At 62.4% G+C, this 114,085-nt stretch carries 96 protein-coding genes and 2 pseudogenes (1 of these 98 cut by a window edge); 33 read left to right on the forward strand and 65 right to left on the reverse strand.

Annotation, left to right across the window (positions count from 1 at the left end; translation table 11 throughout):
* Positions 1–317 precede the first annotated feature (317 nt).
* Positions 318–1,421 (reverse strand): DNA alkylation repair protein, encoded by a 1,104-nt coding sequence (locus AACY45_RS19300; protein WP_339546930.1) that lies wholly within the window; start codon positions 1,419–1,421, stop codon positions 318–320.
* A 96-nt stretch (positions 1,422–1,517) separates the two neighbouring features.
* Positions 1,518–3,329 (reverse strand): monovalent cation:proton antiporter-2 (CPA2) family protein, encoded by a 1,812-nt coding sequence (locus tag AACY45_RS19305; protein WP_339546931.1) that lies wholly within the window; start codon positions 3,327–3,329, stop codon positions 1,518–1,520.
* A 428-nt stretch (positions 3,330–3,757) separates the two neighbouring features.
* Between AACY45_RS19305 and AACY45_RS19310 the strand changes: the two genes are divergently transcribed.
* Complete coding sequence (locus AACY45_RS19310; protein ID WP_339546932.1) at positions 3,758–4,096, forward strand: FKBP-type peptidyl-prolyl cis-trans isomerase; 339 nt, start codon at positions 3,758–3,760, stop codon at positions 4,094–4,096.
* Positions 4,097–4,103: 7 nt separating this feature from the next.
* Here AACY45_RS19310 and AACY45_RS19315 read toward each other — a convergent pair whose 3' ends face one another.
* Positions 4,104–5,216, reverse strand: a complete 1,113-nt coding sequence (locus AACY45_RS19315) for a cytochrome P450 (protein WP_339546933.1) — start codon at positions 5,214–5,216, stop codon at positions 4,104–4,106.
* A gap of 80 nt (positions 5,217–5,296) precedes the next feature.
* Here AACY45_RS19315 and AACY45_RS19320 point away from each other — a divergent pair, with 80 nt between their 5' ends.
* Entirely contained in the window at positions 5,297–6,061 is a 765-nt protein-coding gene (locus AACY45_RS19320; protein WP_339546934.1) for an ArsR/SmtB family transcription factor, read from the forward strand.
* Here the strand turns inward: AACY45_RS19320 and AACY45_RS19325 are convergent.
* A complete protein-coding gene (locus AACY45_RS19325; protein ID WP_339546935.1) occupies positions 6,058–6,666 on the reverse strand; it encodes a LysE family translocator in 609 nt (202 codons plus the stop codon). The genes AACY45_RS19320 and AACY45_RS19325 overlap by 4 nt on opposite strands.
* Positions 6,667–6,771: 105 nt before the next feature.
* Between AACY45_RS19325 and AACY45_RS19330 the strand changes: the two genes are divergently transcribed.
* A complete protein-coding gene (locus tag AACY45_RS19330) occupies positions 6,772–7,686 on the forward strand; it encodes a LysR substrate-binding domain-containing protein (protein ID WP_339546936.1) in 915 nt (304 codons plus the stop codon).
* Positions 7,687–7,722: 36 nt separating this feature from the next.
* Here AACY45_RS19330 and AACY45_RS19335 read toward each other — a convergent pair whose 3' ends face one another.
* The 5 genes from AACY45_RS19335 to AACY45_RS19355 all read right to left on the reverse strand — a co-directional run bounded on the left by AACY45_RS19335 (position 7,723) and on the right by AACY45_RS19355 (position 13,955).
* On the reverse strand, positions 7,723–8,742 hold the full coding sequence (locus AACY45_RS19335; RefSeq protein WP_339546937.1) for a branched-chain amino acid aminotransferase: 1,020 nt from the start codon (positions 8,740–8,742) through the stop codon (positions 7,723–7,725).
* A gap of 247 nt (positions 8,743–8,989) precedes the next feature.
* Positions 8,990–10,372 carry a dihydrolipoyl dehydrogenase gene (gene lpdA / locus AACY45_RS19340; protein WP_339546938.1) on the reverse strand — a complete coding sequence of 461 codons (1,383 nt, stop codon included), beginning with the start codon at positions 10,370–10,372 and terminating at the stop codon, positions 8,990–8,992.
* Positions 10,373–10,375: 3 nt separating this feature from the next.
* A complete protein-coding gene (locus AACY45_RS19345; protein WP_339546939.1) occupies positions 10,376–11,659 on the reverse strand; it encodes a dihydrolipoamide acetyltransferase family protein in 1,284 nt (427 codons plus the stop codon).
* Complete coding sequence (locus AACY45_RS19350) at positions 11,660–12,718, reverse strand: alpha-ketoacid dehydrogenase subunit beta (RefSeq protein ID WP_339546940.1); 1,059 nt, start codon at positions 12,716–12,718, stop codon at positions 11,660–11,662.
* A gap of 1 nt (position 12,719) precedes the next feature.
* Complete coding sequence (locus AACY45_RS19355; protein ID WP_339546941.1) at positions 12,720–13,955, reverse strand: 3-methyl-2-oxobutanoate dehydrogenase (2-methylpropanoyl-transferring) subunit alpha; 1,236 nt, start codon at positions 13,953–13,955, stop codon at positions 12,720–12,722.
* Positions 13,956–14,141: 186 nt separating this feature from the next.
* Here AACY45_RS19355 and bkdR point away from each other — a divergent pair, with 186 nt between their 5' ends.
* Entirely contained in the window at positions 14,142–14,630 is a 489-nt protein-coding gene (gene bkdR / locus AACY45_RS19360; RefSeq protein WP_095168741.1) for a Bkd operon transcriptional regulator BkdR, read from the forward strand.
* 55 nt (positions 14,631–14,685) lie between these two features.
* On the opposite strand, the gene AACY45_RS19365 is transcribed toward bkdR, so the two are convergent.
* Positions 14,686–15,549 (reverse strand): MBL fold metallo-hydrolase, encoded by an 864-nt coding sequence (locus AACY45_RS19365; protein ID WP_339546942.1) that lies wholly within the window; start codon positions 15,547–15,549, stop codon positions 14,686–14,688.
* Positions 15,550–15,710: 161 nt separating this feature from the next.
* Here AACY45_RS19365 and AACY45_RS19370 point away from each other — a divergent pair, with 161 nt between their 5' ends.
* Positions 15,711–16,511 (forward strand): sulfite exporter TauE/SafE family protein, encoded by an 801-nt coding sequence (locus AACY45_RS19370; RefSeq protein WP_339546943.1) that lies wholly within the window; start codon positions 15,711–15,713, stop codon positions 16,509–16,511.
* Positions 16,512–16,591: 80 nt separating this feature from the next.
* Here AACY45_RS19370 and AACY45_RS19375 read toward each other — a convergent pair whose 3' ends face one another.
* Together AACY45_RS19375 and AACY45_RS19380 are read right to left on the reverse strand one after the other, a co-directional pair.
* Positions 16,592–17,242 (reverse strand): His/Gly/Thr/Pro-type tRNA ligase C-terminal domain-containing protein, encoded by a 651-nt coding sequence (locus AACY45_RS19375; RefSeq protein ID WP_339546944.1) that lies wholly within the window; start codon positions 17,240–17,242, stop codon positions 16,592–16,594.
* Positions 17,226–18,089: an aminoacyl--tRNA ligase-related protein gene (locus tag AACY45_RS19380; protein WP_339546945.1), complete on the reverse strand. Its 864-nt coding sequence runs from the start codon at positions 18,087–18,089 to the stop codon at positions 17,226–17,228. Before AACY45_RS19380 ends, AACY45_RS19375 begins: the two co-directional genes overlap by 17 nt.
* Positions 18,090–18,263: 174 nt before the next feature.
* Between AACY45_RS19380 and AACY45_RS19385 the strand changes: the two are divergent.
* The 5 genes and pseudogenes from AACY45_RS19385 to AACY45_RS19405 all read left to right on the forward strand — a co-directional run.
* A pseudogene (locus tag AACY45_RS19385) lies at positions 18,264–18,455 on the forward strand (sulfite exporter TauE/SafE family protein); the annotation flags it as partial.
* Positions 18,456–18,788: 333 nt separating this feature from the next.
* A complete protein-coding gene (locus AACY45_RS19390) occupies positions 18,789–19,973 on the forward strand; it encodes a porin (protein WP_339546946.1) in 1,185 nt (394 codons plus the stop codon).
* Positions 19,974–20,125: 152 nt separating this feature from the next.
* On the forward strand, positions 20,126–21,289 hold the full coding sequence (gene nosP, locus AACY45_RS19395) for a nitric oxide-sensing protein NosP (protein ID WP_339546947.1): 1,164 nt from the start codon (positions 20,126–20,128) through the stop codon (positions 21,287–21,289).
* Positions 21,219–23,852: a hybrid sensor histidine kinase/response regulator NahK/ErcS' gene (gene nahK / locus AACY45_RS19400; RefSeq protein WP_339546948.1), complete on the forward strand. Its 2,634-nt coding sequence runs from the start codon at positions 21,219–21,221 to the stop codon at positions 23,850–23,852. Before nosP ends, nahK begins: the two co-directional genes overlap by 71 nt.
* A 277-nt stretch (positions 23,853–24,129) precedes the next feature.
* Positions 24,130–24,876 carry an SDR family oxidoreductase gene (locus AACY45_RS19405; protein WP_339546949.1) on the forward strand — a complete coding sequence of 249 codons (747 nt, stop codon included), beginning with the start codon at positions 24,130–24,132 and terminating at the stop codon, positions 24,874–24,876.
* Here the strand turns inward: AACY45_RS19405 and mapR are convergent.
* The 3 genes from mapR to AACY45_RS19420 form a co-directional block, all read right to left on the reverse strand.
* The gene (gene mapR / locus AACY45_RS19410; RefSeq protein WP_339546950.1) at positions 24,873–26,282 is read right to left on the reverse strand and encodes a GntR family transcriptional regulator MpaR; all 1,410 of its coding nucleotides are present in this window, start codon (positions 26,280–26,282) and stop codon (positions 24,873–24,875) included. The two genes, AACY45_RS19405 and mapR, sit on opposite strands and share 4 nt — an antisense overlap.
* 117 nt (positions 26,283–26,399) lie before the next feature.
* Complete coding sequence (gene ccoG / locus AACY45_RS19415; RefSeq protein WP_339546951.1) at positions 26,400–27,812, reverse strand: cytochrome c oxidase accessory protein CcoG; 1,413 nt, start codon at positions 27,810–27,812, stop codon at positions 26,400–26,402.
* Positions 27,813–28,007: 195 nt separating this feature from the next.
* The gene (locus tag AACY45_RS19420) at positions 28,008–28,241 is read right to left on the reverse strand and encodes a DUF3203 family protein (RefSeq protein WP_339546952.1); all 234 of its coding nucleotides are present in this window, start codon (positions 28,239–28,241) and stop codon (positions 28,008–28,010) included.
* 122 nt (positions 28,242–28,363) lie between these two features.
* On the opposite strand from AACY45_RS19420, the gene AACY45_RS19425 reads away from it, so the two are divergent.
* A complete protein-coding gene (locus tag AACY45_RS19425) occupies positions 28,364–28,864 on the forward strand; it encodes an MgtC/SapB family protein (protein WP_339546953.1) in 501 nt (166 codons plus the stop codon).
* 10 nt (positions 28,865–28,874) lie between these two features.
* Here AACY45_RS19425 and AACY45_RS19430 read toward each other — a convergent pair whose 3' ends face one another.
* The gene (locus AACY45_RS19430; protein WP_166591689.1) at positions 28,875–29,042 is read right to left on the reverse strand and encodes a hypothetical protein; all 168 of its coding nucleotides are present in this window, start codon (positions 29,040–29,042) and stop codon (positions 28,875–28,877) included.
* Positions 29,043–30,077: 1,035 nt separating this feature from the next.
* Between AACY45_RS19430 and AACY45_RS19435 the strand changes: the two genes are divergently transcribed.
* From AACY45_RS19435 to glgB, 3 genes are read left to right on the forward strand one after another with little or no spacing between them, the layout of a single operon-like run.
* A complete protein-coding gene (locus tag AACY45_RS19435; RefSeq protein WP_339546954.1) occupies positions 30,078–32,072 on the forward strand; it encodes an alpha-1,4-glucan--maltose-1-phosphate maltosyltransferase in 1,995 nt (664 codons plus the stop codon).
* 60 nt (positions 32,073–32,132) lie between these two features.
* A complete protein-coding gene (gene treS / locus AACY45_RS19440; RefSeq protein WP_339546955.1) occupies positions 32,133–35,492 on the forward strand; it encodes a maltose alpha-D-glucosyltransferase in 3,360 nt (1,119 codons plus the stop codon).
* Complete coding sequence (glgB, locus tag AACY45_RS19445; protein WP_339546956.1) at positions 35,492–37,708, forward strand: 1,4-alpha-glucan branching protein GlgB; 2,217 nt, start codon at positions 35,492–35,494, stop codon at positions 37,706–37,708. Before treS ends, glgB begins: the two co-directional genes overlap by 1 nt.
* Positions 37,709–37,774: 66 nt before the next feature.
* On the opposite strand, the gene AACY45_RS19450 is transcribed toward glgB, so the two are convergent.
* From AACY45_RS19450 to AACY45_RS19510, 13 genes are all read right to left on the reverse strand, one after another.
* On the reverse strand, positions 37,775–38,839 hold the full coding sequence (locus AACY45_RS19450) for an autotransporter outer membrane beta-barrel domain-containing protein (RefSeq protein ID WP_339546957.1): 1,065 nt from the start codon (positions 38,837–38,839) through the stop codon (positions 37,775–37,777).
* A gap of 315 nt (positions 38,840–39,154) precedes the next feature.
* On the reverse strand, positions 39,155–39,955 hold the full coding sequence (locus AACY45_RS19455) for an endonuclease/exonuclease/phosphatase family protein (protein ID WP_339546958.1): 801 nt from the start codon (positions 39,953–39,955) through the stop codon (positions 39,155–39,157).
* A gap of 101 nt (positions 39,956–40,056) precedes the next feature.
* Complete coding sequence (locus tag AACY45_RS19460) at positions 40,057–40,815, reverse strand: PIG-L deacetylase family protein (RefSeq protein ID WP_339546959.1); 759 nt, start codon at positions 40,813–40,815, stop codon at positions 40,057–40,059.
* A 203-nt stretch (positions 40,816–41,018) separates the two neighbouring features.
* Complete coding sequence (glgX, locus tag AACY45_RS19465; RefSeq protein ID WP_339546960.1) at positions 41,019–43,181, reverse strand: glycogen debranching protein GlgX; 2,163 nt, start codon at positions 43,179–43,181, stop codon at positions 41,019–41,021.
* Positions 43,182–43,292: 111 nt separating this feature from the next.
* On the reverse strand, positions 43,293–43,565 hold the full coding sequence (locus tag AACY45_RS19470; protein WP_339546962.1) for a DUF2934 domain-containing protein: 273 nt from the start codon (positions 43,563–43,565) through the stop codon (positions 43,293–43,295).
* Positions 43,566–43,586: 21 nt separating this feature from the next.
* Positions 43,587–46,358: a malto-oligosyltrehalose synthase gene (locus tag AACY45_RS19475; protein WP_339546963.1), complete on the reverse strand. Its 2,772-nt coding sequence runs from the start codon at positions 46,356–46,358 to the stop codon at positions 43,587–43,589.
* Positions 46,355–48,436: a 4-alpha-glucanotransferase gene (gene malQ, locus AACY45_RS19480; protein WP_339546964.1), complete on the reverse strand. Its 2,082-nt coding sequence runs from the start codon at positions 48,434–48,436 to the stop codon at positions 46,355–46,357. The genes AACY45_RS19475 and malQ overlap by 4 nt, the downstream gene beginning before the upstream one ends.
* The gene (treZ, locus tag AACY45_RS19485; protein ID WP_339546965.1) at positions 48,433–50,238 is read right to left on the reverse strand and encodes a malto-oligosyltrehalose trehalohydrolase; all 1,806 of its coding nucleotides are present in this window, start codon (positions 50,236–50,238) and stop codon (positions 48,433–48,435) included. Before treZ ends, malQ begins: the two co-directional genes overlap by 4 nt.
* Before the next feature lie 13 nt (positions 50,239–50,251).
* Positions 50,252–51,820, reverse strand: a complete 1,569-nt coding sequence (gene glgA / locus AACY45_RS19490; RefSeq protein ID WP_339546966.1) for a glycogen synthase GlgA — start codon at positions 51,818–51,820, stop codon at positions 50,252–50,254.
* Positions 51,821–52,888: 1,068 nt separating this feature from the next.
* Complete coding sequence (locus AACY45_RS19495) at positions 52,889–53,323, reverse strand: YqaA family protein (RefSeq protein ID WP_339546967.1); 435 nt, start codon at positions 53,321–53,323, stop codon at positions 52,889–52,891.
* A complete protein-coding gene (locus AACY45_RS19500; RefSeq protein ID WP_339546968.1) occupies positions 53,323–53,772 on the reverse strand; it encodes a DUF411 domain-containing protein in 450 nt (149 codons plus the stop codon). The genes AACY45_RS19495 and AACY45_RS19500 overlap by 1 nt, the downstream gene beginning before the upstream one ends.
* A gap of 35 nt (positions 53,773–53,807) precedes the next feature.
* Complete coding sequence (locus AACY45_RS19505) at positions 53,808–54,656, reverse strand: copper resistance protein B (protein WP_339546969.1); 849 nt, start codon at positions 54,654–54,656, stop codon at positions 53,808–53,810.
* Positions 54,653–56,398 carry a copper resistance system multicopper oxidase gene (locus tag AACY45_RS19510; protein ID WP_339546971.1) on the reverse strand — a complete coding sequence of 582 codons (1,746 nt, stop codon included), beginning with the start codon at positions 56,396–56,398 and terminating at the stop codon, positions 54,653–54,655. Before AACY45_RS19510 ends, AACY45_RS19505 begins: the two co-directional genes overlap by 4 nt.
* Positions 56,399–56,617: 219 nt before the next feature.
* Between AACY45_RS19510 and AACY45_RS19515 the strand changes: the two genes are divergently transcribed.
* The gene (locus AACY45_RS19515) at positions 56,618–56,806 is read left to right on the forward strand and encodes a hypothetical protein (protein ID WP_339546972.1); all 189 of its coding nucleotides are present in this window, start codon (positions 56,618–56,620) and stop codon (positions 56,804–56,806) included.
* Between the two features lie 16 nt (positions 56,807–56,822).
* Here AACY45_RS19515 and AACY45_RS19520 read toward each other — a convergent pair whose 3' ends face one another.
* The 3 genes from AACY45_RS19520 to AACY45_RS19530 all read right to left on the reverse strand — a co-directional run bounded on the left by AACY45_RS19520 (position 56,823) and on the right by AACY45_RS19530 (position 63,276).
* Positions 56,823–57,203: a fe2+ zn2+ uptake regulation protein gene (locus tag AACY45_RS19520; protein WP_339546973.1), complete on the reverse strand. Its 381-nt coding sequence runs from the start codon at positions 57,201–57,203 to the stop codon at positions 56,823–56,825.
* A 234-nt stretch (positions 57,204–57,437) separates the two neighbouring features.
* A complete protein-coding gene (locus AACY45_RS19525) occupies positions 57,438–58,424 on the reverse strand; it encodes a FecR family protein (protein ID WP_339546974.1) in 987 nt (328 codons plus the stop codon).
* A gap of 97 nt (positions 58,425–58,521) precedes the next feature.
* Entirely contained in the window at positions 58,522–63,276 is a 4,755-nt protein-coding gene (locus tag AACY45_RS19530) for a dermonecrotic toxin domain-containing protein (RefSeq protein ID WP_339546975.1), read from the reverse strand.
* 209 nt (positions 63,277–63,485) lie between these two features.
* Here AACY45_RS19530 and AACY45_RS19535 point away from each other — a divergent pair, with 209 nt between their 5' ends.
* A complete protein-coding gene (locus tag AACY45_RS19535; protein WP_339546976.1) occupies positions 63,486–64,517 on the forward strand; it encodes an Ldh family oxidoreductase in 1,032 nt (343 codons plus the stop codon).
* A 170-nt stretch (positions 64,518–64,687) separates the two neighbouring features.
* Here the strand turns inward: AACY45_RS19535 and AACY45_RS19540 are convergent, their stop codons facing one another.
* Positions 64,688–65,005 (reverse strand): DUF883 family protein, encoded by a 318-nt coding sequence (locus tag AACY45_RS19540; RefSeq protein ID WP_339546977.1) that lies wholly within the window; start codon positions 65,003–65,005, stop codon positions 64,688–64,690.
* 165 nt (positions 65,006–65,170) lie between these two features.
* Between AACY45_RS19540 and AACY45_RS19545 the strand changes: the two genes are divergently transcribed.
* A complete protein-coding gene (locus AACY45_RS19545; RefSeq protein WP_339546978.1) occupies positions 65,171–65,422 on the forward strand; it encodes a hypothetical protein in 252 nt (83 codons plus the stop codon).
* A 36-nt stretch (positions 65,423–65,458) separates the two neighbouring features.
* Here the strand turns inward: AACY45_RS19545 and AACY45_RS19550 are convergent, their stop codons facing one another.
* The 3 genes from AACY45_RS19550 to AACY45_RS19560 are packed head-to-tail and all read right to left on the reverse strand — an operon-like array spanning position 65,459 to position 68,039.
* Positions 65,459–66,001 carry a GNAT family N-acetyltransferase gene (locus AACY45_RS19550; RefSeq protein ID WP_339546979.1) on the reverse strand — a complete coding sequence of 181 codons (543 nt, stop codon included), beginning with the start codon at positions 65,999–66,001 and terminating at the stop codon, positions 65,459–65,461.
* Between the two features lie 39 nt (positions 66,002–66,040).
* Complete coding sequence (locus AACY45_RS19555) at positions 66,041–66,514, reverse strand: LEA type 2 family protein (RefSeq protein WP_339546980.1); 474 nt, start codon at positions 66,512–66,514, stop codon at positions 66,041–66,043.
* A gap of 52 nt (positions 66,515–66,566) precedes the next feature.
* Entirely contained in the window at positions 66,567–68,039 is a 1,473-nt protein-coding gene (locus AACY45_RS19560) for a nucleobase:cation symporter-2 family protein (protein ID WP_339546981.1), read from the reverse strand.
* 307 nt (positions 68,040–68,346) lie between these two features.
* Between AACY45_RS19560 and zapE the strand changes: the two genes are divergently transcribed.
* On the forward strand, positions 68,347–69,465 hold the full coding sequence (gene zapE / locus AACY45_RS19565) for a cell division protein ZapE (protein WP_339546982.1): 1,119 nt from the start codon (positions 68,347–68,349) through the stop codon (positions 69,463–69,465).
* Positions 69,466–69,573: 108 nt separating this feature from the next.
* Positions 69,574–70,065, forward strand: coding sequence for a GNAT family N-acetyltransferase (locus tag AACY45_RS19570; protein ID WP_339546983.1), 492 nt, complete (start codon positions 69,574–69,576; stop codon positions 70,063–70,065).
* 54 nt (positions 70,066–70,119) lie between these two features.
* Here the strand turns inward: AACY45_RS19570 and AACY45_RS19575 are convergent, their stop codons facing one another.
* The 3 genes from AACY45_RS19575 to AACY45_RS19585 all read right to left on the reverse strand — a co-directional run bounded on the left by AACY45_RS19575 (position 70,120) and on the right by AACY45_RS19585 (position 74,601).
* Positions 70,120–72,366 (reverse strand): TonB-dependent siderophore receptor, encoded by a 2,247-nt coding sequence (locus AACY45_RS19575; protein ID WP_339546984.1) that lies wholly within the window; start codon positions 72,364–72,366, stop codon positions 70,120–70,122.
* 176 nt (positions 72,367–72,542) lie between these two features.
* Positions 72,543–74,282 (reverse strand): phosphoethanolamine transferase CptA, encoded by a 1,740-nt coding sequence (locus AACY45_RS19580; protein WP_339546985.1) that lies wholly within the window; start codon positions 74,280–74,282, stop codon positions 72,543–72,545.
* 151 nt (positions 74,283–74,433) lie between these two features.
* Entirely contained in the window at positions 74,434–74,601 is a 168-nt protein-coding gene (locus tag AACY45_RS19585; RefSeq protein WP_339546986.1) for a DUF6026 family protein, read from the reverse strand.
* Positions 74,602–74,811: 210 nt separating this feature from the next.
* On the opposite strand from AACY45_RS19585, the gene gnd reads away from it, so the two are divergent.
* Together gnd and zwf are read left to right on the forward strand one after the other, a co-directional pair.
* Positions 74,812–75,858 carry a phosphogluconate dehydrogenase (NAD(+)-dependent, decarboxylating) gene (gnd, locus tag AACY45_RS19590; RefSeq protein WP_339546987.1) on the forward strand — a complete coding sequence of 349 codons (1,047 nt, stop codon included), beginning with the start codon at positions 74,812–74,814 and terminating at the stop codon, positions 75,856–75,858.
* The gene (zwf, locus tag AACY45_RS19595; protein WP_339546988.1) at positions 75,855–77,375 is read left to right on the forward strand and encodes a glucose-6-phosphate dehydrogenase; all 1,521 of its coding nucleotides are present in this window, start codon (positions 75,855–75,857) and stop codon (positions 77,373–77,375) included. Before gnd ends, zwf begins: the two co-directional genes overlap by 4 nt.
* A gap of 24 nt (positions 77,376–77,399) precedes the next feature.
* On the opposite strand, the gene AACY45_RS19600 is transcribed toward zwf, so the two are convergent.
* Together AACY45_RS19600 and AACY45_RS19605 are read right to left on the reverse strand one after the other, a co-directional pair.
* Positions 77,400–78,656: a hypothetical protein gene (locus AACY45_RS19600; RefSeq protein ID WP_339546989.1), complete on the reverse strand. Its 1,257-nt coding sequence runs from the start codon at positions 78,654–78,656 to the stop codon at positions 77,400–77,402.
* Between the two features lie 244 nt (positions 78,657–78,900).
* Positions 78,901–79,167, reverse strand: coding sequence for a hypothetical protein (locus tag AACY45_RS19605; protein ID WP_339546991.1), 267 nt, complete (start codon positions 79,165–79,167; stop codon positions 78,901–78,903).
* Between the two features lie 342 nt (positions 79,168–79,509).
* On the opposite strand from AACY45_RS19605, the gene AACY45_RS19610 reads away from it, so the two are divergent.
* Positions 79,510–80,835, forward strand: coding sequence for a sigma-54 dependent transcriptional regulator (locus tag AACY45_RS19610; protein ID WP_339546992.1), 1,326 nt, complete (start codon positions 79,510–79,512; stop codon positions 80,833–80,835).
* Between the two features lie 65 nt (positions 80,836–80,900).
* Here the strand turns inward: AACY45_RS19610 and AACY45_RS19615 are convergent, their stop codons facing one another.
* The 10 genes and pseudogenes from AACY45_RS19615 to AACY45_RS29315 all read right to left on the reverse strand — a co-directional run.
* Complete coding sequence (locus AACY45_RS19615; RefSeq protein WP_339546994.1) at positions 80,901–82,214, reverse strand: hypothetical protein; 1,314 nt, start codon at positions 82,212–82,214, stop codon at positions 80,901–80,903.
* Between the two features lie 46 nt (positions 82,215–82,260).
* Positions 82,261–83,022 (reverse strand): hypothetical protein, encoded by a 762-nt coding sequence (locus AACY45_RS19620; protein ID WP_339546995.1) that lies wholly within the window; start codon positions 83,020–83,022, stop codon positions 82,261–82,263.
* A 47-nt stretch (positions 83,023–83,069) separates the two neighbouring features.
* Positions 83,070–83,750 (reverse strand): C39 family peptidase, encoded by a 681-nt coding sequence (locus AACY45_RS19625; protein ID WP_339546996.1) that lies wholly within the window; start codon positions 83,748–83,750, stop codon positions 83,070–83,072.
* Between the two features lie 64 nt (positions 83,751–83,814).
* Complete coding sequence (locus tag AACY45_RS19630; protein ID WP_339546997.1) at positions 83,815–84,792, reverse strand: heme utilization protein; 978 nt, start codon at positions 84,790–84,792, stop codon at positions 83,815–83,817.
* 64 nt (positions 84,793–84,856) lie between these two features.
* Positions 84,857–85,435 (reverse strand): adhesin, encoded by a 579-nt coding sequence (locus AACY45_RS19635; protein WP_339546998.1) that lies wholly within the window; start codon positions 85,433–85,435, stop codon positions 84,857–84,859.
* Position 85,436: 1 nt separating this feature from the next.
* Positions 85,437–85,883 (reverse strand): hypothetical protein, encoded by a 447-nt coding sequence (locus tag AACY45_RS19640; protein WP_339546999.1) that lies wholly within the window; start codon positions 85,881–85,883, stop codon positions 85,437–85,439.
* 355 nt (positions 85,884–86,238) lie between these two features.
* Entirely contained in the window at positions 86,239–86,763 is a 525-nt protein-coding gene (locus AACY45_RS19645; protein ID WP_339547000.1) for an AAA family ATPase, read from the reverse strand.
* Positions 86,760–87,323 carry a nicotinamide riboside transporter PnuC gene (gene pnuC / locus AACY45_RS19650; RefSeq protein WP_339547001.1) on the reverse strand — a complete coding sequence of 188 codons (564 nt, stop codon included), beginning with the start codon at positions 87,321–87,323 and terminating at the stop codon, positions 86,760–86,762. Before pnuC ends, AACY45_RS19645 begins: the two co-directional genes overlap by 4 nt.
* 85 nt (positions 87,324–87,408) lie before the next feature.
* Complete coding sequence (locus AACY45_RS29310) at positions 87,409–88,143, reverse strand: methyl-accepting chemotaxis protein (protein ID WP_445261204.1); 735 nt, start codon at positions 88,141–88,143, stop codon at positions 87,409–87,411.
* A 171-nt stretch (positions 88,144–88,314) separates the two neighbouring features.
* Positions 88,315–89,043, reverse strand: a pseudogene (locus tag AACY45_RS29315) (cache domain-containing protein); the annotation flags it as partial.
* Between the two features lie 292 nt (positions 89,044–89,335).
* Here AACY45_RS29315 and AACY45_RS19660 point away from each other — a divergent pair.
* Both AACY45_RS19660 and AACY45_RS19665 read left to right on the forward strand, forming a co-directional pair.
* A complete protein-coding gene (locus AACY45_RS19660; protein WP_339547004.1) occupies positions 89,336–90,166 on the forward strand; it encodes an undecaprenyl-diphosphate phosphatase in 831 nt (276 codons plus the stop codon).
* The gene (locus AACY45_RS19665) at positions 90,163–90,567 is read left to right on the forward strand and encodes a DUF1294 domain-containing protein (RefSeq protein WP_339547005.1); all 405 of its coding nucleotides are present in this window, start codon (positions 90,163–90,165) and stop codon (positions 90,565–90,567) included. Before AACY45_RS19660 ends, AACY45_RS19665 begins: the two co-directional genes overlap by 4 nt.
* Here the strand turns inward: AACY45_RS19665 and AACY45_RS19670 are convergent.
* Positions 90,564–90,908, reverse strand: coding sequence for an MmcQ/YjbR family DNA-binding protein (locus tag AACY45_RS19670; protein ID WP_339547061.1), 345 nt, complete (start codon positions 90,906–90,908; stop codon positions 90,564–90,566). The two genes, AACY45_RS19665 and AACY45_RS19670, sit on opposite strands and share 4 nt — an antisense overlap.
* A gap of 11 nt (positions 90,909–90,919) precedes the next feature.
* Positions 90,920–91,828 (reverse strand): LysR substrate-binding domain-containing protein, encoded by a 909-nt coding sequence (locus tag AACY45_RS19675; protein WP_339547006.1) that lies wholly within the window; start codon positions 91,826–91,828, stop codon positions 90,920–90,922.
* A gap of 127 nt (positions 91,829–91,955) precedes the next feature.
* On the opposite strand from AACY45_RS19675, the gene AACY45_RS19680 reads away from it, so the two are divergent.
* The gene (locus tag AACY45_RS19680) at positions 91,956–92,567 is read left to right on the forward strand and encodes an FMN-dependent NADH-azoreductase (protein WP_339547007.1); all 612 of its coding nucleotides are present in this window, start codon (positions 91,956–91,958) and stop codon (positions 92,565–92,567) included.
* Between the two features lie 183 nt (positions 92,568–92,750).
* Positions 92,751–93,800, forward strand: coding sequence for an alpha/beta hydrolase family protein (locus AACY45_RS19685; protein WP_339547008.1), 1,050 nt, complete (start codon positions 92,751–92,753; stop codon positions 93,798–93,800).
* An 8-nt stretch (positions 93,801–93,808) separates the two neighbouring features.
* Here AACY45_RS19685 and AACY45_RS19690 read toward each other — a convergent pair whose 3' ends face one another.
* Complete coding sequence (locus AACY45_RS19690; RefSeq protein WP_339547009.1) at positions 93,809–94,999, reverse strand: MFS transporter; 1,191 nt, start codon at positions 94,997–94,999, stop codon at positions 93,809–93,811.
* A gap of 248 nt (positions 95,000–95,247) precedes the next feature.
* On the opposite strand from AACY45_RS19690, the gene AACY45_RS19695 reads away from it, so the two are divergent.
* The 6 genes from AACY45_RS19695 to AACY45_RS19720 all read left to right on the forward strand — a co-directional run bounded on the left by AACY45_RS19695 (position 95,248) and on the right by AACY45_RS19720 (position 102,080).
* The gene (locus AACY45_RS19695) at positions 95,248–96,264 is read left to right on the forward strand and encodes an AraC family transcriptional regulator (RefSeq protein ID WP_339547010.1); all 1,017 of its coding nucleotides are present in this window, start codon (positions 95,248–95,250) and stop codon (positions 96,262–96,264) included.
* A gap of 247 nt (positions 96,265–96,511) precedes the next feature.
* Entirely contained in the window at positions 96,512–98,170 is a 1,659-nt protein-coding gene (locus AACY45_RS19700) for an AMP-binding protein (RefSeq protein WP_339547011.1), read from the forward strand.
* Positions 98,171–98,186: 16 nt separating this feature from the next.
* Complete coding sequence (locus tag AACY45_RS19705; RefSeq protein WP_339547012.1) at positions 98,187–98,948, forward strand: SDR family NAD(P)-dependent oxidoreductase; 762 nt, start codon at positions 98,187–98,189, stop codon at positions 98,946–98,948.
* A gap of 12 nt (positions 98,949–98,960) precedes the next feature.
* On the forward strand, positions 98,961–100,154 hold the full coding sequence (locus AACY45_RS19710) for an acetyl-CoA C-acyltransferase (protein WP_339547013.1): 1,194 nt from the start codon (positions 98,961–98,963) through the stop codon (positions 100,152–100,154).
* 9 nt (positions 100,155–100,163) lie between these two features.
* On the forward strand, positions 100,164–101,291 hold the full coding sequence (locus AACY45_RS19715) for an acyl-CoA dehydrogenase (protein WP_339547014.1): 1,128 nt from the start codon (positions 100,164–100,166) through the stop codon (positions 101,289–101,291).
* Between the two features lie 15 nt (positions 101,292–101,306).
* Positions 101,307–102,080 carry an enoyl-CoA hydratase gene (locus AACY45_RS19720; RefSeq protein ID WP_166589552.1) on the forward strand — a complete coding sequence of 258 codons (774 nt, stop codon included), beginning with the start codon at positions 101,307–101,309 and terminating at the stop codon, positions 102,078–102,080.
* A gap of 88 nt (positions 102,081–102,168) precedes the next feature.
* On the opposite strand, the gene AACY45_RS19725 is transcribed toward AACY45_RS19720, so the two are convergent.
* Together AACY45_RS19725 and AACY45_RS19730 are read right to left on the reverse strand one after the other, a co-directional pair.
* Entirely contained in the window at positions 102,169–103,320 is a 1,152-nt protein-coding gene (locus AACY45_RS19725; RefSeq protein ID WP_339547015.1) for an acyl-CoA dehydrogenase family protein, read from the reverse strand.
* A gap of 5 nt (positions 103,321–103,325) precedes the next feature.
* On the reverse strand, positions 103,326–104,432 hold the full coding sequence (locus AACY45_RS19730) for an enoyl-CoA hydratase/isomerase family protein (RefSeq protein ID WP_339547016.1): 1,107 nt from the start codon (positions 104,430–104,432) through the stop codon (positions 103,326–103,328).
* Positions 104,433–104,913: 481 nt separating this feature from the next.
* Here AACY45_RS19730 and AACY45_RS19735 point away from each other — a divergent pair, with 481 nt between their 5' ends.
* Entirely contained in the window at positions 104,914–105,396 is a 483-nt protein-coding gene (locus AACY45_RS19735; RefSeq protein WP_339547017.1) for an Lrp/AsnC family transcriptional regulator, read from the forward strand.
* 1 nt (position 105,397) lies between these two features.
* Here AACY45_RS19735 and AACY45_RS19740 read toward each other — a convergent pair whose 3' ends face one another.
* The 9 genes from AACY45_RS19740 to arnC form a co-directional block, all read right to left on the reverse strand.
* The gene (locus tag AACY45_RS19740) at positions 105,398–106,105 is read right to left on the reverse strand and encodes an HPP family protein (RefSeq protein ID WP_339547018.1); all 708 of its coding nucleotides are present in this window, start codon (positions 106,103–106,105) and stop codon (positions 105,398–105,400) included.
* Positions 106,106–106,371: 266 nt separating this feature from the next.
* Positions 106,372–106,893: a GNAT family N-acetyltransferase gene (locus AACY45_RS19745; protein WP_339547019.1), complete on the reverse strand. Its 522-nt coding sequence runs from the start codon at positions 106,891–106,893 to the stop codon at positions 106,372–106,374.
* 10 nt (positions 106,894–106,903) lie between these two features.
* The gene (locus tag AACY45_RS19750; RefSeq protein WP_339547020.1) at positions 106,904–108,283 is read right to left on the reverse strand and encodes a UDP-glucose dehydrogenase family protein; all 1,380 of its coding nucleotides are present in this window, start codon (positions 108,281–108,283) and stop codon (positions 106,904–106,906) included.
* A complete protein-coding gene (gene arnF / locus AACY45_RS19755) occupies positions 108,280–108,693 on the reverse strand; it encodes a 4-amino-4-deoxy-L-arabinose-phosphoundecaprenol flippase subunit ArnF (RefSeq protein ID WP_339547021.1) in 414 nt (137 codons plus the stop codon). The genes AACY45_RS19750 and arnF overlap by 4 nt, the downstream gene beginning before the upstream one ends.
* Positions 108,690–109,034 (reverse strand): 4-amino-4-deoxy-L-arabinose-phosphoundecaprenol flippase subunit ArnE, encoded by a 345-nt coding sequence (gene arnE / locus AACY45_RS19760; RefSeq protein ID WP_339547023.1) that lies wholly within the window; start codon positions 109,032–109,034, stop codon positions 108,690–108,692. Before arnE ends, arnF begins: the two co-directional genes overlap by 4 nt.
* Complete coding sequence (arnT, locus tag AACY45_RS19765) at positions 109,031–110,677, reverse strand: lipid IV(A) 4-amino-4-deoxy-L-arabinosyltransferase (protein ID WP_339547024.1); 1,647 nt, start codon at positions 110,675–110,677, stop codon at positions 109,031–109,033. The genes arnE and arnT overlap by 4 nt, the downstream gene beginning before the upstream one ends.
* A complete protein-coding gene (gene arnD / locus AACY45_RS19770; RefSeq protein WP_339547025.1) occupies positions 110,674–111,558 on the reverse strand; it encodes a 4-deoxy-4-formamido-L-arabinose-phosphoundecaprenol deformylase in 885 nt (294 codons plus the stop codon). Before arnD ends, arnT begins: the two co-directional genes overlap by 4 nt.
* A complete protein-coding gene (gene arnA, locus AACY45_RS19775) occupies positions 111,558–113,549 on the reverse strand; it encodes a bifunctional UDP-4-amino-4-deoxy-L-arabinose formyltransferase/UDP-glucuronic acid oxidase ArnA (protein ID WP_339547027.1) in 1,992 nt (663 codons plus the stop codon). The genes arnD and arnA overlap by 1 nt, the downstream gene beginning before the upstream one ends.
* Positions 113,546–114,085: the 3' portion of an undecaprenyl-phosphate 4-deoxy-4-formamido-L-arabinose transferase gene (gene arnC, locus AACY45_RS19780; RefSeq protein ID WP_339547028.1), read on the reverse strand. Its footprint extends 480 nt past the window's final position; the window shows 540 of its 1,020 coding nt (coding positions 481–1,020); the start codon falls outside the window, past its right edge — the gene reads right to left on this strand; the stop codon is at positions 113,546–113,548. The genes arnA and arnC overlap by 4 nt, the downstream gene beginning before the upstream one ends.

Below are 114,085 nucleotides of genomic sequence, written 5' to 3' on the forward strand. Positions count from 1 at the left end.
GCCCAAAAGGAAGCAAAACGCTTTGCCCCTGACGTACGGCCCCTCGCTAGGGCTCGGGGTACCTTCGCTACGGTGCCCATCCGGGGGCATCGCCTCCGGTTTGCTTCGCTGCACCTCCTCTCGATGTATGCGGCTTCGCCGCACGGCGCTACGCGCCTACCCCTGATGGACACCTTCGCTCAGCCTGCCGATGGGGCGGGTGGATCAAAAGCAAAAGCACGGCGACCTGCCGGTCGGCCTGAGTGGTAAGGGCGGGCGAGGCGGCCTACCGGCCGGCCTGTTTTTTTTGGGTGTCCGCACGCAAGGGAAGCATGGGTTCAGGGGGTGATTTCGAAGGCCGTGCTTGCCAGTCGTTCGCCGTTGACCATGATGTGTACCGCGTGGGTGCCGGGGTAGTGTTTGCGGGTGGTCATGTCGCGCACGCGCTGGGCACGGCTGAGTGTCTGCCGGTTCCGGGCGGGCAGGGTGAGACCCTTGAGCTTGAACACTTTGGCCGACGTCGCCCCCGAGGCCTTGACGTATTCGATGGCGTAATCCACCACCAGGCGCTGCTCGGCATCGGCGGTGGACTGCAGCTCGAACGACAGGCTGATGCGTTGCCCCAAGGCGATCACGGCGGGTTCGACGGTCAGTTGATGAATCTCGACCTCAGGCTTGCCACCGGCGCCGATCAACGCCAGTGCCCGTTGATTGCCCTGCTTGATCAGGCTACGCAGCGCATGGCGAGCGATCCAGGCCGTGCGCGGATCCTCCAGCGACCAGCCCTCGAGGGTGTCCAGCACCCAGTCCGGGTGGTCCTTGGTGACGTCGTTGAGGTGGTTGGCCACTGACTTGCGCACGTACAGGCTGCTGTCGGCCTTGAGGTTGTCGATGATCTTGGCGGCCAGGCGCGGGTCGGCCTGGACCTGCTCCAGGCGGAACGACCAGGGCAAACGTGGCCGGCTGCCTTCGCTGGCGAGCCGGCGCACGTGTTCGTTGGGGTCCAGCGACCAGTCGTGCATCAGGGCCAGGGTGCGTTCGAAGTCGCTTTGCAGGAAGTGCCGCACCGCAAACTCCGAGGAGCCGAAGCGGGTGAAGTGCTGCAGCGCGTCCATCGACAGTTCAAAGGCGTGGCTGCCGTAGCGCGCAACGTAGTGCGCCAGGAACATGCTGACGAAGCCACTGTTCAGGCGTGGTGCCAACCGGCGCAGGACCTCCAGCGACTGCTCGTAGTCCAGGCCCAGCACGGCGTGCACGCACTCGGCGGTGTGGGCCATGCGCTGCATCACCGACAGTGGCTCGAGTCCGTCGCAGGCCATGGCCAGGAACGCCTGGTGATCGAACGCCGGGTACACCGCGCGCAGTTCACTGGCGATGTGGGCAAAGCGCTCGGCGTTGAAGATTTCCTTCAGGGCCGGGGAGGATTGCTCGGTGCTGCTCATTGAGAGCTCCTTGAAAAGGTTGGACCGCGTTATCGTGCTTCGCCGCCTTGCCCGCGAAGTTGCCAGTGCGCCGAGTTTCGGCCGCAAGCCATGTCCCTAGACCACCTTGGGGGACTCTTCCTGCAATTGGTCGGCCTCGAACAACCGGGCCAGTTCCTCCCGTGCCTCCTGGGCGGTCTGCAAGACTTTGACGGCATCGTCGTAGATCGCGCGCTGGGCTTCGAGCACCTGTTCGTCATGCTGCTTGAAGGTTTCGATGCGCGCTGCGGCCTGAGCCTTGCTCAGTCCCAGGCCGATCAGGGTCATGCGGCTCATTTCCAGGCTGGAATGGAAGGTTTCCCGCACCGCCTCGGCGCCCAGGTCGACCAGGCGATGCACGTGCTGGCGGTTACGGGCGCGGGCGATGATCTTCATGTGGGGGTAGAGCCGGCGCACCAGTTCCGCAGTCTTGATGTTGGTGTCCGGGTCGTCGGTGGCAATCACGAAGAACTCCGCCTGCTCGACCTTGGCCGCGCTGAGGATCTCCGGGCGCATCGGGTCGCCATAGAACACCGGCACCCCGCCAAAACTGCGAGACAGTTCGATGGTTTCCACCGAGGTGTCGAGGGCCACAAAGCGGATTTTCTGCGCCCGCAGGATCCGCGCCACGATCTGCCCCATGCGGCCCATGCCGGCGATCACCACGCGCGGGGTGTCGGTATCGATCTCGCGCAGGTGCGGCGGCACGGTCACCGGTTCGACCTTGGGTTTGGCCAGGCGCGCGCACAGCAGCAACAGCAGGGGGGTGACGGCCATGGACAGGGTAATGGTCAGCACCAGCAGGTCATACAGGCGGGCATCGAACAAGCTTTGGTCGCGACCGATCTTGAACACCACGAAGGCAAATTCGCCGCCGGCTGCCAGGACGATGCCCAGGCGCACCGCACTCACACGGTTGAGGCCCCCGGCCATGCGTCCGACCAGGTACAGCAGCGGCAACTTCAGTGAAATCAGCAGCACCGTCAGGCCCAGCACGGCGGCCGGGGCGCTGAACAACAGGCTGATGTTGGCGCCCATGCCCACGCTCATGAAAAACAGCCCCAGCAGCAGGCCCTTGAACGGTTCGATCTGTGCTTCCAGTTCGTGGCGGTATTCGGAGTCCGCCAGCAGCAGGCCGGCGAGGAACGCCCCGAGGGCCATCGATATCCCGACTTCGTCCATCAACCAGGCGGTGCCGATCACCACCAGCAACGCGGTGGCGGTGGACACTTCCGGCAGGCCGGACTTGGCGACGATACGAAAGACCGGGCGCAACAGGTAACGCCCACCCACGACCACCACGGCGATACTGCCCAGCACCTGCAGCCCGTGGTTGAGGTCTTCGGCGGGGGTGGTGGTGGCATTGCCCCCGGCCAGCAGCGGCACCATGGCGATCAGCGGGATCGCGGCGATGTCCTGGAACAGCAGGATGGCAAACGCCAGGCGCCCGTGGGGACTGGTCAGCTCCTTGCGTTCGGCCAGGCTTTGCAGGCCAAAGGCGGTGGACGACAGGGCCAGGCCCAGGCCGAGCACAATGGCACTGTTGAGTGTCTGGCCGAACATATAGAACGCCAGCACGCCGATCGCCGAGGCGGTCAACAGCACCTGGGCCAGGCCGACCCCAAACACCGCCTTGCGCATCACCCACAGTCGCCGTGGTGACAGTTCCAGGCCGATGATGAACAGCAGCAGGACCACGCCCAGCTCGGAAATATGCATCACGCTTTGCGGGTTGCCGATCAGTCCCAGCACGGCGGGGCCAATCAGGACCCCAGCCAGCAGGTAGCCCAACACGGCCCCCAGTTGCAGGCGTTTGGCCAAAGGCACGGTGAGCACCGCCGCAAACAGAAACACCACAGCGGCTTGCAACAGGTTGCCTTCATGGGGCATGAGTCACTCCTGGACAGTAAAAAAGGCTAAACACGGGTCTGACCCTAATCCCGATCAGTTAAGCGATAACACGAACCTGTAGCCGCTGCCGAGCCCGCGAGGCTGCGTTCGGCTGCGAAGCAGACGCCAAGGGATTCGCACCAACCCGGCGAGGACTGCGTCCTCGAACGCAGCCTCGCGGGCTCGGCAGCTGCTACAAAGACGGCGCAAATGGCTTAACTGATCGGCATTTGGTCTGACTCCGTCTGTTTCGACGCGCAGTGTAGCGGTGGGTCACGTCGACTGCATCGCTGGATCGGTCGCTAACCAGTCTGACAACCGAGTGTTACGCCGAGGAGTGCCTGGTGTGATGCCGCGAATCCAGCGCGCTGTCTGAGTTAAGATTGCTCCCTTTGGCCAGTCGGGCCAGTGAACAGACGAGAGCAGTAATGAACGACGAATTACAGGTCATCGACCTGCAGGTGGGCAGCGGCAAAGCCGCGGTAAAAGGCGCGTTGATCACCACCCAGTACCGCGGCTGCCTGGAAGACGGCACCGAGTTCGATTCCTCCTGGAGCCGCGGCAAGCCGTTCCAGTGCGTGATCGGCACCGGTCGCGTGATCAAGGGCTGGGACCAGGGCATCATCGGTATGCAAGTCGGTGGCAAACGCCAGCTGCGGGTGCCTGCGCACCTGGCCTACGGCGAGCGCACCATGGGCAGCATCCCGCCCAACGCCAACCTGGTGTTCGAGATCGAACTGCTGGAAGTGCTGACGCGGGACGACTGAGCGGCACTCATTTTTCGCTGAACAGCGGGATCCGCCCGTTCAGCGAGGGGCGGTAGTGCCAGGCCAGTTGGCTGAAGTGCTTCTGGTGCGCCAGCAACTCGCGCAATGTGGCACTGGCAATGCTCATGGCCAGTGCCTGGCCGGGGCAGCGGTGGCGACCGGCACCGAAACTCAAGCTGCACCGGGCCGGGCGCTCCAGCACAAAACGGTCCGGGTGTGGGTTGAGCAGCGGGTCGCGGTTGGCCGAGGCGAGTAACAGCAGCACCGTATCGCCGGGGGTCAAACGCACACCTTCGATCTCGCAGGGCGCGCTGACAAAACGCCGGGTATTTTGCACCGGTGGGTCAAAGCGCTGAACCTCCGCCACCAGCTCGTCGACGCGCCCAGCCTCGCGCCATAACCCCGGCTCGCGATTCAGCGCCAGTACGGCATTGCCAATCAGCCCGGCACTGGCCTCATACGTCTGGGAGAGCAGGCCGATCAGGTTGGCCAGCAGGACTTCGCGATCAGGCAGGCCCTGGCTCAGGCTTTCCAGCAGCGGACTCTGCGGGGCCTTGGCGCTTAGCCGCTCAAGGAAGTAGCCCTTCAATTGCTCGGCAGCCTGATGGGCCGCGACCAACTGCGCGGCAGTGCTCAGGGGCGATAGGCAGGCGACGAAATCCGCAGTCAACTGGCTCAGGGTCCTGCCCTCGGCGGGCGCGAAGCCCAGCAGTGCGGCGACCACCCACACCGGCCCCATGAACATGGCCTGATGCAGGCCTTCAGCGTTTGCCGTGATCAGCCGGGCACGCACCCGTTCGCTGACCTGCCCGGTGTCAACCCGCTCCAGCGCCGGCGCCATGGCCGAGCGCGGGCAGCGATGGGGTTCGCCCTCGTTCATGCGCATCAAGCGCGCGAACACCTGGCCGGCCTCGCCCTGGGCAATTGCAGCGGGCACCGGTTCGTGTGCCGGGCGCACCCGGCAGTCGGCATGGGCCAGCACAGCCGCCACCGCCCGGGCGCTGCTGGCCACCCACAGGCCCAGGTCCTGGTCGAAGGCAAACCCGCCTGCGGCGCGCAGGCTTGCGTAGTAGGGGTAGGGGTAGGGATCGGCGTGAGTCGCGGCGATGATCGGGTCCATGGGACGCGGCCTTATGGGTAGTGGTCAGTCTTGTTACTATCCGGGGTTCGGCAGGACGACGATTCGTCCGGGAGCGAAATATGAGTGCAGACCAACACGACGTCGGTGTCTCGCAGGTGGCGGCCGCGATCGCCGAGCCGGCTAGGACCAAAATCCTCTGTTCGTTGATGGACGGCCATGCCCGCACCAGCACGGAGCTGGCGAGCATTGCCGAAGTCAGCACGTCGACGGCCAGTGCCCACCTGGCGCGGCTCAAGGAACTGGCGCTGGTGCGACTGCACGTGCAGGGCCGGCATCGTTATTACAGCCTTGCCGATCAGCAGGTCGCCCAGGCCCTGGAGGCGCTGATGGTGATCGGCCAGAACGCCGCACCGACCTTCACCCCGCGCACCCCGGATCGCCTGCAATTTGCCCGCACCTGCTACGACCACATGGCCGGCACCCTGGCGGTGTTGCTGCACGATCGGATGCTCGAAACCGGCTGGCTGCGGGTGACCGAGCCGCAGTCGTATCGGTTGAGCGCGAGCGGCGAGGTGGGGTTCCAGCAGTTGGGCATCGAGGTCAGTGAGCTGAGCGCACTGCGTCGGCGGTTTGCCTGCCCGTGCCTGGACTGGAGCATGCGCCGCCCGCACCTGGGTGGAGCATTGGGCGCGGCTTTGCTGGCAACGGCGCTGCAACGCAAATGGCTGACCCAGGACCTGGACAGCCGGGCATTGGCATTGACCGCCACTGGGCGCAAAGCACTCGGCAGCCGGTTCGGAGTCGAGCTGCCGGCCCAACTGCCGCCAGCGTCGCGTGAGACCCGCCAAAGCCCACGCCGAGCGCCCGTCAGTCCCGAGCTCTAGCGGCTGGCCGAAGCCATCAACACGCCGAACCCGGCGAAGGTCACGCCCGAGATCTTGGCCGTCAACCAGGCGCCTTTCGGGCTCGACAACCAGCCTCTGGCGGCGTTGGCCAGCAGGGCATAGCTGGTGTGTACGAGGATCACCACCACGCCATAGGACGCCACCAGCTTGAAGAATTGGCTGTAGTAGTGCGCCCCAGGGTCGATGAACTGCGGGAACACCGCGAGAAAGAAAAACACGGCCTTGGGGTTGAGGAACTGGATCGAGGCCGCTTCCAGGTAGCGATAGCCGGGACTCGAAGGTGGGGTGTGCAGCCGCGTGCTGAAACGGTCGGAACGCCAGCTTTTGTACCCCAGGTACATCAGGTAAGCGGCACCCGCATATTTGAGCGCGCTGAAGGCCTGCGCCGAGGTGCTGAGAATCAGGCCGACACTGGTGGCGCTGATGGAAGCAACGACGAAGGCACCCGAGGCGATGCCCAGAATACCCGGCAGTGCGCCGGTCCAGCCGTGCCGCAGCGCGTTGGACAGGGTCAGCAGCACACCAGGTCCGGGACTCAGGATGGTCAGGGTGGCGAACAGTAAAAACAGTCCATAGGTGTGCATGTCGTGCTCCGTCAGAAGGTGTCGGCTGGTTGCGCAAAGGTTGGCGTGACGCGGAGCACGTGACAAACGCTTTAATTGCCGCGCATATGTGACTAAATTAGACCCATGATCACTCAACTCCCGCCCTTGAATGCTGTTCGTGCCTTCGCCGTTGCTGCCCGTCACCAGAGCTTCAGCCTGGCGGCCGAGGAGCTCCATGTCAGCCACAGCGCCGTCAGCCGGCATATCAAATTGCTTGAGGAGCACCTGGGTGTGCTGCTGTTCGAGCGCCGAATCCGCCAGTCGGTGCTGACGCCGGCCGGGCAGCGCTTCTATGAACAGGTCAGCGCAGGCCTGGCACAGATCGCCAGCGCCGCGGCTGAGCTCAAGCGACAGGCCTCGCGGCCTGCGGTGAAGGTTAACGTGCGCCCGTCCTTCGCCATGCTCTGGCTAACCCCCAGGCTCGCTGAGTTCAACGCCCTGTACCCGCAGATCGAACTGCAGGTGGTCACCCAGACCCAGGCGCCCGATCAGGCGCGGGATGGCTTCGACATAGTCATTCGCCGCGGACGTGACGATTGGGCGCCGACCCTTGAGGCGCAGGCGTTGTTTGAGGACGAGTTGGTGCTGGTGGCGGCGCCTGCGTTGATCGAACGCCTGGGCCTCGATGACCTGGACGCGCTTGGCGGGCACCGGTTGTTGATCGCCAAGGCGCGGCGCGAAGACTGGCATAACTGGGCCATGCACTTCGGCCTGACCCCATCGGCCAACCAATTGACACGGCAGTTCGAGCACGTGCATCGGGTGCTGGAGGCCGCCGTTGAGGGGCAGGGTGTTGCGTTGTGTCCGACCTCGCTGCTGGGCAGCCATCTGGCGAGTGGGGAATTGATCTGTCCGTTGCCCGCGTTGCGCATACCGTTGCCGCGTTACTACTACGGGCTGGCCCCGCAGGTGACGCAGCAGACGCAGGTGTTCCTGGCATGGCTGCGCACCCAGTCCGCCGCCTCGGCGACCACAAAAAAGGCCCAGCCGACGCGCTAACGCCGGCTGGGCCTGTTCAGTGCCTGGAACGCGGGATCAGACCTTGACGATCCAGCCTTCTGGCGCTTCGATGTCGCCGGTCTGGACACCGGTCAGCTCTTTGTAGAGCTTCTGGGTGATCGGGCCGACTTCGGTTTCGCTGTGGAACACGTGCAGGTGGTCGTTGTAGCTGATGCCACCGATCGGTGTGATCACCGCGGCAGTGCCACAGGCGCCGGCTTCCTTGAAGTCCGCCAGCTTGTCGATGAACACGTCACCTTCCACCACTTCCAGGCCCAGGCGCGACTGAGCCAGCTCGATCAACGACAGACGGGTGATGCCCGGCAGCACCGAAGGCGACTTCGGCGTGACGAACTTGTTGTCGTGGGTGATCCCAAAGAAGTTGGCCGAGCCCACTTCTTCGATTTTCGAGTGGGTCATTGGGTCCAGGTAGATGCAGTCGGCGAAGTGTGCTTTCTTGGCCTGGGAGCCGGGCATCAGGCTGGCGGCGTAGTTGCCACCGACCTTGGCCGCGCCGGTGCCTTGTGGGGCAGCACGGTCGAAGCTGGAGATCAGGAAGTTGTGCGGGGTCAGGCCGCCCTTGAAATAGGCGCCGACCGGGATGGCGAAGATCGAGAAGATGAACTCGGGGGCGGTGCGCACGCCGATGTTGTCACCCACGCCGATCACGAACGGACGCAGGTACAACGCGCCACCGGTGCCGTAGGGCGGAATGAAGCGCTCGTTGGCACGGACCACGGCCTTGCAGGCCTCGATGAACTGTTCGGTTTCGACAAACGGCATCAGCAGGCGTGCGCAGCTGCGCTGCATGCGCAGGGCGTTCTGGTCCGGGCGGAACAGGTTGATCGAGCCGTCCTTGCAGCGATAGGCCTTCATGCCTTCGAAGCATTGCTGGCCGTAGTGCAGGGCGGTGGAGCCTTCACTGATGTGCAGCACGTTATCTTCGGTCAGGGTGCCTGCGTCCCACTCGCCGTTACGCCAGTGCGACAGATAGCGCTTGTCTGTCTTGATGTAGTCAAAACCCAGCTTGTCCCAATTGATGCTTTCGTTACCCATGACACCCTCTATCACTTAGCAATCGCCTGAACGGTTCAAGGCTTCTGACGTTTTTTCTGGATGGGCACAACAATACTTCATTCCGGGCCGGTTTCGCAGCCTGGACTATCGGCTGATTGGCATATAAATGCCGTCGTCCTTGGGAAATCGCGAGCAGGCTCGCTCCCACAGTTGATCGTTGTCGACCTTGACCTGTGTCGCAGTCTCGCCTCCTGTGGGAGCGAGCCTGCTCGCGATGGGTCCCTCATTACAGGTGTAAGGCATGCCCCAAGGCCCGCAATGCAGCCTCTTGCACCGCCTCTCCCAGTGTCGGGTGGGCGTGGATGGTGCCGGCGATGTCTTCCAGGCGAGCGCCCATTTCCAGGCTCTGGCCGAACGCGGCGGACAATTCCGAGACCCCGACCCCGACGGCTTGCCAGCCCAGGATCAGGTGATTATCCCGGCGTGCCACGACCCGCACGAAGCCGCTTTTCGATTCCAGGGTCATCGCCCGGCCGTTGGCGGCGAACGGGAAACTGGCGACGATGCAGTCCAGGCCCGCGGCCTTGGCTTCGTCCGGGGTCTTGCCGACCACCACCAATTCCGGGTCGGTAAAGCACACGGCGGCGATGGCGGTGGGGTTGAACTCGCGGTTTTTGCCGCTGATCAGCTCGGCGACCATCTCGCCCTGGGCCATGGCTCGGTGCGCCAGCATCGGCTCGCCACTCAAGTCGCCGATTGCCCAGACGTTGCGCATGCTGGTGGCGCAGCGGTTGTCGACCTTGATTGCCGCACCGTTCATCTGCAGGTTCAGGGCCTCCAGGTTCCAGCCCTGGGTGTTGGGTTTGCGCCCGACGGCCACCAGTACCCGATCGGTTGCCAGGCGCAGGGTGCCGCCGTCCGGTTCGGAAACCTGTAGCGTATTTGCTTCAGAATCAAAGCCTTGCACGCTGTGTTTCAAGTAAAGATTTATGCCGAGTTTTTTCAGCTCTTCGTGCACCGGCTGGGTCAGTTCAGCGTCGTAGGCGGGCAGGATGCGCTCCTGGGCTTCGACCACGCTGACGTCGGCGCCGAGCTTGCGGTAGGCAATGCCCAGCTCCAGGCCAATGTAACCGCCGCCGACCACCACCAGGTGTTTTGGCAGGCTTTTGGGGGCCAGGGCTTCGGTGGAGGAGATGATCGGCCCACCAATGGGCAGCATCGGCAGGTTGACACTGTTCGAACCGGTGGCCAGCAGCAGGTGCTCGCACTGGATGCGGGTGTCACCGACGTCCACGGTCTTGCCGTCGACCACCTTGGCCCAGCCATGGATGACCTGGACTTTGTGCTTTTTCAGCAGGGCCGCGACGCCGGTGGTCAGGCGATCGACGATGCCGTCTTTCCACTCGACGCTTTTGCCGATCTCCAGGCTCGGCGCCGCGACGGTGATCCCCAGGGCCGAGTGCTGGTGGTGCTGGCGGGTCTGGTGAAACTGTTCCGCCACATGAATCAGTGCCTTGGACGGAATGCAGCCGATGTTCAGGCAGGTGCCGCCCAGTGCCTGGCCTTCGACCAGGATGGTGTTGATGCCCAGTTGCCCGGCACGAATGGCCGCGACATAACCGCCAGGGCCGCCGCCAATGATCAGCAGCGTGGTGTTCAGAGTCTGCATGTCTTACTCCACAAACAGCGTAGCGGGTTGTTCGAGCAAACCACGCAGGGCCTGGATGAATTGTGCTGCGTCCATGCCATCGACCACCCGGTGATCGAAGGAGCTGGAGAGGTTCATCATTTTGCGGATCACGATCTGGCCCTTGATCACCATGGGCCGCTCGACGATCTTGTTGACCCCGATGATCGCCACTTCCGGCAGGTTCAGCACCGGGGTGCTGACAATTCCACCCAGGGCGCCGAGGCTGGTCAGGGTGATGCTGGAACCGGACAGTTCGTCGCGGCTGGCCTTGCCATTGCGCGCGGCCGTGGCCAGGCGGGCGATTTCCCCGGCGCTGTCCCACAGGCTACGGGCTTCGGCGTGGCGCACCACGGGCACCATCAGGCCAATGTCAGCCTGGGTGGCGATGCCCACATGCACGGCGCCAAGGCGGGTGATCACTTGGGCTTCGTCATCGTAGTGGGCGTTGATCTGCGGGAAGTCGCGCAGGGCAACCACCAGGGCACGCACCAGGAACGGCAGCAAGGTCAGCTTGCCGCGGCTCGCGCCGTGTTTTTCGTTGAGGTGCGCCCGCAGCTCTTCCACGGCGGTGACGTCGATTTCTTCGACGTAACTGAAGTGCGCTGCGCGCTGGGTCGCGTCCTGCATGCGCTGGGCGATCTTGCGGCGCATGCCGATGACCGGGATCTGCTCTTCGTCATGCCGTTCGCGGTAGGCAGTGCCGGCCGCGCTGGATGCTCCAGGCCCCTGTGCCAGGTAGGCCTCCAGGTCTTCGTGGAGAATACGCCCGGCAGGGCCGGTGCCCTGGACCAGACGCAACTGGATACCGGCGTCCAGGGCATGCTTGCGCACGGCCGGCGAGGCCAGCGGGCGTTCGTTGGCGGTGCGTGCCACCGGCGCCTGGGGCGCCGGACGGCAGGCTGCCGCAGGTTTGCTGGGGGCTACGGCCTCGACCTTGGGGGCGGCTGCCGGCGCCGCTTTGGCGGGCTCGGCCTTGACCTCGGCCACGACAGCCGGCTGTGGGGATTCCTTGTAGTTACCCGCGCCTTCGACTTCGATGCTGATCAGGATGCTGCCCACGGCCATCACTTCACCAGGCACACCGCCCAGGGAAATGACCTTGCCGTGCACCGGCGAAGGAATATCGACCATCGCCTTGTCGGTCATCACATCGGCCAGGACCTGGTCTTCGACCACCAGGTCGCCCACCTTGACGTGCCATACCGACAGTTCCACTTCTGCAATGCCTTCGCCAATGTCCGGCATTTTAATAACGTGCGTGCCCATTCAGACCTCCATGACCCGTTTCAACGCCGCGCCCACACGGGACGGCCCTGGGAAATACGCCCACTCTTGCGCGTGCGGGTAGGGGGTGTCCCAACCGGTTACACGTTCGATCGGCGCTTCCAGGTAGTGGAAGCAGTGTTCCTGTACCAGCGACACCAGCTCGGCGCCAAACCCGCAGGTGCGGGTGGCTTCGTGGACGACCACGCAACGGCCGGTCTTCTTCACCGAGTTGACGATGGTTTCCAGGTCCAGCGGCCACAGGCTGCGCAGGTCGATGACTTCGGCATCGATGCCACTTTCTTCAGCGGCCACCTGGGAGACATAGACGGTGGTGCCGTAGGTGAGGATGGTCACATCCTTGCCCGGACGGGTGATCGCTGCGACGTCCAGCGGCACCGTGTAGTAGCCGTCCGGTACTTGCGCGGCCGGGTGTTTCGACCACGGGGTAACCGGGCGGTCGTGGTGGCCGTCGAACGGGCCGTTGTACAGGCGTTTCGGCTCGAGGAAGATCACCGGGTCATCGTTTTCGATGGAGGCGATCAGCAGGCCCTTGGCGTCGTAGGGGTTGGACGGCATCACGGTGCGCAGGCCGCAGACCTGGGTGAACATCGCTTCGATGCTCTGGCTGTGGGTCTGGCCACCGTAGATGCCACCGCCGCACGGCATGCGCAGGGTCATCGGGGCGGTGAACTCGCCGGCCGAGCGATAACGCAGGCGGGCCGCTTCGGAAATGATCTGGTCGGACGCCGGGTAGACATAGTCGGCGAACTGGATCTCAGCCACCGGACGCAGGCCGTAGGCGCCCATGCCGACGGCGACGCCGACGATCCCGCTTTCCGAGATCGGCGCATCGAACACCCGCGAGGTGCCGTACTTGTTCTGCAGGCCTTCGGTGCAACGGAACACGCCACCGAAGTAGCCGACGTCCTGACCGAACACCACTACGTTGTCGTCGCGCTCCAGCATCACGTCCATGGCCGAGCGCAGGGCCTGGATCATGGTCATGGTGGTCGTGGTCATGGCGGTTTCCAACTCGATGTGATTGTTGTGATCGTTCATGTCAGATCCCCAACTCCTGGCGCTGGCGCTTCAAGTGCTCCGGCATCTCTTTGTAGACGTCCTCGAACATGGTCGCGGCGCTCGGGATCTGGCCACCGGCCAGGGTGCCGTACTGCTCGGCTTCTTTTTGCGCGGCTATCACTTCGGCTTCCAGTTCGGCGCTCAGGGCCGTGTGTTCCTCGTCGGACCAGTGGCCATGTTTCACCATGTGCTGCTTGAGGCGGGCGATCGGGTCACCCAACGGGAAGTGGCTCCAATCATCGGCAGGGCGGTACTTGGACGGATCATCGGAAGTCGAGTGCGGACCGGCGCGGTAGGTGACCCATTCGATCATGGTCGGGCCCAGGTTGCGGCGCGCACGCTCGGCAGCCCAGGCGGACGCGGCGTAGACCGCGATGAAGTCGTTGCCGTCGACCCGCAGCGAGGCGATGCCGCAGCCCACGCCACGCCCGGCGAAGGTGGTGGCTTCACCGCCGGCAATGGCCTGGAAGGTGGAAATCGCCCACTGGTTGTTGACCACGTTGAGGATCACCGGCGCGCGATACACGTGGGCGAAGGTCAGGGCGGTGTGGAAGTCCGATTCGGCGGTAGCGCCGTCACCGATCCAGGCCGAGGCGATTTTGGTGTCGCCCTTGATCGCCGAGGCCATGCCCCAGCCCACGCCCTGGATGAACTGGGTCGCCAGGTTGCCGGAGATGGTGAAGAAACCCGCGTCCTTGACCGAATACATGATCGGCAGTTGCCGGCCCTTGAGCGGATCGCGCTCGTTGGACAGCAGTTGGCAGATCAGGTCCACCAGGGGCACTTCACGGGCCATCAGGATGCTTTGCTGACGGTAGGTGGGGAAGCACATGTCGTCGATGTTCAGGGCCAGGGCCTGGGCGCTGCCGATGGCTTCTTCGCCAAGGCTTTGCATGTAGAACGACATTTTTTTCTGGCGCTGGGCGACCACCATACGGTTGTCATAGATCCGCGTCTTGAGCATGGCACGCATGCCTTTGCGCAGGATCTCCACCGGCACGCCTTCAGCCCACGGTCCCAGGGCATTGCCCTGGTCGTCGAGCACGCGAATCAGGCCACGGGCCAGGTCGGCGGTGTCGGCCGGTTCTACGTCGATTGGGGGTTTGCGCACAGTGCCCGCATCGGTCAGATGCAGGTAGGAGAAGTCGGTTTTGCATCCAGGACGGCCCGATGGTTCAGGCACGTGCAGGCGCAGCGGTTCATACGCTTCTTTCATGGCTTCTACGCTCGATCTTGTGAATTTCTTGTAGTGAGCTGACGTTCATCCTTCGGGTCGAAGGAATCTTGTCCTACAACAATCATAGGCCCGGCGCAGAAGAATATTTATCTCTGTTTCGTTGCGCTTGAGATCATTTGAGGATAAAAAAACTGCATAAACATAAAAAACAGGTGTTTTTGTCTCATGCGCAAACTGGACCGTACCGATATCGGCATTCTCAATAGCCTTCAGGAGAACGCGCGCATCACCAATGCCGACCTTGCCCGCTCGGTAAACCTGTCGCCCACGCCCTGTTTCAATCGGGTCAAGGCCATGGAGGAACTGGGGCTGATTCGTGAGCAGGTGACGCTGCTGGATGCCGACTTGCTGGGGCTGCACGTCAATGTGTTCATTCACGTCAGCCTGGAGAAGCAAGTGGAGGAGGCGCTGCAGCACTTCGAAGAGGCGATTGCCGATCGTCCGGAGGTGATGGAGTGCTATTTGATGGCCGGGGATCCGGACTATCTGATCCGGGTGCTGGTGCCGACCATTCAGTCGCTGGAGCGCTTCATGATGGATTTTCTGACCAAGGTGCCGGGGGTGGCCAACATCCGTTCCAGTTTTGCCCTCAAGCAGGTGCGGTACAAAACGGCGTTGCCTTTACCGGCGAATGGGTTGACGTTGGGGGGTTGACGCGTCGCGGATCTGCTCCCTGGGTGATCCCACGGGCTATTGCTCATCCACCGCTTCAGAGTTGGTTGATCGGGATTTTCAGGTACACCACGCCATTGTCTTCCGGCGGCGGCAGGTGGCCTGCTCGCACGTTGACCTGGATCGCCGGCAACAACAGGGTCGGCATGCCCAGTCCGGCATCACGTTCGGTGCGCATGGCGATGAACGTGGCTGCGTCGATGCCATCGTGCACATGCAGGTTGTGCGCGCGTTGCTCGCCGACGGTGCTCTGGCAGTGTGGCGTGCGGTCGGGCGGTGGGTAGTCGTGGCAGACGTAGAGGCGGGTGGTGGCGGGGTAGGCCAGCAGACGCTGGATCGAGGCGAACATTTGCGCGGCGTTGCCGCCGGGGAAGTCGCAGCGGGCCGTGCCGACGTCTGGCAGGAACAGGGTATCGCCCACCAGGATCAGTTGATCGTCGATCAGGTACGCCATGTCTGCCGGGGTGTGCCCGGGCACATGCAGGGCTTTGGCTGTCAGGTTGCCGATGGTAAAAACTTCGTCTGGCGCGAACAGATGATCGAACTGCGAACCGTCGACCGCAAATCCCGGTTCCAGGTTGAACAGGTCCTTGAACACCGCCTGTACTTGGTCGATGGCCTGGCCGATGGCGATCTTGCCGCCCAGTTCGCGGCGCAGGTAGGGGGCGGCGGACAGGTGATCGGCGTGGGCGTGGGTTTCCAGCAGCCATTGCACCTGCAATCGCTGGTCGCGCACGAAGCGGATGATGCGCTGGGCCTGGACCGTGGAGGTGTGGCCGGACGCGGGATCGTAGTCGAGCACCGGGTCGACGATCGCACAAGCGCCGCCACGGCCTTCGTAGATCACGTAGCTGTAGGTCGACGAGGTGGGGTCGAGGAAGGCTTCTATCAAGGCGGGCATGGTGGCCGTTTCTGGCGGGACAAGCCTTGAGGGTAGTGGCATCGTCCCTGGCTTGACCAGCCCCCGGACAATTCAATGCAGGAAAAAAGCCGCGCGCGCTCTATCCTGTCAGGCATCGATACCGGGCGTTCCCGGCTTTTTTCGCGGACCATGAGTGTTTTATGTTGCTGGCGAGTGTGTTTGGCGTGGTGATGGGGCTGGTGCTGGGCTTGACGGGGGCAGGGGGTGGCATTCTGGCGGTCCCGGCGCTGGTGCTCGGTCTGGGCTGGAGCATGACCCAGGCGGCCCCGGTGGCCCTGTTTGCAGTGGGCAGCGCGGCGGCGGTGGGGGCCATCGATGGCTTGCACCACGGCCTGGTGCGCTACCGCGCGGCGTTGTTGATTGCATTGTTGGGGGCGGTGTTTTCCCCCCTGGGCATTTATTTCGCCCATCAGTTACCGGAAAAAATCCTCATGCTGTTGTTCAGCCTGCTGATGGTCATGGTGGCCGTGCGCATGCTGCGCCGTGAACGCCAGGATGCCGGTCCGAGCGATCACGGCCACGCCAACTGGGGGCAGAAGAACTGCATGCTCGATCAGCAGACCGGGCGCTTTTCCTGGACCGCCAAGTGCACCGCGACCCTGGCCGCGCTCGGCGCAGTGACCGGAGTGGTGTCGGGGTTGCTGGGGGTGGGCGGTGGGTTCCTGATTGTCCCGGCGTTCAAGCAACTGACCGACGTGCAGATGCGCGGCATCGTCGCCACGTCGTTGATGGTCATCAGCCTGATTTCGCTGATTGGCGTTATCGGTGCCTTCCACGCCGGAGTGTTCATCAACGCCACCGGCGCAGTGTTCATCTTCGCGAGCATTGTTGGGATGCTGATCGGCCGGAAGATAGCTTCCCACATGCCGGCCCGAGTGTTGCAACTGGGATTCGCCAGTGTTTGCTTGGTAGTGGCGGGTTGTATGTTGTTCCGGGCATAAGCCCGAGAGTAGAAGGGGGAAAGTTAATTCAGCCGGTAACAAAAAAGCCCCTGGCAAACGGGGCTGTTGGTGATCAAGGATCAATATGACTTCGCATACAGTGCCCAGGAGTTGGTGGGCTGACCTGTAAATAAGCAGGTGGCTGCAACCTTGGGTTGAGCGAGTGGAATGCATCGAACTTTTACCCCCAGTTCGCTGATGGCTTTCTCAATTTTCTCGTCATCGATGAAGGGGGCGAGAACAAATGTGTTGAGTTTGTCCTTTCGTTTGAGAGCTTGTTTGAAGTTGTCAAGTGTAGTAACTGTTTCGGTATTGTTCGACAGCTTTTTTCTGGCATTTTCAAGCATGCCTGCGTGAATAGTTTGCAGGATTTTTGGCAAGTCTTTAACAAAGCTAATCATCTCAACGTTTAACGTGTTCTTGCTGCTGTCTCTGCGAGAATAAGAAACCATGTTCTGTTCCAGTTCCTTTATTCCGACTTCGACCCGAGCAGGCACGCCGCGCTTGATGTGATACCATTTTTTTTCGCCGCCATTCATGTCCCGCTTATCAATGTTTACACGCAGATTTTGTCCTTTCAGTTTTTTTCGGGAGATCTGCTTTTGCAACTTGTCGCAGTAAGCATGGATGGCTTCGGCATCCTGTTCACTGCGTACGATCGGAACAATGATGATCTGCGTCGGTGCAACCAGCGGTGGGATCACCAAGCCATCGTCATCGCCATGGGCCATGGGCCATGATCATGGCACCAATCAAACGCGTGGAAACGCCCCATGAAGTGGTCCAGGCCACCTCTTTTACCCCTTCCTTGTTCACGAAGCGGATGTCTGAAGCTTGGGCGAAGTTCTGTCCCAGAAAGTGTGAAGTTCCCGCCTGTAGGGCCTTGCCGTCCTGCATCATTGCCTCGATGGTGTAGGTGCTGACGGCGCCTGGGAAGCGTTCCCATGAGCACTTTTCGCCCTTGATTACTGGTATGGCCAAGTGCTCGACAGTAAACCGTTCATAGATATCCAGCATCTTCAGCGTCTCGTCTAAGGCCTCTTCACTGGAGCTGTGAACGGTGTGGCCTTCCTGCCACAGGAACTCTGAGGTGCGCAGGAAGATCCTTGGACGCATTTCCCAGCGCAGGACGTTGGCCCACTGGTTGATGAGTAGTGGCAAATCCCGATAACTTTGCACCCATCGTGAGAAGGAGGCACCGATCACCGTTTCGCTGGTAGGTCTGATGATCAAAGGCTCTTCCAGTTCACCTGCGGGAGTGAGTTTTCCATCTGCTGTCTGTTCTAGGCGGTGATGGGTTACGACCGCGCACTCCTTAGCAAAACCATCGACATGTTCTGCTTCTCTTTGAAGAAAGGATAATGGGATCAAAAGTGGGAAATAGGCATTCACATGGCCTGTGTCTTTGAACTTTTGATCAAGCTCTCGTTGAATCTGCTCCCATATGCCATAGCCCCAAGGGCGGATGACCATACAACCTCTAACGGGAGAGTTTTCAGCCAGTTCAGACTGACTGATGACTTGTTGATACCATTCGGAAAAATTTTCACTTCTTGTAGGTGATATCGCGTTTTTCATAATGCCTCTGTTTTGAAAAGACAGCCTGTAATTATTGAGATTGGTGTTTTGTAGATGTATGTATATTTTTTGAGGTTTGAAATTTCAAGTACTCATATTTTTTGTTTGATTTTTCAGAAAATTCCTTCAGAGGGATCTGTTTTTAGGTTTTTCATTTTCTTTGCGCGCCGCTTTGGCGTTATTGGTGCCTTCCATGCAGGCGTACGTATCGACCGCCAGGGGGTGGCGTTCATTGTCGCCAGTATCCTCGGCATGCTGGTCGGTCGCAGGCTCTGCGCCCATGTCCCGGCCCGCGCGTTGCAGGTCGGCTTTGCCAGCGTGTGCGGGGTGGTTGCGCTGTACATGCTGGTAAAGGCCCAGGCCTGACGATTAGAAGCCTGCACACCACGTTGGTGGGTGTATGCAAAACCCGTGAGCACCCAAAATCCCTGTGGGAGCGAGCTCGCTCGCGATGAGGCCGGTCCTTTCCACATCGACGACGTCTGACGCACCGCCATCGCGAGCAAGCTGCGCTCCTACGGTAAAAGAGGCGTACGCCCAAAGTGGTGGGCCTCGGCCGGGGCCGGTCTTACGCCGTATTTGCTGCCCATCACCCGCCAGCCCAAAGCACCTGGCAACCGCCTCCAAGGCAGCGTATGACGCTGCCGGGCGGCTTTCGATAATCGCCTCCGACATCAAGTCCCCGTTGCGGAGCGCGCCATGCACAACAATAAGAACTTCCAGCACCGTTTCTTGCCAGCCTTTATCGCCAGTCTGTCCACCCTGGGCCTCAGTTCGTTCGCCGAGGCCGAGATCATGCTCTACGACAAGGACCAGACCACGTTCTCCACCGACGGCTACGTCAACGCCTTCTACGTCAACAGTGACGTCGACCGCGCCGGCGATCAGTACGACCGCCGCCAGTCGCGGGTGAAGATGGGGTTTTTGCCCAACTACCTGGGCTTCAACATGGGCAAGCAGGTCGATGACCTGAAGCTCGGCGCCCGGGCTTCGTTCTGGGTGACCATCAACGACAGCGAAACCAACGGCACCGACACCGCCATCGACGTGCGCCAGTTCTACGGCACGGTGGCCAACCCGGAGTGGGGCGAGGTATTGATCGGCAAGGACTTCGGGCTGTTTGCCCGCTCCAACATCCTGCTCGATGAATTGCTCGCCGGTTATGGCCAGGTCAGTGACACCCTGGGCCTGGTGGACGGCGGCGGCGTGTCGTTCGGCAACATCGGCACTGGCTACCCGTACCCGTTCCCGACTTCGCAAATCACCTACCGCACGCCAGTGATGGACGGGTTGCGGGTGGCCGTGGGGATCATGGATCCGGTCGACACCAACGACAGCAGCCCGACCGGCAAGGCCTACCAGGAAAATCCGCGGACCGAGAGCGAGATCACCTACCAGTTCGACCTCGCCGGGGCGAAGATCTACAGCTGGGTCAACGGCAGCTACCAGACCTCCGACAATACCGACTCCAGCGTCGACACGATCACCTCCAAGGGTGTCGGTTACGGCGTGCAGGCCAAGATGGGCGGGCTGTCGCTGACCGGTTCCGGCTTCCAGGCCAAGGGCATCAACCCGTTCTACACCAACAACGCCGGCGAACCCACGCTGCGCAATGTCGACAGCGACGGTTACCTGTTGCAGGGCTCCTACAAGCTGGGCAAGAACCGCCTGGCCCTGTCCTACGGCAAGACCCACGACGATGGCAATGGCGTGGTCGGCAGCGGCGCGGACTACGAGACCCGTGGCGTCGCGCTGTTCCACGACGTCAACGACAACCTCAAGCTGGTGGCCGAGTACAACCAGTTCGAAATCAACGGCCACGACAGCAGCGATCAGAACGAAGACACCGATACCTTTGCCGTGGGTGCGGTGCTGACCTGGTAACCCCCGGTGTGGCGCTGGCTGTGCGCATCACGGCCGGCGTCGCACCCCTCTCATCCCATCGAAGCGCCAGACCGCTACCCAAGTAGCATAGGTCGCGGTCCTTCGCCTTCGTACACTCAAGCCTCAACCATGCGCACCTGCCGGAGGCGACGATGCAGCAGGTCCAGAGTGAAGGGGTCGTCAGCGCCATGTCCCAGGCCAGTGACGCGCAACAAGTGGCCCAGGAACTGGCGCGGCAGTTGTTGCACCCGCACCTGGGGTTTGTGCTGTTTTTCTGTTCTGCCGAGTACGACTTGCAGGCGCTGGGCCAGGCTCTGCAGCAGGGGTTCGGCGGGATCCGCCTGGTGGGCTGCACCAGCGCCGGGGAAATCACCCCCCAGGGTTACGGCCGCAACTGCGTGACCGCCGTGGGTTTCGATCACCGGCACTTCTCCATTTCCACCGAGCTGATCGACGAGATGGAGCACTTCAGCCTGATCGACGCGCAGCAGATGGTCGAGCGCCTGGTCAGCGGCTGTCGCAGCAACACCCTGGCGCCGATCAAGGGCAACACCTTTGCCCTGACCCTGCTCGATGGGCTGTCCAGCCGCGAGGAGATGGTCCTGGCCGCCCTCAGTGCAGCCTTGGGCGACATCCCCCACTTCGGTGGTTCGGCCGGTGACGACAATTACCTGACCCACACCCATGTGTACTTCGGCGGCGCGTTTCACAGCGGCGCGGCGGTGGTGGTGCTGGTCAACACCTGGCTCGACTTTGAAGTGTTCACCACCCACCACATCCTGCCGCGCGCGGAAAAGCTGGTGGTGACCGGTGCCGACAGCGCTTCCAGGCGGGTGTTCGAACTCAACGCCGAGCCGGCCGCCGAGGAATACGCCCGGCACATCGGCGTGCCAGTGGCCGAGCTCGATCATCGGATTTTTGCCGCCCACCCCTTGGCCGTGCGCATCAACGAGCAGTATTACGTGCGGGCGATCCAGCAGGTACACCCGGACCAGAGCCTGAGTTTCTATTGCGCCGTGGAAAACGGCATCGTCCTCACCGCCATGACACCGGGGCCGATGCTGCCGAACCTGGAGTGCCTGTTCGAAGGATTGCAGGAACGTCTCGGCGAGCTGTTGCTGACCATCGGTTGCGACTGTTTCCTGCGGCGCCTGGAACTGGAAGGCAGCGGCAAGCTGGAGCAGATCGGCGGGTTTTTGCGGGACCAGCGGGTGATGGGTTTCAACACCTACGGAGAACAGTTCAATGGCATGCACATCAACCAGACCTTTACCGGGGTTGCCATTGCCCGTGGCCGATCCCCAGCAAAACGCTGAGCTGCAGGCACAGATCACCAGCCTGCAGCGCGACAACCAGAAACTGGCTCGCATCAACAGTGCCTTGATCGAGCGCATCGAATCCGGCGTCACCCGTGGCAACGACCCCTATGCGGCGTTCCAGCACTCGGTGGTGCTGGCCGAACAGGTGCGCGAGCGGACTGACGCGCTGAACCAGGCGATGGCCGAGCTCAAGGCTGGCAATCACCTGCTCAGTGACGCACGGCTGCGGGCCGAGACCGCCCACCAGCACCTGATCGATGCCATCGAGAGCATTTCCGACGCCTTCGTGCTGTTCGACGCCGACCAGCGCATCGTCCTGTTCAACAGCCGCTTCAAGGCGTTCTGGAGCAACAGCCGGGTGCGGATCATCGCCGGCATGCGCCTGGCCGAGGTCAAGCGCCTGATGACCGGGACCGGGCTGTTTACCGAGGAACCCCGGGGCAGCGCCGACGAAAGCCTGCTGTATCGCCTGCATAACGGCCGCTGGCTGCAGGTCAGCGAGCGGCCGACCCAGGAGGGCGGGCGGGTGATCCTGTTCACCGACATCACCGAGGTCAAGCAAAGCGAAACCGTGCGCCGTGAGCAGGCGGTGGCGCAAAAATCCCATTTGCTGCAACGGGCGGTGGACAACCTGTCCCAAGGGGTGGCGATGGTCAACGCCGAGGGCGTGCTGGAGTTGTGGAACCGGCGCTTTCTCGAGCTCAGCGGGCTGGCCCCGGTGGCCGCCCATCGACCGTTCAGCGAGGTCATCGGCGACAGCGAACTGCAGCTGCTGACCCCCGCCAGTCGCGACGCCAACGGCCGCCCCGTGCAGGAGTGCGAACAGCGCCTGTACGATGGCCGGGTCCTGGAGATCCGCACCCATCCGCTGCCCACCGGCGGTTTCGTCAACACCTTCACCGACATCACCGAGCGCTACCAGCACGCCGAAGCGTTGAGCGAAAGCGAGCGCTGGATCCGCCTGATCACCGACCACGTACCGGCCCTCATCGCCTACCTCAACGCCGACTTGGTCTACGAGTTCACCAACAAGGTCTACGAAGAGTGGTACTGCTGGCCGCGGGGGGTGATGCTCGGCCAGAGCCTGCGCGAGGTCCACAGTGAGCAGCACTACCAACGCCTGGAGGCCTATGTGGCGCGGGCGTTGGCGGGCGAGAGCGTGACCTTCGAGTTTGCCGAGACCAACATCAACAATCAGGAGCGCTACATGTTGCGCTCCTACGTGCCCAATCGCCTGGCCAGCGGCGAGGTGGTGGGGATCTTTGTGTTGATCCGCGACATCACCGAGCGCCGGCGTACCGCCGAGGCGCTGCACCAGGCCTATCAGAACCTCGAGTTACGGGTGCGCGAACGCACCACGGAGCTGACCACCCTCAACAATCAACTGCGCAGCGAGATCGACGAGCGCCGGCGCGTGGAGTCGCGGCTGCGCGAGGCCAAGCTGGAAGCCGAACGGGCCAACCTGTTGAAGACCAAGTTTCTCGCCGCCGTCAGCCATGACCTGCTGCAACCGTTGAACGCCGCGCGCCTGTTTACCGGGGCCTTGCTCGAACGTCGCGAGCCCCAGGCCAACGAAGTGCTGGTGCGCAATGTCAGCAACTCGCTGGAGGACGTGGAAAACCTGCTGGGCACCCTGGTCGATATTTCCAAGCTGGATGCCGGGGTGATCACCGCCGACATCGCCCCGTTCGCCTTGAGCGAGTTGCTCGAGAACCTGGCTGCGGAGTACACCCAGGTGGCCCGCAGCGAGGGGCTGGAGTTGCACTTCGTGGCCTGTTCGGCCTTGGTGCGCAGCGATATCCAGTTGCTGGCGCGGATCCTGCGCAATCTGCTGAGCAATGCCATTCGCTACACTTACAGCGGCCGCGTGGTGCTGGGTTGCCGGCGCCAGCACCAGCGGTTGTCGATCGAGGTCTGGGACAGCGGCATGGGCATCGCCGAGGACCGCCTGGAGGAAATTTTCCAGGAGTTCAAGCGCGGTGACGTGCAGCGCCCCCATCAGGACCGGGGCCTGGGCCTGGGGTTGGCGATCGTGGAAAAAATCGCCGGAATTCTCGGGCACCGGATCCACGTGCGCTCCTGGCCCGGTCGCGGCTCGGTGTTTTCCGTGGAAGTGCCCCTCAGCGCCACGGCGCCCAAGGCCCTGCCGCGCCTGGCCATCAGCGAACCGATGCTCGAGCGCCTGCGGGGCGCACGGGTGTGGGTGCTGGATAACGACGCGGCGATCTGCGCCGGCATGCGCACCTTGCTCGAAGGCTGGGGCTGCCGGGTGGTGACGGCGTTGTCCGAGCAGGACCTGGCACGCCAGGTGGACAACTACCACGCCGAGGCTGACCTGTTGATTGCCGACTATCACCTGGACGACGAACAGAACGGTGTGGACGCCGTGGCCCGGATCAACGCCCGGCGCGCCTGTGCGATTCCCGCGATGATGATCACCGCCAACTACAGCAACGAACTCAAGCAGCAGATCCGCGAACTGGGCCATACCCTGATGCACAAGCCGGTGCGGCCGATGAAGCTGAAGACCGCGATGAGCCATTTGCTCGGCCGGCTGTAGGCCGTGGCTCCGGCGTCTTGGGGTAAGCGACGCCGACCATTGTAGGAGCGGGCGCCCGCTTGCGGCTTGCTCGCGAAGAACTCAAAGGCACCGCGTTTATACTGAATGCACGCGTTATCGTTGACGTTTTTCGCGAGCAAGCTCGCTCCTACACGCTTAACCGATCGGCAGAAAAGCCTGCGGCTGACCCCCGGCTGTTCGTGCCCATGCAAAACCCGGCTGTGGCGGGTATCCTTGTCACGCGAGGTTACACGTCTGAATAGGGGAATAAGCAAACATGGATAAAGTCATCGTCATCACCGGTGGCAGTCGCGGTATTGGCGCGGCCACGGCGTTACTGGCGGCAGTGCAGGGGTATCGCATCTGCATCAACTACCAGGCGGACGAAGAGGCGGCCCATCGGGTCCTGGCCCAGGTTCGTGCGCTGGGGGTCCAGGCGATCGCGGTGCGTGCCGATGTCAGCAACGAAGACGAAGTGATCAGCCTGTTCCAGCGTGTGGACAATGAGCTGGGGCGGGTCACCGCGCTGGTCAACAACGCCGGCACGGTCGGGCAGAAATCCCGCGTCGAGGACATGTCCGAGTTTCGCATCCTGAACATCATGAAGACCAACGTCCTGGCGCCGATGCTCTGCGCCAAGCACGCGCTGCTGCGCATGTCGCCCAAACACGGCGGGCAGGGGGGCAGCATCGTCAACGTCTCGTCGGTCGCCTCGCGTCTCGGTTCGCCGGGGGAATACGTCGACTACGCCGCCTCCAAGGGCGCACTGGATTCCTTCACCATCGGTCTGTCCAAGGAAGTCGCCGGCGAAGGCATCCGGGTCAACGCGGTGCGTCCCGGCTACATCTTCACCGACTTCCATGCCCTGAGCGGCGACCCGGACCGGGTCAGCAAGCTCGAATCGGGCATCCCCATGGCCCGTGGCGGGCGCCCCGACGAAGTGGCCGAGGCAATCATCTGGCTGCTCTCGGACAAGGCGTCCTATGCCGTCGGGACCTTCATCGACGTGGCGGGCGGGCGCTAGAACGAGCGCACGATCCGGCCCAGGGTCTCCATGGCCTTTTCCGTGTCCTCGGTCCAGGGGCTGCCATAGTTCAGGCGGATGCAGTTGCGAAAACGCCGGGTCGGAGAAAAGATCGGCCCTGGCGCGATGCTGATGCCCTGGGCCAGGGCCATCTGGAACAACTTCAACGAGTCCATCTGCTCCGGCAACTCCAGCCACAGGAAGTAGCCGCCGGCCGGTTGGCTGACACGGGTCTGCGCCGGGAAGTAGCGGGCGATGGCCGCCAGCATGGCGCTTTGCTGTTCTTCCAGGGCATACCGCAACTTGCGCAGGTGGCGGTCGTAGCCGCCGTGTTGCAGGTAATCGGCAATCGCGGCCTGGGCCGGCATCGAGGCGCACAGCGAGGTCATCAGTTTCAATCGTTCGATCTTCTGCGCGTAGCGCCCGGCGGCCACCCAGCCAATGCGGTAGCCGGGAGCCAGGCTCTTGGCGAACGAACCGCAGTGCATCACCAGACCCTCGGTGTCGAAGGCCTTGGCCGGTTTTGGCGCTTGCTGGCCGTAGTACAGCTCGGCGTAGACGTCGTCTTCAATCAGCGGCACCTGATGACGGCGCAGCAACGCCACCAGTTCCTGTTTCTTGGCCTCGGGCATGGTCGCGCCCATGGGGTTCTGGAAGCTGGTCATGCACCAGCAGGCCTTGATCGGGTGGCGTTCGAGGGTTTGCGCGAGCACCCCAAGGTCGATGCCATCGCGCGGGTGTACCGGGATCTCCACGGCCTTGAGCTTGAGCCGTTCGAGCACTTGCAGACTGGCGTAGAAGGCCGGGGCCTCGATGGCCACCAGGTCGCCAGGTTCGGTGACGGCCTGCAGGCACAGGTTGAGGGCTTCCAGCGCGCCGTTGGTGATCAGCAGTTCTTCCATGGGCAGCATCAGCCCGCCGACCATGTAGCGCAGGGCGATTTGCCGGCGCAGTTGCGGGTTGCCCGGCGACATGTCGGTGACCACCATGCGCGGGTCCATTTCGCGGCTGGCACTGGCCAGCGAACGGGCCAGGCGTTGCAGCGGAAACAGGGTCGGGCTGGGGAACGCCGAGCCGAATGGCACGGTGTGCGGGTCCTTGATCGAGTCCAGCACCGAGAACACCAGTTCGCTGACGTCGACTTCGGTGGACTCGTTGACCTGGCTGCTGATCACCGGCTCGGAAAACGGGCTGGGGGCGTGGGTGTTGACGAAGTAGCCGGAGCGCGGCCGGGCGCGGATCAGGCCACGGCGCTCCAGCAGGTAGTAGGCCTGGAACACCGTGGACGGGCTGACCCCATACGTCTGGCTGGCGTAACGCACCGAGGGCACCCGCTGGCCCGGACCCAGGACGCCTGAGCGGATCAGCTCGGCAATGTCGTCAGCGAATTTTTCGTAGCGTTTCATCGAAAGCCCGATAGATGTCATTCAGAAAAATCGAGGTGACTGTCTCGCGAGCGGGCTCGCTCCCACAGGTATCCAGGAGCGAACGTGCACGCGATCGCAGCACCGCAGTGTAAAGGCTCAGCGGTTCATCGGGGCAACAAAGCGGCTTTTGGCCACACTGTTGATCTGTGGCTCGTCGCTGTCGCTGACCTTGAAGCTCAGGGTCTGCGAGCTGCTGGCGGGCTTGTCGGTGGTCATGGCGACCGACACCGGCACATCGAGAATTTCCCCGGGCGCCAGGCTCAACTCGGTCTTGCCTTGCAACTGGAAGCCCTCGCCATCCACCAGTGACAGGCGATAGTCCTGGCGCTGCTGGGTCTTGTTGATGACCTTGAGGCTGTAGATGTTCTCGATCTGGCCCTGGCTGTTTTCGCGGAACAGGCCCCGGTCCTTGCTGACGTCCAGGGACACCATTGGCCGTTCCATCAGGGCCAGCACCAGGGCGCCGATCATCACCAGCAGCACCGCGGTGTAGCCGATCAGGCGCGGGCGCAGCAGGTGAGTCTTGCCACCTTGTAGCTGGTGCTCGGAGCTGTAGCTGATCAGGCCCCGGGCGTAGCCCATCTTGTCCATGATCGAATCGCAGGCGTCGATGCAGGCGGCGCAGCCGATGCACTCCATCTGCAAGCCGTCGCGGATGTCGATCCCGGTGGGGCAGACCTGCACGCACAACTGGCAGTCGATGCAGTCGCCCAGGCCCACCTCGGCCGGCTTCACCTCACGCTTGCGCGGGCCACGGTGTTCGCCACGGGCGGTGTCGTAGGAGATGGTCAGGGTGTCCTTGTCGAACATCACACTCTGGAACCGTGCGTAGGGGCACATGTGCATGCACACCGCTTCGCGCAGCCAACCGGCGTTGATGTAAGTGGCGGCGGTGAAAAACAGCACCCAGAACAGGCTGACGCCGCCCATCTGCCAGGTCAGCAGCTCTTCGGCCAGTGGCCGGATTGGCGTGAAGTAACCGACAAAGGTCAGGCCGGTGAGTACGCTGATCGCCAGCCACATTGTGTGCTTGGCCGAGCGGCGCAGCAGTTTTTCCAGGGTCCAGGGCGCGGCTTGCAGCTTGATCCGCTGGTTGCGCTCACCCTCGGTGACTTTTTCGCACCACATGAACAACCAGGTGAACGAGCTTTGCGGGCAGGTGTAGCCACACCAGATGCGCCCGGCAAACACGGTGATCGCGAACAGGCCGAAGGCGCAGATGATCAACAGCGCCGAGAGCAGGATGAAATCCTGGGGCCAGAAGGTCGCGCCGAAGATGTGGAACTTGCTCTGCGCCAGGTCCCAGAGCACGGCCTGGCGGCCACCCCAGTTCAGCCACACAGTGCCAAAAAACGCCAGGAACAGAAAACCCGCACCACTGACGCGCAAGGTGCGGAACAAACCGGTGAAGCTACGGGTGTGGATCTGGTTGTCGCTGGATTTGGCCTTCATCTTTGAACGCGAAGGCTCGAATGTTTCTACTAATCGGACGGGGATTTTTTCGCTCATGGTCTTTCGCTCATCAGCCTCCATCAGGCCAATGAACTATGCGCGGGCAACTGTTTGCATAACAGACTCAGGTATTGGATTAAAAAGCGGATCAGATGCGCCGCTGAGCCGCCCCTGCGACAACTTGATGCACCCCGCCGGGCGTGGCGCAGGTGCCTATCCCAGGCGCCTGGCGGGGGGCTTGATGGAGATCAGTCAAATCACCGAATCACTGTCAGTGACCTTCAAGTGCCGACGCCCATCGGTCGCACCTGCTACGGTCAATGCGTCGGCTTCTGCTTCGGTGATGTACACGCGCTGACCGTCGAGGTCCACCGCCGACATCGACTTTTCACTGTCGGTGATGATGGTCACGTCAGCGGCCAGGCGAATCTCTTCGCCGCTTTCGGTGGTGAAAAAGCAGGTCAGGTTTTCGATACGCAGGCTCATGGGGCTCTCCACTGTTGACGGGGGCTTTCACATTAGGGTCCAGGGGCCGTCCATCGTTCGCTGCAACCGATTAGCGGTCAGCGCGGTCCATGCCTTATCAACCTTCTATTCGGGACTGCCTCATGGACGCCTGGTGGCATGAAGTCTGGATCACCCTGCAAGCGGAATTCGCCGACATTGGCGACGCGTCGCAGTTGACGCGCATCACCCTGCGCTTGCTGATTGCCGCGCTGCTGGGGGCCATCCTGGGGTTTGAGCGTGAGCAAAAGGGCAAGGCGGCCGGGGTCCGGACCCACATGCTGGTGGCCATGGGCGCGGCCCTGTTTGTGTTGGTGCCACAGATGTCCGGGGCCCAGGCCGATGCCATGAGCCGGGTGGTGCAAGGGGTGATCGCCGGCATCGGCTTTCTCGGCGCCGGGACTATTCTCAAGGGCAAGGACGGCGACGAGAACCACGTCAAAGGCCTGACCACCGCCGCCGGCCTGTGGATGACCGCCGCCATCGGCGTCGCTGCCGGCATGGGGCGCGAGTCGACGGCAGTGCTCAGCACCCTGCTGGCGCTGGCGGTGTTCAGCGTGATGCCGTGGATCGTCAACCGGTTCGATAAGGACAAAGAACCGTAGGGATAGATTTTTATGCCGGGCCGACAATCACCGGTGGCATCGGCGTCGGTGGCTCTTCCCGGGGTGGCGGGTTGGTGCCTGGCGGGTCCTGCTCGGGAACCGGTTGTGGATCGGTCTCGGGGATCACCGGATGGTCGATGTTCGGGTCCGGGGTTTCACCTGGGAAGGGATTGGTCATCGGTCTAACCTCCAGTGGCGCGTGGCGTGGGTCCTGCTTACGGGGGTTGACCTCCCGGTGGTGGATTTGATTCCAGGCAATTGTCGATACAGCTCGCGCAGCGGTTAGCGGGGAGAGGACGTTGGCGTCGCAAGATCTGGCTCGTCAAGGTCGTGCTCGTTGAGTAAGCGCGATAGTTCAGCTTCTGTAATGGTTGTTCGGCCCTGAAGTTTTCTGATCGCCTCCAGTAGCGAGGGTGATGTTTTACGACTTACTCCCCTTGGAGAGGTATCAATACTGTCGCTGTTGAAGTTCAGTAAGTTATAGTTTTCTATGCTGAGTTTCATGGTTGTCCTTGTTTTTATTTTTTCGAGGGTGATCGGAGAGGCCACCTTTTACTTTGGCGTTTATATAGGTTGTTTGGGTAACTCATTGTCTGGATGAGTTGAGTGGGCGTATTCAATGCCCGGGCCGCCGCAATCGCCACGGCTAGCGGTTGCGTGGGCGCCACGTCTTATCAAGTGGCCTTCAATTTTTAGTTCGTAAAGAAGCGAGATGCAAGTGGGCTGGATTTCTGTTGTGGGAAATCTCTTGCGTACTTCTGATCATAATCCTTCAAGTTTAAGGAGGGCGTCTGAAGGATGCGTTTTTTAGTATAAACAGGATCGTTATCGGGTTTTTCTAATGTTGTCCGGCGATTGGCGTGTTTTTAATAACAGGTTGATTGAGATTGGTCTTGCGAAGTTTTTTAATACGCTTGTCATGCTTTTCCTATATCTATGTAGGCTTCGTATTTTTATTAGTTCTTACCCGCCCCAAAAAGGCGACGAACGGTCAAGTGCGGCGTGGCATTGCTCAAGCGTCCAGTGGCATCTGGCCTGAGTCGTGCTTAAGTAGGTTGACCGCTGTGCCGAGGATTTGAATCCAGCCAATTCCCGATGAACTTTTGCCGGTGCCTGTCGCTCGGAACCTAAGTGAGCTCATTCGGTGCGCGACTACCTGGCCGACGACACCCAGACACATGAGCGTCCTTGGGGCGTAAAGGAGAGAGGCTCGATGACGGCTGAGAAACCTGATGAGTTGAACTACAACCCTCACATGCCACTGTCCCGGGCGCTGTTGCTGCCGCGCATCGTGATTGAAGACACCATGCCGATCCTCGAAGGCGGGCAGTTTGCCGTCAAGGCGGTGGTGGGGCAGGACGTAGTGGTGACCAGCAACGTGTTTGCCGACGGTCACGACAAGCTCGCGGTACGGCTGCGCTGGCGCAGTGACGGCGATGAGGTGTGGCACAGCGAGGTGATGAGCGACCTGGGCAACAATGGTTGGCAGGGTCGTTTCCGTGTGCCGGCCCAGGGGCGTCATGGGTTTTGCATCGAGGCCTGGATCGACCACTTCGCCAGTTTTTGCTACGAGCTGGACAAGAAGCACCTGGCGAGCGTCCCCGTCAGCCTGGAGTTGCAGGAAGGCCGGCTGCACGTTAAGCAAGCCGCCGAGCGCGCCGAAGGGCCGCTGCGCGAACAACTGACGGCGTTGCACCAGCAATTGTCCGGTTTGCTCGAAACCGAGCAGGTTGCGTTGTTCCTGCATCCCCATAGCGCCGAACTGATGGGCCAGGCCGATCACCGTGCCTACCTCAGCGTGAGCCCCGAGTACCCGCTGGACGTGGAGCGCGAGCTGGCGCAGTTCGCCAGTTGGTATGAGTTGTTTCCCCGTTCGATCACCGACGACCCCGCGCGCCATGGCACCTTCAATGACGTGCATGCGCGCCTGCCGATGATTCAGGACATGGGGTTCGACGTGCTGTATTTCCCGCCGATCCATCCGATCGGGCGCAGTTACCGCAAGGGGCCGAACAACTCCCTGACGGCCGGCCCGGACGATCCGGGCAGCCCCTATGCCATCGGTAGCGAGGAGGGCGGCCATGAGGCGATTCATTCGCAACTGGGCAGCCGCGAAGACTTCCGCCGGCTGGTGGCGGCTGCGGCCGACCACGGTCTGGAAATCGCCCTCGACTTCGCCATCCAGTGTTCCCAGGACCACCCTTGGCTGCAGCAACACCCGGGCTGGTTCAACTGGCGTCCGGACGGCACGATCAAATACGCGGAAAACCCGCCGAAGAAATACCAGGACATCGTCAACGTCGACTTCTATAGCCGCGAGGCGATTCCCAGCCTGTGGCTGGAACTGCGCGATATCGTAGTCGGATGGGTGGAGGAGGGGGTGAAGATCTTTCGCGTCGACAACCCGCACACCAAGCCGCTGCCGTTCTGGCAATGGCTGATCGCTGATGTACGTGCGTTGTACCCCGAGGTGATCTTCCTCGCCGAAGCCTTCACCACCCCGGCGATGATGGCGCGCCTGGGCAAGGTCGGTTATTCCCAGAGTTACACCTATTTCACCTGGCGCAATACCAAGCAGGAACTGGCCAGTTACTTCAGCGAACTGAACCAGTCGCCCTGGCGCGAATGCTACCGGCCGAATTTTTTCGTCAACACCCCGGACATCAACCCCGGCTTCCTGCACCAGTCGGGGCGTGCCGGGTTTCTTATCCGTGCGGCGCTGGCGACCATGGGCTCGGGGTTGTGGGGCATGTACTCGGGGTTCGAACTGTGCGAGTCGGCACCGGTGCCGGGCAAGGAGGAGTACCTGGATTCGGAGAAGTACCAGATCCGCGTCCGCGACTTCAATGCCCCCGGCAACATCATCGCCGAGATCGCCCAGCTCAACCGCATCCGCCGGCAGAACCCGGCCTTGCACAGTCATCTCGGGTTGCAGCTGTACAACGCCTGGAACGACAACATCCTGTACTTCGGCAAGCGCAGCGCCGATGGCAGCAATTTCATTCTGGTGGCCGTCAGCCTGGACCCGTTCAATGCCCAGGAGGCGCATTTCGAGCTGCCGCTATGGGAGCTGGGCCTGGCGGACGATGCCGTCACCCAGGGCGAAGACTTGATGAATGGCCATCGCTGGACCTGGTACGGCAAGACCCAATGGATGCGCATCGAGCCCTGGCATCAACCGTTCGGCATCTGGCGGATATCGCTATAGCGCTGCGTGATCAGGCCCGCACGACCGGCGTCTGCCACCCCCATTGAACAGGAGATTGTAATGGCGAAGAAACCCAGGTCAGCCACCTTCAGCGATGACCCGCTCTGGTACAAAGATGCGGTGATTTACCAGGTCCACGTCAAATCCTACTTCGACTCCAACAACGACGGAATCGGCGATTTTCCCGGGCTGATCGCCAAGCTCGACTACATCGCCGACCTTGGCGTCAACACCATCTGGCTGTTGCCGTTCTATCCTTCGCCACGGCGTGACGATGGTTACGACATTGCCGAGTACCGGGGCGTGCACAGCGACTACGGGACCATGGCCGATGCCAAGCGCTTCATTGCCGAAGCCCACAAGCGCGGGTTGCGGGTAATCACCGAGCTGGTGATCAACCACACCTCCGACCAGCACCCCTGGTTCCAGCGGGCACGCAAGGCCAAGCCCGGATCGGCGGCGCGGGACTTCTACGTGTGGTCCGACGACGACCAGAAATACGACGGCACGCGGATCATCTTCCTCGACACCGAGAAGTCCAACTGGACCTGGGACCCGGTGGCCGGCCAGTATTTCTGGCACCGGTTCTACTCCCACCAGCCGGACCTCAATTTCGACAACCCGCAGGTCCTGAAGGCGGTGCTGTCGGTGATGCGCTACTGGCTGGACATGGGCATCGATGGCCTGCGCCTGGACGCCATTCCGTACCTGATCGAGCGCGACGGCACCAACAACGAAAACCTGCCCGAGACCCATGACGTGCTCAAGCAGATCCGGGCCGAGATCGACGCCAATTACCCGGACCGCATGCTGCTGGCCGAAGCCAACCAGTGGCCGGAGGACACGCAGTTGTATTTTGGCAACAACAACAAGAAGAGCGGCGATACCCACGGCGACAACGGCGACGAGTGCCACATGGCGTTCCACTTTCCGCTGATGCCACGCATGTACATGGCCCTGGCCCAGGAAGACCGCTTCCCGATCACCGATATCCTGCGCCAGACCCCGGAGATCCCGGCCAACTGCCAATGGGCAATTTTCCTGCGCAACCACGATGAGCTGACCCTGGAGATGGTCACTGACAAGGAGCGCGATTACCTGTGGAACTACTACGCCGCCGACCGTCGGGCGCGGATCAACCTGGGCATCCGCCGGCGCCTGGCACCCTTGATGGAACGTGACCGACGCCGGGTCGAGCTGCTCAACAGCCTGCTGCTGTCGATGCCTGGCACACCGACCCTGTACTACGGCGACGAAATCGGCATGGGCGATAACATCTACCTGGGTGACCGGGACGGTGTGCGTACGCCCATGCAGTGGTCGATCGATCGCAACGGCGGCTTCTCCCGCGCCGACCCGGCCAGCCTGGTGCTGCCACCGATCATGGACCCGCAGTACGGCTACCTGTCGGTCAACGTCGAAACCCAGGCGGGCGATCCCCACTCGTTGCTCAACTGGACCCGGCGCATGCTGGCTGTGCGCAAGCAGTCCAAGGCGTTCGGCCGCGGTACCCTGAAAATGCTCTCGCCGAGCAATCGCCGGATCCTCGCCTACACCCGGGAATTCACCGGGACCGATGGCCGCCACGAAACCATTCTTTGCGTGGCCAACGTGTCGCGCAGTGCGCAGGCAGCTGAGCTGGATCTTTCGGCCTACGTCGGCATGGTCCCGGTGGAGATGTTGGGGGGCAACGCCTTCCCGCCCATCGGCCAGCTGAATTTCCTCCTGACCTTGGCGCCCTACGGGTTCTACTGGTTCGTGCTGGCGGCGGAAAACCAGATGCCGAGCTGGCACGTGGAACCGGCGCAGAGCCTGCCGGACTTCACTACCCTGGTCCTGAAAAAGCGCATGGAAGAGTTGCTCGAAGCACCCTCGCGCACCCTTTTGGAGCAAAACGTGTTGCCCAGCTGGCTGCTCAACCGTCGCTGGTTCGCCGGCAAGGACGCCAGCATCGAATCGGTGCACATCGCCTACGGGGTGCGGTTTGGTGATGCCCAGCATCCGGTGTTGTTGAGCGAAATCGAGGTCAGCAGCCAGGGTCAGACCAGCCGCTATCAATTGCCTTTCGGTTTTCTGGGCGAGGAGCAGATGGGCGCGGCACTGCCCCAGCAGTTGGCCCTGTCGCGGGTCCGGCGTGGGCCGCAGGTCGGCCTGGTCACCGATGCGTTCAGCCTCGACAGTTTTGTGCGGGCGGTGTTGCAGGCGATTCAGGCGCAGACGGTGCTGGCGTCCAGCGACGGCGAAATTCGTTTTCAACCCACCGCCCAACTGGCGGCGCTGGGGCTTGGGGCCGAGTCCGAAGTGCGCTACCTGTCCGCCGAGCAGTCCAACAGTTCAGTGGTGATCGGAGGCAGCCTGGTGCTCAAGCTGATCCGCAAAGTGGCCGGTGGTGTGCACCCTGAGCTGGAGATGGGCGCGTACCTGACGGCGGCGGGCTTTGAACATATTTCGCCGTTGCTCGGCTCCGTGGTGCGGCGCGACACCCAGGGCGAGGATCACCTGCTGATGATTGCCCAGGGCTACCTGAGCAACCAGGGCGATGCCTGGGAATGGACCCAGAACAACCTCGAGCGGGCGATTCGTGACGAACTGGCCGATGCCATGTCGGAACAGGACCAGCACTACAACGCCCTCGGCGAACTGCAGGATTTCGCGGCCATGCTCGGCCAGCGCCTGGGGGAAATGCACCTGTTGCTGGCAGCACCCGGCAAGGACCCGGCGTTCGGCAGCGAAGTGACCACCGCCAAAGATCAGAAGGCGTTGTACACCTCGATCGCCGCGCAACTGGAACGCGCCTTGTTGTTGCTCAAGCAGCACCAGGGGCAACTGGGGGCTGCCGATCAGCAGCGGGTGGCCCGTTTGCTGGAACAGCGCAAGGTCATTCTCAAGCACCTGCAAGGGTTGGCCGAACAGGCCACCGGCGGCTTGCGCATGCGGGTTCACGGCGACTTGCACCTGGGCCAGGTGCTGGTGATCAAGGGCGATGCCTACCTGATCGACTTCGAGGGCGAACCGGCGCGGGCATTGCATGAACGCCGGGGCAAGCACAGTCCGTACAAGGATGTCAGCGGGGTCCTGCGATCGTTCGATTACGCGGCGGCCATGGCGCGCAACGGGCAGGGCGTCGACAGTACCGAGCAAGCGGATGTCGCCCGCGCGCGGGTCACCGAACGTTATTTGCGTGAGGCGCAAGCTGCCTTTGTCCAGGCATATCGGCTGGCGACAGCTAGTCTTGCTCATGCCTGGCAGATTCCTGGGGCCGAAGACGCCGCGCTGGCGTTGTACAGCCTGGAGAAGGCCGCTTATGAAGTACTGTACGAAGCTGAAAATCGTCCCGCCTGGCTACCCGTGCCGTTGCACGGGCTCTATGGGTTGTTAAGTGGACTTGAACCCTTTTCCGAGATAGGTGGAGAGCAGTGATGAAGGAACGGGGAATCAAAGAGGCGCTGCTGCCAGCAGCGCGCGACATCGAGGCACTGGTGCGTGCCGAACATCCGGATCCGTTTGCGGTTCTCGGACCCCACGGGGACGACGCCGGCGGCCAGTTCATTCGGGCGTACCTGCCGGACGCCTTGAGCGTCCAGGTGCTGGCCCGCGACAGCGGCGACGTGCTGGGCAGCCTGACGGCCAGCGAGGTACCGGGGTTGTTCGTCGGCCATTTCCCCCAGGCCCAGGCGTACGTACTGCGCACCCAGTGGGCCGGTGGCGAGCAGACGGCCGAGGATCCTTACAGCTTTGGCCAGTTGCTGGGCGAGATGGACCTGTATCTGTTCGCCGAAGGCAACCACCGTGACTTGAGCGCCTGCCTGGGCGCCCAGTTGCAGAACATCGATGGGGTAGACGGGGTGCGGTTTGCCGTATGGGCGCCGAATGCCCGTCGGGTCTCGGTGGTGGGTGACTTCAATATCTGGGATGGTCGCCGCCACCCGATGCGCCTGCGTCATCCCTCCGGGGTCTGGGAGTTGTTCATCCCGCGCCTGCAGGTGGGGGAAGCGTACAAGTACGAGATTCTGGGGGCCCACGGGATCTTGCCGCTCAAGGCCGATCCCATGGCCCTGGCCACCCAGTTGCCGCCGGACACCGCGTCGCAAGTCGCCGCGCCCTTGACCATCGACTGGCAGGACCAGGCCTGGATGCAGGCCCGCGGCGAACGTCACCAGTCGAGCGCGCCGTTGTCGATCTATGAGTTGCATGCCGGCTCCTGGCAGTGCGAGGTGGACGATGTCGGGGAAGTGGCGCGCCAGTACAGCTGGTCCGAGCTGGCCGAACGCTTGATTCCCTACGTGCAGAACCTGGGGTTTACCCATATCGAGTTGATGCCGATCATGGAGCATCCCTTTGGTGGCTCCTGGGGTTACCAGCCGCTCTCGCAATTCGCGCCCAGTGCGCGCTACGGTTCGCCCAGTGACTTTGCCGCCTTCGTCAATGCCTGCCACCTGGCCGGGATTGGGGTAATCCTCGATTGGGTGCCGGCGCATTTTCCCACCGACACCCATGGTCTGGCGCAGTTCGATGGCACCGCACTGTACGAGTACGGCAACCCGCTGGAAGGCTTTCACCAGGACTGGGACACCCTGATCTACAACCTGGGGCGCACCGAGGTGCACGGTTTTATGCTGGCCTCGGCGTTGCACTGGCTCAAGCATTTTCATATCGACGGGCTGCGGGTCGATGCCGTGGCCTCGATGCTCTATCGCGACTACTCGCGCAAGGCCGGTGAGTGGGTGCCCAACCGCCATGGCGGGCGGGAGAATCTGGAAGCCATCGATTTTGTCCGCCACCTCAATGACGTGGTCGACCTCGAAGCACCGGGCGCCCTGGTGATCGCCGAGGAGTCCACTGCCTGGCCGGGCGTCAGCCAAAGCACCCAACAAGGTGGGCTGGGCTTTGACTACAAGTGGAACATGGGGTGGATGCATGACTCCTTGCACTATATTCAGCAGGACCCGGTGTACCGCGCTCACCACCACAATGAGCTGAGTTTCGGTTTGGTATACGCCTGGTCTGAGCGTTTTATCCTGCCGATTTCCCACGACGAAGTGGTGCACGGCAAACATTCGCTGATCGACAAGATGCCCGGCGATCGCTGGCAGAAATTCGCCAACTTGCGGGCCTACCTGAGTTTCATGTGGGCGCATCCGGGCAAGAAGCTGCTGTTCATGGGCTGTGAATTCGGCCAGTGGCGCGAATGGAACCATGACCAGCAACTCGATTGGTATTTGCTGCAGTACCCCGAACACCAGGGTGTGCAAAAGCTGGTGAGCGACCTCAACCAGCTGTACCGCGATGAGCCGGCGCTGCATGACCAGGATGATGTGCCCCAGGGTTTCCAGTGGTTGATTGGTGATGATGCGATCAACAGCGTGTACGCCTGGCTGCGCTGGAGCAAGGACGGTCGCCCGGTGCTGGTGGTGGCCAACTTCACTCCGGTACCGCGTCCGGCCTACCGGGTGGGCGTCCCGTTCGCCGGGCGCTGGAGCGAGCTGATCAACAGCGACGCGGGCATTTACGCCGGGTCCAATTATGGTAACGACGGCGGCGCACAGGCTGAAGAAGAGAGCAGCCACGGCCAGCCGCTGTCACTGGTGCTGGACTTGCCGCCGTTGGCGGTGTTGATGTTGCGCCCGCTTGGGTAGAGGCCAACCTGATACTTCGCGGGTGCCTGACCTACCGCTATCGTCGGAACGCCGCCCGGACCAAGCTCACCAGCGCATCCGTACGCCGAGACTGCCGATCAGGCCGTTGAGGTCGTTATCGTCGACGTCGCTGCTGTAGTCGGCACTGACGTAGAGGCTGACGTTGGGGCTGACCCTGGCGACCAGCCCCAGGCCCAGTTCGACGGTGGAGGAGTAGCGGCTGCTGCTGATCTTGTCGACCTCGCCCAGGGTCACCGTGTCGCTGGTGTTGATCCGGCGCCACAGGTTGGTACGCACGTAGGGTTCGACCGGCAGGCCATTGATGTCGTAGCTACCTTTCAGGCGGGCCCCGACGCGGCCGCTCCAGGTACTCGATTCATTGGCTTGGGCGTTGCCGTTGGCGTAGGGGGTGTCCAGGGAAATGCGCTGGTTGATCAACTGCGCCTGGGGTTCAATCACCCAGTGCTTGCTGATCCCGATGGGAAAGCCCCCTTCCACCGACAACGTCACCGCGTTGCCTTCGGTGACTTGGCGTTCGCCCTGGGCGTTGCGGCTGAAGCCGCTGACCCGGCCGCCACTGGCACTCAGGTCGACGTGCCAGCCGTTGGCGCCGGTCAGGCTCCAGTACGCGCCCAGGCTGTCGCCGTGGACGTTCAGGCTATCAGTGCTGGGGTTGCCCAGGGCCGGACCGACCAGCATGCCCTGGCTGTTGCCCTGGATCTGATGACTACCTCCCAACAGGCCCACCCGTTGAGTGCTGCCGCCGTTGCCGTGCACGGTCAACAAGGCCGGCCCCTTGGCCAGCGCAGCGCCGACTGTGGCGAACTGTGAGTTGAGGACATCCTGCTCGGCCTGGGTGGCGGCGTGGCCGTAGACCTGTTGCCAGGCTTTAGGGGCGGCGTGTTCGATGGTCAATAACTGGTTGTCGAGTCCGGGCTGGCGCATGAACTGGGCGGATTCAGGCATGGGCGGGGCAGGGAAGGCGGAGGCCGGCACGTCCTGGCGATACCAGGGTATCGCCTCGTCTTCGGCAGACGATGCCACAACCTCCATGGACGTACACAGCAGCAGCGAAGTCGACAGGGTGTATAGGGTGACGGTTATCTCGTGCTGGATAAGTGAGGTATTCATGGAGGTCTACCTTGCTGCATACGCATGCCATATCTGGTCTTGGCGTCTCTCCTACCCCGAATGAGGGGCGACCGATTTCATTGAGGCAAGCCTTGGCGGCCCGTCGAAACGGGAGCTGGAGGCCTGCCCCAGGAGTTGTTTCCGGGGGTAGTAAGGATTAGCTAAGAAGACCCGGGGCCCTGCGTCAAGAAATTGAACGATGAGCGGTATGGCTAATTTAGGTGCTGCAACTGACTGAAAATTGACGAGTCTCTAAGCTGTTGTTTCGCTGGAAAATCATCCGGGAACAGCTCTGCGTTACGCTTTTCCCTGGATTTAGAGGTGCACCTCGACCGCCAGGGGCAAGTGGTCGGAAAGATGGCTCCAAGGTTTGTTGCCGAGGATTTTGGGGGCGTGGCTGCTGGCATTGCGCAGGTACACGCGGTCCAGGCGCAGCAGCGGGAAACGGGCCGGGTAGGTCTTGGCCGGGCGCCCGTGATGGCGTTCGAACGCCTCATGCAAGTCATTGCGCCCAGCGAGCGTGAGGTTGCCTTGCAGTTGCCAGTCATTGAAGTCGCCCGCGATGATCACCGGAGCGTCCTCGGGCAGCGATTCGATCAACTGGCACAGCAGCGCAATTTGCAACTGCCGATGGCTTTCCAACAGGCTCAGGTGCACACAGATGGCGTGGACCTCGGCATGGCCCGGTACGTCCAGCACACAATGCAGCAAACCACGGCGTTCGGGCCCGGTGATCGACACATCCAGATTGCGGTGGTGACGGATCGGGTACTTGGACAGCAGCGCGTTGCCGTGGTGACCGTTGGGGTACACCGCATTGCGTCCATAGGCGAAGTCGCTCCACATGCTGTCGGCGAGGAACTCGTACTGCGACATCGAAGGCCAGTTACTGTGGCGCGTGGCGTGGCGATCATGCTCGCCCAGCACTTCCTGGAGGAACACCAGGTCGGCGGACGTACTGCGCACGGCCTCGCGCAACTCGGGCAGGATGAAACGGCGGTTGAGGGCGGTAAATCCCTTGTGGGTGTTGACGGTCAGCACCCTGAGCCGATGCACGGGCTGGGGGCTGTCCAGCGGCGGGACTAGGCCGGGTTGACGTTCTGGGTCGGGGTTCACATGCACTCCTGGAAAGTCGCGGCGGGTTACCCATGCGACTGATGCCGTGGCCGGCAGTTCAGTGTTTCACCGCCGATCGTCGACATTCACGCGGGTGGGCCTTACAGAAAAATGACCTCATAAGGTTGGCGCAAGCGCTCCAGGACCACCTTGGGCAGCAGTGGTGCGATGCCCATGTCCGGGTCGCCATCCAGTTGGCTGGCATAGGCGTGGATGGCGTGGCACTTGCGCGCGATCGTCCAGCTGTCCAGGCGCACCTTGCGCGCGCGGTGCCAGGGGATCAGCCCCTGGTCGCGCAGCGGCCAGTGCCAGGCCCAGAATGGCACCTCATGGACGCGCGCCCCGACCATCTGGGCGGCCTTGGCACTGGCGCGGCCAACGGTGTCATGGTCGACGATGCCGTCTTCGCGCCAGGTGCTGAACAACACATCGTCGGGGCGCAGGTAGCGGGCAATGAAGTGGGTCAGTTGCGTCTCGCGCTCGGCCAGGGCGGTGTCGGCAAAACCGCCTCGAATCCACTTCAGGCTGTGCATGGGCAGCCCCAGCCTGCGCAGGGCCTCGACACTTTCCTGGGGGCGAAACACGCTCAGGCGTTTCTCCGGCCAGAGTTGCGAACCCGGGTAGCTGGCGCTGCCGTCGGTGACGGAAATCAGTTGCAGGGGATGCCCCAGGCTGGCGAACAATTGCAGCAGCCCGCCGCAGGTCACCACTTCATCGCCGGGGTGGGGTGCGATCACTACAGCGCGGGCGCCGGCGGGGATGATCGAGTGGGTGTTGATGACCGGCAGGTTGTCCAGTTGGCGGGCGCCGTTCCAGATCTGCGCGGGCAGGTGGCCGTCGAGGAGCGAGGTGCTTTTCATGTTGATACGTCCTTGTGCAGGTGAGCTGTCGGTCGTCTCCAGACGCCTGAACGACAGGCTGGGTGTCTTGCTCCGTTGATGTGCCCGGGGCTCCGTGCGGAAGATCCACCGGGGCAGCGGGAAGAGTATTGCCCATGGCATGGGGTTCGTCGCCTGCGCAGCGCAGTGCGCCAGGATATTTTTTTCGCCTCAGGTCGCCCCGTTCAATCCTCATCTTCGTGCTGCAATTCGAACAGCAGCAGCGAACGGCCGGTGACCGAGTACTGGTGGTCGAACTCGAAGCGTTCCTGGCCACGGACCGAGGGCTGGTTGGTGTCGATCATGCAGGTCCAGAAACCGCCGTCCGGCACCGCAGGCAAGCAAAAGTTGACGATGTCATGGTGAGCGTTGACCACCAGCAACAACGTGGCATCCGCGCCTTTGCGGCGGATGCCGGTTTCCTGGGCGCGGCCGTCGAGCAGCATGCCCAGGCAGCGGCCATGGCCATCCTCCCACTGTTCGGTGCTCATCTCGCTGCCGTCCGGGGCGAGCCAGGTGACGTCCTTGACCCCGATGTCTTCGTTGTAGCTGCCCACCAGGAAACGCCCACGGCGCAGGATCGGGTAGGCCAGGCGCAGCTTGATCAGGCGCTTGACGAATTTGAGCAAGGCCTTGCCGTCGTCACTCAGGTCCCAGTTGATCCAGCCGATCTCGCTGTCCTGGCAGTAGGCGTTGTTGTTGCCGTGCTGGGTCCGGGCGAACTCGTCGCCGGCGACCAGCATCGGTGTGCCTTGGGCCAACAGCAGGGTGGCGAAGAAATTGCGCATTTGCCGTTGGCGCAGTTCGTTGATCTGGGGATCATCGCTGGGGCCTTCGACGCCATGGTTCCAGGACAGGTTGTTGTTGCTGCCATCCTGGTTGCCTTCGTCGTTGGCTTCATTGTGTTTGTCGTTGTAGGAGACCAGGTCGTTGAGGGTGAAGCCGTCGTGGGCGGTGATGAAATTCACCGAGGCGTACGGCCGGCGCCCGCGCTGGTTGAACATGTCGCCGGAGGCGGTCATGCGTCTGGCGAAGTCGGCCAACTGGCCGTCGTCGCCTTTCCAGAACGCGCGCACCGTGTCGCGAAAACGATCGTTCCATTCCACCCAGCCCGGCGGGAATCCCCCGACCTGGTAACCCCCTGGGCCGCAATCCCAGGGCTCGGCGATCAGCTTGACCTGGCGCAGCACCGGGTCCTGGCGGCAGGCCACGAGGAAGCTGTGGCGCTCGTCGAAACCATCGTGATAACGACCGAGGATGGTCGCCAGGTCGAAGCGGAATCCGTCGACGTGCATCTCGCTGGCCCAGTAGCGCAGGGAGTCGGTGACCATCTGCAGCACGCAGGGGTGGCTCAGGTCCAGGGTGTTGCCGGTCCCCGAGTCGTTGATGTAGAAACGCTTGTCGTCCGGCATCAGGCGGTAGTAGGAGGCGTTGTCGATCCCGCGCATGGACAGGGTCGGGCCCTGTTCGTTGCCTTCGGCGGTGTGGTTGTAGACCACGTCGAGAATCACCTCCAGATTGGCCTCGTGCAGGTGCGCGACCATTTCCTTGAACTCGGCGATCTTGCCGCTGGCCAGGTAGCGGGGGTCGGGGGCAAAAAAGGCGATGCTGTTATAGCCCCAGTAGTTGGTCATGCCTTTGTGCAGCAGGTGCTGGTCATTGACGAAGGCATGAATCGGCAACAGCTCCACCGACGATACCCCGAGCTTGCGAATGTGCTCCAGCAGATCATCGACCATCAGCCCGGCGAAGGTGCCGCGCACCGCCTCCGGCACCGCCGGGTGGCGCATGCTGATGCCGCGCACGTGAGTCTCATAAATGATGGTTTTGTCCCAGGGCACACTGACCCGGTGGTCGTGGCCCCAGGTGTGCGCCGGGTCGATCACCTTGCACTTGGGCACGAACGGCGCACTGTCACGCTTGTCGAAACTGAGGTCGGCGTCCGGGTGGCCGATGGTGTAGCCAAACAGGGCTTCGGACCATTTCAGTTGGCCGACCAGTTGCTTGGCATAGGGGTCGATCAGGAGTTTGTGATGATTGAAGCGATGACCGTTCTGCGGGTCGTACGGCCCATATACGCGATAGCCATAGATCAACCCCGGATGGGCATCGGGCAGGTAGCCGTGATAAATCTCGTCGGTGTATTCGGGCAGTTCGATGCGTTCGAGTTCGACTTCCCCGGCATCGTCGAAGATGCACAGTTCAACCTTGGTCGCGTTCGCCGAGAAGATCGCGAAGTTGACCCCCAGACCATCCCACGTCGCACCCAGCGGGAAGGGCAGGCCTTCACGAATCCGCGTGGTTTCCGCGGTGTGGGGGTGTGTTGCGGTGTTGTCGGGCGTGGTCATAAAAACTCCTGTAGCGCATTACCGGCGTCGGCTTGAGGTTGTCGTAGCTGCGGCAACTGCCGACCTGTAGCCGCTGCTACAGGTCGACAGCTGCTACGGGGCGGTTGCCGGTCAGCTCGCCGGCTTGCGCGGGGCGCGGGGCTTTTTCGCGGCGGTGCTCTTTTCCCCTGGCGGGGTGACGACCTGGGCGCCGCCGGCCTTGGCCTTCGCTGCGGGCGGGGCCTTGGCTTTTGGTGTTTTTACCGGCTTGGTCGGCGCCAGGGCTTCGGCTTCCGCCAGCTTGCGGGCCATCTCCCAGTGGCGTGCTTCCTGTCCTTCGGGTTTACCCTCGGACTCCCAGATCTGATAGGCAAATTCACGAACGCGTTTGTCATCGGTACTCATCGCAATGCTCCTGAGTTGAACTCAAGTCTGGATAAACAGATTGACCGGGAAGTCCCCCAGCGCAGTGCTGATCAGCAGCTCTGTCTGGTGTGTGACTTGCACCGTGGAAAAAAGTCCCTTCAGTTTTCCCCCGCGAGGGGTGAACGGTAAGGTGACCCGTGTATCGCCCCACTGCTGGGCAGGAACCAGGGGCGTGGCACTGCTTTCCAGCAGCGCGGCAACCCGCACCGGCACCAGCACAATCGCCCAGTGGCCGTGGTGCTCGCGCGCAAACGCCAGCACCTGTTGCGCCTGACTGCCTTGCACCGGCAAGGGCAGGTAGCGCCCTTCACGGAACAGTTGGGCATGCCCGGCGCGGACTGCCAGGGTGCGGGTGATCAAGACCTGCTTGATGCGCCCGTCCTGCCAGGTGTCGAGCAACCGGCGTGGATCTGGCCCGTGGTCCAGCGCCTGCATCCGTGCCAGGAAATCCACTGGCCGCCGGTTATCCGGGTCCACCAGGCTGAAATCCCAGAATTCATTGCCCTGGTACAGGTCCGGGATCCCTGGCACGGTCATGCGCAGCAAGGTTTGCGCCAATCCGTTGAGGGCGCCGCCGCAGGCAATCAGCGCGACGGCGTCGGCGATACGGCTGCGCAACACCCGCCCCTCGGGGGCGAGCAGCAGGCGCTCGGTAAAATCCCGGGCGCACTGCTCGTAAGCGTCGTTGGTGGCACTCCAGCTGCTGTGCAGCTTGGCTTCGCGCAGGGCTTTTTGTTGCCACTGCCACAGGCGCTCAAAATAATGGCTCAGCGCAGGCAGGTCGTCGCAGCGTAAACCCAGCGGCCAACTGCCGAGCAGGGCCTGGTAGAGGATCAGTTCATCACCGGCGGCCGGCGCCTGGGCGTCGTTGCGCAAACCCCCGGCCAGGGCCCGCCAGGCGTCGACCTGCTGCACATACCAGGCGCTGCGCTCGCTGAGCACGGCCAACCGCGCCCGACTGTCCTCGCCGCGCTTGTGGTCATGGGTGGCGCTGGCCAGCAGGTTGTCCGGGAAGGTTGCCAGACGCTGGATGCAGGCGGCGTGGAAATCGGCAAAGGGCGCACTGAACTGCTCGGTATCAAAGCCGACATCGTTACGCGACAGCAGCACGCCCGAACGATAGAGCGCGGTGTCTTCCACGGCCTTGGCCGCCGCCGGTGACGTCAGTTGCTGGAACCGCACGCAGGCGTGCTTGAGGCGCTTGCGCTGACGCCCCAGCGGACGCTCGCGCCAGGGTTGGCTGCCCAGCCACAGGGCGATGCTGTCGAGCACCGGCCAGTCGGCTTCGCCCAGGGTCTGCCGGGCACCGTCCATGGCCTGCTGGAAAAACACCTGGTCTTCGGCCGAGCGCCCACGGGGGCTGATGTAGGTGCGGTACACCGGGAAGTGCACGATCAGTTCCTGCAGCGCCCGGCGGATGGCGCCGAGGGTCAGGTCGCGGCTCATCACGTCATCGCGGGCCACCTGTAGCAGGGCCTGGGCGACACTTTCAAAATCGCCGGCCAGCGAGCCGTTGAGAATCTGCTGGCGGGCCAGTCGCGCTTCTTCGATGAAGGCCGATGGACGTTCGCTGTGCCGTTGCCACAGCTCGCCCAGGGCTAACGCGCCTTGTGGGTCGTGCTGCAGCAGCGACAGTTGATTCATGAACTCATAGCCGGTGGTGCCATCGACCCGCCAGTCGCGCCGCAGGGATTCCCCGGGGCCGAGGATCTTTTCCACGTAGATCGGAATGTGCCGTGACGGTACCAGGGCGTCGACCCGGCGCCGCAGTTTGCGGCAGTAACCCCGCGGGTCGGCGAGTCCGTCGATGTGGTCGATGCGCAAGCCGTCCACCAGGCCTGCGGCCAGCAACTCGAAGATTTTGCCGTGGGTGGCGTCGAACACCGCTGGGCGCTCGACCCGCAGGCCGCCCAGTTCATTGACGTCGAAGAAGCGCCGCCAATTAATGTCGTCCGCCGCCGTGCGCCAACTGGCCAGGCGATAACTCTGGCGTTCCAGCAAGTTGTGCAGGCGGGTGAAACCCTCGGGCTGGCGACCGTCATGCAGGGTCAGGTTGCGTTCGATGCAACGGCCGACGGCAGGCTCCCCGGCCAGCTCCGCCAAGGCCCGTTGCAACGGGCCGGCCAGCGCATGGGCGTCGGTCTGGTAGTGCAGGTGGGTAAAACCCTCGGCGAGGGTTTTCAGCGAGGCGTGGTGCTCGACGCTCAGGTGCTCGTCCGGCATCAGCAGTGTTGCATAGTCACTGGGACAGATCGGGAAGTGGTGCTCGTAGTGCTCGGCATAAAATCGCCCCCGCACCGAGTCAAAGCGCAGTGCCAGGCTGCCGTCCAGCAAGGTGCTGCCATAGTCGCTGCCCAGGAACGGCAGGAGCAATTGGCCTTCGAGCAGCGGGTCGGGCGAGTGCCATTGGATATCGAAGAACTCGCCATAGGGGCTCAGTCGTCCCCACTCCAGCAGGTCGAGCCACCAGGGATTATCGGCGCCACCGACGGCCATGTGATTGGACACGACGTCGAGGATCAGGCCCATGTCGTGGCCGCGCAGGGCCTTGACCAGGCGCCGTAGCGCCGCTTCGCCACCCAGTTGCGGATTGACTTGGCTGGGGTCGACCACATCATAGCCGTGCATCGAGCCGCTGCGGGCACTGAGCAGCGGCGAGGCATATAGATGGCTGATGCCGAGGCGGGCGAAATACGGCACCAGCGGCACCGCGTCATCCAGGGTGAAACCCTGATGAAACTGCAGCCTGACGGTGGCCCGCAGGCTGCTCATCGATCACGCTCGCTGGCTTGCAGGCGTGCGCAGGCGAGCATTTCCAGGCGCCGTGCGGCGTCGGCATCGTCCAGCAGTTGTTTACTCTCGCCAAGCAAGCGCCGCCGCCAGTTGGGGTGGGTGTCGACGGTGCCCGGCAGATTGGGTTGTTCATCCAGGCCCAGGGCGTCCTCTAGCGGCAGCAACACCAGCGGCGCCCGGGTATGGCCGAGAAATCGCACGCTGGCGTCGAGCACTTGATCGGTCTCGTGCTGTTCTTCGCGAAAGTTCTGCGGGTCCTGACTCAAGGCGCTGCGCAGGCTGTCACGTTCGCGTTGGCGGTGGGCGCGCCAATGGGTTTCGTCGTCGCTGGTCACCAGCCCGAGGCGGGCGTTCCATTCGATATCACGTCCATGCCACCAGCCATTGAGCGTAGGCAGGTCGTGGGTGCTGGTGGTGGCCAGGGCGTTATCGGGCCAGTCGAGAATCGGCCGAAAGCGCGTGCTGTGATCCTGTTCGAACAGCAACACGCGCATGCCGAGGATCGAGCGGGCAATGAGTTTTTCCCGCAGGCCTTCGGGCACGGTGCCGAGGTCTTCGCCGAGAACGATTGCCTGATGCCGGTGCGACTCCAGTGTCAGCAGGCGCAGCAGGTCGTCCACCGGGTAGTACAGGTAGGCGCCGTCACAGGGCGGCGCGCCGAGGGGGATGACCCACAGCCGTTGCAGGCCCATCACATGGTCGATGCGCAAACCGCCGGCGTGGGCGAAATTGGCCCGCAGCATTTCGATGAAGGCGCGAAAGCCGTTGCGTATCAGGCCTTCGGGCGAAAACGCGGAGATCCCCCAGCCCTGGCCTGCACGGTTGAGAATGTCCGGTGGCGCGCCGACGGTGAGCGAGGCCAGCAGTTCGTCCTGGCGACTCCAGGCCTGGCTGCCGCCGCCGTCCGCCCCGACCGCCAGGTCGGCGATCAGGCCGATTCCCATGCCGCTGCTGCGGGCGACGTTTTGCGCACGCTGCAGGCAGCGTGCGATCAGCCATTGGCAGAAGGCGTAGAAACTGATGCGCTCGGCATGCTGCTCGGCAAAAGCCGCCAGCTCCGGGCTGCGCGGGTCGCGCCAGGGCTCGGGCCAGTGGCGCCAGTCCAGGCTTTCGCCACGGGCGGCGCAGGCCTCTTGCAGGGCTTCGAAACGGCAGTGGTTTTCCAGGGCTTCGCCGCCGCTGTGGCAAAAGCTGCTGAAGTCGGCGTGCAGCGGGTGATCGCCGTGGGCAAATCCTTCGTAGAGGGCCTGGTACAGTTTCTGTTTGGCCTGGGCGGCGGCGGGCCAGTCCACCAGGGGCTGGCTTTCCAGCTGGGCCAGCTCGTCGGCCAGCTCCGTGGCCTCGATGGCCATGCGCAGGGCGCGTTCGCCAAGGATCTCGCCGGGTGCGGCATACAGGCTGTTGAGGAACAGCCGGCTGGACGGCGAGTAGGGGCTGAAGCGCTGGGTGTCGCAACTGAACATCGCGTGCATCGGGCTGATGGCCAGCGCTTGGGCGCCGCGTTCGCCGGCAACCCGAGCCAGTTCCTCGAGGGCCTGGGTGTCACCCACACCGCCGTCGCCCGGGCGGCGCAAGGCGTACAACTGGACGCTCAGGCCCCAGGCTCGCGGCGTGTCGCTGTCCACGGCCGAGGCGACGCTGTGGCAGTGCAGGGGCGCCACGGCCAGGGTGAAGTCGCGGTCGGCGATGCGGACTTGCTGGTAGCCCACCGGGATCAGCCCCGGCAACCGCGCCTCGTCGTCGAGTGTCAGGTTGAGAGTGGCGCCGTCTTCCAGATGAATCTCGCAGGGGGTGAGTGGCTCGAAATAGCGTGCCAGGTCGAGCCCGGCACCGACATCCACGGTCAACAGCGGGGGCAACTGGCTGCGATCCTGGCTGTGCTGCACTTGCAACAAGCTGGCGTCGATTTCCTGGGCGCTGCCGGCCGGGTGCCCGAGGCCGTTGAGGACCGCACGCAGGACTGCCGGTGCAACTTTTTGCGGGCGCCCGTTGGCGTCGATCCAGTCCACGGCCAGGCCGGCCCGGCTGGCGAGAATTTCCAGTTGCGCATCGCTCATAGGCGCTCTCCTGCAGAGGGTAGCTTGGATGCCGCTGCCGTCAGGCTGACCAGCGCGCAGTAGGGAGCCAGGGTGCCTTGCTGTAACCGGGTGCACGCTTGTGGCGGGTACTCGAACAGCAGTTGGGCCTGGGCTTGCGGTATATGGGCAACAGCGTTGGCGCTGAGGTTCAACTCAATGTGCAGCAGGCTGCCGTCTCCCAATTGCCAGCGGGCGCTGATCGCCCCCTCGGCGAGCACCGAAACACCCAGGGCGTGGGCGCCGGGCAGGCGCGGGATGATGTCCCGGTGGCGAATCAGCAGCAGTTGCCGGTAGAGCGCCTGGGTGTTGTGGCGTATGCCGTAATCCCCGGGGGTGAGGTTGGGGCGCGAGTCTTCGAAGGTCTGTGGGGCATTGGGGTCGGGAATGCGCGCCCGGCTCTGGGTATCGGTAAAGGCCTTAAAGCAGGCGAATTCATTGCGTCGTCCTTCGCGTACCCGCTGTGCGAGGTCGCCCTGATGGCTGGTAAAAAACAGGAAGGGTTGATCGGCGGCCACTTCGTCGCCCATGAACAGCAGGGGAATCATGGGCGACAATAACAACAGCACCGTGGCGGCGTGCAGGGCTTGGGGCGGGCACAACTGGTGCAGGCGTTCGCCAAAGGCGCGATTGCCGATCTGGTCATGGTTCTGCAGGAATAGCACAAACGCACTGGGGGGCAGGTGACCGCTAGGTTCGCCGCGGGGTTCGCCATGGCGATTGGTGTGGCCCTGGTAGACAAACCCCTGGCTCAGGCAACGGGCCAGTTGCTCGGTGGGGTTGTGGGCAAAGTCGGCGTAGTAGGCATCGGTTTCCCCGGTCAGCAGGACGTGCAGGGCATTGTGCCCGTCGTCGTTCCATTGGGCGTCGAAGCGCTGTTCCAGCAGGCTGGCCTGGTTGTGCTCGTTCTCCACGGTGAGCCACACATGCCGTGCCGGATCGATCTGCTGGTGGACGCGGGTCGCCAGTTCCTGGAGAAAGTCCGGGTCGTCGATGGCGTGCACGGCGTCCAGGCGCAGGCCGTCGAAGCGGTACTCGAGCAACCACATCAGGGCGTTGTCGATAAAGAAGTCACGCACTTCGCGGCGCCGGAAGTCGATGGCGGCGCCCCAGGGCGTGTGCCGGTCTTCGCGAAAGAAGCTCTTGGCGTAATGGTGCAGGTAATTGCCGTCCGGCCCGAAGTGGTTGTAGACCACGTCGATGATCACCGCCAGACCCAGGCCGTGGGCGCAATCGATCAGTTGTTTAAGGGCTTCGGGCGAGCCATAGGACGATTGCGGGGCATAGGGAAGTACGCCGTCATAGCCCCAATTGCGCTCGCCGGGAAACTGCGCCAGGGGCATCAACTCGATCGCCGTGATGCCCAGGTCCACCAGGCGCGGCAACTGGCGCTGGAGTTCGGCGAACCCGCCGAGCAGGCCGACGTGCAACTCGTAGATCACCGCTTCATGCCAGGGTCGGCCCTGCCAGGCTGGGTGTTGCCAGCAGTAGGCGAGCGGGTCGACCACCACGCTGGCCGACTCCGGCCCTGCCACCTGGGCGCGTGAGGCGGGGTCGGGGACGTCGTGTTCGCCATCGATGTTAAAGCGGTAACGGGTACCGGCCGCACAGCGGGTCTTGAGGACAAACCAGCCATCGGCCTGGGGCAACAGGGGCAGCGACGGCCCATCGTCCAGCTCGACACTCACATAAAGTGCATCGGGTGCCCACAGCGCAAACCGGGTGTGTTGCGCATCCAGCATGACAGCGCCGTGGGGCCAGGTTTCCATAGTCCGTAACGGCATGCACAGTTCCCTCTTATAACTTGACCGATTTCCCCAGCGCCTTGGCCACCAGTTGTTCGTAGAGTTCAGCGTAGGGTTCGACGGCCTTGCACCAGTTGAACGGTGCGGCCATGGCCCGGCAGCGCATGGCATTGAGCAGGGCAGGGAAGGCAAAGACCTTGAAGGCCCGGCTCAGTGCCTCTTCGTAGCTGACCACGGTGGATTCGTCGAACAGAAAGCCGGTGACGCCATTTTCGATGGTGTCGGCCAGGCCCCCGGTGTTACGCGCCACCGGCAAGGAGCCAAAGCGCTGGGCGTACATCTGGCTCAGGCCGCAGGGCTCATAGCGCGAGGGCATCAGCAGGAAGTCACTGCCGGCGAACATGCGCCGCGCGTCGGTTTCATTGAAGCCGATGCGCACACCGATCTGCCCCGGGAAGCGCAGGGCCAGGTTGCGCATGGCTTGTTCTTCCTCTGGCTCGCCGCGACCAATGATTGCGATCTGCCCGCCGGATTTGACGATGTACTCGGCCACCCCTTCGGTCAGGTCCAGGCCTTTCTGGTAGACCAGGCGCGAGACCACGGCGAACAGCGGGCCCTCGCTGTCCTGCAGGCCGAACAGCTCGCGGACCTGGGCGGCGTTGGCAGCCTTGCCGTCCCAGTCGCCGATGGTGAAGGGGCAGGACAGGTGCGGGTCGGTGGCCGCGTCCCAGCTTTCGTCGATGCCGTTGGGGATGCCACTGAGCAGGCCCTGTTGGGTCTTGCTGGCCAGAAAACCGTCCAGGCCACAGCCAAAGGCCGGGGTGGTGATTTCCTGGGCGTAGGTCGCGCTGACCGTGGTGATGTGGCTGGAATAGGCCATGCCGGCCTTGAGAAAGGACAGCTTGCCGTAGAACTCCATGCCTTCTTGTTGCAGGGCGTGTTCGGGAATGCCCAGTTCCGGGCACGAGGCCAGGCTGACGACGCCCTGGTAGGCGAGGTTGTGGATGGTGAACAGGGTCGGGGTGCGCTGCCCACGCCAGTGCATGTAGGCCGGCGCCAGGCCGGCGGGCCAGTCGTGGGCGTGCACCAGGTCCGGGCACCAGTGGATTTGCGCCAGGTTGGCGGCAATGTCGGCGGCGGCCAGGCCCAGGCGGGCGAACCGGATGTGGTTGTCGGGCCAGTCACGGCCATTGTTGGCGCCGTAGGGCGAGCCTTCGCGCTCGTACAGTTCGGGGCAGATCAAGACGTAGATCACCAGCCCGTCGGGCATGTCCATGCGTCCGATCTTGCACGGCGGCAGGGCCGCATGGCCGCCCAGTTCCCCGATGATGTGGATCGGGTTGTCGCTGTGCATCACTTGCGGGTACCCGGGGATCAGTACCCGGACGTCGTGCAGGTGGGCCATGGCCCGGGGCAGTGCGGCAGAGACATCACCCAGGCCACCGGTCTTGACCAGGTCGGCGATTTCCGACGTCACGAACAGGACTTTCTTTTTGTTCGGATTCTGACGTGGAGTGGGCAGTACCGTCTTTGCACCGGGGGCCAGGATCGCCAGCGACGTCGACTCGCCGATGGCCTGCTGAGTACGCTCTCCCTGGATTTCTAAAGCGGCACCGTTCATGTGTTTCTCCCGTTTTATTGATCTGTTTCAGCTATCTCACCGGTACTGCAGCGGCCCATTTCTCTGGCCAGGCGCGAAAGCGCCACCCGATGCGTTGAAGCTCCAAGGCTGTTGAGAACATTGCAAGGATTGCACCAGCGGCCGTGACCCCTCTAATCACCTGACCTGTTGCTATAGCGGAAAGTTTCGAGTTTTTCTCCGTTATATGACCCGACGGTCGGGCCCCGCGAAATGCAGTCTAGGCCAGAACCTAGAGCGGGGTAGGTGGGTTTTCGGATTGTTCGACAATCGGTTTGGATGAGGAGAAGACAACCGGAAAATTGTGACAATTGCACCGACGAAGGGCGGTTTTTCAGCGGTGGGTGGACAAAAAGAGGCAGGGGATGGCTGTCTGTGGAGCGAAGGGTTGCAGGCATTTGCACCAAATAAGTGCGCGACATGGTGGGTGTTGGCCTGGGATGCACGCGTCATCGTTGAAGAGCATCGCCGGCAGGCCGGCCCACAGTAAATCTGGTTGCCCGCACATTTTGCATACGACCACCAGACCTGTGGGAGCGGGCAAGCGGAGCGCCGCCCGGCCCGCTCCCACAGAAATACTCCAGCCAGAAAAAACAGGCCGACCGGCAGGTCGCCGTGCTCTGGCTCTTGATCTTGATCCACCCGCCCCATCGGCAGGCTGAGCGAAGGTGTCCATCTGGGGGGAGGCGCGTAGCGCCGTGCGGCGAAGCCGCATACATCGAAAGGAGGTGCAGCGAAGCAAACCGGAGGCGATGCCCCCGGATGGGCACCGTAGCGAAGGAACCCCGAGCCCCAGCGAGGGGCCGTACGTCAGGGGTAAGAGCCCTTGGTTACTTGGGGCTCTTCCAAGTGACCCGCCGTAAGGGCGGAACCCTAAGCCGCCATCACAGCAGCAACGGATATGCCCACAAACCCAGGATCAAAAATCCCAACCCCTGGCACCCCCCCACAGACCCTCAGCACCATAGAGGCCTTGAGTGAGTTGGTGCTTGAGGGCTTCCCCTCAACCATAGAATCTCCCACAGGGTTTGTTGTATTCGGGGGAATAGGTCAGCCCTGCCAGCCGAGCGTGGCCAGGGCCAGTACGCCGTACCGGGCGCCTTTGGCCAGGGTCACGATCAGCAGGAAACGCCCGAGCGGCTCGCGCATGACGCCGGCCACCAGGGTCAAGGGATCGCCGATCACCGGCAACCAGCTCAGCAGCAGCGACCAGTGGCCGTAGCGCTGATAATGCCGGCGGGCCCTGTCCAGGTGGACCGGGCTGACGGGGAACCAGCGGCGCTCCTTGAAGCGTTCGATGCCGCGGCCCAGCCACCAATTGACCAGCGATCCGAGGACATTGCCCAGGGTCGCGACGGCGAGCAGCAGCCACAGCCAGTACTGGCCGTTGAGCAGCAGGCCCACCAGGACCGCCTCGGACTGCAAGGGCAATAGCGTGGCGGCACCGAATGCCGCCGCAAACAGTCCGAGGTACGCCAGCAGCACTACTTGGCCGGGTAGTCGGCGATCACCGTTTGACTGCCATCCCTGGACACACCGATCACCTGGTAGGGGTCGACGGTGTCGCCCATTTCCATGCCCGGCGAGCCGGTGACCATGCCCGGTACGGCCATGCCCAGCAAGTCGTCACGCTTGGCCAGGGCCAGCACCTGTTCGGCCGGGACATGGCCTTCGACAAACTTGCCGTTGATCAGCGCGGTATGACAGGAGGCCAAGCGCGGCGCCACACCCAGGCGCTGCTTGACCTCGCTCATGTTGGTTTCGACGTGGTCGGTGACGCTGAAGCCGTTGTCTTGCAGGTGGCTGATCCAGGCTTTGCAGCAACCACAGTTGGCGTCGCGGTGGACGTCGATCGGGATCAGTTCGGCCGCCAGGGCCTGGGTGCTGATGAACAGGGCGCCCAGGGCGGCCAGGCGAAGTGCTGTGATGTGCATGGGAAGTCTCTTGGTCGATCGTTGCGTTGATGGGCTCAGAACCAGAGCCGCACGCCGGCGACGAAGCGCGTTTGGCTGCGCTGTTCGCCATCCTCGCCAGTGTAGTCGGCGGTGTTGCCATAGGTGCTGCTCCAGGTCACGCCAATGTAAGGGGCGAGCTCGGGGACGATTTCATAACGCAGGCGCACACCGGCTTCGGTGTTGGCCAACCCTGCGCCAATCTGCCGTTGGGGGTCGTTGCGGCTGTACAGGTTCAGCTCGGCGCTGGGTTGCAGGATCAGCCGGTTGCTCAGCAGAATGTCGTATTCGCCTTCCAGGCGGAGGGCATTTTGCCCCTTTTCACCGACGAAGAACGTGGCTTGTGTTTCAAAGTTATACAGGGCCATGCCTTGCACTCCAAGCGCGGCCCAGGTCTGCGGCGAGCCGGGTTTGAAGTCCTGGCGCAGGCCGGCGACCAAGTCCCACCAGGGACCGATGGCGTGACCCCACAGCGCCTGCACTTCGGCTTTTTCGGTATGGCCATTGTTGCGTTCGCCCTCGGTGCGCAGCCACAGCCGGTCGATGTCACCGCCCACCCAGCCACTCATATCCCAGGCCAGAGCGCTGCCGTCGTCGGCATCCTGGTACTCCAACTGGTCGATTAACCAGAAACCATTGAGCGTCTTGTCGTGAACCCCATGGCCATTGACCGCCGGGAAGGCCGCCCGGCGGTCAGCGTCGGTCAGCACGGGAATTGGCGTGCGGCTCTGCAGCGTGGGCATCTGGCTGTGGTCCATGGCCGGCATCGCGCCATGGCCCATGGCCGCGTGGTCAAGGGTTTCTACCGCCTGGGTCGGGCTCAGGTAAACGCCGCAAAGGGCGGTCAGCAGCAGGCGAATGTTCATGTCGGGCTCCCCGGTTCATCGACGCGCACTTCACGGAACATGCCCATCTCCATGTGCAGCAGCAGGTGGCAGTGATAGGCCCAGCGGCCCAGGGCGTCGGCGGTTACTCGATAACTGCGGCGGGTGCCGGGCGGCATGTCGATGGTGTGCTTGCGTACCTGGAAGCGCCCGTGCTCGTCCTCCAGATCACTCCATAGGCCGTGCAGGTGAATGGGGTGGGTCATCATCGTGTCGTTGACCAGGGTGATGCGCAGGCGCTCACCGTAGGTCAGGCGCAGGGGGTGGGCATCGCTGAACTTGATGCCGTCGAATGACCAGGCGAAGCGCTCCATGTGGCCGGTCAGGTGCAGCTCGAGCGTGCGCGAGGGCTCCCGCCCGTCGGGGTCGGCGAAGGTGCTCTTGAGGTCGGCGTAGGTCAATACCCGGCGGCCGTTGTCGCGCAGGCCGATGCCCGGGTCGGCGAGTTTGGCGCTGGGGCGTAGGGTCTGCATGTCCACCAGCGGGTTGGCGGTTTCCGAAGCCGGGTGCGTTTGCAGCGGGGCGGCCATGCCGGGCATGTTGCTGTGATCCATGCCGGTCATCTGGCTGTGGTCCATGGCCGGCATGTCCGCCATGCTGCCGTGGTCCATGCCCATGTCGGCCATGCTCATTAACGGGCGCGGGTCAGGCGGCGGTACCTCGGCGCTGAGCCCCGGGCGCGTGGCGAGTGTGCCGCGGGCATAACCACTGCGGTCCATCGACTGGGCGAACAGGGTGTAGGCGCGGGCGCCGGTGGGCTGGACGATGACGTCGTAGGTCTCGGCGACGGCGATACGCAACTCGTCGATGGTGACCGGCTGCACGTACTGGCCGTCGGCAGCGACCACGGTCATCTGCAAACCGGGAATGCGAAAGTCGAAGTAGCTCATGGCCGAGCCATTGATCAGTCGCAGGCGCAGCTTTTCCCCTGGCTGGAACAGGGCTGTCCAGTTGGTTTGTGGCGTCTGACCGTTCATCAGGTAGTGGTAGGTTTCACCGCTGACGTCTGCCAGGTCGGTGGGACTCATGTTCATTTCGGCCCACATGGTGCGGTCCGCCACCGTGGCCGCCCAGCCGTTGCGGCTGACGTCGGCAATGAAGTCGCCGACCGTGCGCTGGTGCCGGTTGTAGTAGTCGGACTTCTTTTTCAGGGTGCGCATCAAGTGTTCTGGGTCCTGGTCGCTCCAGTCGCTGAGCATCACCACGTAGTCCCGGTCGTAGGCGAACGGTTCGGGTTCGCGAGCGTCGATCACCAACGGGCCGTAGACACCGGCCTGTTCCTGCAGGCCGGAATGGCTGTGGTACCAGTAGGTGCCGTTCTGCTTCAGGGTGAATTGATATTCGTACAGGCCATCGGGGGCAATACCATGGAAACTCAGGCCGGGCACACCGTCCATGTTGGCGGGCAGGATAATTCCATGCCAGTGGATCGAGGTGTCCTGCTTGAGCCGGTTGTGCACGCGCAAGGTCACCGTGTCGCCCTCGCGCCAGCGCAGCAAGGGACCCGGAATGCCGCCGTTGATGGTCATGGCGGTGAGTGGGTTGCCACTGAAATTGACCGGCGATTCGCCGATCCACAGGTCGAAGCGGCTACCGGTCAGGGTCGAGGAGGGGGGCTCTGCGGTCACGGCCCAGGTGGTTGGGCGCCACAGGCCGGTGCCCGCCAGGACAGTGCCGGCGGCCAGGCTTTTGAGTAAAGAGCGTCGCGAGGGTGTTGAAGGCATAAAAAATTCCCGTCAATCCTGAAGCGTCAGGTTTGGCAGGACCTTAAACGGCCCGCGCTGTCAGTAAACTGAGGCGCGGATTACCGATTTGTCAGTTGCGTGGCGCGCCCGGCGAAACCTCTTGGGTGTACCATGTGGCCCGCGTGCCGGGAGCCCCCTGAGCAGGGATGCTCCCGGCCCGCTGCAGGACTCACACATTCACAGGTTCAGGAACCCGCAATGACCCAGTCGCAACGTTTGAAATACTCGATTCTGATTTCCCTGGTGGTCCTGGCGATCATGCTGGGGCTGTCGTATCTGCAAAATGCCGGGATCATCAGCGAAACGCTGTTCCAGTACGTCGCCATTGGCGTGGCCGTGGCGGTGGTGGTGATCAACGGCGTGATGCGGCGCAAGGTCAAGCCCTGAGCGAGGTGGGCCAGCGTCAGTCGAGGCGCTGGAGCACGGCGGCAGCCTGTGGATGCAGGCTGTAGCTTTTGTCGGGGTTGAGCACAATCACCCCTTCGCTGCACAGGCGCTTCAAGACTTCACGTACGCTGAGAAAAGACAGCGGGATGTCCAGTTCCAGCAGGTGGCTGTGCACCCCGCGCACGCCCAGCGGGTGGTCGTTTTCCGCTGCACTGAGCAGTGCATCGATCACTTTCAAGCGAATCAGGCTGGTGCGCAGGCCAAAGCTCTTGAGCAGTTGACGGATACGTTCGTTACCGTGGCGCTCGACCGGCTTGCCGAACACAGTGACATCCTGACCCAGGGAAACACCTTGCGGCGCGGGTTTACCATCCGTTGGCAATTGCGAGTTGTACATGCAGAAAACTCCTTTTCAGAGCCTGATCAGGAAAATGTGATTTGTGCTCTCTGTCATTAAGACGAATGAGCGAGGCAAATCATGAAGCTCTGAATGTAGAAATTTTGTCGAAAGCACGTCAGCGAAGGGTGAGACGCCGATATTTCGGGCTCATGGCCTGGCAATTATTTTCCGCCGATTCGTATCGATGGCAAGGCAAATATCGTTTTCGCCATTGCGGGTTCGGCCCCGGGGTTACTTCGGCCGGGAGTTGAGCACGGCCCTGCCGTCGGCATTGTGCGTCAGGTACACCGGCAACACCTTGGGCAGCGAGGGCACCAGGCTGTGTAACTGGCTGATGTTGTAGACCCCACCGATGCGGATCATCCCGGTGTCAGTGTCGGCCAGCAGCACCGGCTCCTGCAGGTAACGATTGATCAGCGGCAGGGCTTCGCTGAGCGTCAGGTTATCGAGCACCAAGCGGCCATCGCGCCAGGTAAGGGACGTGTCGTTGGCGTAGGTCTGATTGATCTGTGGCTGGTAGTCGCCGCCCTTGTAGCGCGCCTGCATGCCGGGACCCAGGCGAAAACCATCGCCGCGCAGGGCATCATTGCTGGTCACCAGGACCGAGCCTTCGAGCAACGTCACCCGGACCTGGTCCTGATACTTCCAGACGTTGAACTGGGTGCCGGTGACGCGAACCTGGCCGTCTGCCGCCTTGACCACGAAGGGGTGGCTGGCGTCATGGCTGACCCGAAAGAAGGCTTCGCCCTGCTTCAGGGTGACCCGGCGTTGATCCTTGTAATTGCTGTAGGTCAGCACCGTGCCCAGGTTCAGTTCAACCTGGCTGCCGTCGCTCAAGGTGACCTGGCGCAGCGTGCCTTCGGCCTCGAAACGCTCATAGGCATCCGGCAGCCAACCCAACTGCCAGCCACTGAATACGGCCAATGGCAAGGCCAGGGCACAGACCGCAGCCGCGATTGCCAGGCGCTGCCAGCCTGGGCGGACCACAGGGCTGGGTGCTACGGTCAAGTGTCCCGGGCGGGGCAGATGGTCGCTGACTTCCCAGATCTCCAGCATCGCTTCATATTCCGACGCATGCCGGGGGTTGGCATCGCGCCATTGCACAAAGGCCTGGCGTTCGGCTGCGCTGCAGTCCTGGGCGTGCAAACGCATGCACCAATGCGCTGCGGCGTCGGTGACGGCGTCGTCGTCTGCTGGAGTGAGTGGGGTTTGGCTCATGGATGCTTCCTGGTTTCGCGCATTCTAACCTTCACCGCCAGCCAGCGAGAACAGCCGTCATGGCGATTGAGCATCAATGAGTGGCTTTTTCGTCAATTTACGGGACCGGATCGAGGCGTCGGCCCATTTCACACACCAGCCGTGCCACTGAATCGGCATTACGCAGGATGGTGTCAATGCGTCGATCGGCAGAGACAGGATCAAGAAATGCCCTGCGCGCCGCAGCCATGTTGTCGGTGCCAGTGGTTGTCTTTATCAACGCGTGGAGGCTGTGGGTCGCGGGAACGTCCTCCCAGGTTTGCAATTTTCGATTCCAATAGGCGAACAGTTCAGCGACCGGCGTGTTCATGGACAGTGCCTCGCGTTGAAACTGTTCCTGCGTAGCTTTGAGCAAACGGTCTGGCGGTGAAAGGGTGGAAATCAAGTCACTGAAGGGTCTTCTGGCTTCCACCGTGGCAATGTCAAAGGTCTTGGAGAACAGATGGGAAAACTCATGGATCAGTGTGGCGGCCTGAGCGTGGGCTTCGATGTCAAAGGACTGCGTCAGTGCGCCTTCGTATCGATCCAGCTGTTGATCGAAGAAGTACTCGGTGAAGTGCACTTTTTGCTGCCGATCTTCGCTGAGGACAAAGGCGATCACCCGCTCTTCGGCGCAGGCACACGTGGTGCCGACGACAAAACGCTTGTGATCGAGCTGATCCAGGGTCGGGTCAACGAGCGCCTGGCACAGCGGCACGATGGTGGTCTTGATCTTCTTCAGGAGGGCCGTATCGACAGTCGCGACATCAAAGAACTCTTTGAAAAAAACCTCCAGCCGTGAGCTGCCCAGACCGGTTTTCAGTTGGGCCAGATTGTGCAAGCTGTTGAAGGCGTAGAAACGCGCCAGATCCAGGGCCTGCACGATCTGCCGGGCTTTGTCCGGGTAGAGTCGACGGATGGCTTCCATGCCTTGCGCCTCGATGTTGATGACTCTGCGCACTACGGCCCTGGTTTGATATTTGTTGTGCAACGTCGACAGGGCCTTGCCGTCGTGAACGCTATGGACATCCGGGTCCAGCGTCCATTGCGTGCCACTGTTGTGCACATAGGGGCCATGGTGCTCGGCATTGACGATACGCGGTGCCGCAGCGCGCTGATCGATCCGATACACCTTGCCCTGGATGGGGGCATAGTGATGCTGGGAGGCGCTGTCGAGCCAGGTGCCATCCGCCGCTGGAGTACCTGATTGGCACAGCTCCACGCTCGTGGCCTCAAAGGGTTGCAAGCGGGTGCGGGCGGGTGCGGTGACATCGACCTTGCCCTCGGCAGGGGTGTTCGGGTCAATGCGGGTTTCGCCAGGTTCAGGCAATAGTTTGCCCAGCATCACCAACTGCGCCACACCATTAATGAAGGTGTGAAGCGCGCTCCGCCAGTGATGATCCTGCAGCGCTTCGGCCGACTCCTTGAAGGAGTTGAAGCTTTGCCACAGCAGTACAGGGATCGCCAGTTTGCCTGGGAGAAATCGAATGGCGTAGCGAACGCCTGTGCCGAACACGGCTTTGAGTGTTTCCCAGTCGGCTTGCTCGTTGCGCTGCGACTGACTGTCGAGCATCTGTGACAACAGCGCGTGGTTATCGATGAACAGTCGGTGCAGCAGGTTGCCCTCGATCAGGTTGCACGCCAGATGAATGTCGGTATCGCGACTGTTCACCAGTAGATTTCTGTAGGTCGCCTTGTACGGGTCAGGTAGACGCCGGATTACCAGGTCCTGCAAGGCACCCGGCAGGTTCAGGGCGTCGACAAAGGCGGCTTCATCGGTGTACTCGGTGATTCCCAGTTGTTCGTCATACGGTGCATAGAGGATCTGCGGCCCGCGTGCGGCTTCGCCGATCAGGTACATCCCGGGGACCTTGACCACTGCAGCCCCTTCGGTCGCAATCAATTCCACGGGGCGAATGATGGCATTGGCGCCGGCTACGGTGGCGCGTGCAACGCCGTCGGGCATGTCCAGCACCTGTTGAACCAGGTTGTATCCGCGCTCGCTGAGATTACCTTGAAGTTTCAGTGCGTGGGCGTGCAGCAGCAATTGCCAGGGCACTTGCCTGAGGAAGCGCTGTTGGCGGGTGGTCATCTGTGTCGAGGCGTTGGCCAGCGTGTCTGTCAGAAGCTGTCGGTAGGCGGTCTTGATATCCAGTTGCAGCAGCAGCTTTCTGACTTCACTGAGCGTGAGGTCCGTGGGCAGCGTCTGCGCGGTGCTTGAAGTGATGCTGAAGTCGGTCTCCAGCACGACATGGGTTGGGTTCAAGGCGAAATCGGTCAGCGATTGTGCAGGGATCGCCAGGGTCGGGTGGGGGGTCACCCACAGTTGATCCGGATCCAGGGCGGTCCCCGGGAATCGTGCCTGCAACAGTGGTTGTAAGCGTTGGCGGACATAGTCGGACAATGGGCTGATGCCGTGCAGGTAGTCTTTTCCCTCGGCAATACTGTGTCGCAACTGCTCCAGCAGTTCGACATGGTGCTGCAGGTCACGGTTGGCGGCAGTCCCGAGCCAGAGCGGTAGCGCCTGGCGGGTAATGATTGCCTGGGCAAGTTGTGTGGCCCGGTCCAGGTTGAGCGCAGTCGGGGCACGCCGGTGCCGCTCAAGATCAGACTGCACCGAGGTGGCGGGCAGGTTTAATGAAAGGGTGTGCTTTCTTGCCTCCAGATACTGCTCAATGGCCGATTGCTGTCGGTCGTGAAGAACGTTTCTTTCGATCAGTCGGAACGCCCCGAGCGTGTAAGCGCGGTGCGGGCGGTACTGTGAGCAGGGCACATTTTCCAGTAGCAACAAGCGTTGCTGCGGGTCCAGGAGACGTTGTTTCAACTGATCTTTGACATGGTCGACGCCGTCGAAGCATTCCAGCCCGGCCCCGGGCGTCCAGAGGATCGCCCGACCGGAAAGGGCCGTATTCAGCCCTCCACGTTCGGTGAGCAGAAAGCAGTTGGCCAGGGGGATCAGGTCTTTTTTGTCCGCGCACTCAAGGGTCAGTGACCAGGCATCCGGGCGAAACCCGTTGAGTGTGTTGCGTTGTTCACGGGTCGGCTTGTCGGGGTTGAGTACGGTGTCGACGATGGCTTTCTCGTCTGCCTGCAGTGTTTTTTCAAGCATGCGCAGCCTTGCTTCATCGCGTATTCCCACTGACATGGCATGGGCCAACTGCGGCTTGATCGAAGCGAGAAAAGTCCCTTGTTGTTCGGCACCGGTGGAGGTGTCCGTGGCGAATTTGCGATCAAGGGAGGCTTGAGCGCTTTGAATTTTCTTGGTCGTCAGGGCGGCTTGTACCGCCAGTACGATCGACGGACGCTGGGCCCCCGAGGCGATCGATCGGGTGCCCCAACGCTGGCTGGCCGTGGCTTCGAGCAACGAGCTGTCGAGCAGACTACGCACATCCAGTGCCTGATCGAATAATGACTGGATATCAAAGGCGCCCGCAGTGTTCCGGCAGGTCTGCAGCGCGTAGGTGATGTTGTCCTTTTGTTTGGCAATGATGTCGTCGACCATGCCCTCGAACACCGCGCCGGGAATGGATTGGCCCGACACTTGAGGCTGGTCGAAACCGAGAAACACATCGCGCTCACGCAGGGTCAGCAGGCTATACAGTGCATCTTCGTGCCCCCTGGCCGTGGCCATGCTGCTTAGGGCTTGCTTGATGTCTGCGCTGTTTTTCAGCACCTGCCAGCCTGCGGGCTGGGTATACAGGCAGGCCATGGATTCATTGCTCAGCATCAGGCTGGCGGCCAGTTCCACGAAGTTCTCGCGGTGTTCCCAGAGGCGAATTTTCTGCACTTGCGCAGGGCTGCTGTCTGGGTGGTCGAGGAGCGCGGTGATTGTCTGGCTTTGTTCGGGGCTGATGATTGCGTTCTGACGCTTGAGCAACAGGTCCATGCGGGCCTTGTCACCCAGGGCCCGGGCAAAAAACTGCCGACGTGAAACCGCGGGGCTGACGTCGGTTGCCCAATAGGTTTGGAGCAGGCCTTCGAGCATTGCCGGCAAGTCGCCTGAAATCTTCTGGAGTGCCTGTTCCCACTGTTGTTGATGGACCGGGTTTTGCGTAGACGAGGCCTGTTGCGGGTTGGAAAACTGCCGGACCTGGACCGAGGGCCATGTCGGATGCAGGTACAGGCGCAGTAATGCATCACTGAGCGTCTCGGGGTCCAACTGGCTGCGCGCGGTAGAGGTCTGTGACGTTGCACCGGCCGAGGTCACAGGCGAGTAGCGGACACGGGTGGCGCTTTGATCCATCCCGGGAAAGCGTGAACGCAACTCGTTGCTGAGCAATTGGTTGAGCATTGCGGTCAAGGTCGGCAATGGGTTCAGTTGATCGAGCATGGTGGTGATGTTGTCACGATGACTTTGCTTGAGCGCCTCAGCCTGGTTGTCGAAGACCAGGCCGTCGATGACCTGGCCGGTCAGGGTGAGCGCGGCGTTTTTGCTCAAGGCCTCGCGTCGGGCGATGGGTAGAAAGCGTAATACGTCGACCCGGGCTGTCTCCTTGAGGGTATTGCTCAGCGTTTGCAGCAGTGTCTGGCGGTCAGCAAAGGTGCGCAGCCCGCCATAGGGGGTATAGAGAACGGCCTGATGGTCACCTGGCGTTGGGTGCAGCATGAAACTACCCACCAGAGGCTGGTCGTCTGTGTCGCCGACCTTGAGCATGATGTTTTCGACGGTCATCGGTGGTGTTTGTGCCACGCGTTGCGCATGGGTGGCCAGTTCAACATTGCGTAGCCAGGCCAGGTCAGCGAGGGTGAAACCCAGGGCCCGTAACCGCGGGCTGAGGACTTTGATGTCTTGCAGGGCTTCAGGGAAAAACAGCGGCAGGGGCTGGTCGGTCATGGTGCTTGTCTCGGTTGGACGCGACGACTTTGCGTCGCAGGGGAAAAGTCCAAAGGCTAAGGTGACCGAGACGGCACAGGGCGGTAGATAATTAGGCCGCTGTGGGGCGCCTGATGACGGTTGACAGCGGGCGCGTTAGGGGGTGTTTAATCAGCGCCTCAGATTCCTCCACGCTGTTGCCCCCTCCAATAAAAAATCTGGAGCTTCAGATGTCTGTGTCACACGATCAAGCTGCCTCCCATGCGGTGTCGTACCCAGCACTGGTGAATCTTCTGCAGGCGATTTTTCTGCGCCATGGCACCAGTGCCGAAGTCGCCGCGGTGCTGGCCAACAACTGTGCCGGGGCCGAACGCGATGGCGCCAATAGCCATGGGGTGTTCCGCATCCCGGGGTATGTCTCGACGCTCAATAGCGGCTGGGTCAACGGACAGGCGGTCCCGGTGGTGGAAGATGTGGCCGCGGGGTTCGTGCGGGTCGATGCGCAAAACGGCTTCGCCCAGCCGGCGCTGGCCGCCGGCCGTGCGTTACTGGTGGAGAAAGCCCGCAGTGCCGGGATCGCAGTCATGGCGATCCGCAACTCCCATCACTTCGCGGCGCTCTGGCCGGACGTCGAGCCTTTTGCCTATGAGGGCCTGGTGGCCCTCAGCGTGGTCAACAGCATGACCTGCGTGGTGCCCCATGGCGCCGACCGCCCTTTGTTTGGCACCAACCCCATCGCCTTTGCCGCGCCCCGGGCAGATGGCGAGCCCATCGTCTTTGACCTGGCCACCAGCGCCATCGCCCACGGCGATGTGCAGATCGCGGCGCGCAAGGGCGAACATTTGCCGCCGGGCATGGGGGTGGACAGCCTGGGCCAGCCGACCACCGACCCGAAAGCGATCCTGGAGGGCGGTGCGTTGTTACCGTTTGGCGGGCACAAAGGTTCGGCGCTGTCGATGATGGTCGAACTGCTGGCGGCGGCGTTGACGGGGGGGAATTTCTCGTTCGAATTTGACTGGTCCAACCACCCGGGAGCAAAAACCCCGTGGACCGGGCAGTTGCTGATTGTCATCGACCCGAGCAAGGCGGCGGGGCAGAACTTTGCCGAGCGCAGCCAGGAACTGGTACGGCAGATGCACGCTGTCGGCCTGCACCGATTGCCGGGTGACCGCCGTCATCGCGAACGGCGTAAAGCTGAGTCGGCAGGCATAGTGCTGGAGGATGAAACCTTGGCGCAGTTACGCGCCCTGGCTGAGGACTGACTGTAGGCGCCGGCTTGCCGGCGATGGTCGTCAACGATGACGAGCAGTGCCTGGATGGACGCGTTGTTCTTGAGTGCTTCGCGAGCAAGCTCGCTCCTACAAGTCCTGCGTCCACCAGACCCCAGTCACCGCATGAGCCTACACCTACAGTCGGCAGTCTCTTGCGGGGCTCAACGGCGCCCCAGCAACAATCCCACCACCAGGCCAAACCCGGCGGAGATCGCCACCGTTTGCCAAGGGTGCCCGCCGATGTAGGTTTCGGTGGCATCGACCACCGGCTGGGTGCGTTCGCGAACGCTGGTAACCGAGTCGCGAGCCTGCTGCAGTTTCAGGGCAATTTGCCCGCGCAGGGTCTCGGCTTCCTCACCGACCAGGGTGGCGCTGCTTTTGAGGAGCTTTTCCGACTCTTCGATCAGCGCGTGCAGCTCACTGAACGCCTGATCCTTGATTTGCTCTTCTTGAGCCTGGGTGGCAGTTTTTCGGGCCATCGGGTAACTCCTTGCAAGGTAAAGGGACAGTGAACAATGGAGTGTAGGCGGCGGACAAAAGTTGCAGATTTTTTCTGCGATGGCCAGTGGTCCGGGTAAATCCATCGCCGGAGATTTCCACCTACAGTGTAAGATGTCGCCTATTTTATGCAGCAGGTAACTCTCATGAGCTTCAATCTGGCCGACAAGCCCCTTGCCGAGCGCGCCGCGCTTGAAGATGAAAAGTCCCGTCTGTTCGACCTCTGGCAGAGCAACCTGGGCAAATCCAAAGGTGAAGCGGCCCGTCTGTTCGGTGAGCGCGCCAAGCGCAAAGGCAAATGGGCCGAATGGGTCCGTTCGGAGCTGGACGCCATGTCACCACCGGAATACGCCAATATGGTGCGCAGCGAAGTCAACCGCTTGATGGCGGCGAAGTAAACGCTGCGGGCACCCCAACGCAGGCTGCGCCAGCTGCTACAGGCGCAGCCATTGTTCGCGGGTGATTTCCCAGGTTTCCCGGGCATAACGGCCGCCGACAAAGTTGCCTTCGTCCACCCGGATCAGGTGCATGCCGCTGCGTTCCGAGAGTCGGCGTGACGCCAGGTTGGGCGAGGCCTTGGGCACTCGCATGAACTCGCGGCCAAGGTCCTGGAACCAGTAGCGGGTGACCTCGACCGAGGCTTCGGCCATCAGCCCCTGGCCTTGCCACGCGGTGCCCAACCAGAACCCCCGGTTATTGTCCTGTTCGTCCATCAGACTGATGTTGCCGATCAGTTGCTCGGGGGCCGACTTCAAGCGAATCGACCAATGCCACTCCTCGCCCCGGGCAATCGCCGGCAGGGCGATGTCGCGCAGGTAGCTCAAGGCACCGTCCGGTGGATACGGCCAGGGCACCAGGGCATTGAGGTAGCGCACCACGTCCCAGTGGGCGAACTGCTGCTGGATGGCCGGGGCATCGGCGAGTTCCAGCGGCGTGAGGATCAAGCGCTCGGTGTACAGCGTGGGGTATGGGGCCATATCTGAATCCACCTCCTTGGTGTGATGGGGAACGCGGCGTCAGCGGGCGCCGGTTGTCGGGCCGGCCAGGCTCAATTGGCCGCTGTCGACAAAACGCTGGGTGCCAAACAGGCCGCCGGCCAATTTGCCGCGCAGTACGTAGGGCAGGTTGTCCAGGGACTGGGTCTGGCTCAGCCCCAGTCCCTGGCGCATCACCGAGAACGCCGAAATACTCACCGGCACGCTGATCAGCGCTTCGCTATAACGCGGGATCGAGCCGTGCTGGTCACTGACGCCGGTGGCCAGTGGCTGGCCGTTGACCTCAAGGCTCAGGGCGACGCCGTTGTAGTCGATCGGGTTGTCGTTGGGGTTCTGCAGGCGGATCTTGACCGCAAATCGCACCTCCAGGCCCTGGCTTGGCAGCGGCTCGAGGCCGACCACGTTGACGTTCAACGGGTCGCGATCGGGAAACAGCGCGCAGCCACTCAGGCTGAGCAACAACAGGGCAAGGCCGGTAAAGAAGGATCGGCGCATGGGGGCTCTCATCAACAAGGGCCGAACCGCCAGCGGCTCGACCCCCAGCGGGTTAGCGCTTCAGGGATGGGACTGCTGTGGGCTTGAGCGGTTCACCTGGGTGGCTGACATCGGGGTTTTCCATGACCTGGAGGATCGAGGCTTCCGGGTCGAAGTCGTCCTCTTCCAGCTCGATGAACGCCTCGGGCAAAAAGATATTCAGCACGATAGCGCACAATGCGCCGACGGTGATCGGTGACTCGAAGATGTTGTGCAATGCCTTGGGCAACTCGCGCAGCACTTCCGGCACCGCGGCCACGCCCAGGCCCATGCCCAGGGAAATGGCCACGATCAGCATGTTGCGCCGGTGCAACCCGGCCTCGGCGAGGATCTTGATCCCGGCCACGGCCACCGTGCCGAACATCACCAGTTCCGCGCCGCCCAGCACCGGCTTGGGCATCAGTTGCAACACCGCGCCGATCATCGGGAACAACCCCAGCAACACCAGCAGGCCGGCAATGAAAAACGCTACGTAGCGGCTGGCGACGCCGGTCAACTGGATCACCCCGTTGTTCTGGGCGAAGGTCACCATCGGCATGCTGTTGAACACGGCCGCCATCGCCGAGTTGAGGCCGTCGGCCAGCAGTCCGGACTTGATCCGGCGGATGTACAGCGGGCCCTTGACCGGTTGTTGCGAGATCATCGAGTTGGCCGTCAGGTCGCCGGCCGCCTCCAAGGGCGAGACCAGGAAAATCACCGCTATCGGAATGAACGCCACCCAGTCGAAGTTGAAACCGTACTTGAACGGCACCGGCACGCTCATCAGGGGCACGGCGGTCATGTTGGCAAAGTCGACGTCGCCCATCAGCCAGGCCACCAGGTAACCCAGTGTCAGGCCGATGACGATGGCCCCCAGGCGCAGGAACGGCACGTCGACCCGGTTCAGCACCACGATAGTGCCCAGCACCAGGGCGGCCAGCAGCAAATGGTGAGCGCCACCCAGGTCAGTCGCGCCAAAGCCGCCGGCGATGTCGGTCATGGCCACCTTGATCAGCGACAGGCCCATCAGCGTGATGATGGTGCCGGTGACGACCGGGGTGATTAGCATGCGCAGCTTGCCGATGAATTGGCTCAGTACCACCTCGATGAACGCGGCAAAAAAGCACACGCCGAAAATCGTCGAGAGGATTTCATCGGTACCACCACCCCGTGCCTTGACCATGAAGCCGGCGCTGAGAATCACGCTGATGAACGAGAAGCTGGTGCCTTGCAGGCACAGCAGGCCGGAGCCGACCGGGCCGAAGCGGCGCGCCTGGACGAAGGTGCCGAGGCCGGAAACGAACAAGGCCATGCTGATCAGGTAGGGAATTTCACTCTGCAGCCCCAGGGCGCTGCCCATGATCAGCGTCGGGGTGATGATCCCGACAAAGCTCGCCAGCACGTGCTGCAGCGCGGCAAACACGGTCGCGGTGAAGTGGGGACGGTCGTACAGGCCGTAAATCAGGTCGGAACGCAGGGCAGTTTTTGCGTGGTCAGATGAGGTCACGGGGAGAATGCCAATTAGGCCAGGTCAGAAAATGGAGGCGCAGGATGCCAGAAAGGGGCACCCGCCAGAAGCGCTAACCCACTAGAGCATTGAACGTTGTGTCGCCAACGCCAGACTGGTGCTTGAACTTGGTGCTCATATCCTTTGCGGCAGGTGGAACAAAATTCAAAGCACGGCGACCTGCGAGTTGGCCTGAGAGGTAAGGGTGGGCGAGGCGGCCTACCGGCCGGTGTGTGCTAGGCATCTGGCAAACTATCGCCAAGGGCATGCGATACTCCGGGTTTTTCCGCACTGTCCCCGGGCCACCATGACCTTCGATTCACCCCTCAGCGCTTATCAATCAGCCATCCGTCAGCAGGGTTTTGTTGCCGACGCCGCGCAGGAACGTGCGGTGCTGGCGTTGCAGGCGTGTCACCAGGCCCTGCATCAAGGCCAGGCGCCGATCACTGGGGTTTATCTGTGGGGGCCGGTGGGGCGAGGCAAGACCTGGTTGATGGATCAGTTCTACCAGACCCTGCGGGTGGCGGCGCGGCGGCAACATTTTCATCATTTCATGGCTTGGGTGCATCAGCGTTCGTTTCAACTGACCGGCACCGCCGACCCGTTGCGGGCGTTGGCCCGGGAGTTGAGCCGGGAGGTGCGGGTGCTGTGTTTTGATGAGCTGTTCGTCAATGACATTGGTGACGCGCTGATCCTCGGCCGGTTGTTCCAGGTGATGTTCGATGAAGGCGTGGTGCTGGTCTGCACGTCCAACCAGCCACCCGAGCAGTTGTATGCGGATGGCTTCAACCGTGACCGTTTTGTGCCGGCGATTGCCGCGATCCAGGCGCATATGCAGGTGGTGGCGGTGGACGGCGGTGAGGATCACCGCTTGCACCCGGGGGTGAATCTGCAGCGCTATTGGGTTAGCGAGGCAGGTGAGCCCGCAGGGCTGGGTCAGGTCTTTGCCGAACTGACCGCGGGCCAGCCGGTGTCCAGTGCGCCGGTGAGCATCGGTTACCGCACGGTGGCGGTGGTCCAGGCCAGTGACAAGGTGCTCTGGTGCCGTTATGCCGACCTCTGCGAGCAACCGTTGGCCGCCATGGATTTCATGGCGCTGTGTGATCGCTTCAGCGCGATTCTGATCAGCGAAGTGCCCAATCTCAGCGCCCGGCAACGCCCCGGGCGGATCGCCCGCGGGACCGAAGATGGTAGCGTGCGTGTCGCTGCCGGTGACCGCGAGTTGCCGCAGTTGTCGGTCCACGATGACAGCGTGCGGCGTTTCATTGCCTTGGTCGATGAATGCTACGACCGCAAGGTCCCGTTGTACCTGGAGGCGCAGGTGCCGATGGATCAACTGTATACCGAGGGCTACCTGGAATTTGCCTTTCGCCGCACCTTGAGCCGTTTGAAGGAGATGCAGTTGCGGCGTTTTGCCCAAGCCTGACCCCCCCCGAGCCCGTCGCTGTTGTCCGGGCGGGCGCCACAGGGTAATGTCGATGGCCCCAGGCGAACCCCGCAGGGATGCCCGCTTATCGTTAGATCGAGGAAGGAAATGGAATCCGCAGACATCCTGGTACTCCAGGCCAGCTACAGCAACCCGACTCACGCCGAAGCCATCGGTGTGGTACTGGACCACTACGCACAAGACCCGATGGGCGGTGGCACACCCTTGCCGGCCGACGTGTTGCAGCAATTACCCGGCGAACTGGCCAAACGACCCCATGCGTTCAGTGTCCTGGCCTTCGTCAATGGCGAACCGGCCGGGCTGGTGAACTGTTTCGAGGGGTTTTCGACCTTTGCCTGTCGCCCGCTGGTCAACGTCCATGACGTTGCAGTGGTCGACAAGTTTCGCGGTCTGGGGCTGAGTCAGAAGATGTTGCTCAAGGTCGAGGAGATTGCCCGTCAGCGTGGCTGCTGCAAGATCACCCTGGAAGTGCTGGAAGGCAATGCCGTTGCCCAGGCGGCGTATGACAAGTTTGGCTTTGCCCCCGGCATGTTCGACCCGGAGCACGGGCGGATGCTGTTCTGGATCAAACCCCTGTAAACCCTCTCCCGCCCTGTAGGAACGAAGCCCGGCTCGCTCCTACAGGGCTGTGGGTTAGAGTTTGTAGTCCAGGCTCAAGGTGACGGTGCGTGGGTCACCCCAGAACACGCCGTTGTAGAAGCCAACGTTGTCGTAGTACTTCTCGTCGAACAGGTTGTCGACGTTCAACGAGGCGGTGAGGTGCTTGTCGAACTCGTAGCGCGACATCAGCTTGACCACCGAGTAGTTGTTCTGGTTGATCCGGGTTTCCTTGGTCACGATGTCGCCATCGGCATCGCGCCCGACAGGGCGGCTGGCGAATTCGTAGATGTCGCTCTGCCAGTTCACCGCGCCACCCACCGTCAACGCACTCCATTCACCCGGCAGGCGATAAGCCGTCGAGATGCGCAGCATGTTCAACGGCTGGTTGGTGTTGTTGCGCTCACCTTCACCGTTTTTTGAGTGGGTGTAGGTGTAGCCGGCTGTCATGTTCCAGCCCGGCATTACCTCACCCGATACCTCGGCCTCGAAGCCGTTGACCTTGTTGCCCTTGCCGCCGGACTTGTAGAAGTCTTCACCGGTGGTCGGGTCCGGTCGCACCGAGTCATCCAGTTCGGCGACGTTGTCCTGCTTGCTCCAGAACACCGCCGTGGCAACGTTCAGACGCTCATCGAGCAAGCTGCCCTTGAGCCCCAGTTCATAGTTCTGGCCGACGATAGGGTCCAGGTACTTGCGGCTCGAATCACGCTCGGTCTGCGGCTTGAAGATGTCGGTGTAGCTGACATAAGCCGTGTACTCGGGGGTGATGTCGTACAGCAAGCCGGCGTAGGGGGTGAACACGTCGTTTTGCGTCTGGCTGCTGTGATCGTTGCCGGTGCGCTGGTACTGGTCGTTGAAGGTGTAGGCGTTGCTGTCGGTTTTCCAGCTGCCATACCGGCTGCCCAGGACCGCATGCCACTGCTCGGCCAGGCTCAGGCGGGTGGCCAGGTAACCGGCTTTTTGCTTGGTGCTGTCGTTCGAGCCTTCGATACCGGTGTCGGTGTCGCGGAACTTGGCGATGTTGCCCATGTACTTCCAGTCGGCGATGTTGTCGTAGCCCGGCGGGGTCGGCGAAGACACCAGGTACGGGTTGGACGCGCTGCGCTCGGCTTCGCCATAGCCGACCATCAACTCGTGCTCGCGCCCGAGCAACGGGTAGGGGCCAGCGAAGTTGAAGTCATAGACTTCCATCTTCTGCTCGCCCTTCATGTGGCTGCGGTAGGCAACCATGCCGCTGCGGTCGTCGTTGGGGAAGCCGCCACCGCCGTAGTAGACCTTGCCGTCGGTGTCACTCTCCCGGTAGGTATAGGCGCCCTTCATGCGCCAGCCATTGCCCAGGTTCTGATCGAGATTGGCGAAGGCGGTCTTGTCCTTCAGGGGCCAGGAGCTCCATTGGGTCGCCATGTTGGTTGAGCGCGGCAGGTTGGCCTTGTCGCCGTTGGACTTCCAATACGGCACCGTGCCCCAGGACGTGCCCTGGACCTGCTTGTCCTGATAGTCGTAACCCACCGCCAGCACGGTGTCGTCGGTGAGGTCCGCTTCGAGGATCCCGTAGCCGACTTCCCGTTGCAGCTGGTAGTGGTCGCGGAACGATTGGCTGTCACGGTAGGCCAGCACGCTGCGGCCACGCAGGCGGCCGTCGAATGCCAGCGGGCCACCGACATCGACGTAGCTGTAGTAATCGTCATAGCTGCCGCCGCTGACGCCGGTCTTGGCTTCCCATTGGGCGGTCGGGCGCTTGCGCACCATGTTGATGGTGGCCGACGGATCGCCCGCGCCGGTGGTCAGGCCGGTGGCGCCGCGGACCACTTCGATGCGGTCGTAGATGATGGTGTCCGAGTCGGACTTCATGCGCCCGAAGGTGTTGAGCATGCCATCGATCTGGAAGTTGTTGATCGAGTAGCCGCGCGAGGAATAGCTGACCCGGTCGGAGTCGTTGTGCTGGACCACCACGCCAGTGGTCTGGCTCATGGCCTCGGACAGGGTGGTGAGCTTGAAGTCGTCCATCTGCTGACGGGTGACCACCGAGACCGACTGCGGGGTTTCCTTGATGGAGAGATTGAGCCGCGTCGCCGTGCTCATTGCACCGGTGGTGTAGGCGTCGGTGTTTTCAGTGGTGGTGCCCAGGCCCAGCGCATTGACGTTGGTGGTATCCAGCTCGAGCGCCTTGGCAGCAGGCTCCTGCTGTTTATCCGGCTCGGTGTCCGCATGGGCGGTAGGGCACAGGGCGAGACTGCACAGGCCCAGGGTCAAGGTCATGGAACGGGTAATAGGCGCGAACATCGCAGCCGACTCCTTGTCTTCGATGGAAAAATTCCGTTGGCTCAAAGACGAAGGAGGATCAGAAAATTTAGTTCAAATGCGAATAATTATTAATATATTTCTTCGGGAGGAGGGTGCGGGGGAGGCACATCGCCAGCAACACGACGGGGGCCGGGACCGGCCCCCGCAGGGGATATTTATTGTGTGACGACGGCCGCGGTAGGCGCCTTGGGTTTCATCAGGCTGAAGTCGAGCAGCGCCTTCTGCTCACTCTCGTAAGGGTTGCCGATCAACAGCGGGCGCGCCTTGAAGCGGTCGCTGACCAGGCTCTTGCTGTGGTCCAGTTCGTCGAAACTCAAGCCGGCCAGGTCAGCCCAGGTATGGATCAAGTGCGAGCTGCTGTAGGGCCGCTGCAAGTCGCCGGTGAAATCCCAGTCGTGGGTTGCCCGCCATTTCGGCGAGGCCCAGGCCATGAACGGAATGGTGTACATGGGCGCAGTGGGTTTGGCTTCGTTACGGCCCAGGGTGTTGTGGCCCGCCGAGTCGAACACGTCTTCGCCATGGTCGGAGAGGTACAGCAAGAAACCGTTCGGGTCGGTCCTGGCGTAGTCCTTGATCAAGCTGGAGACTACGAAGTCGTTGTAACGCACCGCGTTGTCGTAGCTGTTGTAGGTCGGCAGTTGATCGTCACTGACCCCGGGCGGTACGCCCTGGCGATCCTTGAAGGTGTCGTAGGTCGATGGATAGCGGTATTGGTAGCTCATGTGGGTACCCAGCAGGTGCACCACGATGAATTTGCGCGGCGCACTGTCGGCCAGGGCCTTGGTGAACGGCTCCAGTACATCGCCGTCGTACTGGCGGGCGTTCTGGTTGCGGTTGTTGTTCAGGTAGACCTGCTCATCCGCCTGCTCGGAGAACGTGGTGAGCATGGTGTTGCGCTTGGTCATGGTCTGCTGGTTGGTGATCCAGTAGGTCTTGTAGCCGGCCTGTTTCATCACGCTGACCAGCGATGGCGTCTTGAGGTACAGGTCCGGGTTTTCTTCGTCGGCGAAGGTCAGTACTTGTTGCAGCGCCTCGATGGTGTAGGGGCGCGGGGTGATGACGTTGTCGAATACCGCCAGTTGATCCTTGAGCTTGTCCAGTTCCGGGGTGGTTTGCCGCGGGTAGCCGTACAGGCTCATGCGCTGGCGGTTGGTCGACTCACCGATCACCAGGACCAGGGTCGCGGGCTGGCCGGCCAGCGAGTCCTTGAAGTTGTGCAGCGGTGGGACCTGGCTGGCGTTGTCGAGCATGCCCTGCATGCTGGCCAGGGTTTCGCCGTAGCGGCGATAGGCAACCAGCATCTGCCAGGGCACTGCCGGTTCGATTCGGGTTTCGAATTTTTCGTAGCCGGCGGCCAGGCTGCCGGTGCGCGCAGTCTGTTTGACCAGTGGGTAGCCGATGACCGCGACCAGGATTGCGGTGGCTGCCAGCACGGCCTTGCCGCGCGGCAGGTAGACCGGACGCAGGCGGGTCCAGAGGAACAGGGCCACGGCGGTGTGGGCGAGGAACGCGGCCACCATCCACCAGGCAAAGTACTGCGTCATGTACTCGCCGGCTTCCGAGACGTTCGACTCGAACATGATGAAGATGACGCTTTGCGAGAATTCCTGCTGATAGATGAAGAAGTAGCCCAGGCTGGCCATCGAACAGGCCCAGAGCACGACACCGATCACCGCCGCGAGCAGGCGGGTGCGGGCTGGAAACAGCAGCATGGGCGCGAGCCAGATGGCGCTCATGACGAAGGCCTGACGGAAACCGGTGAACCCCGAGGTGCCGGTCAACAGGATCAGTAGTTGGGTGATGCCGGAAAAATACCAGAAGAACAGGAACAGCCAGCCCAAGCCTGCCCAATCAAACCCTTTTGCTGGCGTACTGCTGCGTTTAAACATTGCCATTCAGCGCTCCAGCCGATTAATCACTGCTGATACTGGCGCAAGTCCAGGCATCAGCGGTTCACGCGCGCGCGAGCGGCGTACTTAAACGGCGAAGTATCCTTAGGCTAATGTGAAAAAATTGTTAGTTTTCGTCGGCGGGGCGCAAGGCGGTTCAGCGCGTCAGTGAAGGCTCGGGCAATTGCGCCTGGGCCAACTGCAAGCGCAACTGGGCAACCTGTTCGAGCAACTGCTCGCGGTCGGCCTTGAGTTGGCGCAGTTCGTCACGTCGAACGGTAACGTACAGGGTTTGTGCAGGCAGTGCGTTTGCTACTGTGCCCATTGCTCACCTCGCAAATGGTGTCTGACAACGGTGGTCCGGTGCGGGAAAACGCGCGCGGAGCCACTTTCGACGGCGATTCTGGTTTCTTTTGCCTTCGAATGGAACTTTTTTATTTTGCGCTGTCCCTGTGTCTTCGCCATCGTTTGGGACGTTATCCCTATAGTTCAGGCAAAATGCCCGGAAACTATGTAACAGCGCACTGGACTAAGCTTGACCGGGCCCGGGGCGCTATCGACTTTTGGCACACCATTTTTTCGCAGTAAGGAGCATCAGCACATGCAATTAGGGATCATTGGACTGGGCCGCATGGGCGGCAACATTGCACGGCGCCTGATGCTCAACGGGCATAGCACTGTGGTCTATGACCGCAACACCGCGTTCGTTGACACCCTGGCTCAAGAAGGCGCGACCGGCGTTGCCGACCTGCCGGCACTGGTGGCCGGCCTGGCCAAGCCGCGTGCAGTGTGGGTCATGCTGCCGGCTGGCGCACCGACCGAAGACACCATCGACACCCTCAGTGAATTGCTCGAAGCCGGTGACGTGATCATCGACGGCGGCAACACCTTCTATAAGGACGATATCCGTCGTGCCAAGAGCCTGGCGCAAAAAGGCCTGAAGTACATCGACGTCGGCACCTCCGGCGGCGTGTGGGGCCTGGAGCGTGGCTACTGCATGATGATCGGCGGCGACACCGAGGAAGTAAAACGCCTGGACCCGTTGTTCGAGGCCCTGGCCCCGGGCATGGGCGATATCCCGCGGACCAAGGACCGGGTGTCGGACGATGACCGTGCCGAGCGCGGTTACATCCACGCCGGCCCTGCCGGTTCCGGGCACTTCGTGAAGATGATTCACAACGGTATCGAATACGGGATGATGCAGGCGTTTGCCGAAGGCTTCGACATCCTCAAGACCAAATCCTCGGAAATCCTGCCGGAAGACCAGCGGTTTGACCTGAACGTCGCCGATATCGCAGAGGTCTGGCGTCGTGGCAGCGTCGTCTCGTCGTGGCTGCTGGACCTGACCGCCGATGCGCTGGCCAGCGATCCGAAGCTTGAGGGTTACTCCGGTTCCGTGGCCGACAGCGGTGAAGGCCGCTGGACCATCGAGGCGGCCATGGAGCAGGCGGTACCGGTACCGGTGTTGTCGAGCTCGCTGTTCTCCCGTTATCGCTCGCGCCAGCAGGGTGTGTACGGTGACAAGATCCTGTCGGCCCAGCGCTTCGGTTTCGGTGGCCACGTCGAGACCCCGAAAAAATGACCTCGATCCGCAAGAAGTCCAAGGCACAACCCGCACCGCCGACCACGCTGTTTCTGTTCGGTGCCCATGGCGATCTGGTCAAGCGCTTGCTGATGCCGGCGCTGTACAACCTCAGTCGCGACGGGTTGTTGGGGGACGGCTTGCGGATCATCGGGGTGGATCACAATGCCATCAGCGATGTCGACTTCGCGAAAAAACTCGAAGACTTCATCCGCAACGAGGCGGCGAGCAAGGTCGGCAACGGCCATGACTCCCTGGACCCGGCGCTCTGGGCCAAGCTGGCCAAGGGCATCAGCTACGTCCAGGGTGACTTTCTCGACGCCGGCACCTACCAGGCGCTGGCGACGAAAATCGCCGAGAGCGGCACAGGCAATGCGGTGTTCTACCTGGCCACCGCGCCGCGTTTCTTCAGCGAAGTGGTGCGCCAACTCGGTTCGGCCGGGCTGCTGGAGGAGAGCCAAGAGGCCTTCCGCCGGGTGGTGATCGAAAAGCCCTTCGGTTCCGACCTGCACACCGCCGAATCCTTGAATGCGTGCCTGCTCAAGGTGATGACGGAAAAGCAGATCTACCGGATCGACCATTACCTGGGCAAGGAAACCGTGCAGAACATTCTGGTCAGCCGGTTCTCCAATAGCCTGTTCGAAGCGTTCTGGAACAATCATTACATCGACCACGTACAGATCACCGCCGCGGAAACCGTCGGTGTTGAGACCCGTGGCAGTTTTTACGAGCACACTGGCGCCTTGCGCGACATGGTGCCCAATCACCTGTTCCAACTGCTGGCCATGGTTGCCATGGAGCCGCCGGCGGCGTTTGGCGCCGATGCGGTGCGTGGCGAAAAGGCCAAGGTGGTGGGGGCGATTCGTCCCTGGTCCACGGCTGAGGCGCGTGCCAACTCGGTACGTGGCCAGTACAGCGCGGGAGACAGCGGCGGCCAGCCGGTGGCCGGTTATCGCGAGGAGCCCAAGGTGGCGCCCGACAGCAACACGGAAACCTTCGTGGCGCTCAAAGTGATGATCGACAACTGGCGATGGGTCGGCGTGCCGTTCTACCTGCGTACCGGCAAGCGCATGAGTGTGCGCGATACCGAAATTGCCATTTGCTTCAAGCCTGCGCCCTATGCGCAGTTTCGCGATACGGAAGTCGATGAGCTACAACCGACTTACCTGAGAATTCAGATCCAGCCCAATGAAGGCATGTGGTTCGACTTGCTGGCCAAGCGTCCGGGCCCGGCGCTGGACATGGCCAACATCGAACTGGGGTTTGCCTACAAGGATTTCTTCGAAATGCAGCCCTCCACGGGCTACGAAACCTTGATCTATGACTGCCTGACCGGCGACCAGACCTTGTTCCAGCGCGCCGACAACATCGAGAACGGCTGGCGCGCGGTGCAACCCTTCCTCGATGCCTGGCAAGAAGATGCCAGCGTCCAGGCCTATGCCGCCGGTACCGACGGCCCGAGCGCCGCCGACGAACTGCTGGCACGCGACGGGCGGGTGTGGCACAGCCTGGGCTAACCTGTTGATGGCGGGCACCCGGAATCAGCCTCGATAGCGCACCAGCACGGCCCGATAGTGCCCGTCCAGCGAGTAGCCGCCGACCACGATACCTTCATCCGCCTGCACCACCAGTGAGGTCGCGGTGTCCAGGCTGCGTCCCAGGCGGGTGCGGACCCAGCCGTTGCCTTCACCGAAGTCGACATCCGGCCGACCATCGGCCAGGTGGCGGGCAATCAGGAAATCCGCCTCGACGCCGCCAATGGTGGCGCCCACGCTGAGCGCCCGGCCATCCGCACAGGTGGCTGCCGCCGTCCATTGGCTGGGGGTTTGGGCGATCTGCGTGAGACGGGCCTGGCCCCCGTTGTACCGGGTGTCGGGATGGCCATCGTGGCGTACGTTCAGGGACAGGCAGTGCATCGGGTCGCGGCTGCTGCCAAAGCACAGCAGATGGCCGTCCGGGTGTTCCACCACCCGGCTGAGCTGGGCACTGCGTCCCTGGGCAGAGAAACTCAGGAAGCCGTGTTCGGCAAAACTGCTATCGAGGTGGCCATCCTTATCAATACGTGCCAGCAAACCTTCCTGGGGCAGGTCGATGGAGCCGGCGACCACAATGGAGCCGTCCTGCTGCACCAGGATGCTGGACAGCCAGGTGTTGAGCAGCAAATGGCGGACCATGACAAAACCTCGTCCATTGAACGAGGTGTCCAGTCTGCCGTTCGGCTCCAGGCGGATCAGGATGCCGACGTGATCGGCAAACTCGTAATGGTGATTGGCCAATAGCAGGATCCGCCCGTCGGCCTGTACCTGAACGTCGCAGGCTTCGGCACCGGGTACGCCGGGAGGTAGCCAGGCGTCACGCAAGCCCAGGGACAGGTTGCCCGGCAGGCGCACAACCTGCACGCCGTGGTCGCCGAACGCAAGGTCAGGGCGACCCTGTTGGTCGAACAGGGCGAGGGTGGGGAGGGAGCGGTGGGGGCTTTCATACACCAGGCCGGACAGCAGGATGCGTCCGTCGGCCAGGGCATGCACCTTGCCGCCGGTGGACTCCCGGCCTGGCTCGAATTGTCCGACCAGGCTGCCATGGGTACCGAAGCTCAAGTCCGGCGAGCCGTCCGGGTGCAGGCGGGCCAGGCCGAAGTGGCAGCCGTGGTCCAGGCCAACCTTGGCCGCGACCAGCAATCGCCCCTGGGCATCGACGGTAACGTCATTGGCCAGGCTCCACAGGCTCCCGGTGAAATCGACCCAGGCTTTTCCTTGCGAGTCGACCTGATCCAGAGCTGAAGAGGTGGATGTGATCAAGAAGCCATTCAAGCGCTGATTCAAATAATGCACAACTGTCAGAAATTACAGGCGTAGGGGCGTAATGTGCCAGAACAGTGTCTTTGCGAACCGAAGTTAGGATTAACGATGAAAATCGACCGTTGATCGTCAATTAGCCGAAGTTTTCCGGGCCAACTAACACGGGCTCGACCGAGAGGACGGCAGGGGCAGGAAGTTGTTTCGATAAACCGGCGGGTCACCCCAGAGTGACCCGCACATTGTTTTATTGCGGCATGGTCCAGGATTGCAACTGGTAACCTTCTTCGCTCAGTTCGGCACGGGCCTGCTTGAGCAGGGTCTCGAGCTGCACCGGGTCGGTGTAGATGCTGCACGGCACTTGCTTGCGTTCGATCGGGGTGCTGGTACGGTCGATCACGGTCAGCGTCAGTTCGCCGGTGCCATCCTGTGGAGCCCAGGCCACGCATTGGTAAGGTGTAAATGCGTGGTCGGCAATCAAAAGAGCTTCGTTGAGACGGAGCGGGGCGTTCATGGGGTCTTCTCTCGTAGTGCCCAATCAAGTGATGTGCCGTCGGTTGGGCTTACCGTTCGGCTGGTTACTTGTACTGATGCGCGCAACCACCGGGCAGGTCACACATAATTGAAAGAAATTTAAACTTTATTTCATATGTCAGGGTTGAACGGGCACTTTGAAAGCTGAATGAAAGGTGGGCGCTCGATAGGTTGCTAAGTAACTTGTTCTTATAACTAAAACGTCATTAACCTTATAGTTAAACGATACAAGACCCTGTCAAGTTCTTGCTAATGTTACACCCAGGTCTGCCAAACGACTGTTTCTAATAACTTTTCCATAATTTGGCGCCAAGGAACAGTCATGCTCGAAACCCCTGCGTTACGCCGTCTATTGGTGGTGGATCCCTGTGACGATTGCCACCAATTGTTGCCCGGTCTGCGTGCCATCGGCTGGGATGTCGACAGCTGTAGCCTGGAAAGCGCCGTCGACCGCAGTTGCGACGTCGGCCTGCTGCGCCTGCAACCTTTTCACCTGGAGCGGCCCGAGGCGGTCAAGGACCTCATCAGCCGCAGTGGCACCGAATGGATTGCAGTGTTGAACCAGGAAGTGCTGCGCCTGCAGAACGTCGGCGATTTTGTCTGCGAATGGTTTTTCGACTTTCATACCTTGCCGTTCGACGTCTCCAGGGTCCAGGTCACCCTGGGCCGGGCCTTTGGCATGGCGCGTTTGCGCGGCCAGGGCACGATTCATGTCGACCAGCCGGCACACGAGCTGCTGGGCGACAGCAAGCCGATTCGGGAGTTGCGCAAACTGCTCAGCAAGCTGGCGCCGACCGAGTCCCCGGTGTTGATCCGGGGCGAAAGCGGCACCGGCAAGGAACTGGTGGCCAGAACCCTGCACCGCCAGTCGCAACGCCACAGCAAGCCCTTTGTGGCGATCAACTGCGGGGCAATCCCCGAACACCTGATCCAGTCCGAACTGTTTGGCCATGAGAAGGGGGCCTTTACCGGCGCCCATCAGCGCAAGATCGGGCGCATCGAGGCCGCGCACGGCGGTACGCTGTTTCTTGACGAAATCGGCGATCTGCCGCTGGAACTGCAAGCCAACCTGCTGCGCTTCCTCCAGGAGAAACACATTGAGCGGGTAGGCGGCAGTCAGCCGATACCGGTGGATGTGCGGGTGCTGGCGGCCACGCACGTCGACCTTGAGTCAGCCATCGAGGCCAAGCGCTTTCGTGAAGACCTGTATTACCGGCTCAACGTCCTGCAAGTCGTCACCGCACCTTTGCGTGAGCGCCATGGTGACTTGTCGATGCTGGCCAACCATTTCTCCCACTTCTATAGCCAGGAAACCGGACGCCGGCCCCGCAGTTTCAGCGAGGACGCCCTGGTGGCCATGGGCAAGCACGACTGGCCGGGCAATGTTCGTGAACTGGCCAACCGGGTGCGTCGTGGCCTGGTGCTGGCCGAAGGCCGGCAGATCGAGGCCCGGGACCTGGGGTTGATCAGCCATCAGGCGATCGCCACGCCCATGGGCACGCTCGAGGACTACAAGACCCGTGCCGAACGCCAGGCCTTGTGTGATGTGTTGAACCGGCACAGCGATAACCTCAGTGTCGCGGCCCGGGTGCTGGGGGTGTCCCGGCCAACGTTCTACCGCTTGCTGCACAAGCACCAGATCCGCTAGGGCGCGGTGAAACGCCAAGGCCCGCTGCGAGGTAGCTCGCAGCGGGCCTTGGCGTTTGTGGGGGGTTAGAAGTAGTAAGGGAATTTCAGGCTGAAGGTGAAGTCCGGCGCATCGTCGGTGAGGCCGATCGACAGGTTGGGCACGATCGTCAGGTTGTCGCTGGCGGCCACCGTCATGCCGACGTTGAAGTAGCCGGCGTTGGCGTCGCTGGAGGTGACCGATTGCCAGTCACCACCATCAGGCTTGAGCTTGCTCTTTTTTTGCACCAGGTCGGAGACCGAGAACGACATACTCATTTTTTCGTTCAGGGCAAAGGCGATACCGGCGCCAATCTGGAAGCTGTCACCCAAACGGACTTTACCCGGTGTATCGACGTTGACAGTAGAGCTGATGTCGTCAAACGATTCCTCCAGGTTGTGGGTATAGGACAGGGAACCGAACAGTACGGCCGGATCGAACGTCTTGACCAGGGAGACCCCCGGGGTGATCGACCAGACACCGTTACCGGTTGGCAGGTCATCCGGGACGAACAGGTTGTTGTTGCTGTCGACCTGGCGCAGCTTGATGCCGAATGGCTCCTTGCCGGTCGGCGCCTTGACGCGCAGGGTAAACACCGCATCCGGAGAGCTGACCGACTCGTCGAGGAACTTGTAGGCGACACCGAAGTTGACGTCACCGATGGTCGGATCCTGGGTCACGGTTTCCTCGGATGTCACGTTCGCCGCACCGCCCGAGGCACCGCCGGACTGGTAGGTCGACTCGCGATAGACCACCGGCACGTTGAGGTCGAATTGCCAACGATTGTTCAGGTTATAGCGACCGGTCACGTCGAAGGTCCAGTTGTCGGCCTTGATTCGGTCCAGGTTGATGTTGCCCAGGAAAATCGAGTCCAGGGCCAGGAAGCCGTTGAGGATCAAGGTGCGTGTGTCATAGCGGGCATAGGTCACGCCGGTTTCGACGCTGAACTTGCCGCCCCCGAAGAAGCCACTGGCTTCGTCATAGAGGTTCGACACACTCTGTGCTGGCTGGGTGTCGTCTGCCAGCGACTGGCCGTAGGAACTGCCCTTGACGCCCCCGCCCCCGGCGGCTCCGCCTGAGGCTGCCCCGGCGCCTGTACCGGCGACCTGGGTGTTGCCGCGCATGTCGGCGGGCGATTTGGCCAACCGTTTGGGGGGCGGCTCGGCCGGTTGCTCCTCAACCTGGCGGACTCGTTGCTCGAGTACCGCCAGGGCCTTTTGCTGGACTTCGTAGCGTTGCTTGAGTTCCAGAAGTTCCTGTTTAAGGGACTCTACTGCCGGATCAGGCGCAGCGTGCAGCAGTGCTGCAGGAAATAGAGTACTCAGACATACAACCGTGCGTAGTGACACCGATCGATACATGAAATAAGCCGTCCCTTTGAGCCCAATGGTCGAAAGTCAGCGTAGTTCAATATCCCATGTTGCGTAGGCCTTTGAGTTGACTCAGGTTGCAATCCAAAGCGCCAGGACTTGGGCCATTGTTATTGAGTACCACGTTGAGCTGAGTCAGGTTGCTAACCATGTTGCTGCTGCCCAACAGGCGAGTGTTTTGCAGCAAGCCACCCTGGGCGACCTGTTGCAGGGCGCTGCCCTGGTTATTGTTGGCCGCGATGGCCATCTGGATACCGCCGCTGTTTGCCGATATGGCGATGGACCCTGCGGCGTTGCTGGCATTGATGGTGTTACCGGCGGTCAACACCTGGCTGCCAGGAGGAGGGGTGAGTGCGGTCGGGGCGCTGGACGCTTCTCTCACGTCGATCGCGACATTGTTGTAGGCGGTGTTGCCATCGCCTGCTGCGCGCACGCTTTGGGTAATACCTTGGGTATTGTTCAAGGCTGCACCGCCATAGATGTTGCCGGTGCCCTGGGGATGGGAGTTACCTTGACCACCCGAACCCGGTTCATTGACCGTGGAGACATAAAACTGCGGTTTGACCGTGGACGCTTGAATCTGCATCGAGGTGGAGGCCCCGATGATATCGCCACTGGCATTGCGCCAGGTGCTGCTCATGACCACGCCAAAGCTGATGATTCGCCCCGGCATGACGTAACGACCGCGCAACTCGGAGAGTTCCGAGTCTTTGATCTCGATCGGTTTGAAACCTGCGTGGGCGAGCGTCGGAAAGCTCGCAGCCAAGCAAGCGGCGACCACCCAATGTGAAGTTTTCATCTTCGGCTCCTGGAGCGTCCATCTGCTCCTTTATCTTTTTTGAGCGCCTAGAAGAAATCGCTCTGAATAAACCCGAAATCCATCAGTTCGGCATCTTTGACAGGGTTGAAGTTATCCAGCTTGTTCTTGGCGGTCAGCGGCGTCGGTGGATCGAGCAAGGCGTTGGCCTTGTCGTAGCCGGGGCCGATGATGGCAAACACAATGCCGTTCCAACCGTTGACAAAATCATCGTGGGAGTAGCGTTTATGGCCCAGGACCGGATCACCGATGTACACCCAGTCTTTATCGGCCCGCTGCAGTACCACGAAGTGCTTGTAGCCGCGAACATCCATCAGAACCACCACCGGGATCGACACCGCTTCCAGTTTCTCGGGAGGGATACGATAACCCCGGGCACGCATACCGATACTTTCGATGTAGCGCTTCATGTCCAGCATGGAAAAGCCCTGGGTACGCACCAGATCCTGGTCTGCATTGACCAGCATGCCTTTGATGATGTGCTCTTCATCGACATCCAGCCAATAGGCCTGGCGCAGGATGGTCGCCAGTGTGGCAGCACCGCAGCTGAAGTCGGTTTTCTGCTCAACCAGATCGGCAAACTTGCGCTCGCGCAGGCTTTGCACATCCTTGTAGACCATGACACCGCCAGGTAGCGCGGCCACGGGCATCTGTGCGGCCTGAGTCAGGCCAGACAGACAAAGCATGAGGGAGAGGGCAGCAACTCGCATGGTCGATACGCCTTGTGGAGTCTGAAGAAAAGCCCCGTTGCCGGGGCTTCCTTGGTCTTCGCAGTTAGAAGCTGTTGCCGCCTGGGCAAGCTCTGCAGCCTGCGGCGATGGACAGCGAGTTGCTTTGTTGGTTACCCACGCCGGCTGCAACGTTGGTACCGCCATTACCCGAGAAGCCGTTCATCGAGTTGGTCATCGAAGCGTTGTTCACCACTGGGTTTTTCCAGCCATCTTTGGTCAGCACTTGCTGAGTCCAGTAGCCAGCCAGCTCGATACTTCCTTGTTCTTTGAAGGTGAATTTCTGATCTTTGTCTTTGCCGCCACCACCATGTCTGTAGTCGTCGTGACCTTTTTTGTCTCCTTCGATGGTGCCATAGCCGGTGCCTTTGTAGCTGCCGTGGGCTTTGAAGCTGCCTTTGAGGTCAACCACTTTGGTGACGCGATCAGCTTTGTTGTCGACATCCAGGCCAGTGGAGGTCTGGTTGGCCGCGGCAGCCGCAGTGGCTACGCGACCGGCCGATACGGCAATGGCCAGGTTGTTTTTCTGTTGGTTGAAGTTGCCAGCGGCCGAGTTGACGCCGATGTTGCCCGAGCTGCCGTTACCGACGTTGTTGACGGTGGCCAGGTTTTGCGTGGAGCGGTTGGTCACAGAGTTGTCGGTGTTGTTTTGAGTGGCGCTGGAGATTGCAACAGCGCTACCGAAGATGAATTTTTCATCGGCGGTGGCGATCGCTGCAACGTTGTCTTGTTGGTTACCGTCACCGGCTGCAACGTTGGCGCCCATGTTGCCGCTGGAGCCATTGAGCGAGCTATCGGCCTTGGAGGTGTTTTTGGTGCCCTGATTGAGCACGCTGTTGTAAGAGCTGTCCTGCTGGTCGATAACCGCTGCGCCCGCACCGGCGGTGATGGACAGGATCTGATCCAGGGTTGGACCTTGTGGTTTTGGTGGATAATGACGTTTGCCGCCATCGGCCTGAGCCGCCATTGCCATGACCGCTGCCAGAGCGAAAACCAGTGGTTTCAGAGCTGTTGTAGGTTTCATGGTGTTTCTCCGTGCTTATTAGTTGGTTAAGTGTTGGTACTTTCTAATCGCACTGCGGTTTGGGTCAGTCAGCGACCCGGATGCTCAGGGTGTTAGCCATTCGGTTCCCCACCCCTGCACTCTGGTTCACCTGAATCACTCCTCGGCTGCCGGTGAAGGCCTGGTCGCTGATAGCGACCTGGCGACTGCCTTGCGAAGTGCCAGTTGCTCCTGAGTCTGGTAACAGCGCCACGTTCTGTTGGGACAGGACGCTGTCGTCGATGCTTTGCGGAACGGCGCTGACGCTGATCCGCATGGCATTGATCATCTGATTGTTGGCGCCGGCCGACTGGTTGACACCCAGTGCGCCGTTGCCATTACTGAATGCGCTGCCAGTGATGGCACTGCTTGCGTTCATCGAGCGATCGGCCGGCGTGGTGATGGTCTGGCGCAGGGTGCCGCTGGCCGAAGCCTCGGTACCGATCGCAATGGCGCGGCTGTTGACCTGTTGTTGCTGGTCGCCGGCGGCCTGGTTCATCATCATGTTGCCTTTGTAGTTCGCCCCGGAGTTGCTCAGGGTCGCGTTGTTCACGACGTTGACCGCTGAGTCGGCCATCGCACAGGTGCTGCCCAGCAGGGCAATGAAGATCAGAGTGCGCTTCATCTCATTTCCCCATGTTGGTCAAAGGCGACAGGCCGATATTGATGGAGCGAGTGATGGTGCCGGAGATCGCATTGCCGCTGCCGCCGCCGTGTCCGGCCGACATGCCGGGCAGACCATTGGGGTTGGTCAGCACGTTGATCCCGGCGCCACTGTTGGGGTTGGGGACAACGTTTTGATGGATGGCCCGGTAGCCACTGTTGACGCCTGCAAAGTCGCCGTCACTCAGTTCGGTGCCGGTGGTCTGCACTATCCGTGCGGACGGGTTGGCGTTGACAGTGGTGGGGTAGGGGTCTTTGGCGAGAGGTTGTCTGCCGATGGCGCGGGGCTGCACGTCACGTTCAAGCACGATGACGCCATTACCCTCAGCCTGGACCGGCAAGCTGAGCACGGAGCTCAGTGCGCATCCGAACATCAGCAGGCGGGTAAAGCCTTTATCGTTATGCTCCATGTCGGCGCTCCTTCTCTTTTATGCACTGGCCCTGTCAGCGTTGTGAGGGAGAGAGCAGAAGCTGTGCCGCTTTTGGTTTTTCACATGAATTCAACGACTTGCCGATTCAAGCGGGCGATGACCGGTCGGTACTGTATCAAACATGAGACAGGGCACCCCGCCAGTACGCGGCAGCAGGCGACGAAAAGCTCTGGAACAAGGGTGGTGGCCGGGCTGTATCAGCCGTGTAACAGTGGGCGCGGCCACAGCGTGAACCCCCTGATACCGGCTATTGCGCCGCATTTATGTGTTTCAGGAATGGACACTTGAGCCCCGGAACCGGGGCAGAAGTGGGGGGGAAGGCGGTGTTCAGGGGTTAAATCTGGAGCAATTGCTCTACCGCAACGAATGCCAGGCGCCGTCGTTCGGCCCAGTCGCCCTCGATGATCTGCAGCCTGCGCCCGTGCAACCGCAACCAGTCCCGGGTGGCGTCGAAGAAGGCCAGGCGTTGCCCCAATTGGGGTTGGCAGCGCTGGCCGTCGTCGGTCCATTCCACCACGTGGGGGGACAGCAGCAGGTGCAGGTCGTAGTGGCGGGCGAGCAATTGCTCCTCGATCCAGGGCGGGCAGTCGCCAAACAGGGTCTGGCTCCAGAGCATGTTGCTCAGCAAGTGGGTATCGAGAATCAACAAGGCCGGCTGTTGCGCACGGGCGCTGTCTTCCCAGGCGATTTGCCCCCGGGCAATCTGCGGGATGTCGGCCAGGCAGGTATCGCGCGGGTTCTGTTCGATGAAGTAGCGCACGTATTCACCCACCAGTAGCCCGCCGAAATGCCGGTGCAGTTCGGCCGACAGCCAGCTTTTGCCGCTCGACTCGGGGCCTGTGAGGACCAGCACCTTCATGTGCGCAGCGCCGGATCGGCCCGCCATTCGCGCAAACCCTGGACTGCCAGCAAGGTGAACACCGCGTAGAGGGCCGCCGTCAGGTACAGGCCCTTATAGAGGAACAGCCCGACGAAGATCACATCCACGGCGATCCACAACGGCCAGCATTGCACACGCTTTTGCGCCATCCACCACTGGGCGACCAGGCTGAAACCGGTCAATGCGGCGTCCAGCCAGGGCTGGGCGGCATCGGTCCAATGGGCCATCGCCGCGCCCAGCAGCAGACTGCCGACGGCGCCCAGGGCCAGGTCGCGCAGCACACTGGAACTGCCCAGGCGCGTCACCCGCCGGCCTTGGTGGGTTTCGCCACCGCGCGTCCACTGCCTCCAGCCATACAGCTGCAATCCTGCGTAGATCACCTGCAGCAGCATGTCCGAATAGAGTTTGACCTCGAAAAAAATCCAGCTGTAGAGCAGCACCATGACCAGGCCGATCGGCCAGCACCAGGGATTCTGTTTGACCGTCAGCCAGACGGCGATCACGCCGAGCGTGGCGGCAAACAGTTCAAGCCCGGACATGGCGGTTCCTCGGGGAAGTCGAAAAGGGCGCCGATTGTACCGCAGCGCCGCAAATCAAGGGCTCGTTCCCACAGGATTTGCGCCACTACACCCGAAACTGCCTGAGCAGCCCGTTGAGCTGTTCGCTGAGTTCCTTCAGGTGCACGCTCGCCGCACTCGATTGCTGCGCCGCCAGGGCGGTGCTGTGGGACAGGCCGGCGGCCTGGGTCACGTTCTGGTTGATGTCTTCGACCACATGGGCCTGCTGCAAGGTGGCGCTGGCAATGGACGCATTGAGGCCATTGAGGTTGTGCAGCGCCTGGCCGATGGCATGCAGGCTGGCACCGGCCAGGCCGGCCTGTTCGATGGTCAGTTGTGAGGCGCGGCTGCTGTCGCCGATAACCTGCACGGCCGCCTCCGAATGGTTTTGCAGGCGTTCGATCATCGCCTGGATCTGCGCGGTGGATTTCTGCGTGCGCTGCGCGAGCAGACGCACCTCGTCGGCCACCACGGCAAAGCCCCGGCCCTGTTCCCCGGCCCGGGCCGCTTCGATGGCGGCGTTAAGGGCCAACAGGTTGGTCTGCTCGGCGATGGAGCGGATCACCTCCAGCACGCTACCGATCTGCGTGCTTTCGCTGGCCAGGGTGCGAATCACCTGCACCGCCTGTTCAATGGTGGCCGACAGTTGGTCGATCTGCTGCAGGCTGCCGTCAATGTTGACCTGGCCCTGTTGCGCCTGCGCCTGGGCATCGCGCATTTCGCTGGCGGCGTGCTCGGCGTTCTTGGCGACATCCTGCACGCCGTAGGTCGCTTCATTGATGGCGGTCGCCACCAGTTCCATCTGTTGCGACTGCTGCTGGCTGCGGGATTGGGCTTGCGCGGCGTTATCGCCCAGGTCCGTAGAGGATTGGCCCAAGGCATTGGCCGACACCTGCAGTTGGCCAATCACCCCGCGCAGTTTGGCGGTGAAGGCATTGAAGTGCCTGGCCAGTTCGGTGACCTCATCCTGGCCGTGAGTGTCGAGGTTGCGGGTCAGGTCGCTTTCGCCGCTGGCGATGTTGGCCATGGCGTCCACGGTTTCCTGCAGTGGCCGCACAATGCTGCGGGCAATCAACATCACCAGCAGGGCCATCAGCAGCGCAATGCCCAGGCCCACCAGCGAGGCTTCCCGCACCTGGCTCCGGAACTCGAGCTGCATGTCGTCGATGTAGACCCCCGAACCAATCACCCAGCCCCAGGGTTCGAACAGTTTGATGTAGGAGGTTTTCTGCACCGGGGTACTGGCGCCGGGCTTGGGCCAGCGATAGTCGACCACACCGGCGCCCTTGGCCTTGGCGATGGCCACCATCTCGTTGAACAGGGCAAAGCCGTCCGGGTCCTTGATCGCCGACAGGTTCTGGCCGTCCAGCTTGGGGTTGGTGGGGTGCATGACCATCACGGGGGTCAGATCATTGATCCAGAAATAGTCACTCTGCTCATACCGCAAGCCGCGGACCACGCTCAGGGCCTGCTGTTGGGCTGCCTCGCGGGTCAGGGTGCCGGCGGTTTCCAGTTGCCGGTAGTAGTCCAGCACGCCGCTGGCGGCTTCGACCACATGGCGGGTTTTTTCTGCCTTGGCTTGATACAGATCGTCGTGAATCTGTTTGAGCATCAGCAGACCCAGGGTCAAGAGCATCAGCACAGCCACTACCAGGATGAGCCACAACCGCCGGCTGATCGACATACTGCGCAAGCTCTTCATCGCGTGTCACTCCAGGTTCTTGTTCTTGTCATCCACCAGTGCCAGCATTCAGTCATGCTTTTGCCACTACGCCAATGCGACTGAAGTCCTATGACGGCGCAGCGCTGACCGGGCATGTCTGATAGGATTTCGGCCGCGCACGGGAAAACCTGAATCCGTGCTGATTTTTCACAGGTTTTTTTGCCGGTTCCGGCAGATCCTGTCCGCCTCGCCATTGAGCCACTCTGGGCGCAGTGAACACTAAAAAACTATTTAACGTGGCATGCCAGAGGCATTGCTTCATGGGGGATTGATGGATCTTTGGACGGCCATACAGGCGTTGATTCTTGGGGTTGTAGAAGGGCTGACCGAGTTCTTGCCGATTTCCAGTACCGGGCACCAGATTATCGTGGCGGACTTGCTCGATTTTGGTGGCGAGCGGGCGATGGCTTTCAACATCATCATCCAGCTCGGTGCGATTCTCGCGGTGGTCTGGGAGTTTCGCCGCAAGATCTTCGACGTGGTCATCGGCCTGCCGACCCAGCGCAATGCGCAACGCTTCACCGCTAACCTGCTGATTGCCTTCCTGCCGGCGGTGGTACTGGGGGTGATTTTTGCCGACCTGATCCACCATTACCTGTTCAACCCGATCACCGTGGCCACGGCCCTGGTGGTGGGCGGGATCGTCATGCTGTGGGCCGAGCGTCGCCAGCACCGCGTGCGCGCCGAGACGGTCGATGACATCACCTGGAAAGACGCGCTGAAAATCGGCTTCACCCAGTGCCTGGCGATGATTCCGGGGACCTCGCGTTCCGGCTCGACCATTATCGGCGGCCTGCTGTTCGGCCTGTCGCGCAAGGCGGCCACCGAGTTCTCGTTCTTCCTGGCGATGCCGACCATGGTCGGTGCCGCGGTCTACTCGGGCTACAAGTACCGTGACCTGTTCCAGGCCTCGGACCTGCCGGTATTTGCTGTGGGTTTTGTCACCGCGTTCATTTTCGCGATGATCGCGGTCAAAGGCCTGCTCAAGTTCATCGCCAGCCACAGCTACGCGGCGTTTGCCTGGTACCGGATTGCCTTCGGCCTGTTGATCCTGGCGACCTGGCAGTTCGGCTGGATCGACTGGGCGGCGGCCAAGGCGTGAACGTACCCAGCAATGGCAGTGCCATCCAGCATCCACGGCTCAAGGGCCTGATCTTCCTGGGCCTGTGTGCCTTGCCGGTGTTCGGTTCCGGCCTGCTGTGGCTGCGCGGCGGCTCGCCGCTGGTGCTGGCGGCCTACGGCGTGGTCAGCGTCGTGGCGTTCCTGCTGTACTGGAGTGACAAGCGCAAGGCCCGCGCCGAGCGCTGGCGTACCCCGGAAAACGTCCTGCACGCGGTGGAGCTGGCGGGCGGTTGGCCGGGGGCGTTGCTTGCCCAGCAAGTGTTCCGTCACAAAACCCGCAAGGTGTCGTTCCAGGTTGTGTTCTGGATCATCGTGCTGGCGCACCAGGTGTTCTGGATCGACCAGTTGTTCCTCGGCGCCGGCGTGTTCCGCCTGTTTTAAAGGCGCAAACCGACCTGCACCCGCTTGGGCAACTTGCTCACCACCAGTTGGTGGGAACGTTGCAACAAGCCTTGCAGTTCAGCAGCCCCCAGCGGGTAGGGGGGCTGCATGATGATCCACTGAGCGCGCGCCAGATAAGGCGCCGGCCCGATCCCCGGGCGGTCGATGTGGCCGAGGAACAGCTCCTTGTCCACCTTGAACGCCAATGAGTCGCCCCGCAGGCTCTGCAGGGCGAACATCTTGTTGCCCGCCACCGAAAACACCCGCACGCCTCCCCATTTGTAATCTTCCCGGGCCCCGGGCAGGGCCAGGCAGAAGTCGGCGACCTGTTGTTCGCTCATCACCTTGGCGTTCATAGCAGTCGATCTCCACAGTCTTTGAACGATTCAGTCAGATGGTCGATCCAGGCCCGCACTGCCGGCAACACGCCGCGTCGATGGGGATAGACCGCTTGCAGCCAGCCACCGGGCAGCGACCATTGGGGCAGCAGTTGCACCAGTGAACCGTCGGCCAGCTCCTGTTCGCAATACAGCATCGGCAAAAGGGTGAAGCCCAGCCCGGCCAGGGTGCAGGCCTTGCGCACGACAAAATCATCGATACCCAGGCGTGCCTCCAGGCTCAAGTCGCACCTGTGCCCCTGCTCGTCGAGCATGCGCAAATGCACCAGGCGATCCGCTTCCAGCGCCCCCAGGACCGGCACACTCCTGAGGTCGTCGGGGTGGTTGATCGGGCGCTCGCGCAGGAATGCCGGCGTCGCGACGATCACCGTTTGCGCCTGGCGCAGGCGGCGGGTCACCAGGAAGGGGTCTTCATCGCCCAGCTCGCGCACCCGCAACGCTACGTCAATGCCTTCGGTGATCAGGTCGACCCGGCGGTTGAGCAGTTGCATCTCCAGTTGGACCTGGGGGAAGCGCTCGAGAAAACGGCTGATCACCGTCGGCAGGTATTCATGGGCCAGGCCCACCGGGCACGACACACGCAAGCGTCCCCGCGGCTCGCTGGTCATGCTGGCCACCGCTTCGTCGGCCATCTCCGCTTCCAGCAACATGGCCTGGCAGTGGCGCAAGTAACGCTCGCCCACCGCCGTCAGTTTCAGTTGCCGGGTCGTGCGCTGCAGCAGGCGTGCGCCCAGGCGCTCTTCCAGCTCGGCGATGCGCCGCGACAGGCGCGACTTGGGGATCCCCAGCAGGCGCCCGGCCGCGGCGAAACCACCGGCTTCCACCACCTTGGCGAAATAGTAGAGGTCATTGAGGTCTTGCATGGCGGGCTCTATTGTCCTATCAGTGGGGCGAACTATCGCATTATTACCGACTAATCACTTATTAGATACGCCTGTAGGATTGCCCCCACTTGATCGCCCAGTGGCGATCCTCACTTGGAGATCCCACATGAAACTTCTGCACATCGATTCGAGCATCCTCGGCGACAACTCCGCTTCCCGTCAGTTGAGCCAGGGTGTGGTCCAGGCCTGGTTAGCTGCCGACCCGGCCACCGAGGTGACCTACCGCGACCTGGCCAGCGATGCCATCAGCCATTTTTCCGCCGCGACCTTGGTCGCCGCCGGCACCACCGCCGAACTGCGCAACGCCGCGCAACAGCACGAAGCCGAGTTGAGTGCTTCGACCCTGGCCGAATTCCTGGCCGCCGACGCGGTGGTGATTGCCGCGCCGATGTACAACTTCACCATCCCGACCCAACTCAAGGCCTGGTTCGACCGCATCGCCGTCGCCGGCCAGACGTTCCGCTACACCGAAGCCGGCCCTGAAGGCTTGTGCGGTAACAAGAAAGTGGTGGTGGTGTCGACCGCCGGTGGCCTGCATGTCGGTCAACCGACCGGTGTCGGCCATGAAGAGTACTTGAAAGTCATGCTCGGTTTCATGGGCATCACCGACATCGAGTTCGTCCGTGCCCATGGCCTGGCCTACGGCGATGACGTGCGCAGCAAAGCCATGAGCGATGCCCAGGCGCACATCCGCGAGCAACTGTTCGTCGCTGCGTAAAGCTTGCGCCCACCACTGGACTGCGCGCTTTGATCGAGCGTAAAACGATCAAGGCGCGCAGTTTTTTTGTGTCCGGCTATCGGCGGCGCAGGCGCAGTGTGGCCCGGGTTATGCAGTGTTGGCTTACCAGCATCGCACTGAGCACGTTTTTTCTACCAATCGAGTCACAAGGTGGGGCATGCCATGTCGCGTCTGTGGGCACTGTTACTGATCTGCCTGCTGGGCAGCTTGAATTCAGTGCACGCCGCGCCTGGAGTCCCCCCTCATTGGAGCGTTGGTTTCCACAGGATGAGTTTTCGCGACCCGCTGGACCTGCAACCGATGGCGGCCATTGCGTTCTATCCTTCGACGGGCATCGAGCACCCCAGCACGCTGGAGGGCTATCAGGTCCAGGCCACGCAGGACGCCCGGGTCGCCATCGGCCGCTTCCCGCTGCTGATGTTGTCCCATGGCAACACCGGCACGCCCCTGGCCCTGCATGACCTCGCCACGGCGCTGGCCCGCAAGGGTTTTGTGGTGGTGGCGGTGATTCATCCTGGCGACAACGCCAAGGACCACAGCCGCCTCGGCACCTTGAGCAACCTGTACGGGCGGCCGATCCAGATTTCCCAAGCCATCACCGCCACCCTGGCCGATCCGCTGCTGGCGCCGTTCGTCAATGCCGAGCAGGTTGGAGTGATTGGCTATTCGGCCGGCGGCGAAACCGCCTTGATCCTGTCCGGGGCCACCCCCGACCTCGACCGCTTGCGCCGCTATTGCCTGGAGCGCCCGGAGGATCGCGACGCCTGCAACACCCAGGGTGAACGGATCGTTGACCGTGACGACCTGCAACCGGTGGCCGATCCACGGGTTCACGCCTTGATGCTGATGGCGCCCCTGAGCCTGAAGTTCGGCCGGCAAACCCTGGCTGGGGTGCATGTGCCGGTGCTGCTCTACAGCGGTGATGGCGACACGCTGGTGGCCGTGGACAAGAACGCGGCAGCCCTGGCGCGCAAGCTGCCGACCGCGCCGGACTTCAAGCTGCTGGCCGGGGCCGGGCACTTCGTGTTCATGGCGCCGTGCAGCGCCGAGCAACGGGTGACCATGGCGGCCCTGTGTACCGATGCCGATGGCGTCGACCGCGAGGACATTCACCGCAACCTGATCAGCGAAGCGGTCGCGTTTTTCTCGCGCACCCTGGGCAAACCCAGTCGCGCCGGGCTACAGACCGTCAGCGAGGAACATGGGTCCTGACGCAGTGACTAGCCCCGCAGGCTCCTGCGTTTGAGCAGCAAGGTCAGGCCCAAGCCGCTGATCGACAACAGCGCTGCGCCAAAGAAGATCCACGAATACCCCAGGTTCAACGCCACGGCCCCCATCAAGGGTCCGGCAATCGCCAGGGCCAGATCGAAGAACACCGCATACGCACTCAAGCCAGCACCGCGGCTGCTGCTCGGCACCTGCTTGATGGCCTCCACGCCGAGGGCCGGATACACCAGCGACAAGCCAAACCCAGCGAGCCCGGCGCCAATCAGGGCCACGGCCGTCGAGGGGGCCAGCCACAACAGCGCCAGCCCCAGGGTCTCGATGCTCATGCAGGCGATGGCCGAGCTGTACCCGCCGAAGCGGTTGATGCAGGAGATGAACAGCAGCCGCACGAGAATGAAGCACACCCCAAACACCGTCAGGCAGTAGGCCGCGCCGGTCCAGCCACGGCTGACATAAAACAGGGCAATAAAGGTGGTCAGGGTGCCGTAGCCGATCGAGGCCAGGCTCAGGCTGGCACCAAAGGGCGCGATGCGCCCGAACACCGACCAGAAGGGCAGGCGCTCGCCGCGAATCACCGGCACCGAGGGTTTATTCCGAATCAGCAGCAAGGCGGCCGCCGCCAGCACGGCGAGGGCGATCCCCAGGCTGGCGAACCCCCAGGCGTCGATCATCACCACTCCGAGCGGGGCGCCGATGGCGATGGCGCCATAGGAGGCAATACCGTTCCAGGAAATCGAACGCGCCGTGTGTTCGGCGCCGACCTGGCCCATGCACCAGCTGATGGTGCCGACGCCGATCAGGCCCTGGGCAATGCCCAGCAACAGCCGGCCACCGATCAGGATGGCCAGGCTCAGCAGCGGCAGACTCTGCACCAGGGTCGAGGCCAGGGTTAACAATCCGCTGAGCAGAATCCCCAGCAGTCCGTAGACAATCGCCCGCTTGGTGCCGACGCTGTCGCACATGCGCCCGGCCATGGGCCGGCTGAGCAGGGTGGCCAGGTACTGCGAGCCAATGGTCAGCCCGGCGACCACCGCACTGAACCCCAGGTGTTCGTGGACATAACCCGGCAGTACCGCAATCGGCAGACCGATGCAGATGAAGGCAATGAAGGTGTAGAACACGATGGAGACGATCTGCAGGGTGATCGCCATGGAACTGACGGGGGGTGTTTGCTGCGCAGACATGGGAGCTCGTTCGCGGGCGGGCGGTACCCGGCATCATGGCGTGCGGCTGGGATAAAGGAAAGCAGGCTAACGATACAGCTCTGTGTGCGAGCTTGCTCGCCCAGGCCCTGGGTCAGGCGCCATCGAGGTTGCCTATAGCGGCCTCTTCGCGAGCAGGCTCGCAGCGTGTTTTTGCCGTTTATCGAGGGCCAACTGGCCGGCCGGTACGTTAAGATGGCCGACAAATAAAAACCGGGTCACCACGCTTTATGTCGGAAAAAGACACCATCTCCATTCACCTGGTGCGCGAAGCGCTGTTGCAAAGCTGTGAGCCGGGTGCCGCCAGTCATGAAGTGCTGCTCAAGGTCGGTATCGAGCCGCGGTTACTGGAGGTGGCGGACGCCCGGGTGCCGGCCACCGCCTACGCCCGGCTGTGGCGCCTGCTGGCGCGTCGCCGCGACGATGAGTTCTTCGGCATGGACCCGCGCCAGTTGAAATCCGGCAGCCTGGCCTTTCTCTGCCAGTGCGCCATGGCCCAACCCACGCTGGCGGCGGGGCTGAACAGCGGCCTGGGCTTTCTGTCGCTGATGCTCGAGCGCCTGCCGGCACAACTGGTGTACCAGCAGAGCCTGGCGGAAATCGTCCTGTTGGAAGACGACCCGCAACCGCGCCGGGCCTTCACCTACTTCACCTACTGGATGATCGTCCACGGCGTGGCCTGCTGGCTGGCGGGACGGCGAATCCCGATCCTGGCCATTGAATTGCGTTGCGCCGAGCCGCCGTTCTGTGACGACTACAAGGTGATGTTTTCCGAGAACCTGCGATTCGACCGGCCACGGACCCGGATGATCTTCGCAGCCGACTGCCTGGACCTGCCGCTCAAGCGCACTGTGCAAGAGTTGCAGCGCTTCCTGGCCCACGCCCCGGCCAATATCCTGGTCAAGTACCGCGACCCGCAAAGCCTGGCCAGTCGCATCAAGCACGACTTGCGACATCTGCCGGCGCACACCTGGCCGGAGACCGAAAGTCTGGCGCAGCAACTGTGCATGTCAGCCTCGACCCTGCGCCGGCGCCTGGCGGAAGAAGGGCAGACCTACCAGGGCTTGAAAGACAGCGTGCGCAAGGAGTTGGCGATCGTCTGGCTGGCCGAACCGGCCATCAGCTTCAGCGACATCGCCGCCCGCCTGGGCTTTGCCGATACCAGCTCGTTCTACAAGGCGTTTCGCAAGTGGTCGGGGTCCAACCCCGGGCATTACCGCAGCCTGATACTCAGCGACGCCGATTGAGTCGGTTTTAGCGCGCGAGCTGATATGGCTATCGCGGCATAGGTATCTACACAACTGTGTGTGCGACGTTGCACCTCTGGGCCGACCGGGGTGTTGGATTAGGGTCGGCTCACCGGTACGCCCCCTTGGCCAAAGCAGTCAAGCAACTTGATGGCTTTGACCATTGTCCCGCGCCGCCCGTGGGGCGAGTATTTCGAGGATTTTGTAGGTTCCCCCAACCCAATAAAAACACCAAGGGATTCTGGCAATGCGCGATTACCTGTCTGCGACTTCACAGTTCAACTACCAGCACACGGTCGATTCGGCACTTCACGGTTCGCTGACGGCACTCAATGCCTGTGTCGAGTGTTGCGACCGCCATGCCTTGCCGGGGCGCATTGCCTTGTTCTGGGAGGGGCGCGACGGCGCCAGCGCGTCCTACACCTTCAGCGACCTGCAGGACAAGGCCGCGCGTTTTGCCAACTTCCTCAAGTCCCAGGGCGTCAAGAAAGGCGACAAGGTCGCCGGCCTGCTGCCGCGTAACGTTGAACTGCTGATCGTGGTACTGGCGACCTGGCGCATCGGCGCGGTCTATCAGCCCTTGTTCACCGCCTTCGGCCCTAAGGCCCTGGAACATCGCCTGGGCACTTCCGGCGCGGCCGTGGTGGTGACCGATGCAACGAACCGACCCAAACTCAGCGAAGTACCCGACTGTCCGACCATCGTCACGGTCACCGGTGCCAAGGGCCAGGGCCTGGTCCGCGGTGACTTCAGTTTCTGGGCGGAACTGGCCAATCATTCCAACCAGTGCGAACCGGTGCTGCTCAGCGGTGAAGACCCGTTCCTGCTGATGTTCACCTCGGGCACCACCGGCCCGTCGAAAGCCTTGTACGTGCCGCTCAAGGCCATTGTTGCCTTCCAGTGCTACACCCGCGACGCCGTGGACCTGCGCCCGGAAGATGCCTTCTGGAATGTCGCCGATCCCGGTTGGGCCTATGGCATCTACTTTGGTGTGACCGGCCCCTTGGGCATGGGGCACCCGATCACCTTTTACGACGGCCCCTTCACCCTGGAAAGCACTTGCCGGGTGATCAACAAATACGGGATCACCAACCTCACCGGCTCGCCGACCGCCTACCGCCTGCTGATTGCCGGCGGTGACGAGTTCGCCCGCAGCATCAAAGGCAAGCTGCGCATCGTCAGCAGCGCCGGCGAACCGCTGAACCCGGAAGTGATCCGCTGGTTTGCCGATAACCTGGGGGTGGTGATCCACGACCATTACGGCCAGACCGAACTGGGCATGGTCCTGTGCAACCACCACGGCCTCGAACATCCGGTGCATGTCGGTGCCGCCGGTTTTGCTTCGCCGGGCCACCGCATCGTGGTGCTGGACGACAGCTACAATGAATTGTCCGTCGGCCAGCCCGGGATCCTGGCGATCGATCGCAGCCAGTCGCCGATGTGCTGGTTCCCCGGTTACGACGGTGCGCCGACCAAGGCCTTTGTCGGCGACTACTACCTGAGCGGCGACACGGTCGAGCTGAACCCGGACGGCAGCATCAGCTTCGTCGGTCGCAGCGACGACGTGATCACCACCTCGGGTTACCGGGTCGGCCCGTTCGACGTTGAAAGCGCGTTGATCGAGCACCCGGCGGTGATCGAGGCGGCGGTGGTCGGCAAGCCCGACCCGGAGCGTACCGAACTGGTCAAGGCCTTCGTCGTGCTCGCCAGCCAGTACCTGGCGTCGCCGGCGCTGGCCGAAGAGTTGCGCCAGCACGTGCGCAAGCGCCTGGCCGCGCACTCCTATCCCCGTGAAATCGAATTTGTCAGCGACTTGCCGAAAACCCCAAGCGGCAAATTGCAGCGCTTTATCTTGCGCAACCAGGAAATCGCCAAGGCTCAAGAGGCTGCGGTTAACAAGGCTTGAATCCAAGGAAACAATGATGCAGATCGAAAACAAGGTTTTTATCGTCACCGGCGGTGCGTCGGGGCTGGGTGCGGCCACCGCTGAACTGCTGGTCGCCGCGGGCGCCAAGGTGATGCTGGTGGACATGAACGCCGCGGCGGTCGCGGCGCAGGCCGAGCGCCTCGGCGCCCACAGCGTGGTCGCCGACATCAGCAACGAAGAGGCCGCCCAGGCCGCAGTACAGGCCACGGTGGCGGCGTTCGGCGGGCTCAACGGCCTGGTCAACTGTGCCGGCATCGTGCGGGGCGAAAAGATCCTTGGCAAAAACGGTCCGCACACCCTGGCCAGTTTCAGCCAGGTGATCAACGTCAACCTGATTGGCAGCTTCAACATGCTGCGCCTGGCCGCCGAGGCGATTGCCCAGGCCACCCCGGATGCGGACGGCGAGCGCGGCGTGATCATCAACACCGCTTCGGCGGCGGCCTTCGACGGCCAGATCGGCCAGGCCGCCTATGCCGCTTCCAAGGGGGCGATTGCCAGCCTGACCCTGCCGGCCGCCCGTGAGCTGGCGCGCTTTGGCATCCGCGTGATGACCATTGCCCCGGGCATCTTCGAAACCCCGATGATGGCCGGCATGCCCCAGGAAGTGCGCGACTCGCTGGCCGCCGGTGTGCCATTCCCGCCACGCCTGGGCAAACCAGGCGAGTACGCGGCGCTGGTCAGGCATATCATAGAAAACAGCATGCTCAACGGTGAGGTGATCCGTCTCGACGGTGCCTTGCGCATGGCCGCTAAATAAGGAGTCCTGAACATGACCACTCACAACGATCCGATTGTCATCGTCAGCGCCGTCCGCACCCCCATGGGCGGTTTCCAGGGTGACCTCAAGAGCCTGACCGCGCCCCAACTGGGCGCTGCCGCCATTCGTGCGGCGGTCGAGCGCGCGGGCCTGGGCAGCGATGCTGTGGAAGAAGTGCTGTTCGGCTGTGTACTGCCAGCCGGTCTCGGCCAGGCGCCGGCTCGCCAGGCCGCATTGGGCGCGGGCCTGGACAAGTCAACCCGCTGCACCACCCTGAACAAGATGTGCGGTTCGGGCATGGAGGCGGCCATCCTGGCCCACGACATGCTGCTGGCCGGCAGCGCCGAGGTGGTGGTGGCCGGTGGCATGGAAAGCATGTCCAACGCCCCGTACCTGCTGGACCGTGCCCGTAGCGGCTACCGCATGGGCCACGGCAGCGTGATCGACCACATGTTCCTCGATGGCCTGGAAGACGCCTACGACAAGGGCCGCCTGATGGGCACCTTTGCCGAGGAGTGTGCGCAGGAACACGGCTTCAGCCGCGAGGCCCAGGACGCCTTTGCCATCGCCTCGACGACCCGCGCCCAGCAGGCGATCGAAGACGGCAGCTTCACGGCTGAAATCGTCCCGCTGCAGGTCATGGTCGGCAAAGAGCAGAAAACCATCACCGACGACGAACAACCGCCCAAGGCCAAGCTGGACAAAATCACCAGCCTCAAGCCGGCCTTCCGCGAAGGTGGCACGGTGACTGCTGCCAACTCCAGTTCGATTTCCGATGGCGCCGCGGCCTTGGTCCTGATGCGTCGCAGTGAAGCGCAAAAACGCGGGCTCAAGCCCCTGGCGGTGATTCATGGGCACGCCGCGTTTGCCGACACCCCGGGGTTGTTCCCGGTGGCTCCGGTGGGCGCAATCAAGCAGCTGATGAAAAAAACCGGCTGGTCGCTGGATGAAGTCGATCTGTTCGAAATCAACGAAGCCTTCGCGGTGGTCAGCCTGGTCACCATGACCAAGCTGGACATTCCCCACAGCAAGGTCAACGTCCACGGCGGTGCCTGCGCCCTGGGCCATCCGATCGGTGCGTCGGGCGCGCGCATCCTGGTCACGCTGCTCTCGGCCCTGCGCCGCAAAGGCCTGAAACGCGGGGTGGCCGCCATCTGCATCGGCGGCGGCGAAGCCACGGCCATGGCCGTTGAATGCCTGGATTAAGGATTCCCTATGCTGCCCAATGACGAACAACTACAGATCAGCGAAGCGGCCCGGCAGTTTGCCCAGGAACGTTTGAAACCGTTCGCCGCCGAGTGGGATCGTGAACACCGTTTCCCCAAGGAAGCCATTGCGCAAATGGCTGAGCTGGGTTTCTTCGGCATGCTGGTTCCCGAACAGTGGGGCGGTTGCGACACCGGTTACCTGGCGTACGCCATGGCCCTGGAAGAAATCGCTGCTGGCGATGGCTCCTGCTCGACCATCATGAGCGTGCACAACTCGGTAGGCTGCGTGCCCATCCTCAAGTACGGCACCGATGAGCAGAAGGCGCGTTTCCTCACGCCACTGGCCAGCGGGGCGATGCTCGGCGCCTTTGCCTTGACCGAACCCCAGGCCGGCTCCGATGCCAGTGGCCTGAAAACCCGCGCTCGGCTCAATGGCGACCACTATGTGCTCAACGGCTGCAAGCAGTTCATCACCTCCGGGCAGAACGCTGGGGTGGTGATTGTGTTTGCGGTGACCGACCCGAACGCCGGCAAGCGTGGGATCAGTGCCTTTATCGTGCCCACCGACTCACCTGGCTACCAGGTCGCGCGGGTCGAGGACAAACTTGGCCAGCACGCCTCCGACACGTGTCAGATCCTGTTCGAGGACGTCAAGGTGCCAGTGGCCAATCGGCTGGGGGAGGAGGGCGAAGGTTACCGTATCGCCCTGGCCAACCTTGAAGGCGGCCGAGTCGGGATCGCCGCGCAGTCGGTGGGCATGGCCCGCGCCGCCTTCGAGGCCGCCCGTGATTACGCCCGTGAGCGGGAAAGCTTCGGCAAGCCGATCATCGAGCATCAGGCCGTAGCCTTCCGCCTGGCCGACATGGCCACGCAAATCGCCGTCGCCCGGCAGATGGTGCATTACGCCGCCGCCCTGCGTGACAGCGGCAAGACCGCACTGGTAGAAGCCTCGATGGCCAAGCTGTTTGCTTCGGAAATGGCCGAAAAGGTCTGTTCGTCCGCCTTGCAAACCCTCGGCGGTTACGGTTATCTGAGCGACTTCCCGCTGGAGCGTATCTACCGCGATGTGCGGGTGTGCCAGATCTACGAAGGCACCAGCGATATCCAGCGCATGGTCATTTCGCGCAATCTTTGAACAAGGAACCCCTGCATGAGTTACGAAACGATTCTGTTGGAAATCCAGGGCCGCGTCGGCCTGATCACCCTCAATCGCCCTCAGGCGCTGAATGCCCTGAACGCGCAGATTGTCAGTGAATTGAACCATGCACTGGACGGCCTGGAGGCCGACCCGCAGATCGGCTGCATTGTCCTGACCGGTTCGAAGAAAGCCTTCGCCGCCGGTGCCGACATCAAGGAAATGGCCGAACTGACCTACCCGCAGATCTACCTGGACGACCTGTTCAGCGACAGTGACCGGGTGGCCAACCGCCGCAAACCGATCATCGCCGCCGTCAACGGATTTGCCCTGGGTGGCGGTTGTGAGCTGGCGTTGATGTGCGACTTCATCCTGGCGGGCGACAACGCCCGATTCGGTCAACCGGAAATCAACCTGGGTGTTTTGCCGGGCATGGGGGGCACCCAGCGCCTGACCCGCGCGGTGGGCAAGGCCAAGGCCATGGAAATGTGCCTCAGCGGTCGTTTGATCGACGCCGTGGAAGCCGAGCGTTGCGGCATCGTGGCGCGCATCGTGCCGTCGGACGAACTGCTGGATGAAGCGCTGAAAGTCGCGACCCTGATCGCCAGCAAGTCACTGCCTATTGCCATGATGACCAAGGAGAGCGTGAACCGCGCCTTCGAAGTCAGCCTGTCTGAAGGCGTGCGTTTTGAACGCCGGGTGTTCCACGCGGCCTTCGCCACCCAGGACCAGAAAGAGGGCATGGCGGCGTTTATCGCCAAGCGCGCGCCGGAGTTTGTCGGTCAGTAATCCAAGGTGCTGATGGACCCCATCGCGGGCAGGTTCGCTTCCACAGGTTTGCGGTGGGAGCGAGCCTGCCCGCGATGCTTTCAGGGTTTCACAGCAGGTAGTTCTTCAATTCCCGCGCAATCACCATCCGCTGAATCTCGCTCGAACCTTCGTAGATCTGGGTGATCCGCGCATCGCGGTAGTAGCGCTCCACCGGATAATCTTCCAGGTAACCATAGCCGCCGTGGATCTGGATCGCCGAGGAGCAGACCTTTTCGGCCATTTCCGAGGCAAACAGCTTGGCTTGCGAGGCCTCCGACAGGCAGGGTTTGCCGGCGCTGCGCAGGCGGGCGGCGTGGAGGATCAACAGGCGGGCGGCGTTCAGCCGGGTGTGCATGTCGGCCAGCAAGTTGGCGATGCTCTGGTGCTCGATGATCGGCTTGTCGAACTGCACCCGGTCGCGGGCGTAGGCCAGGGCGGCTTCAAAGGCGGCGCGGGCAATGCCCAGTGCCTGGGCCGCGATGCCAATGCGCCCGCCTTCGAGGTTGGACAGCGCAATCGCCAGGCCCTTGCCGCGTTCACCCAGCAGGTTGGCTTCGGGGATGATGCAGTTGTTGAGCGTCACCGCGCAGGTGTCGGATGCACGAATGCCCATCTTGTGCTCGCTGCGGTCAACGATGAAGCCCGGGTTATCGGTGGGCACCAGGAACGCCGACAGGCCTTTTTTGCCCAGCTGCGGGTCAGTCACCGCAAACACGATTGCCAACTTGGCCCGCTTGCCGTTGCTGACAAACTGCTTGGCGCCGTTGATCACCCACTGGCCATCGCGCAGTTCGGCGCGCGTGCGCAGGTTATGCGCCTCGGAACCGGCCTGGGGTTCGGTCAGGCAGAAGCAGCCGATGGTCTGGCCGCTGGCCAGGTCCGCCAGCCAGGTCTGCTTTTGTGCCTCGGTGCCGTAGTTCAACACCGGCCCGCAACCCACCGAGTTGTGGATGCTCATCAAGGCCCCGGTCGCGCCGTCGCCGGCGGAAATCTCTTCCACCGCCAGGGCATAGGCGACGTAGTCGACATAGGTGCCGCCCCATTCCTCGGGCACCACCATGCCCAGCAGGCCCAGCTCGCCCATCTTCGCCACCAGGGCGTCGTCGATCCAGCCGGCCTTTTCCCAGGCCTGGGCATGGGGCGCGATCTCGCCACGGGCAAAGTCCCGGGCCATGTCGCGGATCATCACTTGTTCTTCGCTCAGTTCGATGTCGTGCATGAGAATCAGCTCCCGCTTTGCTCAAAACCTGTGAAGAAACTGGCCACGTGTCCGGCGTCCAGGGCCTGGACGGTGGCAGGGTTCCAGCGTGGATTTTTGTCTTTATCGATCAGCAGGGCGCGCACGCCTTCGATCAGGTCGCCACGGGCGAACCATTGACGGTCCAAGTGCAGCTCCAGGGCAAAGCAGCGCTCCAGGCTCAGTTCACGGCCGCGACGGAGCATTTCCAGAGTCACCGCCATCGCCAGCGGGGAGCGGGTCTGCAGTAGGTTGGCGGTGTCCAGTGCCCATTGTTGACTGTCGGCCACGGTCACGCTGCGCAGTTGTTCGATGATGCTCGGTACATCCGGCTGGGCGAAGAAGTGGTCGATGGCCGGGCGCAGGGCATGCAGCGGGGGCTCGGGCAGGTGCTGCACCGCCAGTTGGGCCAGCAGCCCTTGCAGGTCCTTGAGCGGCGTGTCGTGCCATTGCAGGTTATCCAGGCGTCGGTCCAGCTCGCTCAGGTGCTCACTGGCCAGGTACCAGTCGGCCAGGCCGCAATACAGTGCATCGGCGGCGCGAATCTGCACCCCGCTGACCCCCAGGTAGATCCCCAGCTCGCCCGGGATGCGCGGCAGGAAATAGCTGCCGCCGACGTCCGGGAAATAACCGATGCCGACTTCCGGCATCGCCAGGCGGCTGCGTTCGGTGACCAGCCGCAGGTCGGCGCCTTGCACCAGGCCCATGCCGCCGCCCAGGACAAAACCGTCCATCAGTGCCAGCACGGGTTTGCGGTATTGGTGAATCGCCAGGTCGAGGGCATATTCCTCGACGAAAAAATCTTCGTGCAGGGTGTCGCCGGCCTGGTAGCTGTCATACAGCGAACGGATGTCGCCGCCGGCGCAGAAGGCTTTTTCCCCGGCGCCGCGCAGCACCACGGCATGCACCTGCGAATCCCGGGCCCAGGCCTCGAGTTGGCGGTGCAGGGTGCGGACCATGTTCAGGGTCAGGGCATTGAGGCCGGCGGGGCGATTGAGGGTCAGGTGGCCTATATGGTTGCGGACCTCGGCCAGGACTTCGTTGCGCGTGGCATCCATGGCCTTTACCTGCGCAGATAAAACCTCAGCAGTCATCGGTAACTCCCTGCTTTTATTGTTTTTTATGGAAATGCCCGGGCGCGGGCGATGGTCGATCGTAACAGTGCAAATTTGCCATGTACAACCGTGATGAATGCAGGTTCGGTGTGCATTTTTGCAATATCGAAACAGTCGCCGACGATATGTTTAACCAGGCAGGGCATTCACGACAGAATCGGCTGTGAATCGGCCGATTTCAGCCTAACTGCGCTGTTTGCGCAGCCCTCAACGACACCCCGAAGGCCACGTCTGTTGGCATTCTGGCGATCGATTTGAAGCCGTCTGCGTCAGAGGTTCCAGGTCGGCGGGGGTGCGCGGCCAGGGGTCTTTCCTGTACAAGTTCACCGTTGAAAATCGGATTAAACGGTTTGACCTGGAACTGGGAAGAGCTGCAGGGTGCTGCAACTGTTCTCGACCGGCCACAGCGTGAGCGTTTGCAGTAATTTCTATCGGGCCGTTGAAGTGAGGCAAGACGTACATGGCGGATATCCGCGATCTGTCGATTGTGCTTGATCGTATCGACCAGGCAATTATCGAGGTGCTGCGCCACGATGGGCGCATCACCTATCAAAAGCTGTCCGAACTCGTGCACCTGACACCCAGGCCATGCCTTGAACGGGTGCGCAAGCTCGAGCAGTTGGGAGTGATTCGTGGCTATGGGGCGATTCTCGATGAGAAAAAGCTGACTCCCGGCCTGTCATTGCTGGTGCTGGTGGCGTTGTCGAACCAGAGTGGCCGCGCCGCGCAAAAGGCCTTCGAAGCCAAGGTCAGGGCCTGCCCGCAGGTACTGGAATGCCAACTGATCAGCGGCGCCTTCGATTACAGCCTGCGTATGCGCTGTCGCGACATGGAACACTATCGGGTCCTGACCGAAGTCTGGTTCGACGACCCAGAGTTGCACATCGACAAACTGGTCAGCCACCCCGAACTGGCGATGGTCAAGACCTCAAGCCTGGGCTGATTCAGCCTTGGCCGCTCAATACCTGGCCGATGCTGCGACGCTTGGCGTGACGCTCGCTGGCATGGATCAGCTGTTCGAGGTCTTCGGGGGTGACGTCGAAGAAGGCCTCAAGCTCGGCCAGCGCGGCCTTCAGGTCTTCGGCGGTGATGGTCTGGCTGTCGGTGGGCGGGTGGTCCGCCGGGATCAGTGGCACAGGCTCGGCGGGGCGCTTGGGGTAACGAATGCGGGTCAGGTTGTTGTACCCCAGGGCGCTCAGCAGCAGGGTCGATGCGCCCAGCATCACCGGGGCCAGCGCCTGCCAGTCAAGGGCGATGGTTGCCGGATCCGCCAGCACCATCAGCAGCGCCAGGGCGCCGGCCGGTGGATGCAGGCAACGCAGCCAGCACATCAGGATCAGGCCCAGGCCGGCCGCCAGGCAAGCACTGGCCAGGGTCCGTCCCAGCACATGGGCCACCAGCAACGCCATGACGGTGGCGCACAGGTAGCCACCGATGATGGACCAGGGCTGGGCCAGGGCACCGGATGACACGGCAAACAGCAGCACCGCCGAGGCTCCCAGGGGGCCGATCAGGTGCATGGCCACCGGCATGCCAAAGACCTGGGCACAGACCCAGACACTCAGCAGGGTGCCCAGCGACATGCCGATGGCAGCGCGGCTCCATTCGGTAGGGCGGGTGTTGATGGCAGCGGGAATCCAGCGAGCAAACATGGGCAAAACGGTCCAGGGGCAAGGGGCAGGCAAAAAGAAGGGCTTGGCTGGTTCTCCAGCAAGCCCTTTAAACGTTCCAACATTTGGGGGAGGAACCGGCACAGTGTGCCGACCTGCACCTCGGCTGACAAATTCATATTAATGAGCTTTAAGTTCATTAATGTTGATGTTAAATCCCTCGGTGCGCTCTCAGCACACACCGGTAACCGCCGATCGCGGCCAGGATTGTCGGGGTTTAAACAGGCTCAGCCGGTAACGGCTTGCCGCTAGGGACGCAGGTCCAGGCGCATGGCGCAGCGCCGATGGCGGGGCAGGCCGTGAGCCGCTTCCTCGTCCAGCAGTTGCTGCAGGCGGGGATCGATCTGCTGTGCTGGCAGGGTGGCAAAACCGCAGCGCCGATAGAACGGCTCGTTCCAGGGCAATTCACGGAAGGTGGTCAGGGTCACTGCCCAAAGCCCCTGGTGCCGGGCGTGTGCGATCGCCGCTTGCAACAGGCGGCGACCCAATCCCTGGCCCTGGGCCTCGCCACTGACCGACAGCTCCTGGACATGTAGCTGGCTGTCCGCCACAGCGGCACTGAGAAAGCCGACAACACGCCCATCCGCCGCATCGACCACCCACAACGGGGACGATGCGATGTGTTGGCGATGCTGCTGGCCACTGATCACTGTGGCGTCGACCAACCACGCCAGTTCGGGGTCCTGGGCAAACAGACGGGCCGCCGAGCGCTCGATGTCGGGAAGGGCATCGGCATCGTCGACTCGGGCACGACGCAGGGCGTACACCATGGGCGCGCCCCTAGGCCATCGCGGCCGCAGCGGCCCACGGCTGCTGTGGCATCGGCAGATGGCAGGACTCGCCACGCCCCATGGGGAAGTACTTGAAACCATTGCGTGCCAGGCGTTCGGTGTCGTACAGGTTGCGCCCGTCGAAAATCACCGGGGCCTTGAGACGCTGCTGGATCAGGTCGAAGTCCGGGGCCTTGAACTGCTGCCATTCGGTGCAGACGATCAGTGCGTCGGCGTCCTTGAGCACCGATTCCGGCGTGCCCATCAGCATCAGCCGCGTCTCGTTCGGGTACAGCTTCTGGGTTTCTTGCATGGCTTCGGGGTCGAATGCGCTGACCGATGCGCCCGCCGCCCACAACGCTTCCATCAAGACGCGACTCGGGGCGTCCCGCATATCGTCGGTGTTGGGCTTGAACGCCAGGCCCCAGAGGGCGAAGGTCTTGCCGGCCAGGTTGCCGTTGTAGAACGCCTTGATCCGCTCGAACAGCTTGTGCTTTTGCCGCTCGTTGATCGCTTCCACGGCTTGCAGCAGATCGCTGGAGCAATTGGCTTGCTCGGCGCTGTGGATCAAGGCGCGCATGTCCTTGGGAAAACACGAACCGCCATAACCACAGCCGGGGTAGATGAAGTGGTAGCCGATACGTTGGTCGGCGCCGATGCCCAGGCGTACCGACTCGATGTCGGCCCCCAGGTGTTCGGCCAGCTCGGCGATCTGGTTGATGAAGCTGATCTTGGTCGCGAGCATGCAGTTGGCGGCGTACTTGGTCAGTTCGGCGCTGCGCAGGTCCATGAACAGGATGCGGTCATGGTTGCGGTTGAACGGCGCATACAGGTCGCGCATCACCGCGCGGACTTCGTCGCTGTCGCAGCCGACAATGATCCGGTCGGGGCGCCGACAATCGGCGACTGCCGAGCCTTCCTTGAGAAACTCGGGGTTGGAGACGATATCGAATTTCAGGCTGCGCCCGGCAGCGCGCAACTGGCGTTCGATGTGCGCGCGCAAGGTGTCGCCGGTGCCCACCGGGACTGTGGATTTCTCCGCGAGGATCAGCGGCTGCTGGCGGTGGCGGGCCACCGCATCGCCCACCGACAGGACGTGGCGCAGGTCGGCCGCCCCCTCGTCGTCGGACGGCGTGCCCACGGCAATGAACAGCACCTGGCAATGCTCGATGGCGAGCTGTTCGTCGGTGCTGAAATGCAGCCGTCCCGACTCCAGGCCTTCGCGCACCAGGCTGGCCAGCCCAGGTTCGAAAATGCTCACGTGCCCTTGCTGCAGCAGCGCAATTTTCTTCTCATCGATGTCCATGCAGACCACGTCGTGGCCCACCTCGGCCAGCACAGCAGCCTGGACCAGGCCCACGTAGCCACTCCCGATTACACTGATTTTCATGAGGCATTCCTGAGGTCTGAAGTGCGGTTGCTGCGCGAATTGATGGTGATGACGCCGAGGATGACCAGGGCCACTCCCAGGGACCGAGTCAGGCTGAAGCCTTCGTTGAACAGCGGCAGGCTGGCCGCCAGCAGGTAGACCAGGGCGTAGCTGATGCTCAGCAGCGAATAGGCGCGACCCAGCGGCAGGTCCCGCAGCGCCAGCAGCCAACACAGCATCGACAGCCCATAGGCGAAGATGGCGCAGAGCACCACCGCCACCGCGAAGGGGTCGACCGTGCCGTCGTGCAGGGCCGCCCACCACTGCGCGGGCAGGGGCAGATGGCTCATGCTCCAGCGCATGCCCAACTGGGCCGTGCTGACCAGTAGCACGCTGGCCATCGCAAAACCGATACCACGACCCAGGCTCATAGCTGCCTCCCGAGCAGAATCACCCCGGCGATCACCAGGGCGACGCCGATCCAGTGCCGGCGGTCGATCGGTTCATGGAACACGAAGCGGGCCACCAGGGTGATCAGGACAAAATTCAGGCTCAGCATCGGGTAGGCCACTCCGACCTCGAGCCGTTGCAACACCAGCAGCCACACCAGCAACCCCAGGCCCAGGCTCGCCAGCGCCAGCCACAGCCAGGGCGAACGCAGTTTGTCGAGCAGCGTGGAAGGCTGGTCCCGCCAGCGTTCCACCGCATATTTCTGCGCCACCTGGCCCAGGCAGGTCAGCAGGCAGGCCAGCCCTACCAGTATCAGGCTCATGGCTGACTCTTGGGAAAAATCAGGATCACCAGATTGCCTTGGTCATACCGTTTGAAGTCCTGGGGCAACATGTCGATTTCGTAGTGCTCCTCGCCATTGATCCGCATGACAACGCCCACCTGGCCTTGCTGTCGGGCTTCGGTCATCCATTGCGTGACCTTGAGGAAGTCCACCCGGCGATGCAGGGTGTCAGGATATGCCAGACCATATTTCACTTCGCCTACGGTGTTGTACAGCGCCACGTCCGGGCGATTGAGGCGCCAGGCCAGGGCCGAGGCGGCGCCCAGGTCGTTGCTCAACAGGCGGGTACTCTGGCCGAGCTCCTGCACGTGGTCATTGATGAACGCGTCCGGGGTCTTGTTGTACACCACCGAGTTCGGCAGGCCGGCCGGTAGCAAGGCCATGAACAGCCAACTGCCGAGCACCGGGGCGGCCCACCGTTGCAACGGACGCAGGGCCTGCAGGGCGTTGCACAGCAGCCAACCGATCACCGCAACGCTGACCAGCGCCAGGTGCTCGGGCTCGTTGCTGTACAGCGGCTTCTTGACCTGGAAGTACACCAGCGCCAGCAGGACCAGGCCACCGAGCGCCAGATTCAGTGCCGCGTTGACGCGAATGGCCCGGGTCTGGCGGTTTCTCAAGCGATCCACCAGGGCATGGCCCATCAACAGCGCCAGCGGCAACAGGCAGGGGAAGATGTAGCTCGGCAATTTGCCCTTGGCCACGCTGAAGAAGGCCAGGGGCAGCAGCAGCCACAGCAGCAGGAAGCCGATGTCGGCCTGGCGCCGATTCTGCCAGGCCTGGCGGATGGCGACCGGCAACAACCCCACCCACGGCAGGCTGAACGCCAGCAGCAGCGGCAAGTAGTACCACCAGGGTTCTGCGTGCTGGGCGTCGGCACCGGCAAACCGGCGGATGTGCTCGTGCCAGAAGAAAAAATTCCAGAAATCCGGCTCCTGGGCATGCACTGCCAACGCCCAGGGCAAGCTCACCAGCACCGCGACCACCACGGCCACGCCGCCGTAGGTCAGCAGTTCGCGCAGGCGCTTTTGCCAGGCCATGTAGGGCAGGGCGATCAGCACCGGCAGCAGCCAGGCGAGAAACCCCTTGGTCATGAAGCCCATGCCACAGGCCAGGCCGGTCAGCGCCCAGTAACCCAGGCGGGCGCGAGGTGTCTGGCTGTCAAAGGCCAGCCACAACCCCACCAGGCTCAGGTTGACCCAGAAGGTGAATTGCGGATCGAGGTTGGCGTAGCCGCCCTGGCCGACCACCACGCAGAAACTCATGTAGAGCAGGGCGCAGGTCAGGCTCTTGCGCGGGTCGTTCCACAGGCGCCGGGCAATCAGGTAGGTCAGCACGATGCTCAGGCCGGTGCTCAGGGCTGAAGCCACGCGGACACCAAACAGGTTGTCGCCAAACAGCGCCTGGCCCAGGGCGATCATCCAGTAGCCGGCCACCGGTTTTTCGAAGTAGCGGATGCCCATGAAATGCGGTGAGGCCCAGTTCCCGGTCAGGAGCATTTCCTGGCTGATCTGCGCGTAGCGGGTTTCGTCGGGAATCCACAGGCCGTGGGATGCCATCGGCAGCAAATAGAACAGGCCGAAAGCCAGCAGCAATAAAGGCAATATCCAGCGTCTGCTCATGCGCCTTGTACCCCCAGCCAGCCTTCACGGCCGGCCAGCGTGCCGCGTAAAACCCGGCCCGCTGGCAGCGTGTCCAGCGTAGCGGGAAGCAAGTTGCCCAAGGGTTGCAAGCGGATGTCGCGCGTGCGCGCCTGCGCCAGCAATTGACGGAAATGCTCAGCCATCAGAATCCCTTCTACCTCTGCATGGATGGTGTAGACGTTCAGCTGCGAGGGGCTGAATCGATCCAGAATGAATGGGTTGAACCCGTCGGCGGCCACCAGCGGCCCGACCACTTCGTCGAACGTCGGCAAGTCCACCGGAATCTGTGGGGTGCCGAGACTGCCGTCGGCCAGGCGCGGGCGGAACAGGCTGTGCCCACGGCAATCGCTGTTGTAGCGAAAAGCGAAACCTTGCTTGGCGCCAATCACCCGCTCATCGGCACGCCAGCCGGCGGCGGCCGAACAGTCCACGGCCTGGCCGAGAATATCGCTGAGGCAGTCGACGCCACGGCGGATCTGCTCGGTCAACTGCACATCGCTCCAGCGTCCGGCATGGGCCTGCCAGCCGTGGTGGTCCCAGGCATGCAGGCCGATTTCATGGCCAGCGTCCGCGGCCCGGCGCATCAAGTGCCCAAGGTCTCGGCCGATGGGCTTGCCTGGCCAGGCCGTGCCCGCCAGCAGAATGTCCCAGCCGTACAGGCCGGCGGCGTTGGAGCGCAACATTTTCCAGAGGAACTGCGGGCGGATCAGGCGCCACAGGTGGCGCCCCATGTTGTCCGGGCCGACGCTGAAGAAAAACGTCGCCTTGACCTGCGCCTCATCCAGCAAGTCGAGCAATCGGGGCACACCTTCGCGGGTGCCCCGGTACGTATCGACATCGATTCGAAGGCCCGCCTGCATCAACGTTTGTCCGCGATTTCGAGCATGGCCTCACGCAGGAAGAAGTCCAGCGTATTGCCGATGGTTTCGCGCATGTGCACGGTCGGGGTCCAGTCCAGCAGGCGCTTGGCGTTCTTGATGCTCGGCTTGCGGTGCGACACGTCCTGGTAGCCGTTGCCATAAAACGCCTTGCTTTCGACCTCGCGGAAACCGGCGAACGGCGGGAAGTTGCCGCGCAGCGGATGGGCCTCGAACTGGCGCAACAGTTCCTCGCCCAGTTGGCGGATGCTGGCCTCGTTGTCCGGGTTGCCGATGTTGATGATCTGGCCGGTGCAGACGCCATTACGGTTGTCGATGATCCGCGCCAGGGCTTCGATGCCGTCGGCGATGTCGGTAAAGCAGCGTTTCTGCTCGCCGCCGTCGAACAGGCGGATCGGCGTGCCTTCCACCAGGTTGAGGATCAGTTGGGTAATGGCCCGGGAGCTGCCGATCCGCGCGGAGTCCAGGCGATCCAGGCGCGGGCCCATCCAGTTGAACGGCCGGAACAGGGTGAAATCCAGGCCTTGCTGGCCGTAGGCCCAGATCACCCGGTCCAGCAATTGCTTGGACACCGAGTAGATCCAGCGCTGCTTGTTGATGGGGCCGACGACCAGGTTGGAGGTGTCTTCGTCGAAATTCGGGTCCTGACACATGCCATAGACTTCCGACGTCGACGGGAAGATCACGCGCTTGTTGTACTTGACGCAGTAGCGAACCAGCTTGAGGTTCTCTTCGAAGTCCAGTTCAAACACTCGCAGTGGGTTGCGGGTGTATTCGATCGGGGTGGCGATGGCCACCAGTGGCAGGACCACGTCGCATTTCTTGATGTGGTACTCGATCCACTCGGAGTGAATGCTGATGTCGCCTTCGACATAGTGGAAATGGGGGTGGCTGCGCAGGCGCTCGATGGCGTCGGAGCCGATGTCCAGGCCGTAGACTTCGTACTGGTCATCGCGCAGCAGGCGCTCGGACAGGTGATTGCCGATGAAACCGTTGACGCCCAGGATCAGCACTCGGGTGCGCCGTGGGCTGCGCCCCGATTCGGCGCCGCGCAGCACGGAGCCCTCGACCAGGCCCAGTTCGTCCGCCAGTTGCGGGCCACTGAGGAACAGACCATTGTCGTTGCGCTGGCCCGAGGTGATGACTAGCGAGTCTTCACCGCAGGCAATGCGCAGCGGGTCGACGCTGATCACGCGTCCAGGGGCCAGTCCTGCATTGCCCTTGATCACCTCGGCACTCCAGACGATCAGCTTGTGCTCGCCGACCGCGCAGAAGGCGCCGGGGTAGGGCTGGGTCACGGCGCGCACCAGGTTGAACAGTCGCTCGGCCGGTTGCTGCCACAGCAGTTGGCCGTCCGCCGCGGTGCGGCGCCCGAACACCGTGGCGCGGGATTCGTCCTGGGCGGTTTCGCTGGTTTTGCCCTGGATCAGCAGGGGCAAGGTGTCGCGCAGCAGGGTGGCGGCGGCTTCGCGCAACTTGCCGTGCAGGCTCAGCGCGGTGTCACTGCGTTCGATGGCGACCGCTTGCTGGGCGACGATGGCGCCGGCGTCGGCGCGCTTGACCATGCGGTGCAGGGTGACGCCGGTCTGGGTTTCGCCCTTGACCAGCACCCAGTTGGCCGGGGCGCGGCCACGGTAGGCCGGCAACAACGAGCCATGCAGGTTGAACGCACCCTTGCGTGCGGTCGCCAGCAGCGGCTCGCTCAACAGGTTGCGGTAGTAGAAGGAGAACAGGTAGTCGGGATTGAGCTTGGCGATGCGCTCGATCCACAATGGATGGTTGACGTCGTCCGGCGCGTGCACGGTGATGCCCTTGCGTGCACAGAGTTGCGCGACCGAGCCATAGAAGGTGTTTTCCTTGGGATCGTCGGCATGGGTGAACACCGCGGTAATCCGGATACCCGCCTCGAGCAGGGCTTCGATGCCGGCGCAACCAATGTCGTGATAGGCGAAAACAACAGCGTTTGAACTCATGGCGAAACCTGGTCAGTAGAAGTGGAAGTCAAACCGTCGACAGTGACAGCGGGAGCCGGTGCGGCGGGTTGGTTGCGCAGGACTTTTTCGATGAAAAACCGTGGCCGGGCCCTGACATCGCCGTACATCCGTCCCAGGTACTCGCCCAGCAGGCCCATGCCAATGAATTGGCCTCCGGTGAACACAAACAGGATGGCAAACAGCACGAACATGCCGTCACCGGCCCAGCCGGCACCAAAGGCCAGGCGCAACACAATCAGGGTGAGGGCGAAGAGCATGCCCAGGGCCGCCATGCTGAAGCCGATGATGCTCAACAGGCGCAGTGGGGTGGTGGTCATGCAGGTGATCAGGTCGAACATCAGGTTGATCAGGCGCATGGTGCTGTACTTGGACTCGCCATGCTCGCGCTCGGCGTGCTGCACCAGGATCTCGGTGGTGTGACGGGCAAAGCTGTTGGCCAGGATCGGAATGAAGGTGCTGCGCTCGCGACAGGCCAGCATGGCGTTGACCACGGTGCGTCGATAGGCTCGCAGCAT

Origin of the sequence: Pseudomonas sp. RA_35y_Pfl2_P32, from assembly GCF_963970735.1 — a bacterium.
Classification (GTDB): Bacteria; Pseudomonadota; Gammaproteobacteria; order Pseudomonadales; family Pseudomonadaceae; genus Aquipseudomonas.

What these genes read in the sequence shown, in the direction of transcription:
- AACY45_RS19300 (WP_339546930.1), bottom strand. Translation starts at nt 1,421, where the DNA reads ATGAGCAGCACCGAGCAATCCTCCCCGGCCCTGAAGGAAATCTTCAAC.
- AACY45_RS19305 (WP_339546931.1), bottom strand. Translation starts at nt 3,329, where the DNA reads ATGCCCCATGAAGGCAACCTGTTGCAAGCCGCTGTGGTGTTTCTGTTT.
- AACY45_RS19310 (WP_339546932.1), top strand. Translation starts at nt 3,758, where the DNA reads ATGAACGACGAATTACAGGTCATCGACCTGCAGGTGGGCAGCGGCAAA.
- AACY45_RS19315 (WP_339546933.1), bottom strand. Translation starts at nt 5,216, where the DNA reads ATGGACCCGATCATCGCCGCGACTCACGCCGATCCCTACCCCTACCCC.
- AACY45_RS19320 (WP_339546934.1), top strand. Translation starts at nt 5,297, where the DNA reads ATGAGTGCAGACCAACACGACGTCGGTGTCTCGCAGGTGGCGGCCGCG.
- AACY45_RS19325 (WP_339546935.1), bottom strand. Translation starts at nt 6,666, where the DNA reads ATGCACACCTATGGACTGTTTTTACTGTTCGCCACCCTGACCATCCTG.
- AACY45_RS19330 (WP_339546936.1), top strand. Translation starts at nt 6,772, where the DNA reads ATGATCACTCAACTCCCGCCCTTGAATGCTGTTCGTGCCTTCGCCGTT.
- AACY45_RS19335 (WP_339546937.1), bottom strand. Translation starts at nt 8,742, where the DNA reads ATGGGTAACGAAAGCATCAATTGGGACAAGCTGGGTTTTGACTACATC.
- lpdA (WP_339546938.1), bottom strand. Translation starts at nt 10,372, where the DNA reads ATGCAGACTCTGAACACCACGCTGCTGATCATTGGCGGCGGCCCTGGC.
- AACY45_RS19345 (WP_339546939.1), bottom strand. Translation starts at nt 11,659, where the DNA reads ATGGGCACGCACGTTATTAAAATGCCGGACATTGGCGAAGGCATTGCA.
- AACY45_RS19350 (WP_339546940.1), bottom strand. Translation starts at nt 12,718, where the DNA reads ATGAACGATCACAACAATCACATCGAGTTGGAAACCGCCATGACCACG.
- AACY45_RS19355 (WP_339546941.1), bottom strand. Translation starts at nt 13,955, where the DNA reads ATGAAAGAAGCGTATGAACCGCTGCGCCTGCACGTGCCTGAACCATCG.
- bkdR (WP_095168741.1), top strand. Translation starts at nt 14,142, where the DNA reads ATGCGCAAACTGGACCGTACCGATATCGGCATTCTCAATAGCCTTCAG.
- AACY45_RS19365 (WP_339546942.1), bottom strand. Translation starts at nt 15,549, where the DNA reads ATGCCCGCCTTGATAGAAGCCTTCCTCGACCCCACCTCGTCGACCTAC.
- AACY45_RS19370 (WP_339546943.1), top strand. Translation starts at nt 15,711, where the DNA reads ATGTTGCTGGCGAGTGTGTTTGGCGTGGTGATGGGGCTGGTGCTGGGC.
- AACY45_RS19375 (WP_339546944.1), bottom strand. Translation starts at nt 17,242, where the DNA reads ATGGCCCATGGCGATGACGATGGCTTGGTGATCCCACCGCTGGTTGCA.
- AACY45_RS19380 (WP_339546945.1), bottom strand. Translation starts at nt 18,089, where the DNA reads ATGAAAAACGCGATATCACCTACAAGAAGTGAAAATTTTTCCGAATGG.
- AACY45_RS19390 (WP_339546946.1), top strand. Translation starts at nt 18,789, where the DNA reads ATGCACAACAATAAGAACTTCCAGCACCGTTTCTTGCCAGCCTTTATC.
- nosP (WP_339546947.1), top strand. Translation starts at nt 20,126, where the DNA reads ATGCAGCAGGTCCAGAGTGAAGGGGTCGTCAGCGCCATGTCCCAGGCC.
- nahK (WP_339546948.1), top strand. Translation starts at nt 21,219, where the DNA reads ATGGCATGCACATCAACCAGACCTTTACCGGGGTTGCCATTGCCCGTG.
- AACY45_RS19405 (WP_339546949.1), top strand. Translation starts at nt 24,130, where the DNA reads ATGGATAAAGTCATCGTCATCACCGGTGGCAGTCGCGGTATTGGCGCG.
- mapR (WP_339546950.1), bottom strand. Translation starts at nt 26,282, where the DNA reads ATGAAACGCTACGAAAAATTCGCTGACGACATTGCCGAGCTGATCCGC.
- ccoG (WP_339546951.1), bottom strand. Translation starts at nt 27,812, where the DNA reads ATGAGCGAAAAAATCCCCGTCCGATTAGTAGAAACATTCGAGCCTTCG.
- AACY45_RS19420 (WP_339546952.1), bottom strand. Translation starts at nt 28,241, where the DNA reads ATGAGCCTGCGTATCGAAAACCTGACCTGCTTTTTCACCACCGAAAGC.
- AACY45_RS19425 (WP_339546953.1), top strand. Translation starts at nt 28,364, where the DNA reads ATGGACGCCTGGTGGCATGAAGTCTGGATCACCCTGCAAGCGGAATTC.
- AACY45_RS19430 (WP_166591689.1), bottom strand. Translation starts at nt 29,042, where the DNA reads ATGACCAATCCCTTCCCAGGTGAAACCCCGGACCCGAACATCGACCAT.
- AACY45_RS19435 (WP_339546954.1), top strand. Translation starts at nt 30,078, where the DNA reads ATGACGGCTGAGAAACCTGATGAGTTGAACTACAACCCTCACATGCCA.
- treS (WP_339546955.1), top strand. Translation starts at nt 32,133, where the DNA reads ATGGCGAAGAAACCCAGGTCAGCCACCTTCAGCGATGACCCGCTCTGG.
- glgB (WP_339546956.1), top strand. Translation starts at nt 35,492, where the DNA reads ATGAAGGAACGGGGAATCAAAGAGGCGCTGCTGCCAGCAGCGCGCGAC.
- AACY45_RS19450 (WP_339546957.1), bottom strand. Translation starts at nt 38,839, where the DNA reads ATGAATACCTCACTTATCCAGCACGAGATAACCGTCACCCTATACACC.
- AACY45_RS19460 (WP_339546959.1), bottom strand. Translation starts at nt 40,815, where the DNA reads ATGAAAAGCACCTCGCTCCTCGACGGCCACCTGCCCGCGCAGATCTGG.
- glgX (WP_339546960.1), bottom strand. Translation starts at nt 43,181, where the DNA reads ATGACCACGCCCGACAACACCGCAACACACCCCCACACCGCGGAAACC.
- AACY45_RS19470 (WP_339546962.1), bottom strand. Translation starts at nt 43,565, where the DNA reads ATGAGTACCGATGACAAACGCGTTCGTGAATTTGCCTATCAGATCTGG.
- AACY45_RS19475 (WP_339546963.1), bottom strand. Translation starts at nt 46,358, where the DNA reads ATGAGCAGCCTGCGGGCCACCGTCAGGCTGCAGTTTCATCAGGGTTTC.
- malQ (WP_339546964.1), bottom strand. Translation starts at nt 48,436, where the DNA reads ATGAGCGATGCGCAACTGGAAATTCTCGCCAGCCGGGCCGGCCTGGCC.
- treZ (WP_339546965.1), bottom strand. Translation starts at nt 50,238, where the DNA reads ATGCCGTTACGGACTATGGAAACCTGGCCCCACGGCGCTGTCATGCTG.
- glgA (WP_339546966.1), bottom strand. Translation starts at nt 51,820, where the DNA reads ATGAACGGTGCCGCTTTAGAAATCCAGGGAGAGCGTACTCAGCAGGCC.
- AACY45_RS19500 (WP_339546968.1), bottom strand. Translation starts at nt 53,772, where the DNA reads ATGCACATCACAGCACTTCGCCTGGCCGCCCTGGGCGCCCTGTTCATC.
- AACY45_RS19505 (WP_339546969.1), bottom strand. Translation starts at nt 54,656, where the DNA reads ATGAACATTCGCCTGCTGCTGACCGCCCTTTGCGGCGTTTACCTGAGC.
- AACY45_RS19510 (WP_339546971.1), bottom strand. Translation starts at nt 56,398, where the DNA reads ATGCCTTCAACACCCTCGCGACGCTCTTTACTCAAAAGCCTGGCCGCC.
- AACY45_RS19515 (WP_339546972.1), top strand. Translation starts at nt 56,618, where the DNA reads ATGACCCAGTCGCAACGTTTGAAATACTCGATTCTGATTTCCCTGGTG.
- AACY45_RS19520 (WP_339546973.1), bottom strand. Translation starts at nt 57,203, where the DNA reads ATGTACAACTCGCAATTGCCAACGGATGGTAAACCCGCGCCGCAAGGT.
- AACY45_RS19525 (WP_339546974.1), bottom strand. Translation starts at nt 58,424, where the DNA reads ATGAGCCAAACCCCACTCACTCCAGCAGACGACGACGCCGTCACCGAC.
- AACY45_RS19530 (WP_339546975.1), bottom strand. Translation starts at nt 63,276, where the DNA reads ATGACCGACCAGCCCCTGCCGCTGTTTTTCCCTGAAGCCCTGCAAGAC.
- AACY45_RS19535 (WP_339546976.1), top strand. Translation starts at nt 63,486, where the DNA reads ATGTCTGTGTCACACGATCAAGCTGCCTCCCATGCGGTGTCGTACCCA.
- AACY45_RS19540 (WP_339546977.1), bottom strand. Translation starts at nt 65,005, where the DNA reads ATGGCCCGAAAAACTGCCACCCAGGCTCAAGAAGAGCAAATCAAGGAT.
- AACY45_RS19545 (WP_339546978.1), top strand. Translation starts at nt 65,171, where the DNA reads ATGAGCTTCAATCTGGCCGACAAGCCCCTTGCCGAGCGCGCCGCGCTT.
- AACY45_RS19550 (WP_339546979.1), bottom strand. Translation starts at nt 66,001, where the DNA reads ATGGCCCCATACCCCACGCTGTACACCGAGCGCTTGATCCTCACGCCG.
- AACY45_RS19555 (WP_339546980.1), bottom strand. Translation starts at nt 66,514, where the DNA reads ATGCGCCGATCCTTCTTTACCGGCCTTGCCCTGTTGTTGCTCAGCCTG.
- zapE (WP_339546982.1), top strand. Translation starts at nt 68,347, where the DNA reads ATGACCTTCGATTCACCCCTCAGCGCTTATCAATCAGCCATCCGTCAG.
- AACY45_RS19570 (WP_339546983.1), top strand. Translation starts at nt 69,574, where the DNA reads ATGGAATCCGCAGACATCCTGGTACTCCAGGCCAGCTACAGCAACCCG.
- AACY45_RS19575 (WP_339546984.1), bottom strand. Translation starts at nt 72,366, where the DNA reads ATGTTCGCGCCTATTACCCGTTCCATGACCTTGACCCTGGGCCTGTGC.
- AACY45_RS19580 (WP_339546985.1), bottom strand. Translation starts at nt 74,282, where the DNA reads ATGGCAATGTTTAAACGCAGCAGTACGCCAGCAAAAGGGTTTGATTGG.
- AACY45_RS19585 (WP_339546986.1), bottom strand. Translation starts at nt 74,601, where the DNA reads ATGGGCACAGTAGCAAACGCACTGCCTGCACAAACCCTGTACGTTACC.
- zwf (WP_339546988.1), top strand. Translation starts at nt 75,855, where the DNA reads ATGACCTCGATCCGCAAGAAGTCCAAGGCACAACCCGCACCGCCGACC.
- AACY45_RS19605 (WP_339546991.1), bottom strand. Translation starts at nt 79,167, where the DNA reads ATGAACGCCCCGCTCCGTCTCAACGAAGCTCTTTTGATTGCCGACCAC.
- AACY45_RS19610 (WP_339546992.1), top strand. Translation starts at nt 79,510, where the DNA reads ATGCTCGAAACCCCTGCGTTACGCCGTCTATTGGTGGTGGATCCCTGT.
- AACY45_RS19615 (WP_339546994.1), bottom strand. Translation starts at nt 82,214, where the DNA reads ATGTATCGATCGGTGTCACTACGCACGGTTGTATGTCTGAGTACTCTA.
- AACY45_RS19620 (WP_339546995.1), bottom strand. Translation starts at nt 83,022, where the DNA reads ATGAAAACTTCACATTGGGTGGTCGCCGCTTGCTTGGCTGCGAGCTTT.
- AACY45_RS19625 (WP_339546996.1), bottom strand. Translation starts at nt 83,750, where the DNA reads ATGCGAGTTGCTGCCCTCTCCCTCATGCTTTGTCTGTCTGGCCTGACT.
- AACY45_RS19630 (WP_339546997.1), bottom strand. Translation starts at nt 84,792, where the DNA reads ATGAAACCTACAACAGCTCTGAAACCACTGGTTTTCGCTCTGGCAGCG.
- AACY45_RS19635 (WP_339546998.1), bottom strand. Translation starts at nt 85,435, where the DNA reads ATGAAGCGCACTCTGATCTTCATTGCCCTGCTGGGCAGCACCTGTGCG.
- AACY45_RS19640 (WP_339546999.1), bottom strand. Translation starts at nt 85,883, where the DNA reads ATGGAGCATAACGATAAAGGCTTTACCCGCCTGCTGATGTTCGGATGC.
- AACY45_RS19645 (WP_339547000.1), bottom strand. Translation starts at nt 86,763, where the DNA reads ATGAAGGTGCTGGTCCTCACAGGCCCCGAGTCGAGCGGCAAAAGCTGG.
- pnuC (WP_339547001.1), bottom strand. Translation starts at nt 87,323, where the DNA reads ATGTCCGGGCTTGAACTGTTTGCCGCCACGCTCGGCGTGATCGCCGTC.
- AACY45_RS29310 (WP_445261204.1), bottom strand. Translation starts at nt 88,143, where the DNA reads ATGGAACTGGTGGCGACCGCCATCAATGAAGCGACCTACGGCGTGCAG.
- AACY45_RS19660 (WP_339547004.1), top strand. Translation starts at nt 89,336, where the DNA reads ATGGATCTTTGGACGGCCATACAGGCGTTGATTCTTGGGGTTGTAGAA.
- AACY45_RS19670 (WP_339547061.1), bottom strand. Translation starts at nt 90,908, where the DNA reads ATGAGCGAACAACAGGTCGCCGACTTCTGCCTGGCCCTGCCCGGGGCC.
- AACY45_RS19675 (WP_339547006.1), bottom strand. Translation starts at nt 91,828, where the DNA reads ATGCAAGACCTCAATGACCTCTACTATTTCGCCAAGGTGGTGGAAGCC.
- AACY45_RS19680 (WP_339547007.1), top strand. Translation starts at nt 91,956, where the DNA reads ATGAAACTTCTGCACATCGATTCGAGCATCCTCGGCGACAACTCCGCT.
- AACY45_RS19685 (WP_339547008.1), top strand. Translation starts at nt 92,751, where the DNA reads ATGTCGCGTCTGTGGGCACTGTTACTGATCTGCCTGCTGGGCAGCTTG.
- AACY45_RS19690 (WP_339547009.1), bottom strand. Translation starts at nt 94,999, where the DNA reads ATGTCTGCGCAGCAAACACCCCCCGTCAGTTCCATGGCGATCACCCTG.
- AACY45_RS19695 (WP_339547010.1), top strand. Translation starts at nt 95,248, where the DNA reads ATGTCGGAAAAAGACACCATCTCCATTCACCTGGTGCGCGAAGCGCTG.
- AACY45_RS19700 (WP_339547011.1), top strand. Translation starts at nt 96,512, where the DNA reads ATGCGCGATTACCTGTCTGCGACTTCACAGTTCAACTACCAGCACACG.
- AACY45_RS19705 (WP_339547012.1), top strand. Translation starts at nt 98,187, where the DNA reads ATGCAGATCGAAAACAAGGTTTTTATCGTCACCGGCGGTGCGTCGGGG.
- AACY45_RS19710 (WP_339547013.1), top strand. Translation starts at nt 98,961, where the DNA reads ATGACCACTCACAACGATCCGATTGTCATCGTCAGCGCCGTCCGCACC.
- AACY45_RS19715 (WP_339547014.1), top strand. Translation starts at nt 100,164, where the DNA reads ATGCTGCCCAATGACGAACAACTACAGATCAGCGAAGCGGCCCGGCAG.
- AACY45_RS19720 (WP_166589552.1), top strand. Translation starts at nt 101,307, where the DNA reads ATGAGTTACGAAACGATTCTGTTGGAAATCCAGGGCCGCGTCGGCCTG.
- AACY45_RS19725 (WP_339547015.1), bottom strand. Translation starts at nt 103,320, where the DNA reads ATGCACGACATCGAACTGAGCGAAGAACAAGTGATGATCCGCGACATG.
- AACY45_RS19730 (WP_339547016.1), bottom strand. Translation starts at nt 104,432, where the DNA reads ATGACTGCTGAGGTTTTATCTGCGCAGGTAAAGGCCATGGATGCCACG.
- AACY45_RS19735 (WP_339547017.1), top strand. Translation starts at nt 104,914, where the DNA reads ATGGCGGATATCCGCGATCTGTCGATTGTGCTTGATCGTATCGACCAG.
- AACY45_RS19740 (WP_339547018.1), bottom strand. Translation starts at nt 106,105, where the DNA reads ATGTTTGCTCGCTGGATTCCCGCTGCCATCAACACCCGCCCTACCGAA.
- AACY45_RS19745 (WP_339547019.1), bottom strand. Translation starts at nt 106,893, where the DNA reads ATGGTGTACGCCCTGCGTCGTGCCCGAGTCGACGATGCCGATGCCCTT.
- AACY45_RS19750 (WP_339547020.1), bottom strand. Translation starts at nt 108,283, where the DNA reads ATGAAAATCAGTGTAATCGGGAGTGGCTACGTGGGCCTGGTCCAGGCT.
- arnF (WP_339547021.1), bottom strand. Translation starts at nt 108,693, where the DNA reads ATGAGCCTGGGTCGTGGTATCGGTTTTGCGATGGCCAGCGTGCTACTG.
- arnE (WP_339547023.1), bottom strand. Translation starts at nt 109,034, where the DNA reads ATGAGCCTGATACTGGTAGGGCTGGCCTGCCTGCTGACCTGCCTGGGC.
- arnT (WP_339547024.1), bottom strand. Translation starts at nt 110,677, where the DNA reads ATGAGCAGACGCTGGATATTGCCTTTATTGCTGCTGGCTTTCGGCCTG.
- arnD (WP_339547025.1), bottom strand. Translation starts at nt 111,558, where the DNA reads ATGCAGGCGGGCCTTCGAATCGATGTCGATACGTACCGGGGCACCCGC.
- arnA (WP_339547027.1), bottom strand. Translation starts at nt 113,549, where the DNA reads ATGAGTTCAAACGCTGTTGTTTTCGCCTATCACGACATTGGTTGCGCC.